Annotated in this window: 57 protein-coding genes and 3 pseudogenes; 38 read left to right on the forward strand and 22 right to left on the reverse strand. The window is 69.1% G+C overall.

The annotated features are described in order from the left end of the window. Positions 1-115 precede the first annotated feature (115 nt). Positions 116-442 carry a hypothetical protein gene (locus ACFYW8_RS37480; protein ID WP_389089407.1) on the forward strand — a complete coding sequence of 109 codons (327 nt, stop codon included), beginning with the start codon at positions 116-118 and terminating at the stop codon, positions 440-442. Between the two features lie 435 nt (positions 443-877). Here the strand turns inward: ACFYW8_RS37480 and ACFYW8_RS37485 are convergent. Beyond that, a pseudogene (locus tag ACFYW8_RS37485) lies at positions 878-1,653 on the reverse strand (IS5 family transposase); the annotation flags it as partial. A 304-nt stretch (positions 1,654-1,957) separates the two neighbouring features. On the opposite strand from ACFYW8_RS37485, the gene ACFYW8_RS37490 reads away from it, so the two are divergent. The 3 genes from ACFYW8_RS37490 (at position 1,958) to ACFYW8_RS37500 (ending at position 4,886) form a co-directional block, all read left to right on the forward strand. Beyond that, positions 1,958-2,797 carry an IS5 family transposase gene (locus ACFYW8_RS37490; RefSeq protein WP_389089410.1) on the forward strand — a complete coding sequence of 280 codons (840 nt, stop codon included), beginning with the start codon at positions 1,958-1,960 and terminating at the stop codon, positions 2,795-2,797. 152 nt (positions 2,798-2,949) lie between these two features. Continuing rightward, positions 2,950-3,558, forward strand: coding sequence for an ArsR/SmtB family transcription factor (locus tag ACFYW8_RS37495; protein WP_389089413.1), 609 nt, complete (start codon positions 2,950-2,952; stop codon positions 3,556-3,558). Then, positions 3,555-4,886, forward strand: coding sequence for an MFS transporter (locus ACFYW8_RS37500; RefSeq protein WP_389089416.1), 1,332 nt, complete (start codon positions 3,555-3,557; stop codon positions 4,884-4,886). Before ACFYW8_RS37495 ends, ACFYW8_RS37500 begins: the two co-directional genes overlap by 4 nt. A 328-nt stretch (positions 4,887-5,214) precedes the next feature. Here ACFYW8_RS37500 and ACFYW8_RS37505 read toward each other — a convergent pair whose 3' ends face one another. From ACFYW8_RS37505 to ACFYW8_RS37520, 4 genes are all read right to left on the reverse strand, one after another. After that, positions 5,215-6,738, reverse strand: a complete 1,524-nt coding sequence (locus ACFYW8_RS37505) for a methyltransferase domain-containing protein (RefSeq protein ID WP_389089561.1) — start codon at positions 6,736-6,738, stop codon at positions 5,215-5,217. 322 nt (positions 6,739-7,060) lie between these two features. Further along, positions 7,061-7,987, reverse strand: coding sequence for an ornithine carbamoyltransferase (locus ACFYW8_RS37510; protein WP_389089419.1), 927 nt, complete (start codon positions 7,985-7,987; stop codon positions 7,061-7,063). Continuing rightward, entirely contained in the window at positions 7,984-8,730 is a 747-nt protein-coding gene (locus ACFYW8_RS37515; RefSeq protein WP_389089422.1) for a LuxR C-terminal-related transcriptional regulator, read from the reverse strand. The genes ACFYW8_RS37510 and ACFYW8_RS37515 overlap by 4 nt, the downstream gene beginning before the upstream one ends. Before the next feature lie 20 nt (positions 8,731-8,750). Beyond that, entirely contained in the window at positions 8,751-13,232 is a 4,482-nt protein-coding gene (locus tag ACFYW8_RS37520) for an amino acid adenylation domain-containing protein (RefSeq protein WP_389089425.1), read from the reverse strand. Between the two features lie 732 nt (positions 13,233-13,964). Between ACFYW8_RS37520 and ACFYW8_RS37525 the strand changes: the two genes are divergently transcribed. The 23 genes from ACFYW8_RS37525 to ACFYW8_RS37635 all read left to right on the forward strand — a co-directional run bounded on the left by ACFYW8_RS37525 (position 13,965) and on the right by ACFYW8_RS37635 (position 50,450). Beyond that, positions 13,965-14,189, forward strand: coding sequence for an MbtH family protein (locus ACFYW8_RS37525; protein WP_389089428.1), 225 nt, complete (start codon positions 13,965-13,967; stop codon positions 14,187-14,189). After that, on the forward strand, positions 14,186-17,389 hold the full coding sequence (locus ACFYW8_RS37530) for an amino acid adenylation domain-containing protein (protein WP_389089431.1): 3,204 nt from the start codon (positions 14,186-14,188) through the stop codon (positions 17,387-17,389). Before ACFYW8_RS37525 ends, ACFYW8_RS37530 begins: the two co-directional genes overlap by 4 nt. Then, on the forward strand, positions 17,386-24,636 hold the full coding sequence (locus ACFYW8_RS37535) for an amino acid adenylation domain-containing protein (RefSeq protein ID WP_389089435.1): 7,251 nt from the start codon (positions 17,386-17,388) through the stop codon (positions 24,634-24,636). The genes ACFYW8_RS37530 and ACFYW8_RS37535 overlap by 4 nt, the downstream gene beginning before the upstream one ends. After that, positions 24,633-25,610 (forward strand): TauD/TfdA family dioxygenase, encoded by a 978-nt coding sequence (locus ACFYW8_RS37540; RefSeq protein WP_389089438.1) that lies wholly within the window; start codon positions 24,633-24,635, stop codon positions 25,608-25,610. Before ACFYW8_RS37535 ends, ACFYW8_RS37540 begins: the two co-directional genes overlap by 4 nt. 15 nt (positions 25,611-25,625) lie before the next feature. Further along, on the forward strand, positions 25,626-26,795 hold the full coding sequence (locus ACFYW8_RS37545; RefSeq protein ID WP_389089441.1) for a M20 family metallo-hydrolase: 1,170 nt from the start codon (positions 25,626-25,628) through the stop codon (positions 26,793-26,795). A gap of 5 nt (positions 26,796-26,800) precedes the next feature. Continuing rightward, positions 26,801-27,868 carry an ornithine cyclodeaminase family protein gene (locus ACFYW8_RS37550; protein WP_389089444.1) on the forward strand — a complete coding sequence of 356 codons (1,068 nt, stop codon included), beginning with the start codon at positions 26,801-26,803 and terminating at the stop codon, positions 27,866-27,868. A 21-nt stretch (positions 27,869-27,889) separates the two neighbouring features. Continuing rightward, positions 27,890-28,960, forward strand: coding sequence for a pyridoxal-phosphate dependent enzyme (locus ACFYW8_RS37555; RefSeq protein WP_389089447.1), 1,071 nt, complete (start codon positions 27,890-27,892; stop codon positions 28,958-28,960). A gap of 23 nt (positions 28,961-28,983) precedes the next feature. Then, positions 28,984-31,569, forward strand: coding sequence for an amino acid adenylation domain-containing protein (locus ACFYW8_RS37560; RefSeq protein WP_389089450.1), 2,586 nt, complete (start codon positions 28,984-28,986; stop codon positions 31,567-31,569). Positions 31,570-31,718: 149 nt separating this feature from the next. Next, positions 31,719-32,306 carry a TIGR00730 family Rossman fold protein gene (locus ACFYW8_RS37565; protein ID WP_389089454.1) on the forward strand — a complete coding sequence of 196 codons (588 nt, stop codon included), beginning with the start codon at positions 31,719-31,721 and terminating at the stop codon, positions 32,304-32,306. Positions 32,307-32,400: 94 nt separating this feature from the next. Continuing rightward, the gene (locus ACFYW8_RS37570; protein WP_389089457.1) at positions 32,401-33,918 is read left to right on the forward strand and encodes a condensation domain-containing protein; all 1,518 of its coding nucleotides are present in this window, start codon (positions 32,401-32,403) and stop codon (positions 33,916-33,918) included. Positions 33,919-34,073: 155 nt separating this feature from the next. Further along, entirely contained in the window at positions 34,074-35,594 is a 1,521-nt protein-coding gene (locus tag ACFYW8_RS37575) for an AMP-binding protein (RefSeq protein WP_389089460.1), read from the forward strand. Positions 35,595-35,704: 110 nt separating this feature from the next. After that, entirely contained in the window at positions 35,705-38,395 is a 2,691-nt protein-coding gene (locus ACFYW8_RS37580) for a type I polyketide synthase (RefSeq protein ID WP_389089463.1), read from the forward strand. Continuing rightward, positions 38,392-39,171: a thioesterase II family protein gene (locus tag ACFYW8_RS37585; protein ID WP_389089466.1), complete on the forward strand. Its 780-nt coding sequence runs from the start codon at positions 38,392-38,394 to the stop codon at positions 39,169-39,171. Before ACFYW8_RS37580 ends, ACFYW8_RS37585 begins: the two co-directional genes overlap by 4 nt. Positions 39,172-39,191: 20 nt before the next feature. Further along, on the forward strand, positions 39,192-40,091 hold the full coding sequence (locus tag ACFYW8_RS37590) for a 3-hydroxyacyl-CoA dehydrogenase family protein (protein ID WP_389089565.1): 900 nt from the start codon (positions 39,192-39,194) through the stop codon (positions 40,089-40,091). Then, positions 40,084-40,353, forward strand: coding sequence for a phosphopantetheine-binding protein (locus ACFYW8_RS37595; protein ID WP_389089470.1), 270 nt, complete (start codon positions 40,084-40,086; stop codon positions 40,351-40,353). Before ACFYW8_RS37590 ends, ACFYW8_RS37595 begins: the two co-directional genes overlap by 8 nt. Beyond that, complete coding sequence (locus tag ACFYW8_RS37600; RefSeq protein WP_389089472.1) at positions 40,338-41,516, forward strand: acyl-CoA dehydrogenase family protein; 1,179 nt, start codon at positions 40,338-40,340, stop codon at positions 41,514-41,516. Before ACFYW8_RS37595 ends, ACFYW8_RS37600 begins: the two co-directional genes overlap by 16 nt. Further along, positions 41,513-42,712, forward strand: coding sequence for a hypothetical protein (locus tag ACFYW8_RS37605; RefSeq protein ID WP_389089475.1), 1,200 nt, complete (start codon positions 41,513-41,515; stop codon positions 42,710-42,712). The genes ACFYW8_RS37600 and ACFYW8_RS37605 overlap by 4 nt, the downstream gene beginning before the upstream one ends. Beyond that, a complete protein-coding gene (locus ACFYW8_RS37610) occupies positions 42,709-44,022 on the forward strand; it encodes an acyltransferase domain-containing protein (RefSeq protein ID WP_389089479.1) in 1,314 nt (437 codons plus the stop codon). Before ACFYW8_RS37605 ends, ACFYW8_RS37610 begins: the two co-directional genes overlap by 4 nt. Next, positions 44,013-45,482 (forward strand): condensation domain-containing protein, encoded by a 1,470-nt coding sequence (locus ACFYW8_RS37615; protein WP_389089482.1) that lies wholly within the window; start codon positions 44,013-44,015, stop codon positions 45,480-45,482. Before ACFYW8_RS37610 ends, ACFYW8_RS37615 begins: the two co-directional genes overlap by 10 nt. After that, positions 45,479-45,715 (forward strand): acyl carrier protein, encoded by a 237-nt coding sequence (locus tag ACFYW8_RS37620; RefSeq protein WP_389089485.1) that lies wholly within the window; start codon positions 45,479-45,481, stop codon positions 45,713-45,715. Before ACFYW8_RS37615 ends, ACFYW8_RS37620 begins: the two co-directional genes overlap by 4 nt. Further along, positions 45,712-47,289, forward strand: coding sequence for an AMP-binding protein (locus ACFYW8_RS37625; protein WP_389089488.1), 1,578 nt, complete (start codon positions 45,712-45,714; stop codon positions 47,287-47,289). Before ACFYW8_RS37620 ends, ACFYW8_RS37625 begins: the two co-directional genes overlap by 4 nt. Before the next feature lie 22 nt (positions 47,290-47,311). Beyond that, positions 47,312-49,057: a non-ribosomal peptide synthetase gene (locus tag ACFYW8_RS37630; protein WP_389089490.1), complete on the forward strand. Its 1,746-nt coding sequence runs from the start codon at positions 47,312-47,314 to the stop codon at positions 49,055-49,057. Continuing rightward, entirely contained in the window at positions 49,047-50,450 is a 1,404-nt protein-coding gene (locus ACFYW8_RS37635; protein ID WP_389089493.1) for a condensation domain-containing protein, read from the forward strand. Before ACFYW8_RS37630 ends, ACFYW8_RS37635 begins: the two co-directional genes overlap by 11 nt. Here the strand turns inward: ACFYW8_RS37635 and ACFYW8_RS37640 are convergent. Together ACFYW8_RS37640 and ACFYW8_RS37645 are read right to left on the reverse strand one after the other, a co-directional pair. Continuing rightward, positions 50,417-51,160, reverse strand: a complete 744-nt coding sequence (locus tag ACFYW8_RS37640) for a methyltransferase (RefSeq protein WP_389089497.1) — start codon at positions 51,158-51,160, stop codon at positions 50,417-50,419. The genes ACFYW8_RS37635 and ACFYW8_RS37640 overlap by 34 nt on opposite strands. A gap of 516 nt (positions 51,161-51,676) precedes the next feature. Beyond that, positions 51,677-52,294 carry a transposase family protein gene (locus ACFYW8_RS37645; protein WP_389089499.1) on the reverse strand — a complete coding sequence of 206 codons (618 nt, stop codon included), beginning with the start codon at positions 52,292-52,294 and terminating at the stop codon, positions 51,677-51,679. Between the two features lie 18 nt (positions 52,295-52,312). Between ACFYW8_RS37645 and ACFYW8_RS37650 the strand changes: the two genes are divergently transcribed. Next, the gene (locus ACFYW8_RS37650; RefSeq protein ID WP_389089502.1) at positions 52,313-52,462 is read left to right on the forward strand and encodes a hypothetical protein; all 150 of its coding nucleotides are present in this window, start codon (positions 52,313-52,315) and stop codon (positions 52,460-52,462) included. An 18-nt stretch (positions 52,463-52,480) separates the two neighbouring features. On the opposite strand, the gene ACFYW8_RS37655 is transcribed toward ACFYW8_RS37650, so the two are convergent. Together ACFYW8_RS37655 and ACFYW8_RS37660 are read right to left on the reverse strand one after the other, a co-directional pair. Continuing rightward, entirely contained in the window at positions 52,481-53,245 is a 765-nt protein-coding gene (locus tag ACFYW8_RS37655; RefSeq protein WP_389089505.1) for a DUF899 family protein, read from the reverse strand. 327 nt (positions 53,246-53,572) lie between these two features. Further along, positions 53,573-53,794 carry a hypothetical protein gene (locus tag ACFYW8_RS37660; RefSeq protein WP_389089507.1) on the reverse strand — a complete coding sequence of 74 codons (222 nt, stop codon included), beginning with the start codon at positions 53,792-53,794 and terminating at the stop codon, positions 53,573-53,575. A gap of 135 nt (positions 53,795-53,929) precedes the next feature. On the opposite strand from ACFYW8_RS37660, the gene ACFYW8_RS37665 reads away from it, so the two are divergent. The 4 genes from ACFYW8_RS37665 to ACFYW8_RS37680 all read left to right on the forward strand — a co-directional run bounded on the left by ACFYW8_RS37665 (position 53,930) and on the right by ACFYW8_RS37680 (position 58,612). Beyond that, the gene (locus ACFYW8_RS37665) at positions 53,930-54,088 is read left to right on the forward strand and encodes a hypothetical protein (RefSeq protein ID WP_389089509.1); all 159 of its coding nucleotides are present in this window, start codon (positions 53,930-53,932) and stop codon (positions 54,086-54,088) included. A gap of 225 nt (positions 54,089-54,313) precedes the next feature. Continuing rightward, positions 54,314-55,591 carry a CHAT domain-containing protein gene (locus ACFYW8_RS37670; protein WP_365881176.1) on the forward strand — a complete coding sequence of 426 codons (1,278 nt, stop codon included), beginning with the start codon at positions 54,314-54,316 and terminating at the stop codon, positions 55,589-55,591. Between the two features lie 10 nt (positions 55,592-55,601). After that, positions 55,602-56,711, forward strand: a complete 1,110-nt coding sequence (locus tag ACFYW8_RS37675) for a ComEC/Rec2 family competence protein (RefSeq protein ID WP_389089513.1) — start codon at positions 55,602-55,604, stop codon at positions 56,709-56,711. Further along, on the forward strand, positions 56,708-58,612 hold the full coding sequence (locus tag ACFYW8_RS37680; RefSeq protein ID WP_389089516.1) for a CHAT domain-containing protein: 1,905 nt from the start codon (positions 56,708-56,710) through the stop codon (positions 58,610-58,612). Before ACFYW8_RS37675 ends, ACFYW8_RS37680 begins: the two co-directional genes overlap by 4 nt. Here ACFYW8_RS37680 and ACFYW8_RS37685 read toward each other — a convergent pair. Together ACFYW8_RS37685 and ACFYW8_RS37690 are read right to left on the reverse strand one after the other, a co-directional pair. Then, entirely contained in the window at positions 58,599-59,372 is a 774-nt protein-coding gene (locus ACFYW8_RS37685; protein WP_389089519.1) for a hypothetical protein, read from the reverse strand. The genes ACFYW8_RS37680 and ACFYW8_RS37685 overlap by 14 nt on opposite strands. 108 nt (positions 59,373-59,480) lie before the next feature. Continuing rightward, positions 59,481-60,941 (reverse strand): hypothetical protein, encoded by a 1,461-nt coding sequence (locus tag ACFYW8_RS37690; protein ID WP_389089521.1) that lies wholly within the window; start codon positions 60,939-60,941, stop codon positions 59,481-59,483. 138 nt (positions 60,942-61,079) lie between these two features. Here ACFYW8_RS37690 and ACFYW8_RS37695 point away from each other — a divergent pair, with 138 nt between their 5' ends. Further along, complete coding sequence (locus ACFYW8_RS37695; protein ID WP_389089525.1) at positions 61,080-61,295, forward strand: hypothetical protein; 216 nt, start codon at positions 61,080-61,082, stop codon at positions 61,293-61,295. Here the strand turns inward: ACFYW8_RS37695 and ACFYW8_RS37700 are convergent. The 4 genes and pseudogenes from ACFYW8_RS37700 to ACFYW8_RS37715 form a co-directional block, all read right to left on the reverse strand. Continuing rightward, positions 61,292-61,816, reverse strand: coding sequence for a hypothetical protein (locus tag ACFYW8_RS37700; RefSeq protein ID WP_389089527.1), 525 nt, complete (start codon positions 61,814-61,816; stop codon positions 61,292-61,294). The genes ACFYW8_RS37695 and ACFYW8_RS37700 overlap by 4 nt on opposite strands. 38 nt (positions 61,817-61,854) lie before the next feature. After that, positions 61,855-61,986: pseudogene (locus tag ACFYW8_RS37705) on the reverse strand (IS3 family transposase); the annotation flags it as partial. A 381-nt stretch (positions 61,987-62,367) separates the two neighbouring features. Continuing rightward, positions 62,368-63,501 (reverse strand): hypothetical protein, encoded by a 1,134-nt coding sequence (locus tag ACFYW8_RS37710; protein ID WP_389089530.1) that lies wholly within the window; start codon positions 63,499-63,501, stop codon positions 62,368-62,370. A 271-nt stretch (positions 63,502-63,772) separates the two neighbouring features. Further along, entirely contained in the window at positions 63,773-64,684 is a 912-nt protein-coding gene (locus tag ACFYW8_RS37715) for a LysR family transcriptional regulator (protein WP_389089533.1), read from the reverse strand. A gap of 97 nt (positions 64,685-64,781) precedes the next feature. Between ACFYW8_RS37715 and ACFYW8_RS37720 the strand changes: the two genes are divergently transcribed. Together ACFYW8_RS37720 and ACFYW8_RS37725 are read left to right on the forward strand one after the other, a co-directional pair. Further along, positions 64,782-65,147, forward strand: a complete 366-nt coding sequence (locus tag ACFYW8_RS37720) for a nuclear transport factor 2 family protein (protein WP_365881158.1) — start codon at positions 64,782-64,784, stop codon at positions 65,145-65,147. Positions 65,148-65,186: 39 nt separating this feature from the next. Continuing rightward, positions 65,187-65,537 carry a hypothetical protein gene (locus tag ACFYW8_RS37725; protein ID WP_389089537.1) on the forward strand — a complete coding sequence of 117 codons (351 nt, stop codon included), beginning with the start codon at positions 65,187-65,189 and terminating at the stop codon, positions 65,535-65,537. A gap of 23 nt (positions 65,538-65,560) precedes the next feature. On the opposite strand, the gene ACFYW8_RS37730 is transcribed toward ACFYW8_RS37725, so the two are convergent. From ACFYW8_RS37730 to ACFYW8_RS37745, 4 genes are read right to left on the reverse strand one after another with little or no spacing between them, the layout of a single operon-like run. Next, a complete protein-coding gene (locus ACFYW8_RS37730) occupies positions 65,561-65,899 on the reverse strand; it encodes a hypothetical protein (protein ID WP_389089540.1) in 339 nt (112 codons plus the stop codon). Beyond that, positions 65,896-67,431: a methyltransferase, FxLD system gene (fxlM, locus tag ACFYW8_RS37735; protein WP_389089543.1), complete on the reverse strand. Its 1,536-nt coding sequence runs from the start codon at positions 67,429-67,431 to the stop codon at positions 65,896-65,898. Before fxlM ends, ACFYW8_RS37730 begins: the two co-directional genes overlap by 4 nt. Positions 67,432-67,454: 23 nt before the next feature. Next, positions 67,455-69,446: an ABC transporter ATP-binding protein gene (locus tag ACFYW8_RS37740; RefSeq protein ID WP_389089546.1), complete on the reverse strand. Its 1,992-nt coding sequence runs from the start codon at positions 69,444-69,446 to the stop codon at positions 67,455-67,457. After that, complete coding sequence (locus tag ACFYW8_RS37745) at positions 69,443-69,883, reverse strand: NUDIX domain-containing protein (RefSeq protein WP_389089568.1); 441 nt, start codon at positions 69,881-69,883, stop codon at positions 69,443-69,445. Before ACFYW8_RS37745 ends, ACFYW8_RS37740 begins: the two co-directional genes overlap by 4 nt. Here ACFYW8_RS37745 and ACFYW8_RS37750 point away from each other — a divergent pair. After that, a complete protein-coding gene (locus ACFYW8_RS37750; protein WP_389089570.1) occupies positions 69,770-70,177 on the forward strand; it encodes a zinc-binding dehydrogenase in 408 nt (135 codons plus the stop codon). The two genes, ACFYW8_RS37745 and ACFYW8_RS37750, sit on opposite strands and share 114 nt — an antisense overlap. A gap of 450 nt (positions 70,178-70,627) precedes the next feature. On the opposite strand, the pseudogene ACFYW8_RS37755 reads toward ACFYW8_RS37750, so the two are convergent. After that, positions 70,628-70,675: pseudogene (locus tag ACFYW8_RS37755) on the reverse strand (hypothetical protein); the annotation flags it as partial. 350 nt (positions 70,676-71,025) lie between these two features. Here ACFYW8_RS37755 and ACFYW8_RS37760 point away from each other — a divergent pair. Beyond that, on the forward strand, positions 71,026-72,210 hold the full coding sequence (locus ACFYW8_RS37760; protein WP_389089549.1) for a type III polyketide synthase: 1,185 nt from the start codon (positions 71,026-71,028) through the stop codon (positions 72,208-72,210). Between the two features lie 170 nt (positions 72,211-72,380). Here the strand turns inward: ACFYW8_RS37760 and ACFYW8_RS37765 are convergent, their stop codons facing one another. Together ACFYW8_RS37765 and ACFYW8_RS37770 are read right to left on the reverse strand one after the other, a co-directional pair. Beyond that, the gene (locus ACFYW8_RS37765) at positions 72,381-74,546 is read right to left on the reverse strand and encodes a SpoIIE family protein phosphatase (RefSeq protein ID WP_389089552.1); all 2,166 of its coding nucleotides are present in this window, start codon (positions 74,544-74,546) and stop codon (positions 72,381-72,383) included. 109 nt (positions 74,547-74,655) lie between these two features. Then, the gene (locus tag ACFYW8_RS37770; protein ID WP_389089555.1) at positions 74,656-75,030 is read right to left on the reverse strand and encodes a hypothetical protein; all 375 of its coding nucleotides are present in this window, start codon (positions 75,028-75,030) and stop codon (positions 74,656-74,658) included. A 479-nt stretch (positions 75,031-75,509) separates the two neighbouring features. Between ACFYW8_RS37770 and ACFYW8_RS37775 the strand changes: the two genes are divergently transcribed. Next, on the forward strand, positions 75,510-89,112 hold a 13,603-nt coding region (locus tag ACFYW8_RS37775), incomplete at its 3' end, for a type I polyketide synthase (protein WP_389089558.1).

Below are 89,112 nucleotides of genomic sequence, written 5' to 3' on the forward strand. Positions count from 1 at the left end.
AGTTGCCTACGAGTCACAACCAACGTCTTACCGGATTCCACCGCCCGAAGAGGGCAGAACCCACCAGCTGATCACGACGTCACACAGGCCCTAGCTGGGCTCGATCTACCTCGCGGTGCTGGCCGATGCCATGGCGCGCAGCGAGGTGCTGTCACCAGCCACCGACGACCCTCGCATGCACAATGCCGTCGGCGCACTTGATCGGCTTACGGCCCTGGTATTCGATGACCAGGTGAGCGTGCCGGCCGTGGAGGATGCCGAGCGTGCCTACCTGCATGTGGCACTGTGCACTGAGATCGAGCCGGACAACTTGGACCACGTGCCGCCCGCCAAGCCCATACGGTTCCGCGAGACTCACCGTGCCGAGCTCGCTGCCTTTCATGACCACGGGGCGGGCATGGGCACGGAGCTGCGGGCCATCGCCAAGGTGGAAAGCCTGTAGGTGGCATCAGCCCACCTCAGGGCGCTGTACGAAACCAAGACACGACCGCAGCTCAACGACCTGCGGCGGGCATTACGGGGACTCCCCGGCGGCAGTCGGAGGGGGGCAGTGGTTGTTCTCGGTCCAGGTGTTGTCGAACCATTCGAGGAAGGGGACGACACCGCCTACCTTGGCGATCCGTTCATGGATCGCCTTCTGGTCGTGTCCGGCGATGAAGTGGCGGCCGGCGGGTGTCTGGTTGCCGCATCCGCAGGCGCAGAGGGTCCGGTCGATGGGGGAGTCGACGTACTGGACGGGGTTCTGGCTCTTCCCCGCCGGTGTGGCGCCGCCCACGTACTGGTCGTAGACCGGGTGGCCCGGCTTGAGGATCGTGCCGTCGATGGTGCGGCGGGCATCGGGGTCGGCGGCCGAAATGCTGCTGATCTCGACGGCCAGGTGGATGGCTTGGACGATGGTGCCGATGCGACGGGTGGAGCATCTGGCCCGCCGGAGCAGTCGCCAGGTCTTCAGTTGTGCGAAGGCACGTTCTCCAGGAGCCCGCAGCCGGGCATGATCACGGTTGAACGCCTGGTAGTGCTCGGGTTGTTCGCGGTGGTGGTAGTAGGGGGTGCGAACGGTGGCGCCGGCTCCCTGATAGGCCCGGTCCGCGAGCACGAGGATCTGCCGGGTCAGGCACGCCTGGATGATGCCGTGGGCTCGTGCTGCGGTCAGGTCGTGGGTGCGTCCTGGTGTCGCGCGCGAGAACCAGAGTGGGGTTCCGTCCGGCCGTGCAATGACCTGGACGTTCATGCCGTGCTTCTTGTGTTTCTGGGAGTAGTACGGCTCGTCGGCCCTGATGCGGTCGGTGGGGATGAGGGTGCCGTCGACGATGACGAAGTCGCCTTCGCCGAGTCCGGTCAGGGCTTCGTGCAGGCCAGGTGCCCAGGAGGCAAGTACCTCGATCGTCTCGTCGACGTAGCGCCAGGCGGTTGCCTCGGGCACCCCGAATCCGGCGCCGACCTGCCGATACGTCTCGTTCTTGCGTAGATGCGCCAGGGTGAGCAGGGCCTGCTTGAAGCAGCTCAACTTCCGCCAGGGCGATCGCAGTTCACGCCTTCGGGCGTAGATGAGCCAGGAGACATGCTCGACGAGCTCGTGCGGGACGTCGAGCATGGAAGGATACGGAACCAACAGGGCCCCTCGGTCGCCGGTGTGATGAGTGAGATCACCACGCCAACGACGAGGGGCCCTGTCCTGTCACCCCCCCCCGCCCGCCAGGCCGTTGCCCCTTGCGGGACAGGATGAAAGAGGTTCAGTGGGCGTTTAGCTATGTTCTATTCCGTTAAGTGTGCTTCACCGGTGTCCCTTTTAGGGTTTTAGTGCCATGGGTGCACCTCCGCGTTCGCTGGGCCGCCACTTTGGCGACCGCTTACTCCGCTTCTCGTGTATGAAGTCCGTCTGGTTTAGAAATATGACAGAAGCGCCCAGTAGTCCGCGGAACAGCGTCGTCCGTCGTGTGCGTGATCACGCTACGGCGTGATCGAGCGCAAGCCGTACCCCAGCGACCTGTCCGACGCCCGATGGGCCTTAATCGAGCCGACGTTAACGGCCTGGAGAAAGGCTCGGCTCGACCGCAGACCCACCGGGCGGCCGGCCAAGGTCGACCTGCGAGACGCATTCGACGCACTCCTCTACGTCAACCGCACGGGAATCCCCTGGAAGTACCTTCCGCACGACTTCCCGAACCACGCCGCCGTCTACGCCTACTACGCCGCCTGGCGCGATGAGGGAATCCTCATCCAGCTCAACTACGACCTGACCGGACTCGCCCGCGTGAAGGAAGGACGCAAGCCCGAACCCGCCGCGTCCGTGATCGACACCCAGAGCGTAAGAACGTCCACCAACGTGCCCCTGAGCAGCCAAGGAACCGACGCCGCCAAGAAGATCGTCGGCAGGAAGAGGGGCATCCTCACCGACACCATCGGGCTCATACTCGCCGTGACCGTAACCGCCGCGAGCCTCTCCGAGAACGCCCTGGGAATCCAACTCCTCGATCAGGCCAAGGGAACCTATCCGACCATCTCCAAGAGCTGGGTCGACACCGGCTTCAAGAGCGCCGTCGTCGAACACGGAGCCAATCTCGGTATCGACGTCGAAGTGGTCAACAGAAAGCCGGGAGTTCGCGGATTCCACATCGTCAAAAGACGCTGGGCCGTCGAGCGAAGTATCGGCTGGATCGTGATGCATCGCCGCCTCGCCCGCGACTACGGGACGCTGCCCACCAGCTCCGAAGCCATGATCCGCGTCGCCTCGATCGACAACCCCACCAAGCGCATAACGGACGAGACCACACCCACCTGGCGAGGAACGTACTAGTAGATAAAGGGGAATCTACCTACATCAAACGCCCACTGAGTACAAAATTGCCTTGCGAAGGCTTCTTTGCATCGAATCCTCTGCGGACTAGACCTTCCTGCATCATACGTGAGAGTTGACTCTCATATATTACGAGAGGAGACTCGCACGTTATGCCCTCCAATAATCGCCTCGGAGATATCGAGATCACCGACCCCAAAGCCATGCGGGCCTTGGCGCATCCGGTGCGGCTGGCGATCCTTGACCACCTCCACCGGCACGGGCCTACGACGGCGACGCAACTCGCGCCCGACGTGGGAGCGACGCCATCAGTGACCAGTTGGCATCTGCGCCACTTGGCGAGCTTTGGGCTGGTCCGCGACAGTGAGCCTGGCTCGGACCGGCGCCAGCGACGCTGGGAGGCCGTGGCGCGCGGCTTCCGCTTCAAGGCACCGCAGGATCCGGCCGATGAAGAGGGCCGGTCAGCCGCGCGGATGCTGTCGCAGCAGATGTTCCTGCGCTATTCAGATCTCCCGATCCAGTGGGCTGCCGAGGTCGAGCCCGAACTCGATCCGGCGTGGCGCAGGCTGGCCGGGCTGGCCAACACCCGCGTCGTCGTTTCGGCTGATGAACTCGCCACCGTCGAGGACGACATCGAGCGGATTCTCGCGCCGTACGTGACTCGCGATGCGGCCGAGCGACCCCCGGACGCCCTCGGCGTCCGGCTGATGCGCTACGTCCTGCCGGAAGGCACCGAGGAGCAAACCGGGCAGATCTTATGAACAGCCCGGACCAGCCCGCCGTCGCCATATCCCTGTGGCGGGATCGACGGTTCCGCCGCTTCTGGGCCGGCCATTCCGCCTCACAGTTCGGCGACAGGATCACCGAACTGGCCCTGCCCCTGATCGCCATCAGCGCCCTGCACGCCTCGGCCAACCAGGTGGCTTGGCTGACTGCACTGATCTGGACCCCGAACCTGCTCGCCATCTTCCTGGGAGTATGGGTCGACCAGCGAGCACACAAGCGCCGTCTAATGATCTTTGCCGACTTGGTACGCGCCGCGATACTGCTCAGCGTCCCAGCAGCCTACCTGTTGGGGGCGGTGACGCTGGCACAGTTGTACGCAGTGGCGCTCATGCTGGGCGTGGCCGGGGTGCTGTTCAACACCGCCTATCCGTCCTTCTTCGTGCGCCTCGTGCCGCCTGCGTCCTACGTCGACGCGAACAGCAAGCTCAGCGCCAGCCGATCGGTATCGTATGTCGCCGGCCCGGCCATCGGTGGCGGTCTGGTCCAGGTGCTGACCGCACCCGTCACCCTCGTCGTGGACGCTCTGACCTTCCTGGTGTCGGCGATCCTGGTCGGTCGGGTTTCGGTCGACGAACCGCCTGTCGCCTCCGACAACGCGGCGGCTTCCTCGCTGTTGCAACGTGCCCGGGAGGGAATTTCGTTCGTTGTCCGTCACCCAGTTCTGCGGGCGGCTCTCGGATGCGCGGCGACCGTCAACTTCTTCACCTTTGTCGCGAGCAGTGGGTTGATCGTGCTGTTTGCCAACCGGAGCCTCGGATTGTCGGCGGGAGCGATCGGCATCGCGTTCGGGATCGGCGCGACCGGTTCCATCCTTGGCGCGGCGTCCGCTCCGAAGATCTCGAAACGGTTCGGCGTGGGGCGTTGCATCGGTGTCGGCGCGGTCCTTTTCCCGGCGCCGATTGCCATTGCCGCCGCCGCGGGTGGTTCGCTCTGGCTCCGTGCCAGCGCCTTGGCCGCGACCGAATTCCTGTCCGGCTTCGGTGTCATGTTGTTCGACGTCAACCTCAATTCTCTCCAAGCTGCTGTGATCCCCGACGGCATGCGTAGTCGCGTGGCCGGCGCGTACAGCACGATCAACTACGGCATACGCCCTGTCGGCGCTGTCGTTGGAGGGCTGCTCGCCACCCTCATCGGCCTGAGGCTGACCCTGCTCATCGCCGCTGTCGGCGGAGCCCTGTCACTGCTCTGGCTGCTGCCTTCACCGATACCTCGTATCCGGACCCTGACTCATGACAACGTTGCGGACACAACGACTGATGCGAACGACGAAAATCAATCAGAGCCGGGCAAGCAGTACTCATGACCCGTGGAACAGCCACGGGCCGGACCCATAGGGCGCGCCTTCCGGCCTGATCGACTTCTTGTCATCGGGTAGGCTGACGTCGCATCGTCGGCCGGTCGGGCATGTCCGTGTTGAGCGTGGTGAATGCCGATGGAACGACCGAGACTGCTCACTGATTGAGGACTTCGGCCTCCAGGACGGCGGGCGAACACTGACCGCCGTCCTGGAGGCCGAAGTCTGCGCCCCCGGCTCGCCGGTGACATCAAAGCAAGCGATCTCGGAACCACGGGATCGTCGACGCGGTTCCCCATGGAATCAAGGAATCAACGGAAACCGCCTGCGGCAGCGATCACACCAAGCCCGGTGGGATCTCGGCAACGATGACAATTGTGGTCGGCACCATGTGCTCGGGCAGCCACTCCCGTGCGTAGCGCCGCAACGCCTCTGGCAGGGCCTCGAACTCCCGCACCGCCATGGGATCGTTCACCAGAGGCCGTTCCGCGTCGGCGGGGGGAGGAGGAAAGGGCACGGAGACCGCCCTGTCCTGCATCGGTCCGTCCGGAAGTACCACCACGTCGAAGCGGTCGATCCCCTGTGCCGACCAAGTCAGCACCGTCTCCCAGCCCATGTCGACCGCGAGATCGCGCAGATGCTGCGGGTCCACCGCGGTCGTGGTGCCGACGGCCGCAGGGAACAGGGGCGGCAGTCCGGCCTCGTCGGCTTCGCTCGCCAGCCGTGCGTTGGGTACACCACAGATCCGTACAGGCCGCCCCGCCTGGCGAAAAACCACGTCCGCCACCTGGTCAAGACGCTCCAGGTCGCGGCCCCACGTCAGACCAGGGGCCGCATCGTCGAGCGTCAGCAGTTCGGTCGGCTCCTTGTGGAGAACGACCTCGTAACGGTGCCTGGTCAGCTCGTTGTGTTCGTCGCCGGGCTTCAGCCGGATCTCTGCCACGCAGGTTTCGCGTGCCGCTGCCCAGCGAGAGAACCATTCCGGCTCGATGAGCAGTTCCTTCTCCGCCGCGATGGCCTGCTCGGCGTGGGCGCTGCGCACGGCCGGTAAGAGTTGCGGATGCCTCGCCCCTTGGACGGCGTTCTGCAGCAGGCGCAGCGAGCCGATCCTGCGCACATCACCGACGATGACGCGCCCGTGAGCGGGCAGGAGATCCCAGGCCCGAGTGAGTACTCGGTCCAAATACGTTTCGCTGGGAAAGTACTGCACCAGCGAGTTGAGCACCACGGTGTCGAAGAATTCGCGCGGCAGTCCCGTCATGTCATCGGCGGCCTGGCACCGCAACCGCACACGGTTCGACAGACCGCTCGCCGCCACCTGGGACCCCAGCCGGTCGATGGCCACCGCCGAGAAATCCGTACCCCAGTACTCCTTCACACCGGAGGCCATGCGGGCCAGCAGCAGTCCGCTACCGACTCCGAGTTCCAGAACCGTGCGAGGCGACCACCGCATGACCTGGTCCACCGCGGCATCTCGCCAGGTGCGCATCTGCTCCATCGGGATAGGGGCACCGGTATAGAGCGAAGTCCAGACGCCGAAGTCCTCGCCCAATTCCGCTTCGGGCGAGTCCGCATACACCATGTCGTAGACCTGCTGCCACTCGTCCAGTTGCTCACCCGATGCCGCAGGCTCAGCGCTCCCACTCCACGTTGCCCTCGGCACGACATAGGCGACCGGCTTCCACTCGCCCAGAGAGCCCTCCCGCATGACCACAAGGACTCGGCGGACGTTCGGATGACCGAGGAGCGTCCTTTCGATCTCTGCGGAGTCGATGCCGCGGTGCTCGTGCTCCGGGCGGCGGTCGACAGCGCCTGCATTCCGGCCTGAGTACTGAAGTCCGTCCGATGACGATGAGTTCATCGCGTTCACCTCGTGCTCATCAGCGAGTGTTCAGAGAGCGGACACAGTGTGTTGCCCTCCAGCGGTCAAGAGAATCCGGCCAAGAAGGGGACGAGCCGGGCGAGGACACCAGTGAGATCTCCGCTGTCCGTTCCGGGCCGGCATCCGACGTGAATTCCGGTGCACGCGCGGCCCTCTGGACGTCAATGAGCGGTACCGGCGGGTGGGCGAGGTCGGCCACGATCCGACCCGATACTTTCGTGCCACGCGGAGGCGAAAGGTTCAGGCGGCCACATCGAGGCGGATCGACGCGAAGCCGGGCCAGTTCTGTCGGACCGTTGTCTCATTGCCGGCACCACTCCAGAACTGCCATCGCGCTGTGCATTTTGTTCGTTGCCTGCTCGAAGGCGATGCTTGCCGAACCGTCCAGCACGTCGGCACTGACCTCGTCCCCCCGATGAGCGGGCAGATCGTGCATGAACAGGGCCTTGGGCGAGTGCTGCCAGAGGCGGGTGCCCACGTGAAACGGCCGAAAGGTCTCCCGCCAGTCCGGGTCGGCCTTTGTGGTGCCCGTCGTCTGCCAACGCGTCGTGTAGATGACATCGACATCCGTAGGGAGATCGTCCATGTCGTGATGTTCGGTCACAATCGCCGAGTTCTGCTCGGCGTGGAGCAGCGCCCTGGCACGGACCGATTCGCTGATGCCGTAGCCAGGGGGCGTACGAAGGTGCAGTTCGGTGCCTTCGAACCGGCTGAGAGAGAGCGCCAACGCAGCCGCCGTGTTGTTGCCCTCTCCGATGTAGAGCACCCTACGGCCCTCCAGGCATCCGAACCTGCAGAGCATTGTGGTGAGATCGGTCAGGGCCTGCGTGGGGTGTTCCTCGTCGCTCATGGCATTGACGACGGGCATCTGCCTGTGTGCCCCGAGGGCCCGCATCTCGGCTGGGTCTCCGGCGGTTCTGGCCACAAGGACATCCAGCATCCCGGAGAGGATGCGCCCCGTGTCCTCGTACGACTCACCGGTGTTGGTCTGCCAGTCGTCGGGACCATAGCTGATGATCCGGGCTCCGAGACGCAGAGCACCGCTGGAGAAGGCGGTGCGTGTGCGGGTGGATGTCTTTCGGAAGTAGATGCCGACGACAGTGCCGTTCAGGGTGTCGAACTGCCTCTGCCGACTCTGCGCTATTTCGGCCCCGCGCGCGATGATAGATCGGAGATCCGCGGCTGAGAGGTCGTCGAGCGAAATGACGTTTCGGCCGGCGGATGTCATGAGTGAACCTTTTCCGTTGGGGGTGATGGGGGCGAACTGGTTCCGTGGCTGTTGCGGGCTTCGAGGGGGTCGCTCAGCGGAGACGGCGGCTCGTGCCCGCCGAACCGATATGCGTATATGGCGGCTTCCAGGCGGTTGCGGAGCCCGAGCTTTCGGAGGATCTCCTGCACATGCGACTTCACCGTCGAACTGGACACTGTCAGGTGGCCGGCTATTTCCGAGTTCGAAAGCCCTCGCGCAAGGTGGGCCAGTACTTCGTTTTCGCGGCGGGTGAGTCGACGGGCCGCCGGAGTTGTGTCCGTGCGCAGCGCCGCCACTTCGTGTGCAAGGTGTCGGGCCAGTCCGCTCTCTACCGGCAGATAACCTGCCGCCATCATGTGGATCGTCGCGACAAGCCCTTTGGCACTCATGCGCGTACGCGCGACAACGCAGGCGCCCAGCTGGAGAACGCCCAGATCTAACTGGGATTCCTTGTCCGCCAGGAAGATGATAGGTTCCGCCGACCTCTCGTCCGCTCCCCTGATCTGTCGAACAATATCCGCTGCCCCCCATTCTAGTCCCGCCATGTCGACGAGAATCACGTTGGCTTTAAGGCGGTGATCGAGTTGGCGGACCATGGCTGCGCTTGCCATTTCGGCGGTTACGTGTAGCGATGGATCGGAGTCCAGTATCAGCTTGATCCCGTCACGCGAAATACTGTCCCTGGCGACCAGCAGAATACTCGTCTCGGCTATTACCCTCATGATTTCCCCGTGGTGTGATTTCAGATCAGATAATCGGGATTCTCGGCCATTTTCTGAATAATTTGCTGAATGGCGAAGCTCATTCTCTGTACGGTGGCCGCGTTGAAGAGGGAGACGGGATAGGTCAACACCCCTCGCAGGGTGCCATCGGGTTCGTTGACCATCGAGAGCGTGAGGTCGAGTTTGGCTCTGTGCCAGTCCAGATCCACGTCACTGATTCGAATCGTTTCATCGAATGCCAGTCCGCCGTCCGTGACGTCCTGCCACTCGAAAAGAATCTGGAACAGCGGGTTCCTGTTGAGGGTGCGCTCCGGGCGCAGGTCTTCGACGAGTTTTTCGAAGGGGAGGTCCTGGTGGGCGTAGGCGTCGAGGCAGGTGGCGCGGACCTGCCGCAGGATGTCGCGGAAGGTGGGCCGACCGGCAAGACGTGCGCGGATGATGATGGTGTTGACGAAGAACCCGATGAGGTCCTTGGTCTCCGGACGGTTGCGGCCGGAGGTGAGCGTGCCGACAGCGATGTCGTCCTGGCCGGTGTGCCGATGGAGGAGCGTGACGAACGCGGTGAGGACAGCCATGTAGAGGGTGGCGTCGCTCTGGCGTGCCAACGCGGTGAGGGAACGGGTGAGGTGGGGCGGCAGGGAGAACTCCACAGTGTGCCCCGCGGATTGCCAGACAGGGGGGCGGGCAAGGTCGGTGGGAAGTTCGACCAGTGTGTGCCGATCGAGCCGGCCGCGCCAGTAGACCAGGTGGGCCTCCAGTTCTCGGGGGGTGAGGTTGGCTGCCTGCCAGGTCGCATGGTCGGCGTACTGGCAGGGGAGCGCGGGAAGCTGTGGCGGTCGGCGGCCCGCGGTGGCCCGGTACAGCTCGCCCAAGTCGCGGGCGAGGATATCGAGGGACCATCCGTCGCAGGCGATGTGATGGAGACAGAGGGCGAGGAGGTGCCGGTCCTCGGCCAGTTGGATGAGGGTGGCCCTGATGGGGCCTTGAGCCGCCAGGTCGAAGGGCCGGGCGAGCGATTCGGCGAGCACGTCTTGGACGCGGGTGTCGGCGGGCCCGGCGGGTTCGTGGGCTAGGTCGATGACGCCTAGGGGCAGCTCGGCGGGGAGATCGGCGGTCGCAACGGGTATGCCGTCGGGGGCGGTGATGCGGGTGCGCAGCACCTCGTGGCGTGCGACGAGCTGGTTGAGTGCCGACTGAAGGGCGTCGGTGTCGAGGCAGCCTTCCAGGCGCCAGACGACGGGCACCAGGTACTCGGCTCCGTCCTCCCGTAACTGGTCGATCAGCCACAACCGCTGCTGGCCGAAGGACAAAGGCCGTCCGGAACCCTCCTGGCGTTCCGGCTCGGCGGTGGCGTACTCGATCCGCTCGTCCTCCAACGCCCTCGCGATGCCGGCCACGGTGCCGGCGCGGAACACCAGGTGAGTGGGGATGTCTCGGTGTAGTTCCGTGGCCAGTCTGAAGGCCATGAGCGTTGCCAGCAGGGAGTTTCCGCCCAGGGTGAAGAATCCGTCATGCACACCGAACCGGTCGGTGTGCAGCAACGTGCGCCACACCTCCCAGATCGTCTTCTCCAGCGGGCTGCTGGGGGCGACGTACGATCCCTGGTCGTGGTTCTGTGGCCCTTCCATCGCGAGCAGGGCCGCTCGGTTCAGCTTGCCGTTGGGCAGCAGCGGGAACCGGTCGACGAAGACGATGCGTGAGGGGAACATGGTGCGTGGCAGCCGAAACTGGAGATGGGAGCGCAGGTCGCTCATCTCGCCGTGACTGCGACTGCCTGTCACGTAGGCCGTGAGGTGTTTCTGCCCGTCGGCCGTGGACACCATGACCACGGCGTTGTCGACGGCCGGGTGCTCTTCCAGGACCCCCGCCACCTCGCTGGGTTCGACGCGGACGCCGTGAAGTTTCACCTGGTCGTCGATCCGTCCCACGAATTCGAGAAGCCCGTCCGCGCGCCAGCGCCCGAGGTCGCCCGTCCGGTACAGGCGATTGCCGGGCCGGTCGCCGCAGGAATCCGGAACGAAGCGCTCGGCGGTCAGCCTGGCCTGTCCCACGTAGCCGAGAGCGAGACCCTCCCCGCCGAGATGGATCTCTCCGACGACTCCATACGCAACGGGTTTGCCCTCGGGGTCCAGTACCCGGATCTCCGTGTTGTGCAGCGGGCGCCCCAGGGGCGCGATCGAGTGCGACTCCCCCTCCTGGGAGGACCAACTGGCCACATCGATCGAGCACTCCGTGGGACCGTACGTGTTGGTCACCTCGACGCCCAGGCGCTGCCTGAGGTCGTCGCACGCCTCGACGGGCAGCGGTTCGCCCGCGCACGACAGCAGCCGTAGCGAGTGGCACGCGTAGATCTCACCCAACTCGCGAAACAGCCGCAGCACGGAGGGCACCAGTTGCAGCACGGTGACGCCGTGACGCGTGATGCAGCCGGCCATCGCTGCCGGGTCAGACTCGGCTCCCACCGGGGCGAGGACCAGCCGGGCTCCGGCGACCAGGGGAGCCAGGATCTCCCAGGCAGCGGCGTCGAACGAGAGGGGTGTCTTCTGCAGGACCGTGTCCGACGGGACCAACTGGTGCCGTTCTATGGCCCACAGGACGTGGTTCCGTATGCCGCGGTGCGGGATGGTGATCCCTTTCGGGCGTCCGGTGGAGCCGGAGGTGTAGATCACATACGCGGGATCGCCGGACTCGACCCGGATGTCCGGCGCCTGCGAGGACTCGGCCGAGATCCGGCCCGCCACCTCGGGATTGTCGAGAACGATGGACCGGCACGGCAGGGAACCGAACACATCGGCCACGGCCGCCTGGGTGAGAACGGTGGCTGCCCCCGCCTCGGCCGCCATGCTCGCGAGACGGGCCCCGGGGTGGCCGGAGTCCAGCGGAAGGTAGGCGCAGCCCGCCTTGAGGACGGCGAGGAGTGCGACGATCATGTCCGCGGACCGGAGCGTGCCCAGCGCGACGACATCGCCGAGGCCGTGCCCTGCGGCCCTGAGATACCGTGCGAGACGGTTCGCACGGGCATCGAGTTCGGCGTAGGAGAGGGACTCGTCCCCGACCGTGACCGCGACGGCGTCCGGGGTGCGCGCTGCCCGCGAGGCGACCAGGTCGTGCAGGCACAGGTCGGGACGTTCCACCGACGGGCCCTCCCCTAGTGCCAGAATGGCCCGCTGCTCCTCCCTCGGCAGAATGCCCAGCTGCGTCACCGTCGTGTCCGGGGCGGCGCAGGAGCTGCTCAGCAGGCTGCTGTAATGCCCGGCCAGGCGTTCCATGGAAGAGCGCTCGAAGAGGGCGGAGGCGAAGTTCACGACTCCATGCAGATGGCCGTCGGCGTGCTCGGTCAGCTCGAAGGCGATGTCGAACATCGGGCTGTCGACGAGGAGACCGAGGTTCTCCGCCTTGACGCCTGGTAAATCCAGCTCTCTTTCGCTGTGGGTCCCCATGCTGAACAGGATCTGGAAGAACGGATTTCGGTTCGGCGTACGTTCGGGAGCCAGGTTATCGACGAGCTTTTCGAAAGGTATGTGCTGGTGGGCGTAGGCGTCGAGGCAGATAGCACGTACGTGGCGCAGCGCCTCGCGAAATGTGAGCCCTTCGCCCACCTGGGCACGGATGGTGAGTGTATTGACGAAAAAGCCGATTAGGTCGGTGGTCTCCTGGCGGTTGCGGCCGACCGTTGGTGTACCGACAGTGATGTCGCTCTGTCCGGTGCGACGCGCGAGCAATATGAGGAACGCGGTGAGCAGGACCATGTAGAGGGTCGCGCTGTTTTCCCGGGCAAGAGACGAAAGAGCGCGGGTGAGGCTGGGAGGCAGGTCGAATTCGAGGGTGTCCCCGTGGGGTTGCCAGACTTCGGGCCGGGGGTGGTCCGTCGGAAGTTCGAATGGTGCGTGTCCGCTCAAATGCCCGCGCCAGTACGCGAGGTCGTCATGCTGCCTTTGAGGAGTGAGGTGGCTGTTCTGCCAGGCCGCGTAGTCGGCGTACTGAATGGGCAGCGCGGGGAGTTGCGCGGACTGCCCGGTCGCGACGGTCCGGTAGAGGCTGCCGAGGTCACGGGCGAGAATGTCGAGGGACCATCCGTCGCAGGCGATGTGGTGCAGGCAGATGACAAGGACGTGCTGGTCCGCTGCCACCCGTATGAGTCCGGCCCTGACGGGCCACTGGGTGGCGAGATCGAAAGGCCAGCCGAGTATGTCAGCGATGGAGTCCCGCAGTCGTGCGTCCGGGGAGCCACGGGTTTCGCCGGTGTGGTCGGTCAGTGTGAAAGGGACGTCGGCCGGCGGGTCGACGGTCTGGACGGGAGCACCGTCAGGTGCGGTGATGCGGGTGCGCAGGACCTGGTGACGTGCGACTAGCCGGTTGAGCGCCGACCGGAGAGCGCCGGTGTCCAGAGGGCCGTGCAGGCGCCAGGCGACAGGCACCAGGTACTCGACCCCGCCCCCACGTAACTGGTCGGTCAGCCACAGCCGTTGCTGACCGAACGACAAGGGCCAGGAACTACGCATTCGATCTCCTTCTGTCGGCGCCGGCTGGCGAGATTAGAGCTCTCCCCACCGCTTGCGAGCCAACCGGGGCAGCGGCTGTCCCGTCTGAAAACAAACTCCGGGAAGACAGGAAAAATTCGACCAGGAGCGACGGCGACACATTGCGCGCTCTTCCTCTCGTGGCGCTCAGGGTCCTCGTTTCGAACGGCCCGGCAGGGTTATGACCTGCGCCTGTTCGAGATATTTGGAGATTGATTAGCATGAACCCAGCCCGATTGGATCATGCCTCCGTTGAGGCATTCAACAGAGTGTGTGCGACTTTCCGGCCGGTGGCCAGATCGACAACTGTGCGACCTGTGACAATCAGCGAATTCTAGCCGCTTGACTTCCAGGCCCAAAAGCTAACAAACAGTGTGATCCCTCGACGCGCCTTCAACGCTGCCACGAGACCCGCACAGTCACTGACCAGGGAGACGGTCGACCGACCTGGACGATTCGTCCTTGATCGCAGGCGGCGGCGAGGAAGCCGTCCGAAAACGTGTGGGTCACCCTCGCCCCACTCCGGGTGCCCGCCACCGGATCCGAGCGGAGTCCTCTGCACAACCGGAATATCGGCAACCCGCCGTTGGGAGGATTTCGGTGCAGAGATCCGCCACACGGACGGTAGCCATTCGGCAGGTGCCGTTGGCATCTTTGGTGGCGATGTCACGTACCTGACCTCGCTGGCGTATCCCGAGACCCGGTGGAGCTTTGATGAGCGACGAGCGTCACGACGACCGCGACTACAGCGTGGTCGTCAACGAAGAGGAGCAGTACTCGATCTGGCTGCTCGACAGGCCGGTGCCGGCGGGATGGCGCTGTGAAGGGACCACCGGCAGCCGCTCGGACTGTCTCGCTCACGTAGAGGAGATCTGGACGGACATGCGCCCGCTCAGTCTGCGAAGGCGGATGCAAGCACACAACGGCACGGCGACATGAGCGACCCGGCTGCGGGAGAACCGCTGTCGTACGCTCAGAAGCGGCTGTGGATGCTCGACCGGCTCCCTCACACGGAGACGTTGGCTGTTCCGATCACTGTCGGGCTCGGCGGTGTCCCGGTCGACCGCGGTGCCCTCCAGGAGGTGCTCGACGCGCTGGCCTCACGGCACGAGGCACTGCGCACCCGGTTTCCTCTCGTTGACGGTCAACCGGTACGAATCGTCGAGGCGATGCCCTCGGTCGGACCGCTCCCCGCGCGGTACGAGTCAGTGGACTTGTGCGCAGCCATCGCTCGCGAGACCGCACGGCCCTTCGATCTCACGGCCGAGCCGCCGTGGCGGGCGGGAATCATCGACGTACCGCAGCACGGTCCCGTCCTCCTGTTGACGGTGCACGCCATCGTCTGCGATGCACGGTCGGCCGCTGTGATCCGGCGCGACGTCCAGGAACTGCGCGAGGCGCAGGCCCAGGGCAGACGTCCGCGGCTGTCCGAACTGCCCACGTCCTACGGGGCCTATGTGGTCCGGCAGCGCGAACTCCTCGCGCGAGCGGAGTCGGCAGGCCAACTGGCGGAGCGCCGCGCGTCGCTGACCGGTCTTCCGCCGCTGCAACTGCCCATGAGCCGCACACGTGCGCCCGTACACAGTCCGCGGGCGGACGCGATCACAGCCACTCTCCCCGCCGACACATTGTCCGGGGCTGCGAAGGTGGCTCGACGACACGGCGTCTCCACCTCCACGGTCCTGCTCTCCGCGTTCGTCGGGCTGCTGGCCAAGTATTCCGGACAGAGCGACTTCGCGGTCGGCAGCCGTGCAGACGGACGCGCCGACGCCAGCTGCGACGGGATGGCGGGACACTTCGCCAATACTCTCGTCCTGGGCGTCGACACCGCAGGCGCCCCCGTGTTCGACACCCTCGTCGACATGGTCGCCGACGCCGAGCGGTCGGCCCGTGCGGCCGGGGACATCCCCTTCGAACGGCTCGTGGAGTCGTTGGAACCGTACGGCGACCATTCCCGCAACCCGCTGTCGCAGGCCGTGTTCGACCACCGCGTGGCAGGCGGCACGACGACGCCGAGCGCCGGCCACGACGGGGGGAGCGTCCCGGACGTCCCCGACTTCGACCTGTCCCTCGCCGTTCTCTCCGATCCCGACACCGGACAGGGCACGGTGCTGGTGCGCTACGCGGCCACCAAGTTCGACCCCGCGGTCATGCGGCACTTCGCGGACCACTACAGCCGGCTGCTGACCCAGGCTGTTGCCGAACCCGGCCGCAGACTGTCCAGCATCGATGTCCTGACGCCGGTCGAACACGACACCATGCTCATCGCCTGGAACGACACCCGGACCGACCGGCCCGCTGCCATGGTCCCTGAACTCATCGCGCGGCAGGCCGCGCTGACGCCTGATGCGGTGGCCCTCGACGACGGCACGACACGGCTCACCTACCGGGATGTGGAGGAGCGCAGCGATTTGCTGGCCGCCCGGCTGCGGTACCTCGGGCTGGCGCCGGAGCAGGTCGCGGGCGTCTGCCTGGAACGCGGCCCTGATCTGGTCACCGCGTTCCTCGCGGTCTGGAAGGCCGGGGGCGCCTACGTGCCGCTCGACCCCGCCTTGCCCGCCAGCCGACTCTCCTACATGCTCACCGACTCCCAGGCGGAGCTCGTCATCACCACGGGCGCTCTTCTCCCGGCGCTTCCGTCCGACCCCGGCATTCGCCGGCTCGTACTGGACGAAGCGCCCGAAAGTGATGCCTTTGACGGACAGGTGTGCGGCGGCGCTCCGGCGACGGATCCCGACAGCCTGGCGTACATCATTTACACCTCCGGCTCCACGGGAAGCCCGAAGGGCGTCATGATCAGCCATCGGGGGCTGCAGAACTACCTCATGTGGGGCGTCGAGGGGTACGCCCGCTCCGGACCGGCCGAGGGGGCTCCCCTCTTCTCCTCCGTCGCGTTCGACATGGTCATTCCGAATCTCTACGTGCCGCTCATGATCGGCCACCCGGTCCGCCTGCTGCCGGAGAATTTCGACCCGGCCACGCTGGGATCCCTGCTCGTGGACACCGGTCCCTACTCCTTCATCAAGCTGACGCCGGGACACCTGGACATCCTCGCCGACCAGCTGACGTCCGAACAGGCCACGGGACTGGCCGATCTGCTCGCGGTCGGGGCAGATTCCTTTCCCGGCACGGTGCTGGAGCGATGGCTGGCGCTGGCCGGTCCGAACGGCCCTCAGCTGTTGAACGAGTACGGTCCGACGGAGATATCGGTGGCGAACTCCACCTACCCGATCACCGGGCCCGAAGGGCCCGGCGTGCTGCCGATCGGCCGTCCCATCCCCAACACGACCGCATACGTACTCAACGAGCACGCGATACCGCAACCCGTCGGTGTGCCTGGCGAGCTCTACATCGGAGGACTGGGCGTCGCACGCGGGTACCGGAACATGCCCGCCGTAACCGCCGAGAACTTCCTGCCCGACCCCTTCTCCACGACCCCCGGCAGCAGGCTCTACCGCACGGGCGACCGGGCCTTCTGCCGTGCCGACGGCACAATCGAGTTCCTCGGCCGGATCGACGACCAGGTCAAGGTCAGCGGCTACCGCATAGAGCCCGCAGAGGTGATCGGGGCCCTCGTCGCCCACGATGACGTGACCGATGCCCTCGTTGTCGCGGACGGGGAGGGAGCGGCTGCCCGGCTGGTGGCCTACGTGGTGTCGCGCTCCGCCGAACGGTTCGATGCCTATGCCATGGCCCGGCACTGCGCGTCTCTGCTCCCCGCATACCTGGTGCCGGCGCTCTTCATGTCCGTCGACCGGATCCCGCTCAACGCCAACGGGAAGGTCGACAGGTCGGCTCTTCCGGCGCCGGTCGTCCCCGTCGACGGGCCGCACCTCCCGAGCAACGAACTGGAGACCACAATCGAGTCGATCTGCAGGGATCTGCTGGGTGCCGAGAAGCCGCTCGACGTGTCGCTGCCCTTCTTCCGTCTGGGCGGCACCTCGATCCTCGCGGCGCGCCTCGCCGCCCGGGTGGGCGCCGAGTTCGGCACGACCGTGCCGCTGCGTGTGGTCTTTGAGCAGCCCGCGATCAGAGATCTCGCGCAGTTCGTCGCCGCCCGGCTGCACGACGAGATCACCCACCTCACGGACGAAGAGGTGATCGCCCTCGCCGGGGGCGAAGCGAGGGGCGGACGATGACCGACAACGTCGAAGCACTGCGTGCACAACTGCTGAGGCGCCGCATGGCCGGCGGTGGTACCGGCAGCTCCGGCCCGGTCATCAGGACGACCGATCGGCGCACGGACATGCCGCTGTCATCGGGCCAGCGCCGACTGTGGTTCCTCGACAATTTCCAGCCCGGCAGCACTGACTACCTGGTGCCCTTTGTGTTGAGGTTGTCGGGGAGGGTGAACGTCGACCTCTTGCGACGGGCGTGGCTGCGCGTCGTAGACCGCCATGAAATTCTGCGCACGCGCTACCGGCTCCAGGCCGATGAACCCGTCCAGGACGTGATGGCCACCGGTGGCGACAGTTTCAGTTTCACCCATGTGCGAGTACCGGCGGACGGTGAGGACGGCCCAGAGGCCGACGCCCTGCGCCTCGCTGAGAGCCTCGCACGGTCGCCCATGTCGCCCTCCGACGGTGACTGCGCGCGGATGCACCTGGTCACCGCTTCCGCCGAGCGTCACTACCTGGTGATTCTGTTCCACCACATCGCCATCGACGGGTGGTCCGAGCGCGTGCTCTGGCGCGACCTGAGCGCCTGCTACCAGGCCGAATCGCTGGGCACTGAACCCGACCTCGCCGCTCTGCCCATCCAGTACGGCGACTACGCGGGGTGGCAGCACGAGTGGCTGACCTCCGTGCATGCGGCACGGCTGCTCCGCCACTTGGACGAGCGGCTCACCGCTCTCGTGCCCCTGGAGCTTCCCACCCTGCGGGCCCGCCCGCGTGTCCGGTCGGCCGCCGGTGACGTGGTCCGCTTCACTGTCCCCGAAGCGCTGGCTCAAAGGGTTCACCGGCTAGCCCAGGAGCAGAACACGACGCCGTTCGTCGTCCTCCTGACAGCATTTCAGTTCCTGCTGGCCCGCTACACCGGTCGTGAGGACGTCCACGTTGGGATCCCCGTCGCGGGGCGCGATGAGATCCGGACGCACGACCTGATCGGCTTCTTCGTCAACACCGCCGTAGTGCGTACCACTTGGAGCGGAAACCCGACCTTCACCGAGCTGCTCGCCCGTGGGCGCACCGGGGTGCTGGACGCGCTCGAACACCAGGCGATTCCCTTCGAGACACTGGTCGAGCGCTTCGATCCAGAACGGGATCCCTCCAGACTCCCGCTGGTCCAGGTGATGTTCGGGTACCAGGAGACCACTCCCGTCGAACTGGACCTGCCCGGAGTCGTTGTAGAAGCGGTCGAAGTGATGGGACAAGGGGCGAAGTTCGACCTGAACCTCCAGATCGAGAACGTCGGCTCGCAGATGCGATGCGCGCTTGAGTACGCCACCACGCTCCGCACCGCCGAGGAGGCCGAGCGCACGGGACACCACTTCCTGCGGCTCTTGGAGAGCGTCTGCGCCCAGCCCGACGCGCCGCTGTCCGACCTCGCCTACGTCACCGACACGGAACTGCACAGCTTGGTGACCGAGGCCAACGACACAGCCAGGAAGCGCTCATGGACGCCCCTGCACGAGGTTGTCTCCGCGCAGGCCCGGCTCCACCCCGACGCTCCGGCGGTGGTGACCCGCGACGAGGTGCTCGACTACGGCGAACTCGAAACGCGTGCCAACCGGCTCGCACGGCATCTGCGGGAGTGCGGCGCGGGGCCCGAAACCCTGGTGGGTGTGAACCTGCCGCGGAGCCCCTCCCTCCTCGTCGCGTTCCTCGCGGTCCTTAAAGCGGGCGCGGCCTACCTGCCGCTGGAGACCACGGATTCGACGAACCGCAAGGCGTACATTCTGCGTGACGCCCGGGTGCGTCTCGTGATCAGCGACGAGGAGCACGCGACCGGCCTGACCGAGGCCACCGGCGCCACCTGCGTTCTGCTCGACCGGGATGCCGCTGCCTTCGACTGCCAGCCGGGCACGGATCCGGCCGTGCACGTCGATCCTGACACCCTGGCCTATGTCATCTACACCTCCGGCACCACCGGCCGCCCCAAGGGAGTGATGAACAGCCATCGAGGGCTGATCAACTACCTGTGGTGGACGACGGAGGCGTACCTGCGGGCCGACGGCGGAACCGCCCTGTTCTCCTCCGCGGCCTTCGACCTCGTGGTGCCCAACATCTACACGGCCTTGATGACCGGTCGCCCAGTACACCTCCTGCCTCAGAACTTCGACGTCTCCGAACTCGGCTCCCTGCTCCTCGAAGCCGGTCCGCTCAGCTTCCTGAAGATGGCGCCTGGCCACCTCGAACTGCTGGCCGACCAGCTCGACGACGGACAGCGCACCGGGCTCGCCGGCCTGGTCATTGCGGCGGGCGACCGGTTCACCCACCACCTGGCCGACAACTGGCGGTCCGGTACGGACCGGCCCCTCGCGGCGGAGTACGGTCCCACTGAGATCACCATCGGGAACTCGGCCCACTTCATCGACGGACCGGTGGAGACCGACCTCGTGCCGATCGGCAGACCGATCCCCAACACCACCGCGTACGTACTCGACAGCCACCTGCGCCCGGTGCCTGTCGGCGTGGTGGGAGAGGTGTACGTCGGTGGAGTCGGCGTGACGCGTGGCTACATCCACCAACCAGGACTGACCGCGGAGAAGTACCTGCCCGATCCCTTCTCGGCCGAGCCCGGCTCCCGCCTCTACCGCACCGGCGACCTCGCGCGCGTGCTGCCGGACGGCGCCTTCGATTTCATCGGCCGCGTGGACCGCCAAGTCAAAGTGCGCGGATACCGAGTCGAGCCGGCGGAGGTCGAGAACGTCCTCAGCAAGCATCCGCAGGTACAGACGGCGGTGGTGGTCGCTCACCGCGGCAGAACCGGATCGCACGAGCTGAACGGCTACGCTGCGCCCACCGCCGATACGCCCATGCCCGACCAAGTGGAACTGCGTGCCTTCCTCGCGGAACGACTGCCCGCGTACATGGTCCCCACGGCGATCGTCGTGCTGGCGGAGTTCCCGCTGACCCGGAACGGCAAGATCGACATCAGTGCCCTGCCCGAGCCCGGCAGGGACGCCCGCGTGGCCGACAGCGCGACGATTCTCCCCAGCACCGCCACCGAAGCGGAACTCGCCGCAGTCTGGTGCGAGGTGCTGGGTGTGCGGGGCATCGGCGTACGGGACAGCTTCTTCGAACTGGGCGGAGACTCCCTTCGGGCGGTCGCCCTGGTAGGGGCCCTGCGGCGGCGAGGGTTCGACGTCTCGGTCAGGGACGTGTTCGAACACCGCACCGTCGAGGATCTCGGACGCGCCGTCGGCCCCCGTGCCGAACAGAATCTGGAGGAGCGCGGAGTCCGCCCTTTCGAACTGCTCGGCGGGGCGGACCGGGCTCTGCTCCCGGACGACGCCGTGGACGCCTATCCGCTGTCACGGATCCAGCTCGGGATGGTGCTGGAGATGATGTCGTCCAAGGAGGAAGGAAACTACCACAATGTGACATCCTATCTCATCCGCGACTCCCGACCGTGCGCGCACCAGGCGTTCCAGGCCGCCGTCGACCTCGTGGTGGCGCGCCATGAAGTGCTGCGCACCTCCATGGACCTCACCAGGTACTCCGAGCCTGTCCAGTTGGTCCACCGGCACGCGAAGCTCACCGTCGGCCTGATGGATCTCCGGGGCCTCGACGAGGCGGCGCAGGACGCGCAGCTGCGCTCCTACATGAGCGAACAGCGCAATCAACTGTTCGACCTGGCCGATGCGCCGCTGTTCCGGTTCTTCATCCACCAGTACGACGAGTACTGGCGGATGACCTTCACCGAGTTCCACCCCATCCTGGAGGGCTGGAGCCTCCATCTGATGATCATGGAGGTGCTCGACTGCTACCGGCGGCTCCGGGACGGTCTGGAATTGCTCGCGGCGGCGGCCCCGGCGATCCGCTACGCAGACTTCATCGCGCTGGAACGCCGCGAGCTGGCGGACCCCGTTCACGCGGCCTACTGGAAGGAAGCCGTCGCCGAGCACCCCCCGCTCGCCCTGCCCGAGGCATGGGGTGACGCCGAGAGCGGCCCGGTCAAGCGGATCTACATCCACTACGCCGATCTGCAGCCCGGACTGCGCGAGCTGGCGCGCCGGGCGGACGCCTCTATGAAGAGCGTCATGCACGCGGCCCACCTGCGTGTGATGGCGTCGATGACCGCGGACGCCGCGTTCTCGGCGGGCCTGGTGTGCGACACCCGGCCGGAAGTGGCGGGGGCGGACCGGGTCTACGGCATGTATCTCAACACGGTGCCCTTCCCCTACCCCGGTACCGAGGGCAGCTGGATCTCGCTGGTACGCCAGGTGTTCCGAACCGAGATCGAGCTGTGGCCGCACCGGCGCTTCGCGCTCGGCAACATCCAGCGGCAGAGCGGCGGACGGCGTGCCGCGGACGTCTGTTTCGCCTATCTCGACTTCCGCACGGTCGACACCGAACTGGTGGACCTGGACGCGGGCATCGACGACAGTCCCAACGAGTTCCCTCTCATGGTCGCCACCCACGGCGGCTGGGTCTCCCTGTCGAGTCGGCCGCAGGATGTGAGCCCGGCCCGTCTGGACGCCCTCGGGCAGATGTACCGCCAGGTCCTGGCGGCCATGGCCGCCGATCCGGAGGGTGACGCGAACCTGCCCCTGCTCTCGGACGCGGACCGCGCCGTCCTCCTCCGCGAGCCCGCCCCCGCGCCGGCCGGCATCGCGGATGTCGTACCGGCTCACCGGCTCGTGGAACAACAGGTCGCACGGACGCCGAACGCCATCGCAGTGACCTGCGAGGATCAGAACCTGACCTACGGGGAAGTGAACGCACGGGCGAACCGGCTTGCCCACCGGCTTCAAGCACTCGGGGTGGCGCCGGAGTCCGTGGTCGGCGTCCATCTCGAACGTTCCGTCGAACTTGTCGTGTGCCTGCTCGCCGTACTCAAGGCGGGTGGAGCCTTCCTGCCGATGGATCCGGAGCACCCGCCCGCGCGCCACCGCCACATCGTCGAGGAGACAGCACCCGCGCTCGTCGTCACCCTGCGCAAGTGGGCGGGCGCCCTCCCCGCGGGAACCCGGGTGCTGTGCCTGGACGTTGATGCCGCTGATATCGCGGTGGGCCCTGCGGACGACCTGCCTCCCACCGTGCACGACGGCGATCAGCTTGCCTACGTGGTGCACACCTCCGGGTCGACCGGCCGCCCCAAAGGTGTGCAGAACACTCACCGCGGTCTGAGCAACGAACTGCGGTGGACGCAGGCGACCTATCCGCTCGGCGGCACGGACTCGATCATCCAGAAGACTCCCATGAGCTTCGACGTTTTCGTCGCGGAACTCTTCTGGCCGCTCCTCGCCGGAGCCCGTCTCATCCTGGCCCATCCGGGCGGCCACCGCGACGCGGACTATCTCGCGGATCTGGTCGAACGGGAGGGCGTCACCACGCTGCACTTCGTCCCGAGCATGCTGGCGGCGTTCCTGGCCGGCCCGGAGCTGGCCAGGCAGTGCGCGCGGCTGCGCCATGTGGTGTGCAGCGGCGAGGCGCTCACGGCCGAGTTGCGGGAACGCTTTCACCGAACGCTGCCGTGGGTCAGGCTCAGCAACCTCTACGGTCCTGCGGAAGCCGCAATTCACGCGACGGCCTGGGACTGCCGCCGGCAGGACACCGGCTCGAACGTGCCCATCGGCACTCCGATCGACGGTGTGCGGGCCTACGTGGGCGACCACGGACTCGGCATCCTCCCGGTCGGCGTACCGGGCGAACTCCTGCTCGGCGGTGTCGGAATCGCGCGCGGGTATCTGAACGGACCCGGACAGACAGCCGACCGGTTCGTGCCAGATCCCTTCTCCGGGACTCCTGGCAGCCGTCTCTACCGCACCGGCGATCTGGCACGCGTACTGCCCACCGGTGATCTAGAGTACCTCGGCAGGGCCGACCGTCAGATCAAATTGCGCGGCGTCCGCATCGAACCCGCGGAGATCGAGTCGGTGCTCCGATCCCTCAATTCCGTCTCCGACGCGGCTGTGGTGGCACGACGGGACGACGCGGGAGACCCCCGTCTGGTTGCCTATGTGGTGCCTGCGGCCGGAACGGAGCGGGAGACCCTCCCCGATACCCTGCGCGCCCGATGCCGCGGCGAACTCCCCGCGCCCATGGTGCCCGCCTTCTTCATACCGTTGGAGCGGATCCCCGTCTCGGCGAACGGCAAGCGAGACCTCGCGGCCCTGCCATCGCTCACCTCCCTGGAGCTGGACCGGACCGGCGCGGCACCACCGCGCACTCGTACAGAGCTGGTCCTGCTGGACATCTGGGAGGAGATCCTCGAAACGTCCGGCATTGGCACGGACGACGATTTCTTTGCCTGCGGCGGCCACTCCCTGAGCGCCGTCCGGCTGCTGACGACGCTCCACCAACGCGTCGGGGTGCGGCTGCCGATGTCGGCGCTCTTCGAACACCCCACTGTAGCCGGTCTGGCGGAACTGATCAGTGAGGACCGGGTGACCGGCTCACGCGCCCTGGTCACGTTGCGCGCCGGGGCGGGAACCCCTTCGTTCTGGGTGCACCCCATGGGCGGGACTGCCTTCTGTTACCGCGACTTGGCTCGCGCGCTCCCCGAAGGTACAGCCGTGCACGGGTTCCAGTCCGTCGGCCTGGAACCGGGACAGCCACCCCATACCTCCGTACCGGACATGGCCGCCTCCTACCTGGCCGAGGCCAGAGGGTCTCACCCCGGCGGTCCCTGGCAGCTGGGGGGTTGGTCCTTCGGCGGACTCGTCGCCTACGAGATGGCGCGACAGTTGGCCGTGGCCGGGGAGGAGGTCGCCCCGCTGATCCTGGTCGATCCCGGCCATCCCCTGAGCGACGGCGAACTGTCCCTCGACGAGCCGAGCGTCATGTCCGCCTTCCTGCGCTTCTTCGGACGGCTCAACGGCGTCCCGCTGGAGGTGGACCCGCAGAGCCTGGCCCGCCTGACTCCGGAGGCACTCCGCGCGGACGTGCTCTCCCGCGTCCGAGGCGCACACCTGCTCCCGGCCGTGGAAGAGGACGAGACGCTCCACCGCCTGTTGAACGTCTTCATCGCCAACTACCACGCCTACGCCCGCTACCGCCCCGAACCGTACGACGGCGCGGTCCGGCTGCTCAGCGCCGGGGACGAGGATCCCGGCGTCGCGCTGGAGCGATGGACGAGGGTGTGCCGCGGCGAACTGACGGCGGCGGAGCTGCCGGGCGACCACTTCGACGCCGTCAGACCGCCGAACACACGGACTGTGGCTGCAGGACTGTCGACTGTGTCGCACGGCCCGTCAGACGAGATGAGGCACTCATGAAAACCGACGACAGGCCGGACGCGAATCCCAGTGGTCACCTGATCCTCACTCAGCAGGAACGCGACGAACTGCGAGACCTTGTGCAGGATCTCGTGGACGCGCCACCCAACCTGCTGGAAGACCCGAAATGGATTGACGCGGCGCGCGAATGCTCCTGCCACCTGCCCGTCCGCCTGCGTGAGGCGGTTCGGCTCTTCCGCGCCGACCCCGGCCTCGGCGGCGTCCTGCGGATCAGCGGTCTGCCCACCGGAACCGTGCCGGCAACACCCACCGAGAAGGACTCGGTAGAGCGCCGGACCACCGTCCCGGCCGCCGCACTCGTGCTCTGTGTGATGGGGCTGGGCGAGCCGGCCGCCTTCCGTCCCGAGAAGCACGGCGCTCTGGTGCAGAACGTCGTCCCGGTTCCCGGCCGCGAGTCCTCCCAGAGCAACGCAGGCTCACAGAACCTGAAGATGCATGTGGAGAACGCGTTCCACACGATGCGGCCGGACTACGTCGCCCTCTCGTGCCTACGCAACGATCACGACGGAAACGCCGGGCTCCAGGTGGCCTCGGTCCGGCTCGCGTTGCGCGAGGTGCCCGAAAAGCACCAGCGGATCCTGCGGGAGGCACGGTTTCGCACCTGTGCCCCGCCCTCGTTCAGCGGCGGGGGAAATCCGGTCGTCCACTCTGTGCTCGACGGTGCGGCGGACGATCCGAACGTGCGGGTGGACTTTTCGAGCACGAGCCCGCTCGACGACGAGGGCGCTGCCGCCATGGACACCCTGCACGACGCACTGGCTTCGGTACGTGTGTCCCTGCTCCTCGCCCCCGGGGACCTGGCCGTCATCGACAACCGTCTCGTGCTCCACGGCCGGACCGCCTTCTCGCCCCGCTACGACGGGAACGACCGGTGGTTACACCGATCCTTTGTGCACCTGGACCCTCGCAGAACGCGCGAGCTGCGAACAGGTGGCGGATATGTCATCGACTGACCGGGAGGATCCGCTGTGACGCCATTGAAGGTCAACCAGGACCGGCTCTTGAAGGACATTGCTGAACTGGCCTCCTTCGGTGGCCGTGAGGACGGAGGCGTGGACAGGGTGGCCGGCAGCGCGGAGGATCTGGCCGCCCGGGAATGGCTGGCACGCCGTATCCAGGAGGCCGGTCTGGAAGCGTCGACCGACAAGACCGGAAATGTCTTCGGAAGGCAGGAGGACAGCAGCGGCCCCTTCGTCCTCACCGGCTCGCACACTGACACGGTGCCCGCAGGCGGCCGTCTGGACGGGGCTTACGGGGTGATTGCCGCACTGGAGGCACTGCGCGTCCTGCATGAGAACGGGCATCCCGCCGCCGCCGCCGTGGAGATCGTCAGCTTCTGGGACGAGGAGGGCGTGGCGTCCGGCGGTGGACTGCACGGCTCAACGGCCCTGTGCGACAGCGACCACATCCTTGACGTGGCGGCGTTCGTCGAACTGCACATCGAGCAGGGGCCGCGGATGGAGCGGAAGGGCTTGTCGCTGGCCGTGGTGGAGGGCATCGTCGGCATCGACCGCTACACGGTCACCGTCCGCGGCGAGGCCAACCACGCCGGTACGACCCCCATGGATCTACGGACCGACGCCGGACGCGTCGCGGCCCGGATCGTGGGCGACATGCATGAGATGGCACTCGGTGTCGATCGCGAGATGGTCGTCAACGTGGGGGTCATGGAGTTCCACCCGGGCTCGCCCAACGTCATCCCCGGCGAAGCGCAGTTCGTCACCGAACTGCGAGCCCCTACCGATGAGTTGCTCGTCGAGGCCGCCCGACAGTTGGAAGCGCTGTGTGAGCGGCACGCCGGACCCGAGGGATGCCTGGCGACGCTGGAACGCCGGTCGCACAAACCTGTCGTCGAATTCGACTCGGACGTACTCGCGGTGCTCTCCGCCGCGTGTGACCGCCAGCCCGCTCGCGTCGGACACCTCAGCAGCTACGCGGGCCATGACGCGGGCCCGATGAGCGCGGTGGTGCCGACCGGGATGCTCTTCGTGCCCAGCAGCGGCGGGATCAGCCACTCGCCTGCCGAGTGCACGCCGGACGCCCTGCTGGTCCAGGGCGTGCAAGCGCTGCTGGAAGCCCTGGTCGACCTGGAACGGACATTCTGCCGGAGGCCGCCAGCGAGCGGCAGAAGAAGGTGAAGACAGTGCTGCGGTTCACGGAGTACCCCGACGAGGAACTCCCCTACCTGTCGCGCCGAGACGTCATCACGTGCTGTGAGGCCATCGACGTCTGCGCGGTGGTGGAGGACGCACTGCGGCAGCACGCGTCCGGTGCGTCGATCCTGCCTGATGAGGCATGCCTGCGCTGGCAGACGGCGGAAGGCATGGCCGCCCGGTCGCTGGGGATGCCCGGAGCGGTGACCGTCGAGGAGCGAATGCGGTACGGCATCAAGATAATCAACGGGTCACTGGCCAACCCGGCCAAGGGCATAGCGCGGTCGCAGGGCTTTCTCATGCTCTTCGACCCCGAGACCGCCTGGCCCGACCTCCTTATGGAGTCCGCCTATGTGAGCGCCATGCGGACAGCCGCGGTCACCATGATCAGCGCCAGGTATCTCGGCAACGGGCCCGCGCGGAACGTGGCCCTCCTGGGCTGCGGCACCTTGGCCCGAGCCCACCTGACGTTGCTGCTCAAGGAGCCCCACGTCCTGGAGTCGGTTCGGCTCTTCGACACCGCGCCCGAGCGGGCCGCGGCTCTGGCCCGGGAACTCAAGCACGCGAGCAGTGACCTGACAGTCGTCGAGGCGACCGGTCCCGAGGACTGCGTGCGCGGGGCGGACCTTGTCGTTCCCGTCACGACGGTGACGGCCGGCTACCTCAAGCCCGAGTGGTTCGCGCGAGGTGCCCTGATCACACATGTGTCACTGGACGACGTGCTCCCCGATGTGGTCCGCGCCGCCGGCTTGGTGGTGGTGGACGACTGGAATCTCGTCAGTCACGACCGGACCCGGCTGCTCGGCCGGATGTACGGGCAGGGAGCATTGCGCGGTCCGGCCGGAGAGTACTCGGACAGCGAGGAACGCGACCTTTCGGCACCGCTGGTTCACACCAGCCTCGGCGAAGTGGTGGCCGGCAGTCATCCGGGGAGAACCGCTCCCGGAGACCTCGTCCTCTGCAACCCATTCGGCATGGCGATTCTCGATGTCGCGCTGGGCAGCGCGGTGGCCGACGCAGCCAGAGATAAAGGCTTGGGCCAGCTCATTCAGCGCTAACAGATGGGACAGAGAGTGTCGTTGGGCGAGATTCATCGCGAAGGCTCGCTGGCTACCCCCATCGTCGATGTCCAGATGGAATGCCAGGGGCGCCGTACGTGGCTTGCGCTCAAACTTGAGAAATACAATGCCACGGGCTCGGTGAAGGACCGAACCGCGCGAGGACTGCTGCACTCCCTCGCAAACGATCTTCCGTTGCGGCCCGGGACCGTCGTCGTGGAGTCGACTTCCGGAAATCTGGGTCTTGGACTGGCCGGAGTTCTGAGCGGGCTGGACTGCCGACTCATCGCCGTTGTGGATCCCAAGACTTCAGAGATCACTTGCGAAGCCATGAGGTCCATGGGAGCAGAGATTCACCTGGTGGACGAGCCGGATGGAACCGGTGGATATCTACTGAGCCGCTTGCGCAGAGTGCGTCAACTGTGTGCGGAAAATCCCGATTACCGGTGGACCGACCAGTACGACAACGTGGCGAATCCGCGGGTGCATGAGGAGTTCACCGGTCCGGAACTGCTCAGCCAGCTCTCCGGGAACCTGGACACCCTGTACGTTGCCGTGTCGACCGGGGGCACGCTGTCCGGTATTTCGGCCTACTTGCGGCATGCCGCACCGGAGGTCCGGTTGGTAGCTGTCGACTCCGTCGGCTCGCACGCCACGGGCTGGCGCACGGACGGCGACCGGATCATTCCGGGAATCGGCTCCAGCCGTCGCTCCAGCTTTCTGGGGTCACATTCCTACGATCGTGTGGTCAAGGTGGACTCCGCAGCCTCGATAGCCCTGTGCAGATTGTTCAGACTGCAGACCGGAATATCTCTCGGAGGGTCGAGCGGTTCGGTTATTCACGCCGTTCTCTGCGACCAGATGTCCGGTGAGGACACACAGCGACCGGCGGCTCTGTGCGCCGACGGCGGGGAAGCGTACGAAGACACGATCTACAACGACGAATGGCTGGAACGCATAGGGGTTGCGAAAGAGGTCGACGAGCGGCTTGCGTACTTCTGTGAGAACGGTGTGAGTTTTCGGGCTCAAGGGACGCTCATCGAGTCGGGATTCACAGAACGGAACGGCTCGTGCACGCATCCGACGCGGTGAGGACCTACGACGCAGGAGACGACATGGACTCCCAGCACCCGGTGCCGCGGCATCAGCCGACGGACACACCCGGGCCCTGGTGCGAGACGCCGGCCGGCGGGCACCGGCTGAGCCTCCCTGCCGATCGTCCTCGCGCATCGGCCGGCCGTGCGAGCCGGGGCGAGCACCACTTCATCATCACGGCGGCGCAGACCGTCTCCGTGCGAGCCGTCGCCGCCGCGCACGGTGTGCCCACGCACGTGGTGTACTTGGCGCTGCTCCAGACCGTACTGAACAGGTACGGCGAGCCCCACAACATCACGGTGGCTGCTGCGCCGCACCTGGACGATGCCACTGTGGTTGCCGACGGTCCGGTGATCGTGCGGACCGATCTGTCGGATCTGTCGGACGATCCGCCGTTCGGCGACTTGGTACGGCGAACCGGCGAGCGGCTCCGGGCGGCCGGCGGGCATCACGTGCCCGCTGAGCGGACCGGCGCCGTGGAGGCGCCGGACGGCTCCGTACCGCATCCGGTGGAGGTGCTGCTGGCATGGCAGGCCGATGCCATGCCGGAGGCGTCGCGCGGCTCGGCGAGAGGCTTCGACCTCCTTCTGGAGGTGGAGGACCAGGAGCACCAGTACACCGGACGTCTTGTGTACCGGACCGAAGTGTTCACCCCGCCGAGGATGGAGCGTCTGGCCGGGCAGCTGACGACCGCGTTGGTCCGCTGCTGCACGCAGCCGCGGACCCGTCTGAGTGAACTGGACATCCTTCCGGACGACGAGCTGGCCCAGATGACACAGGTTCTCACCAGGCCAGGCCCGCAGAGCGCAAGCTTGGAGCCGGTCCACCGGCTGGTCGAGCGCCAGGCCCGGCTGCATCCCGACGCACCGGCTGTCGTCTGCGGGAAGCGCACGCTCACATACGGCGAACTGTCCATCCGGGTCGGTCAGCTGGCGCACTGGTTGCGTGAGCAGGGGGTACGCCCGGAGAGTGCCGTTGTGGTCTGTCTGGACCGCGGACCCGACCTGGTCGTCGCGCTGCTCGCCGTCCTCACGGCCGGCGGCACGTACGTCCCGCTGGATCCGCAGCATCCGGCCGAACGCATCGCGTACACGGCACAGGATGTGTCGGCCGTAGCGGTTCTCACCGAGGAGCGACTGCGTGAGCGCGTTCCCGTCGGCGACCGCCCGATTCTCTGCCTCGACAGTGAAGCGGATCGGTGGACCGAGCGGCCGGTCGCCGTCCGCGACATCCCGGTGGAACCGGGCAACGCGGCATATGTGATCTACACGTCCGGATCGACGGGCAGGCCCAAGGGCGTACAGGTCACGCACGGCGCACTGGCCAACTACCTCCACTGGGCCGTCTCCGACTACGTACAGCACCAAGTCGGCGGGACGGTGCTGCTGTCATCCGTGGCGTTCGACATGGTGGTGCCGGTGCTGTATACGCCGCTGCTCACCGGACGGGCGCTCCACATCCTGCCCCCGGACCTGGACTTGGCGCGTCTCGGTGCCGCGCTCGCGGACAGCGGGCCGTATGCCTTCGTCAAACTCACACCCAGTCAGCTGGTACTGGTGACGGAGCAGTTGTCCGACGCGCAGATGCGTGCGCTCACCAGCACCCTGGTGGTGGGAGGTGAGCAGCTGACCACTGAACTTGCCGGACGCTGGTGCAGCCCGCACGAGGATGTTCGGGTCATCAACGAGTACGGCCCCACCGAGGCCACCGTGGGCAGCAGCGTGTTCACCATGACGCGCAGAACCGCACAGGACTTTGTGCCCATCGGCCGCCCCCTGCCCGGCGCCAGCCTGTACGTCCTCGACGAGTCACTGCGGCGGGTACCCATCGGTGTCACCGGTGAGCTGTGCATAGCAGGGGCGGGCCTGGCCCGCGGATACGCCGGGCAACCGGGCATCACCGCGGAGAAGTTCGTTCCCGATCCCTTCGGGCCGTCTGGAACACGCCTGTACCGCACCGGAGACCGGGCGCGGCTGCTGGACGACGGCTCGCTCTACTTTCTGGGGCGCGCGGACGACCAGGTGAAGATCCGTGGATTCCGGGTGGAGTTGGGTGAGGTCGAGTCGGTGCTCGGTGCTCTTCCGCAGGTCGCGGAGGCGCGCGTGGTCACCCACGGCTCCCGTCCTGGCGACAGGCGGCTGGTGGCCTATCTGGTGCCGTCCCGTGCCGGAACCCTGGTGGAGTCGGAGGTACGCGACGCCGTTGCCGCCAGGCTCCCAGCCTACGCGGTGCCCTGGGCGTTCGTGACGGTGGACGCACTGCCGCTGACGAGCAACGGCAAGCTGGACGCAGCGGCACTTCCCGGGCCCGACGGATTCCACGGGCGGCCCCGGTCGCCGCAGGCCGATGAGCGCAGACCGGTCGAAGAGGCGGTGTGCGGCATGTGGCGGGACGTCCTGTCGATCGATCAGGTCGCCGTGGACGACGACTTCTTCGCCCGCGGCGGAGACTCGATGTCGGCGGTCAGGCTCATGTTCCGGATCCAGAAACGGTTCAACGTCGACCTCTCCGTGCAGATGCTCTTCGAAGCGCCGACGGTGGAGAAGATGGCGGCGGCCATAGCCGGTGCGGAACCGATGGAGAGCATCAAGAAGGTGTCCTCATGAACGGCGGGACGGAACCCGTCATGGGACACAGCCCGGGGATTCTCGCAGGCCGGGGCGTACACGCGGTCCCACATACACCCGGCACGCCGCCGGGACCGAAGAAGGGCGTCGCCCCGGTGGCGGCTGAGAGGACGAGGCGGCGCCCAGGAGTGCGACGTGGTCTGCATGTTGGCGTATTCGGCAGCTCCGGAACGGAGAGGGCGGAGGAGTACCTGGACCTTGCGCGCTCCTTCGGCAGCGCACTGGCGGCCCGCGGAGCCGTACTCGTCTACGGCGCCAGCGGCGCGGGGCTCATGGGGACGTTGGCCGGCACGGCGTTCGACGGGGGCGGGGCAGTCATCGGGATCGTCCCGCACGCGCTTCAGCGGCGTGAAAGCGTCGAGGACGCCCGAGGGGAAATCTTCGTGGTGCGGGGAGAGGCCGAACGTTTTGGCCTCCTGCACCGCACATGTGATGCCTTCGCGTTCCTCCCCGGAGGCATGGAAACGCTGAGCGGGCTGTTGGAGATGGCCATGGTGCACGAACCGGGCTCGGTGGCGAAGCCCATCGTCCTGGTCAACATCGGCGGCCACTTCGCCCCACTGCTGGAGCTGTTGGACCAATGGGCCGACGGAGGCTACATCTCGTCGGTGGAGCGCTCCCGCATTCACTGCACCGACGATGTGGAGACCGCGCTGAGTCTCCTCGGCTGTGGGGCGGGGCTTTCCCCGGACCGCTGTGAGTCCGGTGTGACATGACGCCCGATCCGTGGATCGACCGGGGCAGCAGCATGGCGACAGCGCAGATTCGCAACCGACGGGCGGTAGGGAATTGATGGAGACTGAACGCCTCGTGCGCACCTTGGTCTTGCGGGCCCTCCCGGAGGGCGCTGATGTCAGGGAGGGCTTCGTCAGCGCGGGCGGCAACTCACTCGCCGCTCTGAGGCTGGTCACCACCCTGGTCAAGGAGTGCCGCATTCGGGTGCCGATCACTAATGTGCTCCGCAGCACCAGTGTGACCGCTCTGATCGGCGAGCTCGTCGACGCGCTCCCGATCGAGGCGGACCAAGGCAGCGAGGGCACCGCACCGGGTGCGCTCTCGATCGCCGAGCGGCAGATGCTGCTTGAGCAGACCCTGGGGCTGACCTCGGCCCATCTGGTCGCCGTGGAAATGGAGTTCTCCGGGAAACTCGACGTACTCACTCTGGAGAGCGCGATGCGCGACGTCGTGGCCCGCCACGATGCCCTGCGTACCCGCTTCTGGTTCGACGGGGACGAATTCCGCAGGGAAGTGGTTGCCGACGCGCTTCCAGAAATCAGCCATCACGTGGCAGCGTCCGAAGACGATCTTCCTGGGTTGCGGGTGCGCGAGCTCTCCGCCCGGACAGACCCGGACGGGCCGCGCGTTCCGCGCTTCGCCCTGGTCCGGCTGGCGGACGACCGGCATGTGTTGATCACGGTCGTCCATCACCTGACCTGCGACGGCTGGTCGCTGAACCTGTTCTTCGACGAACTGGCCGAACTGTACTCGGCCCGCATCGACCACCGTCGGCCCGCGCCCCCTCCGTCGGCTGTCGCACCGAAGGCCACGTACTCGGCCACCGGCCTCGACTTCTGGACCGCTCGGCTCGCCGACGTGCCCGACCCCGTCACGATACCGCCGGACCGACCGCGGCCGAACGTCCAGAGCTTCGATGCGGGCCGGGTCACGATGGACCTGTCAGGGGCCTTGCTGGACAAGCTCAGAGCTGCGGCCCAGGCCGAGGGCGCCACGGAGTTCGCCGGCCGACTGGCCGTATGGATGCTGCTCGTGTCGTCGCGGGCGGGAGCGCAGGACATTTGCGTCGCCGTCCCCGTCTCCGGCAGGACCTCCGCAGCCCACGCGTCCACCATGGGCATGTTCGTGAACACAGTGGTGATCCGCCAACGCATGGTCGGATCCATGCCTTTCACCGCGTTCGTCAGGAGCGTGCACCACCGCCTTCTGGAGGCACAGGACCACCAGGACGTTCCCTTCCCCGACGTCGTGAACGCGCTCGTCCCACGACGGACCCTCGACCGCCAGCCGCTGGCGCAGGTGATGATGGCCATGCAGCCGTCCGGTCGGCGGCGCTACACGCTGTCCGACGGCGTCATCGCCCATGCCACGATCAACCTCGGCGTGGCCGAACACTCCCGTTTCGACGTGGTGCTGCACTTCGACGGGTCCGAAGGCATGCAGCAGGGCTGGATCGACTACGACTCCGCTCTCTATCGGCGTGAGACCGTTTCGCGGCTCGGCGCCGACTACAGCGCGATGGTCTCAGCGGTCACCGCCGCACCGTCCACCACGGTCCACGACCTCGTTTCGGCGATGCGGACGAGTCCATGAGAGCCCGGTCGCCGATCCGCTGCCACCGCAATGGGGCTTCAGATGCCCGGGCACACCGGGCCCGGTCCGAACCGACGATGAGGCCACCCCGAACGCGGACCACCAGGCAACAGCCGGCCTGGGCCGGACCGAAGGCCGTGGGAAGGAACTGACTCATGCCCTCGCTGTACGAGAAGTTCACCGAAAGCGCCGAACGCAACCCCGACCGCCTCGCCCTGGACCTCGAAGGTTCCTCGCTGACGTACGACCAGATGCGGCAGGGTGCCGACCGACTGGCCGCCGTAATCCGCGACTCACTCGGCAGGAGGCCCACGCGGGTGGGGCTGCTCGCCTCCCGCAGCCGGCTGGCCTACCTCGGCTACCTCGCCACACTGCGCCTGGGTGCGACCGTGGTACCACTGAACCCGGTCTTCCCGGCCACCCGTAACCGGGCCATCACCGAAGCCGCCCAGGTCGAACTGGTCCTCAGCGACGAGACCGCCCCGCGACAGGAGTTACCCGCCGTCCGGCTGAGAGTTACCGAACAAGAGCTATCCGCACTGCCGGAACGCCCGCTCGAGTCACCTGACGTGGCGCTGGACGACACTGCCTACACCATGTTCACCTCCGGCTCCACCGGAAGGCCGAAGGGAGTGCCGATTCACCACCGCAACGTGCTGGCCTACGCGGACTACATCGTCGAGCGGTACGGACTGGGCCCGGGTTGCCGGTTGTCTCAGAACTTCGACCTGACCTTCGACCTCTCCATTTACGATCTGTTCGGGGCCTGGACATCGGGAGCGACTGTCGTTCCGCCCGGCTACGACGACCTCATGTCCCCCGTGGACTACGTCAACGGCCGTGGCCTCACCCACTGGTTCTCCGTCCCTGCCGTGGTCTCCTTCGCGCAACGCCTGGAGCTGCTGGAGCCTGGCAGTATGCCGGGGCTGCGCGCCAGCATGTTCTGCGGCGACCAGTTGACCACGGGCCAGGCGAGGGCCTGGCAGCGGGCCGCTCCTTCCGCCACCCTGGACAACCTGTATGGCCCGACCGAACTGACCGTCAGCTGTGCCAACTACCGGGTGCCGGCCGACTCGGCTGCCCTGCCCACGACGTCGAACGGCACGGTGCCCATCGGCGAGGTGCATCCGTCCATGGAGTCGATCATCGTGGACGAGTGGGGCGGCCGAACCACCGACGGCGAACTGTGTATGAGGGGGGCTCAGCGTTTCGCCGGATACCTGGAACCCGCGCACAACATCGGCCGCTTCGCCGCCTCCGACGGGGACTCCATCTCTGTGTACGACGGCTCCACACCCCTCGCCGACGCCCATTGGTACCGCACAGGCGACCGGGTCCGCGTCGAGAACGGCGTGCTAGTGCACATCGGGCGCATCGACAACCAGATCAAGATACGCGGTTACCGGGTGGAGCCGGGCGAGATCGAGTACGCACTGCGACGGCATCCCGCGGTACGCGAAGCCGCCGTGGTCGCGATCACCTCCGCCGACGGAGAGACGGACCTCGCCGCCGCTTACACCGGCGCCCCGATCGCCGAAGCCGAACTCGTGCGAGCCCTGCGCGACCAACTGCCCCAGTACATGGTGCCGCGTTACTTCAGCTGCATGGACGACCTGCCGAAGAACACCAACGGCAAAACCGACCGCCTCGTACTGACGACCCACCCGTGGAAATGAAGTTCTTCCTGCGCCTTGAAAGCGAAAGGAAGTTCGGTGTGTGATCAAGCGATCAAGAAGCGCTCCTGCCCTGACTGCAGTCGACCCACCAGCGATAGATTGGACGGTCATTGAAAACTCGGGGCCGGAACACCGACACGGCGCACCGAACCGACTATTCTTCCCAGTCACATCGGGCAGACGGGACCGTTCCCGTTGCCGTCATCGGTATCGCTTGTCGTTTCCCCGGAGCGCGGAACGCGGAAGAATTCTGGCGCAATCTGATGGAGGGGCGCGACACAATAACCCGTGTGACCGGTCCGCGCGGCATCGCAGCTCGCGGACTCCTCGACGATCCCGAGCACTTCGATGCTGGATACTTCGGCATATCCCCGCGTGAGGCCCGCCTCGTCAATCCGCAGCACCGGGTCTTCATGGAATGCGCGGTGGAGGCCCTGGAGAACGCGGGCGTGGACCCGGCCCGCCACCCGGGAAACATCGGCGTGTACGGAGGCAGTAGCGACAACGTCTACGCGCATGTCCTCACCGCGCAGCGGTCGCGACAGCCAACGGTGTCGGCATACGAGATCCGGATGGGCAACGGAGCCGACTTCCTCTGCAGCCGCGTCGCCTACAAGCTCGGCCTGCGCGGCCCCACCGTCGCAGTTCAGGCGGGTTGCGCGACCTCTCTGGTATCCGTGCATCTCGCGGTCCAGGGAGTGCTCTCGGGCGACTGCGACCTGGCACTCGCGGGAGGAGTGACCGTGCGCTTTCCCTTTGTTCCAGACGAGGCGACGGAGGCGGGCATCCAGGCACCGGACGGCGTCTGCCGAGCGTTCGCCGCGGACGCTCGCGGGACGGTGGGAGCCGACGGCGTCGGTCTTGTTGCACTGAAACGCCTCGACCGGGCCCTGGCCGACGGCGACCGGATCGACGCGGTCGTCCTGGGCTGCGCGGTCAACAACGATGGCGCCGACCGCATGGGCTTCGCCGCGCCGGGCGTCGAAGGACAGGCCGCCGTAGTCGAAGCGGCCCACCACGCCGCCGGCATCGACCCATCCACCTGCACCTATGTGGAAGCGCACGGCACTGGCACGCCACTGGGCGACCCTGTCGAGATCGCGGCACTGACCAAGGCGTTCCGGCACGGCGGCAAGCGCCGTGCCCCCTGCGGAATCGGCTCCGTGAAGACCGGTATCGGGCACACCGACGCCGCAGCTGGCGCCGCCGGGCTGATCAAGACGGTCCTAGCCCTCAAGCACGGTGTGCTCCCGCCGAGTTTGCACGTCACCGCTCTCAACCCGCAGATCGACTTCGAGGCGGGCCCGTTCCACGTCATCACGCAGCCGCAGCAGTGGCGACCCGAGGGCATGCCGCGCCGCGCCGGAGTCAGCTCTTTCAGCCTCGGCGGCACCAACGCACACGTCGTCCTGGAGCAGCCGCCCGCCCGGGAAACCTCGCCGGCGCCAGGCCGCTCCTGGCACATCCTCCCACTCTCCGCGAAATCCCCCACCGCGCTGAAGCAGACCGTCGTCCGCCTCGCCGCGCATCTGCGGGACCACCCCGGGACATCGGCCGCGGGCCTGGCCTGGACGCTCCAGACGGGCCGTACGGAGCATGCGCGACGGCGGTTCGCGGTCGTGGACGGTGTTCATGACGCCCTGCACGTGCTCACCGGGGAGGTACCCGAACGGCTCGTCGGCGCCGCTGGCGACTTTGACGCCTCCACCGGCACCACGCCCGGGCCGGTGATTTTTCGGTGCACGCCGGTGACCAGCGCCGACATGGTGCGGGAGCAGGATGCCGCGGCCCAGCTGTACGCCTCCGAGTCGACGTTCCGGAGCGCCGTGGGCGCGTGCGGCCTGAGCGACGTCTTCGCGGGGTCTGCGACGACGTGGACGGTCACGTTCGCCATTCGCTACGCGCTCGCCCGTCTGTGGCAGCGGCGCGGTGTCGTGCCCGCGTCGGTCGTGGGCGAGGGTGCGGCCGGGGCTCTGGCGGCCGCGGTGGTGGCCGGAGTATTCGGCGCGGCGGAGGCAGGACGGCTGGTGGCGGAAGCGGCGGAGCGTGGACCTGCGGATTCCAAGGACGAGCAGGCCGCGTGGCTGGAGTCGGTCCGGCGGGCCGACCCCCGGGTACCCGTTCTCCCTCTCTGGGTCGCGATGGGCGGTAGGCAGGCGCGGCGGCTCACGGCAAAGGAGGCAGTCGAACCGGTTTGCTGGGCTGAACTCTTGGAAGAGTCGGAGACCTCAACGGACGTTCAGGACGCGTACAGGGCGGCGGACGAAACCGGCGCTTGCGGCCCGAACGGCATCACCCTCGACCTGTGCGCCGAACGGACCGACACCGACGAACAGGCCGTGCTCGACGCCGTCGGACGCCTGTGGCTCGCGGGCGCCCCCATCGACTGGGCGGCACTGCACGATGCCACCCCCGAGCGCCTCGCCCTCCCGGCCTATCCCTTCGAGGGACAGCGCTACACGGTGGAGACAGAGGAACCCACTCCCACCTTCGTGCGACCGCCAGGCCCGTCTCTCACCGCGCCGTCACGGCCGGCACCGGCATCAGCCCCGGCAGGAGACAGCGACAACGTGGACCGCGTGGCCGCTCTTTTCGCGGAGATCCTCGAACTGCCCTACGTGGAGCCGGACGAGAGCTTCTTCGACCTCGGCGGTGACTCCCTCATCGCCGCCAGGTTCGTCGCGCGGGCCCGCGAAGTCTTCCAAGTCGAACTGGTGCCCGGCGCCCTTTTCCAGGCGCCGACCGCCCAGCAGCTCGCCGCCCTCATGGCAGAGCGCCTGACCGGACAGAGCGCCCGATGAGCGGCTGGACAGTACGTCGGTACCGCCGACCAGATGCCCTCTCCTCCTTGTTCTGCTTCCCGCACGCCGGCGGATCGGCGGGAGAGTACGTCCGCTGGGGCGACGACCTGCCGGACATCCAGGTCTGGGGAATCCATCTGCCCGGCCGCACCACCCGCCGGGCCGAACCGCCCTTCACCCGCGTCGGACCGCTAGTCGACGCTTTGGTGACCGCCGTCCCCTTCGACAGCGACGGGCCGTTCGTCCTCTTCGGACACAGCCTCGGCGCGCTGCTCGCCTTCGAGACGGCAAGGGAACTGCGTCGCCGCGGTCGGCGGGGCCCCGACCGCCTGATCGTCTCCTCGTGTCCGGCGCCGCCCCTGCCGCCGCTCCGTCGCCCCCTCCATCCGCTGCCCGACGAGGCGCTCCTGCGGGAGATCGAACTGCGCTGGGGCGAGCCCCTGGACCATCTACGCGGTCACCCGGACCTGCGCGCCGACGCCCTCAACACTTTCCGCGCCGACTTCGCGCTCCTCGACAGCTACCGGTCCACTCCGGGCGCCCCGCTGGCCTGCCCGGTCACCGCGGTCGCCGGGACGGACGAGCCGGGCGCCGACACGGTAGTGGCTTGGTCCCGGCACACCACAGGCCCCACCGACATCCGGCTCGTGCCGGGCGGTCACTTCCACTTCCGCAAGAGCCGGACGGTATTCATGAGCGTCATCCGGGAGACCGTCCTGACGCGTTCCCGAGCACTTCTCGACGAGACGAAAGGAGACCCGAAGTGGAGCGGATAGGTGTTGTGGGCGCCGGCACCATGGGCCGCGGAGTCGCGCAGCTTTTCGCCGAGCAGGGGCACCAGGTCGTTCTGGTGGACGTAGCGGACCGAATTCTCGACTCCGCGCGAGCGGAGATCGGCCGGGAGGTACGATTCGCCCGGCTGCTGCGCCCCGGGACACCGACCCGGGTGCCGGAGGAGGTCGTGGGACGGATCACGTTTACCGCGGACCTCACAGAGGTGAGGCAGGTCGACTTCCTCTTCGAGAACACCACCGAGAACTGGGATCACAAGCGCGCTCTCTACTGCGAACTCGATTTCCTGTGCGCCCCCGGCGTGCCCTTCGGCGTGAACACCTCCGCGATCCCCATCACCAGGGTCGCCTCCGCCACAGGACGGCCCGACCGGGTGATCGGTACGCACTTCATGAACCCGGCACCCACCAAACCCACCGTCGAACTGATCCGCGGCCACCACACATCCGACGAGACCCTGGCGCTCATCCAGGGCCTCCTGGATCGCACGGGCAAGCGTCACATCGTGGTCAACGACTCACCGGGCTTCGTGACCAACCGGGTCCTGATGCTCACGCTCAACGAGGCAATCTTCCTGCTCCACGAAGGCGTCTCCGGCGCCGCCGAGATCGACCGCCTGTTCAAAGAGTGCTTCGGGCACGCCATGGGGCCGCTGGAGACCGCCGACCTCATCGGCCTCGATACGGTGCTGTTCTCGCTCGACGTCCTCTGTAACAGCTTCGATGACTCCAAGTACCGGCCGTGCACGCTGCTGCGCAAGCTGGTCGACGCGGGCCTCCTCGGCAGAAAGTCGGGCCAGGGCTTCCACCGCTACGACACACACCGGGGCCGCCCGGCGTCGCAGCGTCACGAAACCCACCGCAACGATGACACCCAAGAGTCGGGAGATCGACGGCATGGCTGAGGACGACAAGCGCCTGATCCGCGCCTTCATCGGCACACACGTCGACGCGGAGCCCGTGGACGACGACGTGGACCTCTTCGCGAGCGGATACGTGACTTCACTCTTCGCCGTCCAACTCGTCCTGTGGGTCGAGCAGACCTTCGACTTGGTGGTGGGTGGCGAAGACCTCGACTTCGCGAACTTCTCGTCGGTCGATGCCGTCGCGGCCTTCGTGCAGGGCAAACGCGCTCCCTACGGAGGTGGGGCATGGACTTCGAACTAGGCTCCGAGCAGCGCAAGTTGCGTCAGGACGTCATCGCCTTCGCCGATCGGGAGCTTGGCAAGGACACCCTGGCCGACGACCGCGATGCCCACTTCCCACGGGCCGACTGGGAGCGGTGCGCCTCGTTCGGTGTGCTCGGCTGGCCCGTGCCCGAAGAGTACGGCGGCGGCGGCCTCGACCCGCTGACGACGATGATCGCGCTGGAGGCACTCGGCTACGGATGCCGGGACAACGGCCTCGTCTTCGCCGTCAACAACCACCTGTGGGCCTGCACCATTCATCTGATGCTCCACGGCAGCGACGAGGTGAAGCGCGCGTACCTGCCATCCTTGTGCGCCGGGACTTTCATAGGCGCACAGGCCCTTTCCGAACCCGATGCCGGCTCCGACCTGCTGGGCATGACGACCGCGGCGCGCCGCGATGGCGACGTGTACCGGCTTGACGGCACCAAATGCTTCATTAGCAACGGACCGGTGGCCGACGTCTTCGTCGTCCTCGCCCGCACCGGCGATGAGGGCAGAAAACAGAACCAGCTCACCGCGTTCGTCGTCACCGCAGACATGCCCGGCTTCATGAAGAAGGCCGAACTGTCGAAGATGGGCCTGCGATCCGCCCCCATGGGCGTGATCGAGTTCGACGGGACACCGGTGCCCGCCGCCAATGTCCTCGGCCGGGAGGGCGGCGGCTACGGCGTCTTCACTTCGTCCATCGAGTGGGAGCGTTCCTTCATGTTCGCGCCGCAGGTCGGCGCCATGGAGCGACTCCTCGACGCGTCCGTGCGGCACGCCAACTCGCGTGAGCAGTTCGGACGTTCGATCGGAAACTTCCAGGCCGTCTCCCATCAGATCGCCGACATGAAGATCCGTCTCGAACTGGCCCGGATGCTCCTCTACCGGGTCGGCTGGCTGAAGCGTGAGGGCAGGCTCGCGCTTCTGGAAGCCACCATGGCCAAGATCTTCGTCAGCGAGAGCCTGGTGCAAGCCGCCATGGCGGCCGTCGAGGTACACGGCGCCCGCGGCTACCTGACCGATGAGGGCTTCGAGCGGGAGCTACGCGACGCGCTCGCGGGGCCCATCTACGCCGGGACCAATGCCGTGCAACGCGGCATCCTCGGCGAACTCATAGGTGTGCGCGGCGCATTGTCGACCGGAGGGCCGCGATGACCTTGATAGCGCTCGACGCGTTGGTGCCCGCCGCGCTCGCCGATGAATTGGCGAAGCGGATCTACTTCATCTCCGACCGGATCACCGACTTCACCCTGATCCGTACCGGGGACACGGTCACTGCAGTCGACGTCACCACACAGGACGCGGAGGCGACCGATCTCGATGCGCTTACCCGCAAGCTGCGCCTGGTCGTCCGCAACGATGTCCTGAGTCAACGTCAGGTCGTGCCAAAGGTGGTCTGGCGCTCAGCGGAGGAGGGTGCGGTCCGGGACGTCTTCCCCGAACTCCTGACGCGAGGCATCGCCGCGGAGCTGGGCGAGGGGCAGATCGCGCTCGGCGAACCCGTCCTGTCCCTCATGGATTACCTCGACGCCGAGATACGCGCCCTCGTTCTCGACGAATTCGCAGCCCAAGAGTTCCGTTACCCGACCCTGATGCCCGCCCCCGCGCTGCGCCGCACCGGCTACTTCGAGTCCTTTCCGCAAGTACTGATGCTGGTCTCGCGGTTGCACGGCGACGTCGACTCCTACGACGCGTTCCTGCACACGCTGGCCGGGAGTGTCGGGGAGGAGGACGGCAATCTCGTCGCTGCCTTGCGCGCTCACACAGGCGACACCGACCACGTCCTGCCGCCCACCATGTGCTTCCACACCTATCACCAGTACGCCGACGGTCCACCTCCCGCTCCGAACACGGTGGTGACCTCGCGTGGCAAGGTGTTCCGGTACGAGTCCCGCTACCGTCGCTCCCTCGAACGGCTCTGGGATTTCACCATCCGCGAGATCGTCTTCCTCGGCAGTCCAGAATTCGTCCTCACCTCCCGCTCCCGGCTGATGGAACGCGCCTTCGCCTTCACAGAGTCGCTAGGACTCGGTGGCCGGTGCGAGGTCGCCGGCGACCTGTTCTTCCTCAACAGGGCCGCAGCCGACCGCGCCTGGTCCCAGCGACTCCTGGAGATGAAGTACGAGCTCCGGCTGCCCCTGGACGACGAGCGGGATGTGGCCGTCGCCTCTTTCAACTACCACGAGCAGTTCTTCGGGAAGTCGTTCGGCATCTGCGTCGACGGCGAACGGCCCGTGTTCACCGGCTGTGCCGGGTTCGGCCTCGAACGCCTCGCCTACGCCTTCCTCTGCCGGCACGGCGTAGGCCCCGCACGCTGGCCTGCCCACGTGCGCGCGGCGGTGGACCGATGAGCGGACCACTTCGACTGCTGACACTCAGCGCACCGACACGGGACGCTCTTGAACAAGCCAGCGACGCGCTCGCCAACCAGCTGCTTTCTCTGGGCGACGGCGCCGCTGCCCCGGCATCTGCCCTCCCCGAGGCCACGGCGCCCGCAGGAACCATACGCCGCGTGCTCGTCGCCACCTCGGCGGCCGACGCGGCACGGTGGCTGCGTCGGCGCGACCCCCGCCGCGTCTTCACCGCGGGGCCCGGAGTCTGTGCTTCCCGCGTCTTCCTGTGCTCCGGGGTCGGCGACCACTATCCGGGCCTGGGCGCCGGCCTGTACCGGTGTGTGCCCGCCTTCCGCCGCGAACTCGACGGCTGCTTGCGTCTGCTCGCCACCGACCACGACCTCGACCTGCGCCCCGTGCTCTTCCCACCGGAAGCCGACACGGCGGCCGCCGGCGTACGTCCCGACCTCGCGGCCCTCTTCGAGCAGCGCGAGAATCCCCAGGAGATCCATCGCACGGTCGTCGCCCAGCCGCTGCTATTCGCCACGCAGTACGCGCTGTCGAGGGCATTGTCGGACCTCGGAGCCGAGCCAACCGCGCTGGCCGGGTACAGCGTCGGTGAGTACGTCGCCTCCTGCGTCGCCGGGGTGTTCTCCCTTCAGGACGCGTTGCGCCTGGTCGCAAGCCGCGCCCGGCTCATGGAGGCGTTGCCGCAGGGCGCGATGCTCGCCGTCGCGGCCGGAGCCGACGCAGTCGCCCCGCACCTCACACCCAGCGTGTCGATCGCCGCTCTCAACAGCCCCGAACAGACCGTGCTCTCCGGCCCCGTCGAGGCCGTCCAGGAGAGCGCGCGGATCCTCACCGCACACGGCGTTGCCTGCCGCCGCCTCGCGACGACCCATGCCTTCCACTCCAGGATGACCCTGCCACTGGCCGAGCCCCTCGAAGCCCTCCTCGCGACGATGGCGATCGCAGCCCCCCGCTTGCCTCTACTCTCCAGCGTCACCGGCACCTGGCTGCGCGACGACGAAGCGACCGATCCCGGCTACTGGGCTCGGCAACTGAGCCGCACCATCCGGTTCTCCGGCCAACTGACGGAGATCTGGCGGCTGCCCGATCCGATGCTGATCGAACTAGGCCCGGGCCAGGCGCTCTCCCGCTTCGCGCTCGCCCATCCGGGGCGCCCCGCGGACGCCGCCGCCCGGGTGGTACAGACGATGCCGGGCCGGCTCGAGAGCCGTACCGATCGTGAACTGCTGCTCGGCGCGGCAAGCCGCTTGTGGGCCGCCGGAGTCGAGATCGACTGGAGTGCTGTGCGATGGGAGTGAAACACATCGCGCCGCCGGAAGCAGAAGGGGTACGCACAGTGAGCGGTCGGAACATCCGCACCAGCAGAACAGCGCCCGCGTTCCGCGTCGGCCCCCGGCCGGATTCCATTCCTCTTTCGTGCTCGCAGGAGCGACTGTGGTTCCTGCTGCACCTCAATCGGGGTATGCGCGCCTATCAGTTCCAGGCAACCCTCGAACTGACGGGAGCGCTCGACACAACCGCCCTCGCCGAAGCACTCACCGAGGTGGTCAGGCGCCACGAGGTGTACCGCACGACCTTCGCGGACAGCCGTGAGGGGCCGCAGCAAGTCGTCCATCCGCCGTTCCCCGTCGAGCTGCCCGTCCATGACCTGCGCGACGCTGCCGATCCCGAGAAGGCTGCCCGCGCGGCGCTGCGCGAGGCCGTCCGCGTCGATATCCCCTTCGACCGGCTTCCGCTGGTCAACTGGCGGCTACTGCGAACTGGGCCCGACCGGCATGTCCTGCTCCACCTCGAACACCACCTGATCCACGATGGCTGGGGCTTCAACGTCTTCGTCGAGGAACTCTGCTCCCTGTACGGGGCCTACGCACAGGGCCTGCCGTCACCACTGCCCGAACCCGCGATTCAGTTCGCCGACTACGCCGTCTGGCAGCGCGAATGGCTTCAGTCGGCCGCCGCCGAGCGGCAGTTGGCATATTGGACGCACCAACTCGACGGTGTATCACCCTATTTCGATCTGCCTACCGACCGGCCGCGCAGCGCGCGTCGCCGGTTCATCGGCGACACCCTCCGCGTCACCGTCCCGGCCCGTGTTGCGGACCAGATCCGTGGCCTTGCCCGGCGCGAACGCGTCTCCCTGTTCACGGTGATGCTCGCTGCTTTCCAGGTCCTGCTGCACGCATGGTCCGGCGAGGACGACTTCCATCTCGTGACCGGCATCGCGGGCCGCAGCCGCCCCGAGACGGAAAGCCTTCTCGGCATGCTCGTGAACACCGTCGTGCTCCGCGCGGACCTGCGCGACGCTCCCACGTTCCAGAACCTTCTCACACGCGTTCGCGCGACCACGCTCGGCGCGGTCCAGCACCAGGAACTCCCCTTCGACCAGGTGGTCACCGCGCTACGTCCGCCCCGCATCCCGGGCCGACAGCCCCTGTCCGAGGTCGCGTTCGCCTTCCACGACTCGCCACTGGGCGCCGTGCGGATGCCGGGACTCGACGTCGCGGTGACCGTCGGCGTCACCAACGGCAGCGCCAAGTTCGACCTTAGCGTCGTCGCGATCCCCCGAGCCGAGCAGTCGATCGGCAAGGGCGAGAATACCGAGAGGGACATCGAGCTCGTCTGGGAGTACGACCAGGAACTGTTCGACGCCGAGACCATCGTGCGGGCGGCCCGACGCTACGAAGACTTCCTGGCCGCCGTGGCCGCCGACCCGCACCAGTGCCTCACCGCCTTGATAGCCGCACAGGGGGAACGATGACGGAGGACGACGCCCTGCGCGCGGTGCGCGACGCCTGGGCCGAGACCCTGGCGGTCGACCCCGCCGACGTACCGATCGACGTGGGTTTCTTCGACGCCGGCGGCAACTCGCTGCTCCTGGTGATGCTCTCCGAACGACTCGGGGACGACATCAGGCGCCCCCTACCCGTCGTGGACCTCTTCCAACATCCAACCGTGCGTGCCCAGGCGGAGCTCCTCTCGGACGACCAGTGAGCAGCACCCTGTACGAGGTGTTCGCCGACACCGCCGAGCGCAGGCCGGACGCACCGGCCGTCGAGCTGCCCGAGCGTAGCCTCACCTACCGCGAGCTGGGACAAGCCGCCGACGTCGTCGCGCAGCGGATCAGAGAAGTGCGGCCGGCCGCCGCGCGCGTCGGGCTGCTGGCCAGGCGCAGCACGGTCGCCTTCGCCGGCTATCTGGCCGCGCTCCGGCTCGGCGCAGCTGTCGTGCCCCTCAACCCCGAGCATCCCGACGACCGGCTCGCCCGAATACGGGCACAGGCCGCCGTGGACGTCGTCGTGGCCGACGCCGCCATCCGCGGCAGGGACCACGCGTGGGCAAGCGGTCTTCCGGTCCTCACTCTCGCTGACGACGACGTCCTCGGCGCCGCACCGAACGGCACGCTGCCGCCATATCGTCCGGACCCCGACGCGACCGCGTATGTTCTGTTCACCTCCGGTACCACCGGACGCCCCAAGGGCATGCCGCTGCGACACCGACACGTCCTGCCGTTCGTCCGCGAGTGCATCACCCGGTACGGGGTCGCACCGGGATGTCGTATGTCTCACACCTTCGATCTGACCTTCGACCCATCCGTCTACGACCTCTTCGTCACCTGGGGCGGCGGCGCCGTCCTGGTAGTGCCCGACCGCGGCGAGATGTTCAGCCCCGTCGACTACGCGGCGGGACGGGCCCTGACCCACTGGTTCTCCGTGCCCTCCGCCATCTCCGTCAGCATCGAGCTCGGCCGGCTGCCCGTCGGGCCGACCACCGAGGCCACCCGGTCCGGACCGGTCACGGCCCTGCGTTACAGCGTCTTCGGTGGCGAGCAGTTCACCCTCGACCAGGCACGCGTCTGGCACGCCGTCGCCCCCCACTCCCTTATCGACAACGCCTATGGACCGAGCGAAGCCGCCATCGCCTGCGCTGCCTACCGGCTGCCCCGCGACCCCGCGCACTGGCCCCGTACCTCCAACGGCACCGTCCCCATCGGCCAGGTCTTCGACCACCTTGAGGCACTGCGCGATGTGGACACCTCTGAGTTGTGTGTACGCGGACCCCAGCGCTTCGACGGCTACGTGGACCCTCGCGATGATTCCGGACGCTTCCTCGGCCCTGTCGACGGCGGACGCCCGGAGCCCGAACACTTCTTCCGCACTGGCGACCGGGTCGGCCTTGAGGGCGGTCAATTCGTCCACCTGGGACGCCTCGACGACCAGGTGAAGGTCCGCGGTCTGCGCGTAGAACCAGGCGATGTGGAGGCGGCCCTGCGGCGCCTGCCCCAGATCCACGACGCTGTTGTGAGCGCTGTACGCCGAGGTGACATCGCCGAGTTGGTCGCCTGCTACACCGGGGAAGCCGTATCGCCGCACGACCTGGTCCGCGCCCTGCGCGCCTGGCTCCCCGTCCATCTGGTGCCGCGCCGCTTCCTACACCTGGCGGCCCTGCCGCTCAATGGCAACGGCAAGGCCGACCGGCAGGCGCTGCGGGCCCTTGCCGATCGGGCCGCGCATGCCCGGACGCCCCGCACCCCGCCCCGGCCAACCGAGCCCGGAGCCACCACCTGAACCGGTAAATGGAGGAGCTGACATGGGCCTGCTGCGTGGCGCCGCGACCCCCTATCCCACCGAGTCGACCATCCCCGAACGCTTCGCCGAACAGACGCGGGCCCGCCCCGACAAGGTCGCGGTCGTGGACGGCGCGCACTCTCTCACCTACATGGAACTCGACCGGCGCTCCGACCGGCTCGCTCACATGCTGCACGAGCAGGGCGTCCGTGAAGAGACCCGGGTGGGCGTTCTCCTCGACAGCGGCCACGAAATGATCGTTGCTCTCCTCGCCGTCCTGAAGGCCGGGGGCGCCTACGTCCCCGTCCACCCCGGGTATCCACGCAGCCGTCAGGAGGCCATGCTGGCCGACGCGGGCGCGAGCGTCGTCGTGCGTGCGCAGGACGTCCGGGCGGCGGTCGCCAGGGACACGGGCGGCGTCAAACGGGTGTCCGGGCCGCGCTCCCTCGCATATGTCCTGTTCACCTCGGGGTCCACCGGCAGGCCCAAGGGAGTGATGATCGAACACCGGTCCGTGCTGTGGCTCACCCACGGCAGTGGCATGGCGGTGCTCGACCCCGACGAGCGGATCGCACAGGTGGCCGACCCGTCTTTCGACGCCTTCACCTTCGAGGTTTGGGGCGCCCTCCTCAACGGTGCCACCCTGGTCGTCATCCCCCGGGAAGTAGTTCTCGCCCCCGGCAGGCTGAAGCTGGCCCTCGACACGCACCACGTCACCACCCTGTTACTCACCTCGGCCCTGTTCTCCGAAGTGATGGCGGACCAGCCCGACAGCTTCGGGGGGCTGCGCAACCTCCTTGTGGGCGGCGACGTGCTCAATGTCGCCCGGGCGCGCCAACTCACCTCCGGCGCACCCGCCGACCGGCCCGGGCGCTTCGTTAACGTCTACGGCCCCACCGAGACGACCGTCTTCGCGGTGTGCGGGCCGATCAACACCGTTCCCGCCGACGCGACAACCGTGCCCATCGGTGAACCCGTCGCGAATACCTCCTGCTACGTCCTCGACAAGGACCTCGAACCGGTGGCCAACGGCACCACCGGTGAACTCTTCATCGGCGGCCCCGGAGTCGGCAGAGGCTACGCAGGGCGTCCCGACGAGACCCGGGAGCGCTTCCTGCCCGATCCGTTCGCCGACGAGGACCGATCTTTGATGTACCGAACCGGCGACTTGGTCAGCATCCGTGCCGACGGCACCCTCGACTTCGTCGGCCGCGCTGACAACCAGGTCAAGATCCGCGGCTATCGCGTCGAGCCCGGTGAGGTGGAAGCCGTCCTCACCACCCACCCCGGCATCCGGCAGGCGGCGGTCACCGTTGATGAGTCCACCGGCGACCGGCGCCTGGTGGCCCACGTGGTTCCCACCGCTGCCGACGGTGTCCCCGACGGACTGCGTGAGTTCCTCGCGGGCATACTGCCCGAGTGGATGCTCCCGGCCGCATTCCTCGCTTCTTCCCAGCTTCCCCTGACAACCGCCGGAAAGATCGACCGCCTCGCCCTCCAGGCACTGCCGGTGCCCGCTCCCAACGCCGCTGCCGAAGCCCCCCTCACCGACCGCGAACGCCGTCTCGCGGCCATCACCGCCGACATCCTGGGCCTCGCTTCCGTCGGCCTGAGAGATGACTTCTTCGCACTCGGCGGGCACTCATTGCTCGCCATGCGGCTGGTTTCCCAGGTCAACGACACCTTCGAAGCGGATGTGGACCTCGGGGCCTTCCTGTATGACCCGACCGTGCTCAGGCTGGCTGCCGAGGTGTCCCATGAGCGATGACCGCGAGATCTCCCACGCCCAGCGGAAGATGTGGATACTCGATCGCTTCCGCCCGGGATCGACCGTTTACACCATCCCCCTGATCTATCACGTCGACGGCGACCTGGACGTCGCGGCACTCGACCGCGCCCTGAGCAAGGTGGTCCGTAGACACGAGGTACTACGGACCGTCTATCGAGTGCGGGCGGGCGCCGTGCTTCAGGTCGTCCGTCCCGCCGAGGCGGTGAACGTTCCCGTCGTGGACGTCTCGGGGCACGCGGACCCAGATGCCGAGGCACACCGCCACGCTGACGCGGAGGGCAGGCGACCGTTCGACCTGGCGGTAGGACCGGTCATCAGAGCGTTGCTCCTACGCACCGCACTCAACCGGCATCTATTGTGCCTGACTGTTCATCACATCGCCTGCGACGGAGAGTCACTACAGATCCTGGAGCACGAACTCTCCGTCTGCTACCGGGCGGCGGTACAACGCGAGCCATCAGGACTTCGGCCCCTCGATGAGCAGTACGCCGACTTCGCCGCCTGGCAGGCAAGCCGGCGGATACGGATGAGGACCGGGCAGATGGTCGAGCACTGGCGCAGCCACCTCGCTGGACTCCCAGCCCCTGCGACCCTCCCCGCCGACCGCGAGCGCCCGACCATCCTGGGGGTGATCGGCGGACATGTGCGCTTCACTGTCGAACCGGCAGTGACCGACCGGACAGTGACCCTCGCCAAGGCGTGCCGGGCGACGCCGTTCGCCGTGCTGCTCGCGACGTACGCGGCTCTCGTGAGGATGCGCGGCGGCGGTGCTGATGTGGTAATCGGGGTACCGGTCACGTCCCGGCAGCGCGAAAGCCACTACCGGATGATCGGCATGTTTGTGAACATGCTCGTCCACCGCATCGACACGTCGGGGCAGCCTACTTTTGAGGAGCTCGTGCAGCGGGCGCGTGACGAGAGCCGCCGCGCGATGGCTCACCAAGCAGTGCCGTTCGACCTGCTCGTGGAAGAGTTGAAACCCGTCCGTGCCCCGGGCTTCAATCCCGTCTTCCAACTCATGCTGGGCTATCAGGAGTCAGCTTCCAAGAAGGACACGGGGCGTGGCCTCACGCTGTCCGGCTGCGCGGTGCGTGGGGAGTTCGGCGACACGGCGACGGCCAAAGTCGACCTCTCCCTGACCCTCACCCGCTCGGACACGGGGTTCTCGGGGCGCCTCGAATACAACACCGACCTCTTCGAGGCGGCGACAGCGCGGGAGATCGTCGAACAGTTCCGTACGATCCTCGCCGCAGGCACCACCGAACCGCAGCTGAGACTGGGGGGTCCGGGCCTGAGCCTGGGCGAAACGGCGACGGGTCTGCGCGACGAGGGGTGCGTTCAGGCGTTGGGAGCGGTGCGCCGGAACTCGTAGAGCACGTAGACGAAGGACGTCGGGCCCTCGCCCTCGCCGTCGCTGGTGCGAGGCCCCGCGTAGTCCGCCGGGAGGGCGATCTCCTCCTTGCGGTACACGGAAGCCGTGAACCCCGACTCCGCAGCGAGTTCGTGAAGGCGCTGCGGATTTCCGAGGGTCTCACTGAAGCCCAGGAAGACGCGCGTGGTCTTGGACATGTGCTGTTCGAGGCCGGCGAAGAACGCGCCATGCACCTTGTAGTCGGAATCGAAGGCCGCGTAGTCGATCTGACTTCGGTAGTCGTGCCCGGCCGGCGCCTCGACGAAGGGTGAATTCCAGTAGATCAGGTCGAACGTGGTGTCCTTGTCCAGCTCCGAGAACAGGTCGCTGGTCAGTGCGGTGACCTTGTCGCCCACACCGTGCCGCATTGCGTTCAGCCTGGCCGTGTCGGCCGCCGCCGGATTGATGTCGAGGGCACAGACCTGTGAGCAGCCCCGCATCGCCGCGATGACGGCTGTCACGCCGGCACCGCAGCCGACTTCGAGGAAGCTGTCGATCTCTTCGTACGGCAGCCAGGACGTGAAGAGTTTCGTGGCGATCGCGTTTCCCGGCCACACGTCGGGGAGCAGATGCCATTCGAGATCGAAGACCGTGAAAGAGTCCTGCGGCGGACGCTCCCGGAAACGGGAGATGTCCCACTGCCCCACGTGGTAACCGAACTCATTGAGCATGAAAACTCCTGTCGGATTTCGCTATTGGCCGGGCGCGCGTCACGAGCTCCAATGCGGTTCCAACGGATCATCCACGCCACTCAATCCTCCGTCAACGGCGTTCCAGGGCTGATGTCGGACGGCTGGAAAACGATCTGCCCGGCAGTGAGTACTCTTCAAATCCGATGGCGGCGCTGCCGAGGCGAGCCACGGTCTGCGTCGAAGAGGTACAGAAGCCGAGAGACACGGCCGCCTGCGCCAGGTGAGACCGTCAGAGGCCGGTATGAGACTTGATGCCCGATTACTCACTCTGTGTGTGCGGATCGTGGTGGTGCCGGTCGGCTGTGGTCGGGGCTGGGTGAACAGACCCTACTCGGTCTCGGCCAGGATCACGCGGTCGCTCAGCCGCTTGAGCTTGAGGCGGATGTCGTTGATGTTGTTGGGCGCGACTGTGCCAGTCCCAGGCTGCGTCGAACCGCCAGATGCGCCCGTCCTGGTCGGCAACCTGATCGCCCGGCGAACGATCAAGAGCACCTTTCAGGGGACAGCGGCTTGTCGCCGGTAATGGCCGGTAATGGCCGGTGACGCGGCCAGGTCGAGAGGGGCCAGCAGCGGTACGAACGCGGTGATCTCGTCCTTCTTGCCGGGGACCTGGCGCTGGTTCAGCGCGACGCGTTCGCCGTGGGTGACGGCGGCGACGAGGTGCACGGCCCGCCGGGTGGCGGTGCGCGAGCCGCGCAGGGTCTTGCCGTCGACCGCGACGGCGCACAGGTCGTCACTCTCGCCGGAGCTGGTGCAGTGCGGGGCGAGCCAGGCACCGATCGCGGCGTCGACGGTGTCGCCGTCGAGGCGGGCCAGGACCCGGCCGAGGATCGTCGCCCGCGGGGCGGCCCGGAGACCCAGCCGGTCACGGATCTCCTCGGGCAGGTAGGCGGCTTGCCGCGCTACCGCGACCAGTGAGGTGGCGCCGGCGAGTACGGCGATCGTGCACAAGGCGAGCAGGGCGCCGAGGCGGTAGCGGTGGCCCTGGCGGCGGCGGGGATCCGGCGGAACGTCCAGGACTTCGGCCAGGTCCACGACCTGGCCGACATCGAGAGTGGTGCCCGCATCATGGTTGCGGTGGCGGGTCAGGAGAGTGATCAGTGATGACGGCATGGGGAAGCGTCCGTGTTGATGACGTCAGACACCTCGATCATCACGGACCGCTTCTTCTTCTTCTTGATCACCGCCCTGACCTCGACCAAGCGCGAGTCCAGACGTTCCGCGCGTCATTGGGCGGGTGGTTCACAGGTCACGCAGGGCCCCGACCGCGCCGCCAAATGACGCCCGTCGGAAGCGGGTTTACGAGCAACAGCCCGAGCCGCCTGCGGTCGTGCTGCGCTGTCCGCTGTCGAGGTCGTCGTTGTGGCCGGCGGCGATCCGTGCCCATTGCGCGGTCGGCCGTCCGTCCTTGCGGAACTGCTGGCCGTCGGTCTTGTACGGCTGCGGCCAGCCGGACGGGGAGTCTTCCCAGGGCTCCTGCCGCCCGTAGACGGTCATGTCGAGGATGCCGTAGGACGGCGACATGGGTTCGACACCGCGGCCGGTGGTCCAGTACGTCTCGTGGACGCGGTCCCCATCTCGGAGGTAGCACGCCTTCATCCCGAAGTAGCGGCCAGCGAGGAGCCGTTCGTGCGACTCGGCGGGTACGGAATACCAGGGCATGTCCCAGCCCATGAAGCGGCGGTAGCGGTTGGACTCCTCGACGGGGCCCTGGCAGAAGACGGCGAAGGTGACATCACGCTGGTGCAGATAGGACAGTTCGCGGACCTGGCCGGTGAAGAAGGTGCAGCCCTCGCACTGGTCGGCGGCGGTGTGGCCGTCGTGCCACATGTGATACGACACGAACAGCTGGGTGCGGCCCTCGAAGATGTCGATCAGGGGGACGGCTCCGTCGCCTCCCGCGAGCGGAGTCGATGGGTCCACCTCGGTCATGGGCAGCCGACGCCGTGCGGCAGCGATCGCGTCGCCCTCGCGGGTGTGCGCCTTTTCCCGGGCGCGCAGGGTGTCGATGGCGGCCAGCCACTCCCGGCGGGAGACGACCGGCGGCTTGTTCTCAGCAGTCATGTCCGTACTGACCCGACAGCCCGCAGGAACTCATCGGTGGAGCCCAAGCGAGGCACGGATTCACCACGACCTCGGCCGCACGATCCGTCACGCGTTACGCGCAGAACTCCTGGAATCTCGCTTCGGGAGGATCGCTCTCCGGTGTCCGGCGGGATGCCTTCACGGACGGGCTGCTGCTCAGCGCTCGGAGCTCTGTCCTGCGCCTGCTGTATCCCGTGGGCGTATCGCAGGGGCAGCCGGCGTTGCCCCCGGCGGCAGTCGGAGGGGGGCAGTGGTTGTTCTCGGTCCAGGTGTTGTCGAACCATTCGAGGAAGGGGACGACACCGCCTACTTGGCGATCCGTTCATGGATCGCCTTCTGGTCGTGTCCGGCGATGAAGTGGCGGCCGGCGGGTGTCTGGTTGCCGCATCCGCAGGCGCAGAGGGTCCGGTCGATGGGGGAGTCGACGTACTGGACGGGGTTCTGGCTCTTCCCCGCCGGTGTGGCGCCGCCCACGTACTGGTCGAAGACCGGGTGGCCCTTGCACAGCACGTGGATGATGCCGACCATGGCGACGCGGCGTCCACCGGGGCGCCTCGCGGGCGGCAGCTCGCGGAGGGGTGTCCTGCAGCGCGCTCTCCATCGCGTCGCCCGTTGCCGCTCCGCTCAGGCCCGGGATCGCGTTCGAGCACCGCCGCCGACCATATGGAAGCCGCCCGCCTCGACCTCGCCCAACCGCCCGAGAAGTACCGGTGCGGGCGGCAGGCACTCGTCCGGCGCGACTCCGCGGGTGGCACCCACGAGTTCGTGGCCTGGCTTGCCGGTCGAGCAGGGCTTCGCCAACTCATGGCGATGCTGCGGTAGTTGTAGGCCCGTACCGACTCCCTCCGCGGCGTCGCCGCTTCGAGCGCCGCCGGCTCCTCGCCGGATGCGGCGTACGGGTCACGGGCCTGGTCCGCCGCCTCGGCGGGTTCGTCGGGCACGGGGATTCCTGTCCCCGCGGGTCAACTCATCTCTTCGGCATGAGCGTTCAACTACGCTGAGTATCACCGCATCGGCGAAGGAGCCGGCGGTGCCGGGGGTGACGGGGTGGACCGTTTCGAGGAGATCCGCGCGGCGCGGCGCGAACTCGACGCCGTGGTGCAGGAGATCCAGGGATTGCCGGGGTTCGAGGACTTCCTGCCCGAACCGACGCAGGAGGACGTCCACCGCGCCGCCGACGAGCAGCCGCTGGTGTACCTCTCGGCGGCCGAGTACGGCGGAGTGGCCCTGGTCGTGCACGACGACGAGGTGACCGCCGTGGATCTGCCCAGCCTGACGGCGGAGGCGGTGCGTACGCGCGCCGGTGACCACGACGAGGCGCACCGGGCGTACGCGGCCGACCGCACCGGACGGCTGGCGCGCTGGGAGACGTCGCTGGAGTCGACCACCAAGTGGCTGTGGGACGACCTGATGGGCCCGGTCTGCGAGGCCCTGCGGGAACACCGTCGCGTCGTGCTGGTTGCGGGCGGCCTGCTCGGGCTGCTGCCCCTGCACGCCGCTTGGACCGAGGACCCGGCCGCGCCCACCGGACGCCGGTACGTCCTCGACGACCTCGTCGTCAGCTACGTGCCGAACGCCCGTTCTCTGACCTCGGCCCGCGCGCTCGCGGCCGGCTCCGTCGAGCGGCTGGCTGTTGTCGTGGATCCGCCAGGGAAGGACGGACGCGCCGTGCTGCACTCGGCTGAGCTGGAGGCGCGTGCCGCCGCGGCGGCGTTCGGGGACCGGGCCACCGTGCTGCGCGGACCCGCGGCGCACGCGGCGGCCGTCCGCGATGCCCTCTCCGGCGCCGACGCCGTCCACTTCGCCTGCCACGGGCGGGCCGACCTCCTCAGCCCGCTCGACAGCCGCCTGCTGCTGGCCGGGGAGGACGTCCTCAGCCTGCGCGACCTGATGGCGATGCGCCTGCGGCTCAGGCTGGCCGTACTGTCCGCCTGTGACTCCTACCTGCCGGGCACCGTGCTGCCCGACGAGGTCGTGTCGCTGCCCAGTGGATTGCTCCAGGCGGGGGTGGCCGGGGTCGCCGCGGCCATGTGGTCGCTGCCTGACATGCCGACCTCGCTCCTCATGGTCGACTTCTACCGGCGGTGGCGCACCGAGGGACAACACCCGGCCACCGCGCTGCGCGACGCCCAGGTCTGGCTGCGTGACGTGCCGAGCGGTGAGCGGTACGCCTTTCTCCGGCAAGCCCTGGAGGCGGGCGAGCCCTGGCTTGCGAACGACGAGGAGACCGAGGGGCTCATGCTGATCCTGGCGTACCAGGAAGAGGATGGCCGGGCTTTCGACGACCTGCACTCCTGGGCAGGCTTCGGCTACTTCGGGGCGTGACGGGCCGACCGTGATCAGGATCGAAGCACTTCCCGCCCGAGAGGGCGACTGCCTCTGGGTGGAGTGGGATCACGCGGGCCGCACCCGCCGCATGCTCATCGACGGCGGTCGCGTCGGCCCCGGTGACACGCTGCCCGAAGGACTTGCCGCCCGTTTCCGGCGCGAGCCGTTGGGTGAGCGCGTCTTCGACCTGGTCGTCTGCACGCATCTCGACGCCGACCACATCGGAGGTCTCATCCCCCTCTTCCGTGAACCGCCGAAGGGCTTCACCGCGCACGACGTGTGGTTCAACGGCGACCAGCAGCTCCTCGGTGACGTGCTCAGCCTCGACCAGGCCGACAGCCTGTCCCGGCTACTGCGCGACCGGACCTGGAACAAGCGGTTCGAGGGCCGTGCCGCCGCAGTTCCCCTGAGCGGGGAACTGCCCCGGACCGACCTGCCGGGCCTGCGGCTGACCTTGCTGTCCCCGCTGTGGCGGACGCTCAGGCGGCTGAGTCGCGTGTGGACCCTTGAGGTGGCGAAAACCGAACGGCAACGGCACACCCCCGAACCGGGAACGGCCCCCGACGTCCTTCGGGGCGGTGACGCGGGCGGGCCGTGGGAGGGGCTCGCGTCGCGCCCGTACACGCCCGACCAGTCCCTGACGAACAGGTCGAGCATCGCCTTCCTCGCCGAGCACGAGGACGGCTCGCGGGTGCTGTTCGGCGCCGACGCGCACGCCGAGATCCTGGGGGCCGGGCTGCGCCAGCTGGACGGCACCCCGTGGGGGCGGCCGTACCAGGTGGACCTGTGCAAAGTGCCGCACCACGGCAGCAGCCACAACCTCAGCCCGCAGCTCCTCGCCCAACTGGACTGCCGAAACTGGCTGTTCTCCACCAACGGCGACCGCTTCGGGCATCCTGACCGGCGTGCCGTCGCCCGGATCGCCTACCGGTATGAGCGCCCCGTGCTGTGGTTCAACTACCTGTCGCCCAGCACCGCCGAGTACGCCCGCGCCGAACTGGCCGCCGAACGCGGCTTCACGGCGGAGCACCCGCCCGCGGACCGGCCCGGAGCGGACCTGACCGTGTCGCACGGCCGGGTCACCCGCACGCAGACCATTCCAGGGAGGGCACAGTGAACCCCGATCCGGCACTCGTCGAACTCGCAGACCTCTGGTACGACCTGCCGGTCCTGGTCGGTGACGCGTGGCCTGAGCTGCGGTCCCCGCTCCTCGCGGCGATACAGACACTGGCGGGGGCCGGGGGCGAGGAGTACGAGCGGCAGGCCTGGGCGCTGCTGAAGCTGCTGCTTCCCCACGAGGAGGTCAGGAAACGCCTCGCCCCCGCCCTGGTCGGCACGGCCATCCGGACCGATCGCGCCGTCGACGCGGATACAGGCCGGCGTTCCCGCACGGCGCTGCGCCTGGCCCACCGGGCGGGCTTCCTGCCACCGGCCGCCGACCGCACCGACCCGTCCGGCCGGTGGATCAACGCCGAGGTCGAGGACGGCGATCCGGACCGGCCGGGAACGTTCGTCCTGGCCTTCGACGTCGCCGTCGACGTCGCGGCACGCGAGACAACCGTCGCCGACCCGCTGGGCCACCTCGGAGACCCGCAGGAATGGCCGATGACGCTGACGGTGGCCGTGATCGGTGAAGACGCCACGGTGGAGACACTCGGCGAGACCCTGACCGTGCCCCGCCAGGGGCCTTCGCCCGACCGGGCCCGGTTCCGGGTGACCCCGGCCAGGGCCGGCACCCTGGTGCTGCGAGCCGTGTTCCTGGGTGGCAACGGCGTCGTGCAGTGGATGCATCTGAACGTCACCGGACACCAGGTGCGTGCTCGTGTTCACGGCCGGTCCCTCGACACCGCGCCCGGGACCACCGACCGCTGCCTGTTTGTCCGGGTGTCGCAGACGGCCGACGGCTACGAGATCGAGGTGTTCGGAGGCGTCAGCCACAGATTCCGAGCAAACCTCCGCAAGACCGCTCGCGACCTCGACACCATCGCGCAGGAGGCCCGCCGCTCGCTGCAGGCGCTGGTCGAGGAGGGGGGCCCGCTCGCCGACGACGCCGCTGCCGGACTGTCGCACGACAGGTACGCATGGCACACCCGGCAGCTGGCCGAGTCGGGCTGCCGGATGTTCCGCGACCTCTTCTTCGACCAGGCGGACGCCCAACTGCGGTCGCTGGGCCGCGCTCTCCAGAAGTACCTGACCGGTGACGAGCCGCACAGGGTGCAGTTCGTCACCGACAAACCTCTGCTGCCCTGGCATCTGATGTGCCCCGTGGAGGACATGGCGGACGCGGACTTCGGACAGGTCATCGGACTGCGGCACGACGTCGACTGCCTGCCCCTCATCTCGGACGCGAGTGTCGGCGTCACCGAGGCGGTCATCGACACCCGGACCGGCCTGGACGTGAAGTTGGCCCTCAACTGGAGCATCGACCGCGGCGGCGAGCGCGCTCTTGTGCGCGACCAGGTGACGTACTGGCAAGGTCACGACAACCGGGGCCTTGCCCGCCTTGCCGTCCACGACCGGAAGGAGGACGTTCTGGCAGTGCTGCTCGGGGACGGCCTACCGGCCGGGATCCTCTACCTCTACTGCCACGCCGTCGCCCCGGATCCCGACAAAGGCGGACCCCGGTACGCCAAACTCGCCGTGGAGGGCACCGAGGGCGACATCCTCCTGGGCACCCTGCAGGACAACCATCGCGGCGCCCTGCCGGGACTGCCCGTGATCGTCCTGAACGCGTGCAGCACCGCCTACACCTCACCGTTGTCCACCGCGGGTTTCCTGACGCACTTCCTGGAACGGTCCCGTGGCGTGCTGGGCACCGAGACGGACACCCCCGCCCCGTTCGCCGCGGCCTGGACGACCGCCTTCTTCGACCGGCTCCTCGCGGGCGAACGCATAGGCGAGGCGGTACGCGCCACCCGCGCGGAGTTCGCCTTCACCCACCGCAATCCGCTGGGGCTGCTCTACGCCCTGTACTGCAACGGCGACACGGCCCTGCGGCCCCCGATCACGCCGGGCTGACGGCGCCAGGACCCGTCCCGGGCTCCACGCCCGGCAGTTCCGCCGTCTCGACCAGGCGCCGGGCATACGTCCATGCCGCCTCCGCCACCCACTCGGGCCGCACCGTCCGGACCCAGAAGGCCAGCAGCAGGAGGTCGGCGGCCGCCAGTGCCCCCGGCACCGCGGCCTCGGCGGCGCCGGACGGGGGCCAGGCCAGGACGGCCTGCACCACGACCCCGAGCAGGCCGGCGACCGCCGCGCCAAGGGCGAAGGGCCGCAGCCCCAACGTGTTGCGGCGGAAGCCGTACTCGCGGTTCTCCTCCGCCACCAGCTCCGCCCCCGGCAACGCCCGCGCCCGGGTCCGCAGCACGCTCCCTGCCACCTCGTACACGGCGTCGGCGCCCTCGGGATCGGCGTGCTCCTCCTCGGCCGACGGCAGCCGCAGGGGCGGCCCCGCGATCCGCTCGATGCGGGAGTGCAGGAAAACGAGCCGAGCCGGCCCGGTCGGGCCGCGCCAGCGCAGCAACTGCACCGACGGCTTTCCGCCCCAACGCTCGAACAGGTCCGGCTCCAGCCGCCGCCCGCGACTGCGCCCCCACTGGCCCAACAGCAGGGGCAGACCGCACACCAGGGTCAGCGCCCACACCCGCCGGGCGGGCGGCCAGTCGGGGACCAGCACGGCGACCGGCAGCGCGATCGGCAGTGCCGTGATCAGCACCGGCCGGATCCGGGCCCGCCACGTGTACGGAGTGAACGCCCTGGAGATCACGCCTTGGTCCACGACGGGCCACCCCCTCCTCCGGGGCCGTCCCCACAGGCCCGGAGGAGGAATACCCCGGCCGCGGTGCCCGAACCGCCGTATCAGGAGGCCGCCGGAGAGTGCGGGCGCTCACCCGCCGTCCCTGAGCGCCTCCTGCACCCGCCGTACGGCCGCGGTGTAGCGGTCCTGAAAATGCCTGGGCAGACGGTCCAACAGTGCGGGGACCAAGGCGAGTTCCTCGCTCAGCAGCACCGCTCGTCCCCGCTCCAGCCGGACGGCGGCGGCCTCCGCCCGCCCCAGCCGTGCCAGCGCGTAGGCCCCCTCGTGGGCGAGTCCGTGGGAAGCGACCAGCCAGGCCTCACGGTGCCGGCGTACGGCCTGCGCCTCATGCAGCGCCCGCGCCGCCCGCAGCAGGTAGCCGTCGGCCTCGCCGACCTCCTCCCAGGCCGCCCGTCGGGTCGCCCAGCGGATCCAGTTGTCCGCGGCGCCCACCGTCATCTCCGGGGCGATGTCCAAGCCGGTCCCGCACGCTTCCCGGAACGCGGCTCGGGCCGTGTCGATCTCGTCGGCCGCGCCCGTCTCGTCGGCGAGGGCCCGCCGCGCCTCGCCGAGTACGTTCAGCCGACTGGCTCGGTAGGGAGCCGTCCGTGAGGTGAGCGACACCGCCTCCGTCAGGGGAACCACCGCTTCGCGCAGCGCCGCCACCGCCTCCTCCCGCCGTCCGGCCAGCCGCAGCGCCTCGGCCCGGTCGACCCGCGCGTTGCCCAGGTTGACCAGGAAGGTCGGCCGGCCGGCGAACTTCCACCGGGAGATGCGCAGCGCCGTCTCGTACGCCGCGACGGCCGCGTCCACGTCCGTCAGATCGACGTGCTCGCCGGGACGGGGCAGCGCGCGATCGGGGAACTGGGCGCCGAAGCGGGTCAGCAGGGCGTTGCCGAGGTTGTTCCACCATCCGCCCAGCTCCGGGTCGTCTTCGAGGGCGGCGTCCACCGCCTCCCGCGAGAGACGGACCGATGCCTGCAGGTCGTCGTCCTCCCGCAGCCGTTCGTAGCGGTCCATGTGCAGCATGCCGACGTTACTGCACACCCGCGCCCACGCCGCGTCGGTCCGGGGCAGGGCGCCCAGCGCCCGGGTGCCGACCTCGATCGCTGCCTCGAGGTCGCCGAGCGCGCCCGTCGCGTCGTACCTGTTCCACAGGCACAGCACGAGCGTGGCCGCGCACCGCGCCCACTGCGGTGACCCCTCCTCGGCGGCGTCCGTTGCCTCCTCGGCCGCCTCCCGCGCCGCGGCCAGGTCGCCCAGGTCGCCGGTGAGGTCGTAGAGGTCGGTGAGGGCGACGGCCGTCTCGTTGGTCCACACAGCCCGTCGTGCGGGATCGGCGCGCGCGGCACGCCGGTAGTGCCCGACCGCCTTGTGCAGGTCCTGAAGATCACCCGCGTCCCAGAAGCGCCGCCGGTAGGCCGAGCCCGCCGCGTCCAGACGGTCCGCCAGTTCGGGACCGCCTACGCCCAACGCATCAGCCCGCCGCAGTGCGGCTTCCGCCTCCTCGGGATCCGGGTCGCCCACCCCATGGGTGTCCTCCGGCCTCATCCGCCACCCCCTCGCGGCGCGGGGCGCGCGCCGATGCTCCGCAACGCTACTTCACCACGCTCCGCACACCGTGAAGAACGACGACGCACCCTTGGGGGTCGCCCCGGACCGGCCTCTACTCGGAGAGGGGGAGAGAACGTGACATACGACGGCGGGTCGCAGGCCGCACTGGCCGACGCTGCGCGCGCATGCCTGCTGGCACCGGGGCCGCGGGAGGCGATGCTCGCCCGGGACACGCTGTCCGGCCGGGCCGGCCGCCAGGTCATCATGAACGGCCCCAGCCACCGCCCGAACAAGCGCCCCAAGAACCCCACCGACAAGCCCGACAAGCCCGACAAGCCCCCGGTCCGCTAGAGCCCGGCCCCGTCCACGTTCCATTCCCGAGGCAGTTCCTCGTCACAGAAGACGCAGACGAAGTCCTCCTCCCGAACGATGTTCAGCTGACCGCAGGTGAGACAGCGTCGGAACACCACCTCGTGGGTGAAGCCGGAAGGATGCCCGATCCCGGCTGTGTCCAGAGCCCTCGCGACGGCCGGCCACGAGCTGATGTCCGGGCAGTATCCAGTCGACTGGTTACTCACCTCACCGACCACCCACTGCCCGGACTCCTCGCGGAAGCTCATCTCCCCGGCACCCAGAACGGAGCCACCGCCAGCACACACCACATGCTCGCTCCGGCGCGGCGCCAGCCGCAGCACACCCGCCGAGTCGATGACGAACGTGAAAGGCTCGGCCAGCTCCACCGCTGCCAGATCCGCAGCCCAGTCGTCGAAGTCCACCGCCGAGTGGATGCATCGACCCTCAGCCTCCGGCCGAACGAGGGCCCTCAGATCAGGTGGTCCCACATACCGATAGCTCCACCCCAGCAAGTTCACGCTGGCCAACGTAATGTCCTCTCAAGGCCAGCGCCTGGGGAATTACGTGAACTTACCCCTGGGTGACGGCCGACGATGTGGTTGATCCGCATCAGCCGGGTGACACGCTTGCGGTTGATCCTCCGTCCCCTCGCACGCAGCTCGGCACGGACGCGCGGGGCACCGTAGGCGCCACAGTCGTCCTCATTCGACACGTGACCTGGAGGCGCCAGCGCCCAGGGCCCTCCGTCGCCACCACCCGCCTGCGGCCGCCCCTGGCACCACACCTTCCGCAACGCCCGATCGCCCTGACGGCGCTCCGGCTTTCCCTGCCTCGCTACGGCGGACGGCTTCGAGCTCGCCACCGCGATGCGGGCGGTACGCCGGCTGACGCTCGCCCGCAGTGCCGTCGCGCCGGCACTGGCCTGCCTGTTCATCGGGACGGCCCTCACCTGGTGGGCACCCGGAGCGTAGCCGGGGAGCCCTCGGGCGAACCGCACCCGGGTTCGGTTGCCGAGCGCACCTGCGGCTGGCTGATGCACCACCGCCGTCTCGCACGCGACCGGCGGGTTTCACTTCTCCGCCCGTCGCAGGGCTGCACGCACTTCGCCGAGCAGAAGGCCGATCGTGTGACGGTCGGGGTCCTGGGGACCCAGGGCGCCGTAGGCCTCGGTGAGGACACGCTCCGACTCGCGGAGGTCGGCCGGTCGCGGGCGGCGTGCGTCGGCCCAGCGGCGAAACAGGGCGGAACCCAGGTTCGCCAGGTAGGTGCCCCGGCAAGGGTGCGGCTGGGCGGCGCCGCGCCGCAGATGCTCGATCGCCTCGTCGAGCAGCGGGCCGTCACCGGGACCGCGCTCGTACCGCCGTACGAGGGCGCAGCCGAGGTTGTTGCGGTGCGTGGCGAGGAAGGGGTGCCCGCCGGGGATGGTGGCGACCGCCCGGCGCAGCAGTGACACGGCCTCGGCCAGTTCGGCGGGGTTCCCGGTGTGCTCGTTCAGGACCCGGACGGTGGCCCCGAGCGTACCCAGGACGAGGGGCCGGTCGGCGGCGTCGGCGGGGCACGCGGCCAGGGCCCGGCGGCCGGTGTCGACGGCCCAGTGGATGTCGGCGGGCAGGCCGAAGTGCTCGAAGCGGGTGCGCAGGGCGAGGGAGACGTTGATCAGTGCGGTGGCGCGGCCGGTGTCCAGCGGCGGCCGTCCGTCCGCGCCACGCAGTCCCGTCTCGACGGCCTCGTCGAGGTCGGCCCGGTTTCCCCGGTGCTGGTAACGGGAGTACAAGGCGCCGCTGAGACCGACCAGGGCGTTCGACCGCTGCGGGTCGCCCGGCGGCAGGTGTCCGGCGAGCCCGCGGAACCAGGCGATCCCGCGGTCCTCAAGGCCGGTGTCTCCATGGGCGCGGCCCTGGCCGCAGAGCAGGGCGGCGTACGACTGCCACAACTCGGCGGATTCCTTGGCGAGTTCACCGGCAACGTCCCGCCACTTCGGGGGCACCGATCCCGGCCGCGCCCGGTGCACGAGCGCGAAGAGCACCACCGAGGCCTGGGCCGCTTCCACGGCCAGCGGTGCCTCGGGGCCGCGGCCGGCGTACTCCTGGGACCGGTAGGCGTGGAAGCGGGCGAGCAGGTGGAAGGCGTGTAGCCAGCCTGCCTCGTCGCCGGACAGGGTGAAGTGGTCCACCATCGCGTCGAAACCCGGATCCCGCCGCACTTTACGGGTGCCCCTCTCAACTCTCCTGGCCGATCACTCGTTCAGCCCGACGAGTCGGCGGACAAGAGCGAAACGGTCCGGGAAACGCAAGGCGACTGGTGTCGCGACGACCTCACCGTTCGCGGAGAGGGCCGGCCGTGACGTCCGCTGTCTACGGCTGTGATCTTGCCGAGGTCTATGTGCGGGTGTGTGTGCGGCACCCCGGGTGATCGAATCCGGGGGAACGATGAGCATGTGGGTGTCGGGCAGGGGCGGGGACAGCCCCCTCAGCTCAGCCTCGGTGGGGTGGTTTCTTGCCTGAATCGGGTTTGGGGAATGCTTGCCGGCTGTGCGAGAGCAGCTCACGGACTGCGGGGCTGTGCGCGCTCTTCCAGATCAGGGCGAGCAGGACGGGTGTTTCGACGTCGTCGATGGTGAGGGCGGTGAGACGGTCGCTGTAGCGCGCGGCCATCGAGTTGCTGAGGACGGCGACGGCGAGTCCGCGGGTGGCGAGGTCGGCGATGGCGTCCGCAGCGCCGGCCTGTAGCGCGATCGTGGGTTGGAGGCTCTGTGCGGTGCATGCCTGGTCGAATGCCGTGCGCAGGCCGGTGCCGGGGGGCATGCACACGATCGGGTAGGCGCCCAAGTCGCGCAGTGTGACCCGCCGCTGTTCCGCCAGGGGGTGCCCGGGCGGGACTGCCGCGACGAGCCTCTCGCTGATGATCGTCAGCGCGTCCAGCCGGTCGGGGGTGGCGGTTGCGGTTCCGATGAGAGCCAGGTCGATGGTGCCGGCGCGCACCCCCTCGACGAGCCGGTCGGAGTTGTCCTCCAGCAGCGAGATCTCCACGCCGGGGTGCGCACGATGGAACGCGGTGAGGGCGTCGAACAGAGGCGTCACGGTGCAGCCGATGACCATCCCGACCGTGAGCCGACCCCGGATCAGGTCGGTCACCTCGCCCACCGCCTGGCCGACCGCCGCAGCGGCGGCGAGCGCGTTGCGGGCGTGTTCGATCGCGGCTTTTCCCGCGACGGTAAGGGTGGCGGTGCGCGCCGACCGGTCGAACAGTTCGGCACCGAGTTCACGTTCCAGTTGGCGGATCTGGGCGCTGACGCCGGACTGGCTGATGTGCACCCGTTCGGCGGCCCGGGTGAAGTTCCGCTCTTCGGCGACCGCGACGAAGTATTCCAGTTGCTTCAGTTCCATGACTGCAGATTCTAGTTCCCATTAGATCTATCTGTTGGATTTCTGGTGAGCAGGTGGCCACGCTGGTAGCGCTGAAGCCCGACGCCAGGAGGAATCCATGCCGGAGTACGAGAAGGCCGTGCGGCCCGAAGACATCACCCGTCTGTTCGTCGAACGGTCCAATGCCGGTGACGCGGCCGGGGTCGCCGCACTCTACGAAGAGGGCGCGGTGATGGCCTACCCGCCTGGCGGCCAGACGGTGGGCCGGGAGGCGATCCGCGCGCTGTGGGAAAAGGTGCTGGCGAGCCGTCCCCGCTTCGAGCCGGAACAACCGCTGCCGACGCTGATCAGCGGCGACATCGCCCTCACCTCGACCCCGCCGAAGGACGGGGCCGGCGCCCGCGCTCAGGTCGTCCGTCGCCAGCCGGACGGGAGCTGGCTGCGCCTGCTCGACCAGCCCGAGTTCGTCTCCCCGTCATGCTGAACCCCCCTCCGCCGCAACGCGAGAAACGCAGGCATCGACATGCGCAAGTGGCTGCCGCTGGTGACGGTCTGCCTGGGTACGTTCATACTGCTGATCGACGTCACGATCGTGAACGTCGCCCTGCCGAACATGGTCGGCGACCTGGGCGCGTCCTTCGGCGCGCTGCAATGGGTCGACGAGTGCACCGTGGGTCTGGGCGAGGTGGACGGCGTAGTGGCCGGCTCCGGATCCGACGTCCAGGACCCGGCGTCCGGTGAGCGGGCCGAGGACGTCGTCGCCCGGGCCGACACCGTCCCAGAAGCCCCATCGCAGCTGTTCAGGTACGGGCGGCAGGTAGGACCGGTCGAGCTGGAACTGGCCGTAGGCAGTCCAGGTCTCCGGGTTGGGTGACTGTTCGACGGACATGAGAACTCCTAGGGGGGAAGGGCAAGGTCAGGCGGGACCGGTGACGAGGTACTGCGGGCCGCAGTAGCGCCCGAGCAGGCGGAAATGATGCTGGCGCGGTGCGGCGTGCGCGGTCGGCCCGGCACTTCGGACGCCGGTCGGTGTGCCCTGCGTTTCGACGGTGGGGGAACGCCTTTGGGGGTGCCCTCGGTGTGGCACGGTTCGCGCAGGATCACGAATGCCATGTCCTCGGTGTCGTGGCGCATCGTGCTTGCCCATCCGGTCTGCACCTCGGTGAGTTCGTCCTCGTCGAGCGCGATGCGACGCCGATCGGCCGGCGTGCCGTCGGCGAGCGGCGTGATGATCACGACGGTGCCGCCGGGCCGCAGCCTTCGGCCAAGAGCCTGCAGGGTGCGTTCCCGGGAGGTGAGGAACGGAAGGTGCAGTCCGCGTTGCGGGTGTCGAGAGTGACGAAACCGGTCAGGTCGGGGATGACGAGACCGATCTCCTCGTCGAGTTCCCGGGCGATGGCTTCGTCGCAGGTCTCGCCCTTCTCGGTGTTGCCGCCGAGCAGGGCCCAGTGTCCGGGGCGCCAGATCGGTTTGTTCGCCGAGCGAAGGTGGAGCAGGTAGCGGCCCTCGTCGTCGGTGAGCAGGGCCGCGGTGCCGGGAATCGTCGGCCAGCCGATCGCGACGCGCGTGTGCTTTTTGACGAAAACGTGCGCAGCCCCGGTCGCGGGCGCGGGGCTGCTGTCGTCCACAGGGTGGATGGTGATGCGCGGGCAGAGGGCGGCGCGGTGGTTGCGCTGCCAGTGCTGGACCTGTTCGACCATCTCCTTCGCAGCCAGGTAGCCGTGGACGACGAACTCGTACAGGCCGTTGCCGTCGTCTCCGTCGGACAGGCGTTCAGTGGCCAGCCGCGCGAGGGAGGCCCCGCGGACGATCGCGGCGCCGGGCCAGTGCTGGGGCGGCGGGTTCAGGACCCCGTTGTCGCCGTCGGGGTCGACCGACAGGCGGCAGAAGCCGGGCAGGGCGCCGGCCAGGTAGAGGGCCAGGGCGTCGAAGGGTTCCTGGCCGCCGACGGTGACGTGGGTGTGCGCCACGCTCGGTTCGCGGGTGAAGGCGGGGGCGAGCTGGTCGACCGGCATGGGGGTGCCGTCCTCCCAGGACAGGTGGACGCCGGTGCCGGGGACGGTGCGCCGGTTCGGGTCCCAGGCGCCGTCGCCCCGCATGGCGACGAAGCCGCAGACGATGAGCGGCTCGTCGCTGTGCAGAACCCCGTCGTGCTTGGTGAAGCCGATGGACCAGTGGTATCCGTGCAGACGGAGCGGCGCGACGAGGCGTCCGCCCTCGGCGAGAGCGCCGATCCAGGGCAGGTCCCAGGTGTCGACGGTGACCAGAATGGCGTCGAAGCCGCCGTCCGGCACGATGCCGACGGGCAAGTGCTCGGCGTCCGCGGTGACCACCTGGACGTGGTCGTATCCGGTCTGGGCGAGGAAGCCGGTGGCGCGGTCGGTGACGACCGGGTCGATGTCCAGGGTGGTGACGCTGCCGGCCGGGCCGACGAGTTCTGCGACGAGGGCGGCGTTGTAGCCGCCGGAGCCGATCTCCAGGACGCGGTGGCCGGGCCGGATGCGGGCGGCTTCGAGCATGTCGGCCTGCAGCCAGGGCGCGGAGATGGAGCTGATGGTGCTGCCGTCGTCGCTGTGGAGGGTGGCGACGATGTCGTCGGCGTATGCCTTCTGGATCTGAACTTCGGGGGCGAACGCGTGCCGGGGCACGGTGCGCAGGGCCTCGTCCACCGCGGGGGTTCGGATGTGGCCGGACTCGGCGAGCTGGTCGGCGAGCTGGTGGCGCAGGGCACTGGCTTCGTCGAGGTCGGTGGTGGGGGGTGTCGTCACGGCGGGCCTTTCGGTCGAGCGGGTCATGCGGGGTCCGAGAGGCTGGGTGCGGCGGGGTTGGGGATGCCGGCTGTGGTGGGGGCGTACTGGGCGGCCTGCGCGTCGAACATGGCGGCGTACCGGCCGCGTTGGGCGACGAGTTCGTCGTGCGTGCCGTGTTCGGCGAGGTGTCCCGCATTGAGGAGGTAGATGTGGTCGGCGTGGCGGACGCCGGACATGCGGTGGGTGACGAGGACGACGGCCCGGTTCGGGGCGGCGAGGTGGCGGATGCGGTCGAAGGCTTCGATCTCGGCCTCGGGGTCGAGGGCGGAGGTGGGCTCGTCCACGATGAGGACGCTGTCCGCCTGTGATGTTGAGCTACGCCAGTGGGTGCGGGCCAGCCCGATTTTCTGCCACTCGCCGCCGGAGAGTTCGATGGCGCCGCGGAACATGCGGGCCAGCAGGCTCTGCAGGCCGTCGGGGAGTTTGGCGACGACGGGGCCGGCTCCGGCGTGGTCGACGGATGCCTGCAGGTCCTGGGTGGAGGCGTCGTGGCCGGGGCGTCCGATCCGGATGTTCATCGCGGCTGTCACGGGCCAGCGTTGGAAGTCCTGAGTGAGCAGCGCGACGCGGTCGAAGACCTGGGAGCGTTCCAGGCCGGCGACGTCCAGCTCGCCCCACCGCACAGTCCCGGTCTGGGGCAGCAGCAGGCCCGAGAGGATCTTCATCAAGGTGCTCTTCCCGGAGCCGTTCTCGCCTACCACGGCTGTCACGGAACCCATGGGGAACGTGAGCGTCACGTTCTCCAACGCCGGGGCCTCGCGGTCGGGATAGCGGTAGGTGACCTGGTCGAGGGTGACCTGCTCCACGTGCTTCGGGACCGGACGGCCTGTTTCGGGGATGGTGCGCTGGGCGGCTTCGGTGAGGAAGCGCCCGTGATCGCGAACGTACAGGGACTCCTCGTGCAGCTGGTTCACGTTCATCACCAGAGCGCCCAGGCTCGCCGAGCCGGAACGCACGGCGATCACCGCGGTTCCGGCCACCGCCAGGCTCATGCGCCCGCTCATGATCAGCCAGATCATGGTTCCGTACGTGGCCGCCATCGCCACCCCGGACAGCGCGGCGGCCACCCACTCGGTGACCGCCTTGCTGGAGGCCAGTCGCTCCTGCTCGGCCTCGGCGCTGTGGGCCATGCGTTCGTACCGGCTGAGCAGGAACGACCCGACGCCGTGGATGCGCACTTCCTGGGCGGCCGTGCGTTCGGTCAGGAGGTTGCCGATCAGGCGGCTGGCCCGCAGGTGCTCGATCCAGCTCATCACCGACACATAGCGTTCCTGGGCGACCCGCATGGCGCCCCAGCCCCGTGGGGCGGCGATGAGGATCAGCATGGGCAGCAGGGCGGGATGCAGGACGGTGAGCACGCCAGCCGTGGCCACCAGGGAGATGGTGCTGTTCAGCGCGGCGACACAGGCGCTGATCATGCGGCGGGCGGAAGCCGGGCCGTACTGCGCGATGTCGATCAGCCGCCGGAAGTCCGGGTCGTCGATGGCTTCCAGTTCGACCGAGGCGGCGGCTGCCAGGTACTGGGTGGTGGCGATCCGCTCGACGAGCGGTTCAAGGCGGCCCGCCCGGGACGTGGACCATCCGGCAAGCACCGAGTTCACGACGGCGATCGCGGCGGCGGCGAGCAGACCGGGCAGCATGCCGTGCAGTCGGTCCACGGCACTGGCGGAGCCGAGGAGGGCGTGCATGACGGAGTTGATGGCGAGCAGCCCTACGGCAGCTGCAATGCCTTGCCCGATCTCGCTGATCCCGACGGCGATGAGCGCCCGGCGATCCGTGCCCCACGCCATGCGCAGCGTCGCACCGACCAGAGCAGGCATTGACCGGAGCGCGGACATCATGGTCAAGTCCAGTGTTGCGTGCTCGTGTTGGGACCAGCCCATGTCGTAGCGCAGCGGGCCGCCGAAGAGTTCGCGCTCCGCGTCGGAAACCTCCGGCTCGGCCGGCCTGACTTTCCCGAAGAACCTCTTCACTGGGCGCCTCCCTGGGGGACCGGTTCAGCGCCCTGTGCGAGGGGCTGTCGGTGAGCATCTGGAAGATGGCGGCGGTGCAGGCAGTCTGGCGGCGGTTTCTCCATCGATACCCAGAACAGCCCTTCGCGCCTGTCCGGTTCGGCGTTGCGCTGCCGGCCGGTCCAGAAATGCGTCACGAAAACGACGGTGATCCGCTCGATCCCTCCAGGACTGTGATGACGGACGAGTCCGCGGAACGCTTGTCGCAGGGCGCTGGTACCGACTCCGGATTCTTCTTCCGGCTCGTGCCGTGCGCCACGAGCCGGCGGTTCACCGGTCCGGATATGGCCACCCACGACGGTGGGCCGGAGAAGTGCGCGTTGCTCACCGACGAACTGGGATTCGACGCGGCGATCGACTACCGCACCGACGACGTCGGGAAGGCGCTGCGCCGGCACGCCCCCGACGGTATCGACGTCTACTTCGACAACGTGGGCGGCGACATCCTCGACGCTGCCCTGACCCGGCTGGCGATGCACGCGCGCGTCGTGGTCTGCGGTGCGATCAGTCAGTACAACAACGCCACCCCGGTCAAGGGCCCCTCGAACTACCTGACACTGCTGGTGCGCCGCGCCCGGATGGAGGGATTCGTCGTCTTCGACTATGCCAAGCGCTACCCGCAGGCCGCGCAGGACATCTCCGCCTGGATCGCCGCAGCGGTGCCCAGCGGGCCGGGGTGCGGGCCCCTTTGAGCCGGACCAGCGGCTGGGCGGGCGACCGACCCCGATCGGTGGGCCATCTCGACCATGTCCGAGGGCCTTTGCCTCCCCGTGGCCGCAAGGCAGGCCGACAGTGGGTGGGGTCCGTGGGCTCATGACCCACGCAGCCGGTCGTCGGCCATTCCGTGCTCGGTCGGTCCGGTGGCCTGTGTGTGCCTGTCGTCGAAAGCGGTAGGTGAGGTCGTGCACGACGTCGACGACACCGTCCAGCGGGCGCGTCGGACCCACGCGACGGCGGCGCTGCGCGCTTTCCAACTGCCCGGTGAGCGTGACCGCACCGTCGTGGACGGCGACTTCGGAGATCTGGGGGCTGACCCGGAGCGCGTCGGCGAGCACCTCACGTCGCACGGCCTGCCACATCTCCTCGGCGGAGCGCAGGAGGACCTGGAGCAGGTCGCGGCGGCTGACGATGTCGACGAGCCGGTCCTTTTCTTCGACCACCGGGAGTCGTTCGATGCCGTGTCGCGTCATCAGCCGGTGGTCTCCGGCAGGGCCGCCTCCACGGGACCGTCACGGCGGGCGACGGCACCAGCCCGCCGGCGGTGCGCGCCCGGACCAGGCACCCCCGACTGGCGGCGAGTCAGGTAAGACCTGTGGACCCGCTCCGAGGGCCCCTCTGTTTCAGTGGTGTGTGCCGTATCACGCCCTTCAAAGCCGCCCAAGTTGGCTTAGTCACAGCGGAAATGTCCCTTTCATGTCCATGCTCGACCTGGACAGCGACTCCCGAAGTGGAGCCCGTCGGCATGGGCGCGAAGTTCCGAAGCGGCCCATGACGCAGCCCTCGTGACGTTCCTCCTTGTTCCCCTGGAAAGGTGCCCATCATGGCCGCTTACCTCTGCCCTCCTGCCGTGATACACGGCGAGCACGCCGTGGAGACCAGCCAGATCGTGGCGGAGGTGCGCGACCGGCACCCGCATGCGCCGTGGGCGCCGCGGATCGACGGCATCGCGGCCAGTACGGGCATCGAGACCCGCGGGTGGATGCTGCCGCTGGAGACCGCCGTCGCGCCCGGCGACGGCAGCGGCCTGCAGGCTGTCGGCATCGGGAACGCCCAAGAGGCGCTGGCACGCGACGGGTTCACCCAGCAGGACGTGGACCGCGTGGTCGCCGCCCTCGAGGCGATACCCGCGCCGCAGACCGTCCAGGAGCGCACCGCGCCGGCCTGGGAGGCCGTGCAGTCCTACGGGGAGCGTGCGGCGCGCGGGGCCCTGCAGATCGCCGGGCTGGACGCCGCAGACATCGACTGCCTGATCACCAGTCACTCCACCACCCCGGCGCTGCCCGGTCTGGACATCGCCCTGGCCAACAAGCTTGCGCTCCGCAACGACGTGATGCTGCTGCCGGCCACGCAGTGGGCCTGTGTCGCGGGGACCCGCTCCCTGGCCCTGGCGGCTGATCTCGTGGCCGCGGACCCCGACCGGGTGGTCCTGGTCGTGATCGCGGAGGCGCTGAGCACGACCTACCAGCCCGCGGACGACACCCTCGAGTCCCTGATCGTCCGGTTGCTGTTCGCGGACACCGCGGTCGCCGCGGTGGTCACGGGCCGCCCGAGGCGCGAGTCGGTCCTGCGGCTGGACGCGGCCTGGCACCACACCGTGCCCGACACCCAAGACCTGCACTGCCTGGAAACACGGGCGGACGGCACCCACTTCGTGATGGACCGGCGCGGGCCGCGCGCCGTACAGGAGACGGTCGCCGCGATGTGGGAGTGGCTGCGCGTCCGTTACCAGGACGACCCCGACTCCTGGCACCCCGACGTGCTGCTCGCGCACCCCGGCGGGACCCGGGTGCTGGAGTACATGGAGCAGACGATGCCCGACGCATGGCCGTCCGGGCTGCTGGACTACAGCCGGGACAGCTACACCAGCGGCAACCGCGGAGGCGCCGCCGTGTTCGACATCCTGAGGCGGGCGCACGACGCCGGACAGAAGCCGGGCAGTCGCGCCGTCCTGTACGCGGCGGCACCGGGCCTCACCGCCACCGCCCTGGAAGGGGAGTGGCTGTAGTGAGAGCCCGCGCCACTCGTAGCAGCGAACGGGCCGCCCGCATCACCGGTCACGCCACCGGTACCGCTGAGGGCGCCGTCCGTACCGTCGGTGGCGCCGGCTGACGCGCACGCCGCCCCTGCCCTCGCCGCGCTCGCGTACGCCCGGCCGCGCCCCGCCCCGCAGCCGCGTCATCTTGCGACTTCCGCCCAGACCACCTTGCCGGTGTCCGTCCACCGCACCCCCCACCGGATGGTGAGCCGGTGCACGATGCGCAGGCCACGCCCGCCGTCGTCGAGGAGGCCGCCCCGGCTCAGACGCGGCCTGCCGTTGCCGGTGTCGCCCACCTCGCACAGCAGGCCGTGACCACCGGCCCTGATCAGTCGTATCGTGATGGGACCGGCGGCAAAGCGCACCGCGTTCGTGACCAGCTCGCTGACCAGCAGCCGCACGTCGTCCTGGGTGTCGCTCCTGGTGTGCCATTGCCGCAGCAGTGCGGAGACGTGCGCGCGGGCACGGGCGGGCGCGTCGTCGCGAGCGGGTAGCCGCCAGGTCGCGGTGTCCCCCTTGCGGTAGCCGATCATGCGTGCGAGCAGCAGGGTCACGTCGTCGCGCCGGCGCACGGGCGCCAGCGCGGAGACGACGTGCCGTGCGGCCTGCTGCAGGGCATCCCAGGGGTGCACCGAGGACACGGCATCCGCCAGCCTGCTGATGCCCTCGTCGATAGGCAGGGCCGGATCCTCCACCAGGCCGTCGGTGTAGAGGGCGAGCAGGGAGCCCGGGGGCGCGCCGAACGTGTGCACGTCGAACGGCTCCCGCAGCGCGAACTCGGCGCCCAGGCCGGGGTGAGGGCGGACCGCGAGCGGGCCTGCGTGCCCGTTCGGAAGCACCAGGACCGGAGGGAGGTGGCCCGCGCTGGAGAGCGCCACGTGGTGGCTGACCGGGTCGTAGAGGGCGATGCAGCAGGTGGAGCCGAGGGCGCTGTAGCCGGCCGCCAGCCCGGACTCCGCGTCGTCCAGCAGCGTCACGGTCTCGTCCAGGTGCTCCAGGACCTCGTCGGGTGCCAGCCCCGCGGACAGCAGCGCGCGGGCCTCCATGCTCAGCTGGCCCATGGTTGCCGCGGCTCCCAGGCCGTGCCCGACGACGTCACCGACCACCAGCGCGGTACGGCCGTCCGGCAGCGGAAAGCTGTTCACCCAGTCGCCGCCGACGCCCGCGCTGTCGGGGGTGGCGGGCTGGTAGACGCTGGCGATCTCAATGGTGTGGCCGCCGGTCCGGGGCAGCAGCCGGCGCTGCAACGCCAGCACCTGCGTGTGTTCGCGCTGGTGCTGACGGGCCAGGTCGACGTGATGGGCGGTCCTGGCCACCAGTTCCTGCAGGTCGAACAACTCGCTGTCCCGGAAGGGGCGGTCCGCCCGCCGCCAGACCTCCGCCACGCCCAGCACGACGGGTGGCGCGCTGTCCAGGACCAGCGGTACGCACGCCACAGTCGCCGACCGGTCACCGGGCACCAGGGCACGGATCACTCGCTGACTGCCGAGCAGCCGCTCGACCGCCTCCCGGTCGGGTATGACGATGGGCTGCGGGGCATCGTCCCGCCGTACCGCCTGTGCCAGCAGGCGACTCGCGTCGCTCGGAAGATCGCCGCCCGGAGTCACATAACCCTCGGGCCACGCCCGGTCCGGCACCAGGGCTGCCCGCCGTAGCCGGATGCGCCCCTGCGCGTGCTCGGTGACTCCCTCGCCCGTCCACACGGCGAAGTCGAGGTCGACGGCGGCCACGTCTCCCCAAGCCAGCAGGGACTCCGCCAGCGACTGCGCGGTCTCGCCGATGTCCAGCGAGGTGCCGATCGCGGTCTCGGCGGCGTACAGGTGCAGCCTCCTGGCCATGGCGATCACGGAGACGGTCAAGCCCTCCTGAGGCGCCGCGGCGGGCAGGATGCTCAGCGAGACCACCAGCTCCGACCCGTCGGCGCGCCGCAGGCGCTGGATCCGGGCGACGTGTGCCTCACCGATCTCCAGGACCTGCCGCAACCGCCGTGTGACCGTCGGTACGTCCCCGGCGGGCAGGAGATCGGCGAAACGACTCCCGGCCACGGCGTCCAGACCCGCGAATACGGGGGCGTCCAGATTGCAGCGGGTGATTCTCAGATCCCTGTCCAGGTTGACCACGCCGAGAATCTGATCCTGACGGTCGGCTGCCGGGTTGTCGGGTACGCGTTGGCGGGTGGCGCGGTCGCCCTGCGCGTTCGCAGGACCGGCCGCCGCTGCCGCTCCGCCGCGCGGGATGTAGCGCCCGAGGGCACTGCTGACCATGTCGAACGGCGAAGAGGACGAGGGGGAGGGTGTGGAGTCCATGCGGCTCTCTCGCAATCCCCGGCGCAGCGCCGGGGCTGTACTCGGACCCGTGCGTCGGGGCTGCACTCGGACCCGTGCGTCGGGGCACCGAGATCCCTGACCGCACACCTCATTGAATAACACCGGGGGTCGCTTCGCCCACACCAGCGGATCGCGCGGTGAACGCTGCCCCTGAGGGAATGCCGCGACCGGTGGGGCCGTGCTCACCTTGCCGGGGGCGTCGCCCGCCAGGGTGCGACGACCGCCGCAGGACCACCGGGCGCCGGCGCCGACGGTGATGGCCGGTCCGAGTTCGCTGGAGAGACGCGCACAGGAGCAGCATGATCAGGCCGCCCTCGAGCGCGTCACCGCGCAGCCGGTCGGCCTTGGCTTCTTGGATCTCCTGGAGAGCTTGCGGAATGCGGCCGATCAGCTCGGAGCCGGGCACCTTCACCGGAGAACGCTTTCCGGCAGGCAAGGAGCTGAACCGGGAGTCGGTCAGCACGGACCGCGCGGTCTGCAGGCCGGTGACCAGGTGGCCGACGTGCCCATCGGGGGTACCGCAGCGGGGGCATCGGGCATTCCTCGCACGCTTGCGTGAAGGGGGCGGGCGGGTCGAAAGGGCAACCTGTGGGGCGCGCTGCAGAAAAGGCTGTGCTGAGTGATTCCCGGCTGCTTGCGAATGCGCCATGAAAGACCTGGGGCCTCATCGGCGGAGGGGAATCGGGGGAGGCTGTACAAGCCGAAATTCTCCCACGACTGTCCCTAGGGTTCTCCTTAGAGATTCCCGGCTGTCAATGCTCGTGCACGTCGACCATTGGGGATTCCCCTAAAGCTGATCCGATGCAGCGGCGGAGCGCGGCTGCGGGACCGAAACTAGGGTCACACCGCAACTTGTTGCCGCCCGGTCGAACCGAGCGCCTGTGCCGTGGCCGGCACGATGCGGTGCCTTTTCATTCTCTGTGCGGGTGGGTGGAGTGCAATATGGTCGAGTCCGAGCTCAGCGGAATGGTGAATCGGTCCGGTTCGGCTTCGGCGGATTCGGCCGATGGTATAGCTGTGATCGGCTTGGCGTGCCGACTGCCGGGGGCCGCCGACCCAGCCGCCTTCTGGCGGCTGCTCAGCGAGGGCGCGGACGCGATCACCGACGTCCCCCCGGACCGGTGGGACGGGGCCGCGGTGGGTGACGCCGACCCGTCCGCACCCGGCAGGACCGACATCCGACGGGGAGGATTCCTCGACCGCATCGGCCACTTCGACGCCGGGTTCTTCGGAGTCTCCCCCAAGGAGGCCGCCGCCATGGACCCGCAGCAGCGGCTTGTGCTGGAGCTGGTCTGGGAAGCGCTGGAGGACGCGCACGTGCGTGCCGGGACGCTGCGCTCCACCCGGACCGGGGTATTCGTCGGCGCCATCTGGGACGACTACGCGACCTTGCACCACCGCTCCGGGCTCACCGCCATCTCCCCGCACACCGTGACCGGCCTGCACCGCAGCATCATCGCCAACCGGGTCTCGTACTTCCTCGGGCTCAACGGCCCCAGCCTGACCGTGGACTCCGGCCAGTCCTCCTCTCTGGTCTCGGTCCACCTCGCCTGCGAGAGCCTCCGCGAGGGCGAATCGACGATCGCCCTCGCGGGCGGCGTGAACCTCAACATCGTTCCCGAGAGCGCCATGGGCGCCGCCAAGTTCGGCGGCCTGTCCCCCGACGGCCGCTGCTTCACCTTCGACGCCCGCGCGAACGGCTACGTCCGCGGCGAGGGCGGCGGCATCGTCGTGCTCAAACCTCTCGCCCGGGCCGTCGCGGACGGCGACCCCGTCTACTGCGTGATCCGCGGCAGCGCGGTCAACAACGACGGTGGCGGCGACGGGCTGACCGTGCCGCTGCAGGCGGGGCAGGAACAGGTGCTGCGTCTCGCCTACGAGCGGGCCGGGATCGACCCCGCCCACGTCGGCTACGTGGAGTTGCACGGCACCGGCACCAAGGTCGGCGACCCCGTCGAGGCAGCCGCGCTCGGCGCAGTGCTCGGTGCGGGACGCGAGCGCGGCCGCCCACTGCGGGTCGGCTCGGCCAAGACCAACGTCGGCCACCTGGAGGGTGCCGCCGGCATCACCGGCCTGCTGAAGGCCGCCCTGTCGCTCAGCCACCGCGAACTGCCCGCCAGTCTCAACTTCGAGACGCCGAACCCGGCGATCCCCCTGAACCGGTTGAACTTGCGGGTGCAGACCGAGCACACGTCGTGGGAGAGCCAGGAGGACCGCCCGCTGCACGCCGGCGTCAGCTCGTTCGGCATGGGCGGCACCAACTGCCACATCGTGCTGGCGGAACACCGGGCGACCGCGGCGACTGCGGCGGCAGAGGTGGCGGAGGCGGGTACGAGCGCGGCGCCGACCCCCTGGCCGCTGTCCGCCAGGACCGCGTCCGGGCTGCGCGCCCAGGCCGCCGCCCTGCTCGCACACGCCGAGGCGCACCCCGGTCTCGTCCTGCCCGACGCCGGCTGGTCGCTGGCCACCGGCCGCACCGCCTTCGAACACCGGGCGGTCGTCGTGGGCGAGGATCGCGACGACTTCCTGCGCGCCCTGCGAGAGCTGTCCACCGGCGGCATCGACGCCGCACTGACCACGGGCCGCACGGACCGCACGGGCGCGCGCGGCGAGCTCGCCTTCCTCTTCTCCGGCCAGGGCAGCCAGCGAGCCGGCATGGGACGCGAACTGGCCGAGGCCGTCCCCGCGTTCGCCACCGAGCTGGACGAGGTGTGCGCCCACCTCGACCCCTTGCTGCCGCGGCCGCTGCGCGAGGTCATGTTCGCCCCCGAAGGCACCGAGGAAGCGGCCGAACTCGACCGGACCCTCTACACGCAGACCTCGCTGTTCGCCCTCGAGGTCGCCCTGTTCCGGCTTCTGGAGAGCTGGGGCATCACCCCCGGCGTGCTCGTGGGCCACTCCATAGGCGAACTCGCCGCCGCGCATGTCGCCGGCGTCCTCTCGCTCGCCGACGCCTGCGCCCTCGTGGCCGCGCGCGGGCGTCTGATGCAGGCGCTGCCCGCCGGCGGCGTCATGATCGCCGTCCAGGCCACGGAGGACGAGGTCCGCGCCCGCATCGGCGACCGCACGGACCGCGTGAGCATCGCCGCCCTGAACGGACCGGACTCCGTCGTCGTCTCCGGCGACGAGGACCTCGCCGCCGGGATCGCCGACGCCTTCGCCGCCCTGGGCCGCAGGACCAGTCGGCTGAGGGTCAGCCACGCCTTCCACTCCCCGCACATGGAACCCATGCTGGCGGAGTTCCGCGACGTGGCCGAGGGCCTCACCTTCCACGCCCCGCGCATCCCGATCGTGTCCAACGTGACGGGCCGACTGTCAGAAGAGCCCTCGGAGTACGAAGGGTGCACGGCCGCGTACTGGGTCCGCCATGTGCGCGACGCGGTCCGCTTCGCCGACGGCATCGCCCGCCTCGACGAGCAGGGCGTCCGCACCTACCTTGAGCTCGGCCCGGGCGGCGTGCTCACCTCCATGGCCCGCGCCGGCGCTGACAGCGAGTCCCTGTTCGTCCCCGCCCTGCGCGCCCGTCGCCCCGAGGCGCAGGCCCTGCTTGCGGCAGTCGCCTCGCTGCACGTCCACGGCGTGGAGCCGGACTGGGACGCCCTGTTCGGCGGCGGGCGAGACGCACGCCGCAAGGTCGCACTGCCCACCTACGCGTTCGAACGGCAGCGGTACTGGCTGGACGGCGACACCACGTCGTCCGTCGCCACCACCGGCTGGGCTCCCGTGGCTCCGGAGCCGGACGCCATCGCCATCGCCGAGACCGACAGCACGCCCCTCGGAGCCCTGGGCCGACGGCTGACCGGACTGCCCCGGTCCGAACGTGACGAGGCCGTGCTCGACCTGGTCCGCGCACACATCGCCGCCGTCCTGGGCCACGCCGAAGCCCGCCAGGTCAAGACCGAGTGGACGTTCAAGGACCTCGGCTTCGACTCGCTCAGCTCGGTGGAACTGCGCAACCAACTGGGCGAGGCCACCGGCCTGCGCCTGCCCAGCGGGCTGCTGTTCGACCACCCGACCCCTGCCGCGCTCGCCCGCCACCTCGCCGCCCGGTCCCTGGGCGGCGAGGACACGGCGGCCTCCGCGTCCGCGACGCCGGCCGACCCCGACGAGCCCATCGCCATCGTGGCCATGAGCTGCCGTCTGCCCGGCGGGGTGAGTTCCCCCGAGGACCTGTGGCGGCTGGTCGTCTCAGGTGGCGACGCCATCTCCGGATTCCCGGCGGACCGCGGCTGGGACGTCGAAGCGCTCTACGACCCGGAGCCCGGGACGCTCGGCAAGTCCTCGACGCGGCACGGCGGCTTCCTGCACGAGGCGGCCGAGTTCGACGCCGGCTTCTTCGGCATCAGCCCCCGCGAGGCCGCCGCGATCGACCCGCAGCAGCGGCTGGTCCTGGAGACCGCGTGGGAGGCCTTCGAGCGGGCCGGCATCGACCCGGCCACGCTACGCGGGAGCCGGGCGGGCGTGTTCATCGGCGCGACGGCACAGGACTACGGCCCCCGGCTGCACGAGCCGGCCGACGGCATCGAGGGCTACCTGCTGACCGGCACGACGACCAGCGTCGCCTCGGGCCGCGTGGCCTACTCGTTCGGTCTCGAAGGCCCGGCGGTCACCGTGGACACGGCCTGCTCGTCCTCGCTGGTGGCGCTGCACCTGGCCGTCCAGTCGCTGCGGAGCGGCGAGTGCACGATGGCCCTGGCCGGCGGCGTCACCGTGATGTCCACGCCCGGCATGTTCGTGGAGTTCAGCCGTCAGCGGGGCTTGTCGGCGGACGGCCGGTGCAAGGCGTTCGCGGCCGGTGCGGACGGTACGGGCTGGGCCGAGGGCGCGGGCATGCTGCTGGTGGAGCGGCTCAGCGACGCCCGGCGCAACGGTCACCGGGTGCTGGCCGTCGTGCGGGGCAGCGCGGTGAACCAGGACGGCGCGTCGAACGGACTCACGGCGCCCAACGGCCCCTCCCAGCAGCGCGTCATCCGCCAGGCCCTGGCGGCCGCCGGACTCGCGCCCGCGGACGTCGACGCCGTGGAGGCGCACGGTACGGGCACGCGGCTCGGCGACCCGATCGAGGCAGAAGCCCTCATCGCCGCTTACGGCCAGGGACGGGACGGCGACCGGCCGTTGTGGCTGGGCTCGCTGAAGTCGAACATCGGCCACGCCCAGGCCGCGGCGGGCGTGGCCGGTGTGATCAAGATGGTCATGGCGATGCGGCACGGTGTGCTGCCGCAGACCCTGCACGTGGACGAGCCGACGCCGCACGTGGACTGGTCGGCCGGTGATGTCCGGCTGCTCACCGAGGCCGTGGAGTGGCCTGCGACCCACGCGCCGCGCCGCGCCGCCGTGTCGTCCTTCGGCATCAGCGGCACCAACGCCCACGTCATCGTCGAACAGGCCGCGACGAGCGACGAGCCCGCCCGCGAGACGGCCGTTACGGGGCCGGTGCCGTGGGTGCTGTCGGCGAAGAGCGATGGGGCGCTGCGGGAGCAGGCGGGCCGGTTGCTGTCCTTTCTGGACGCCGATGGCGTCGATGGCGTCGATGACGCCGATGGCGTCGGGGGCGCTGGGGTTCGGCCGGAGGATGTGGCGTTCTCGCTGGCGACGTCGCGGTCGGTGCTGGAGCGCCGTGCGGTGGTCGTGGGGGAGGAGTTCGGGGAGTTCCGGCAGGGGTTGGAGGCGCTTGCTTGCGGTGCTGCTGTGGTGGGTGGTGCCGTCGGGGGCAAGGTCGGGTTCTTGTTCTCGGGTCAGGGTTCGCAGCGGTTGGGGATGGGGCGTGAGCTGTACGCGGCGTATCCGGTGTTCGCGGCGGCGTACGACGAGGTGTGCGCACATCTTGAGGTCACGGTCGATGTTGGTTCGGAGGAGTTGAACCAGACCGGTTGCACCCAGCCGGCGTTGTTCGCGGTGGAGGTGGCGCTGTTTCGGTTGCTGGAGTCGTGGGGTGTGCGGCCGGATTATGTGGCTGGTCATTCGGTGGGTGAGATCGCGGCTGCGCATGTGGCGGGTGTGTTGTCGCTCGGGGATGCGGCGAGGTTGGTGTCGGCGCGGGCGGCGTTGATGCAGGCGCTGCCCGCTGGCGGGGCGATGGTGGCGGTGCAGGCGGCCGAGGACGAGGTGCTGCCGCATCTGACCGACGAGGTCGGGATCGCGGCGGTCAACGGGCCTCGGTCCGTCGTGGTCTCCGGTGCCGAGGATGCCGTGCTGGAGATCGCCGAAGCCTTCACTCGACAGGGCCGCAAAACATCTCGGTTGAAGGTCAGTCACGCGTTCCACTCGCCGTTGATGGATCCGATGCTGGAGGAGTTCGCCGAGGTCGTCAGTGGTCTGGCTTTCGACGAGCCGCGGATTCCCGTCGTTTCGAACCTCACCGGTCGGCTGGCCGAGGCGTACACGGCCGAGTACTGGGTGCGGCACGTGCGTGAGGCGGTCCGCTTCGCCGACGGCATCGAGACTCTGGGCGGTCTGGGTGTGAGCACGTTCGTGGAGATCGGTCCGGGCGGTGTGCTGAGCGGCATGGCGCAGGGCTGTGCGGACGACATCGTCACCGTTCCCGTGCTCCGGGCCGACCGTCCCGAGCGGCAGGCCGTCGTGACCGCGCTCGCCGAACTGCACGTCAGCGGTGCCGAAGTGGACTGGCACGCCTTCTTCCCGGGCGCCCGGCGCGTCGACCTGCCCACCTACGCCTTCCAGCGTGAGCGCTACTGGCTCGACGCGCCTCAGGCGACCGCCGGCGCCCCGGAGGCGATGGACGCCGAGTTCTGGGACTCCGTCGAGAGCGAGGACCGGGCATCTCTCGGTGCGCTCCTGGGACTGGAGCCCGCCGAACTGGGCGTGGTCGCACCCAAGCTGGCCGCCTGGCGCCGGCAGCGGCGCGAGCAGTCCACCGCCGACGGCTGGCGCTACCGGATCACCTGGCAGCCGCTCGGTGACATGGTCGGGGCCGCTCCGTCGGGGACCTGGCTCTACGCGGTCTCCGAGGAGACCGCGTGGACCGAGGCGATCCGCGCCGGGCTCACGGAACTCGGCGTCGCGCTCGTACCGTTCGCCGTGGGCGAGGACACCGACCGCGACGTGCTCGCCCGGGCGTTCGCCGACGCCGGGCACGAGCAGGCCGACGGCATCCTGTTCGCCGCAGCACAGGGAGAAGCGGGGGCTGATGCCCTCCAGCGGCTCGTGTTGTTGCTCCAGGCCCTCGGCGACGCCGGGATCGAGGCCCCGCTGTGGTGTCTGACCAGCGGCGCGGTGTCGACCGGCACGACGGACCTGCTGACCGACCCCGTCTCCGCCCAGCTCTGGGGCCTGGGCAGGATCGTCGCCCTGGAACAGCCGCAGCGCTGGGGCGGGCTCGTCGACCTGCCTGCCGAGCTCGACTCCCGCGCGCTGGAGCGACTGGTCGGCGTGCTGGCCCAGGCCGACGAGGACCAGCTCGCCGTACGCGCCTCCGGAGTGTCCGGCCGCCGCCTCGTGCGCGCGCCGCAAAGCACGGAACCCGCGGACGCACCCTGGTCGCCGCGCGGCACCGTGCTCGTGACCGGTGGTACGGGTGCGCTGGGCGGGCACGTGGCCCGCTGGCTCGCCGGTGCCGGTGCCGAACACCTGGTGCTCACCGGCCGCCGGGGCCCCGACACCCCGGGCGCCACCGAACTCAAGGCGGAACTGGAGGAGTTGGGCGCCCAGGTCACCGTCGTCGCGTGCGATGCGGCCGACCGCGACGCGCTCGCCGAGTTGTTCGGCCGGCACACCGTGAACGCCGTGGTGCACACCGCAGGCGTACTCGACGACGGTCTGGTCGAATCGCTCACGCCCGAGCGCCTCGACCACGTGCTGCGCCCCAAGGTGGACGCAGCGCTCAACCTGCACGAGCTCACCCGGGACCGCCAGGACCTCGACGCCTTCGTGCTCTTCTCCTCGATGACCGGTGTCTGGGGCAACGGCGGCCAGGGCGCCTACGGTGCCGCGAACGCCTTCCTCGACGCCCTCGCCGAGCAGCGCCGGGCGCAGGGCCTGCCCGCGCTGGCCGTTGCCTGGGGATCCTGGGCGGACGGAGGCATGGCCGACGGCGCCGCCGGTGACCATCTGCGGCGGCGCGGCGTACGGGCGATCGCGGCCCTTCCCGCGATCGCCGTGCTGCACGGTGCGCTGACCCACGGCGAAACCTCCGTGACCGTCGCGGACGTGGACTGGGACCGCTTCGTCCCGGCCTTCGCCGGCACGCGCCCCTGCCCGCTGCTGCAGGGTGTACCCGAGGCCCGCAAGGCCCTCGAAGTACGCGCCCAGGCCGCGCAGAAGGCCGAAGTGCCCGCGTCCGCGCTGGTCCAGAGCCTCCTCGGCGCCACGCCGGGGGAGCAGAGCCGCATCCTGCTGGACCTGGTCCGCGAGCAGGCCGCCACGGTGCTCGGCCACACTGGCAAGGGCGCCTTCGAAGCCGACCGGACGTTCCGCGAGACCGGCTTCGACTCGCTCACCGCCGTCGAACTGCGCCACAGGCTCAACACGGCCACCGGCCTCAAGCTGCCCACCACCTTGGTCTTCGACCACCCGACCCCCACCGCCCTCGCCCGTCACCTGGGCGTGGAACTCCTCGGCCGGCACGGGCCGGCGGCGGATGCCGCGCAGGCGACGGCCGCCGCCGCGGCCGACGAGCCCCTCGCGATCGTCAGCATGAGCTGCCGCTTCCCCGGTGGCGTCCAGTCGCCGGAGGACCTGTGGGAGCTGCTGAGCTCCGGCCAGGACGCGATGTCCGGCTTCCCCGCCGACCGCGGCTGGGACATCGACGCGCTCTACGACCCCGACCCCGACCGACCCGGCAAGACGTACGCGCGCGAGGGCGGCTTCATCCAGGGCGCCGACCGCTTCGACGCCGGTCTCTTCGGGATCTCGCCGCGCGAGGCGCTGGCGATGGACCCGCAGCAGCGGCTGCTGCTGGAGACCGCGTGGGAGGCCTTCGAGCGCGCCGGTATCGCCCCCGCCTCCGTCCGCGCCAGCCGCACCGGTGTCTTCATCGGCACCAACGGCCAGGACTACGCCAACGGACTGCGCAATGCGCCCGAGGAGATCGAGGGGTACGCGCTCACCGGCAAGGCGGCCTCGGTCGTCTCCGGACGCATCTCCTACACGTTCGGCCTGGAGGGTTCGGCGGTCACGGTCGACACGGCGTGCTCGTCGTCGCTCGTGGCCCTCCATCTCGCCGCTCAGGCCCTGCGGAGCGGCGAGTGCACGATGGCCCTGGTCGGGGGCGTCACCGTCATGACCACGCCGGACCTGTTCGTGGAGTTCAGCCGGCAGCGCGGTCTGTCGCCCGACGGGCGGTGCAAGTCGTTCGCGGCCGGTGCCGACGGTACGGGTTGGGGCGAGGGCGTCGGTCTGCTGTTGGTGGAGCGGTTGTCCGACGCCCGTCGGAACGGCCACGAGGTACTGGCCGTCGTGCGGGGGAGTGCGGTGAACCAGGACGGTGCGTCCAACGGTCTGACCGCGCCGAACGGTCCCTCGCAGCAGCGGGTGATCCGGCAGGCGCTGGCGTCCGCCGGGCTCACGCCGGCCGACGTGGACGCCGTCGAGGCGCACGGCACGGGCACGAGGCTGGGTGATCCGATCGAGGCGCAGGCGCTCCTCGCCACGTACGGGCAGGAACACTCCGACGACCGGCCGTTGTGGCTGGGCTCGGTCAAGTCCAACATCGGTCACACGCAGGCCGCCGCGGGTGTCGCCGGTGTGATCAAGATGGTGTTGGCGATGCGGCACGGCATGCTGCCGCAGACGCTTCATGTGGACGAGCCGACCGCGCACGTCGACTGGTCGGCGGGCGCCGTGCGGCTGCTGACCGAGCCGGTGCGATGGCCCGGGACCGCCAGGCCCCGCAGGGCCGCGGTGTCGTCCTTCGGCATCGGCGGCACCAACGCGCACACGATCATCGAGGAGGCGCCCGCCGCGGCCGTGGCCGACCCGGCCCGGGAACACCGCCCGGTGCCCCTGCCGTGGGTGCTCTCAGCAAAGAATGAAGTGGCGCTGCGGGCCCAGGCGGAGCGTCTACTGGCCTTCGTGACCGACGATGTGTCGCCCGTCGACGTCGGATTCTCGTCGGCCACGACGCGGTCGGCGCTGGAGCACCGGGCTGCGGTGATCGGCACCGACCCGGTCGAGTTGCGGGCGGGTCTTGAGGCCCTCGCGGCAGGCGAACCGGTGGCGAACGTCGTCGCCGGACGCGCTCACTCGGCGGGCAAGGTCGGGTTCTTGTTCTCGGGTCAGGGTTCGCAGCGGTTGGGGATGGGGCGTGAGCTGTACGCGGCGTATCCGGTGTTCGCGGCGGCGTACGACGAGGTGTGCGCCCATCTCGACGTCACGCTCGATGTCGACGCGGAGGAGTTGAACCAGACGGGTTGCACCCAACCGGCGTTGTTCGCGGTGGAGGTGGCGCTGTTTCGGTTGCTGGAGTCGTGGGGTGTGCGGCCGGATTATGTGGCTGGTCATTCGGTGGGTGAGATCGCGGCTGCGCATGTGGCCGGGGTGTTGTCGTTGGACGATGCCGTGAGGCTGGTGTCGGCGCGGGCGGCGTTGATGCAGGCGCTGCCCGCCGGTGGTGCGATGGTGGCGGTGCAGGCGGCCGAGGACGAGGTGCTGGCGCACCTGACGGACGGCGTCGGTATCGCGGCGGTCAACGGGCCTCGGTCCGTTGTGGTCTCCGGTGCCGAGGATGCCGTGCTGGAGATCGCCGAGGTCTTCGCCCGACAGGGCCGCAAAACATCTCGGTTGAAGGTCAGTCACGCGTTCCACTCGCCGTTGATGGATCCGATGCTGGAGGAGTTCGCCGAGGTCGTCAGCGGTCTGGCCTTCGACGAGCCGCGGATTCCCGTCGTTTCGAACCTCACCGGTCGGCTGGCCGAGGCGTACACCCCGGAGTACTGGGTGCGGCACGTGCGTGAGGCGGTGCGCTTCGCCGACGGCATCGAGACTCTGGGCGATCTGGGTGTGAGCACGTTCGTGGAGATCGGTCCCGGCGGTGTGCTGAGCGGCATGGCGCAGGGCTGTGCGGACGACATCGTCACCATTCCCGTACTCCGGGCCGACCGTCCCGAGCGGCAGGCCGTCGTGACCGCGCTCGCCGAACTGCACGTCAGCGGTGCCGAAGTGGACTGGCAGGCCTTCTTCCCGGGCGCTCACCGCGTTCCCCTGCCGACCTACGCCTTCCAGCGCGAGCGCTACTGGCTCGACGCCCCCGCCTCGGCCGGTGACCTGCGCGCGGTGGGGCAGGGCGAAGCCGGTCACCCGCTCCTCGGCGCCGCCGTGCCGCTGGCCGACGGCGACGGACACCTGCTCACCGGACGGCTCTCGACGCACACGCACCCGTGGCTGGTGGACCACGCCGTCAGTGGGGTCGCGCTCCTGCCGGGAACCGCGTTCGTCGAGCTGGCGATCACCGCTGCCGACGCCGTGGGCTGCGACCTGTTGGAAGAGCTGACATTGGAGACACCGCTGCTCGTGCCCGAGCGCGGCGGCGTTGCCCTGCAGGTGCGCGTCGGCGCCGACGACGGCTCGGGCCGCAGGCCGCTGACCGTGCACTCGCGGATCGACGACGGGGGCGTGTACGCCCACGAGGACGACTTCGAACGGGTATGGGTCCGGCACGCCTCCGGCTCGCTGACCGTCGCCGCAGGAGGGCCCGCGGACGGCTCGCTCACCGCGTGGCCGCCCGTGGGTGCGGAGCCGGTCGACGTCGACGGGTTCTACGACCGCCTCGCCGACATGGCGCTCGACTACGGCCCCGTCTTCCAGGGGCTGCGTACCGCGTGGCGGAGCGGGGACGACTTCTTCGCCGAGGTGGAGCTGCCCGGCACGGAGCGGACGGACGCCGGGAAGTACGGACTGCACCCCGCCCTGTTCGACGCCTCCCTGCACTCCGTCTGGCTGGGCGCGGTCGAGCCTGAGGCCGGGACGGGGAACGGACTGCTGCCGTTCGCCTGGAGCGGCGTGCGCCTGGCGGCTGCCGGAGCCTCCGAGCTGCGGGTGAAGGTCTCGCGCGTCGGCACCGGCACCTCCACGGTGTCGCTGGTACTGGCCGACGGCGCCGGTGAACCGGTCGCGCAGGTCGACTCGCTGACGCTGCGCCCGGCGCCCGCCGACCAGTTGCGCGCCGGTTCCGGCAGCGACGACGCGGTCTTCGGCCTGGAGTGGACGCCGTTCGGCCTGCCGTCCGCGCCGGACGGCATGAGGATCGAGACGTACGAGGATCTCGCCGCGCTCCGTTCCACTGACTCGCCGGCGGACAGCGATGCCGCAGCCGTCGCCGATGCCGTGGTCGTGCCCTGCCCGACCGGGACCGGTGCGGACCTGGCCACCCGGATCCGTGAGGTCACCCACGCCGTGCTGGAGCTGGTGCAGTGGTGGCTTGCCGAGGAACGTCCGGCGCGCCTGGTGCTGGTGACGCGTACGGGAGACCTCGCCCAGTCGGCGGTCCGCGGACTGGTGCGCTCGGCGCAGACCGAGAACCCCGACCGCATCGTGCTGGTGGAGACCGCCGGTGATGCCCGTGCCGACGTCGTCAGCGGTGTTGAGGGCACCCGTCTTGCCCGCGTGCTGCCCGGCATGATCGCGTCGGGTGAGCCGCAGGCCGCGGTGCACCCGGACGACGAGGTCCGGGTGCCGAGACTGGTCCGCGTCGCCGCGCCGAACGCGGAGCCGGAGCTGCCCGGCCTCGGCTCCGGCACCGTTCTGTTGACCGGCGCGTCGGGCGGGCTGGGTGGACTGTTCGCCCGGCACCTGGTCGCCGAGCACGGCGTCCGCAGTCTGCTGCTCGTCAGCCGCCGCGGCGGCGACGCACCCGGCGCGGCCGAACTCACCGCCGAGCTGACCGCGAACGGCGCCGACGTCACCTGGGCCGCGTGTGATGTGGCCGACCGCGACGCCGTGCGTGCACTCCTGACCGGCCCCGGGCAGAGCCTGTCCGCGATCGTCCACACCGCCGGCGTCCTGGACGACGGAATCATCGGCTCACTGACCCCCGAGCGGCTGGACGCCGTGTTCCGTCCGAAGGTGGACGCGGCGCTGAACCTGCACGACCTGGCGGGCGAGCTGTCCGGCGACCTGTCCGCGTTCGTGCTCTTCTCCTCGGTGGCGGGCACCCTCGGCACGCCCGGCCAGGCGAACTACGCCGCTGCCAACACCTTCCTCGACGCCCTCGCCGAGCACCGCCGTTCCGTGGGCCTGCGGGCCACGTCGCTGGCATGGGGCCTGTGGGCGCAGGACAGCGAGAGCGCCATGACCGGCAGCCTCGACCACACCGATCTCACCCGCATCAAGCGGATGGGCCTCGCCACGATTCCGCCGACGGACGGCCTGCGGATGTTCGACGCGGCATTGGCCATCGATCGGGCGGCAGTCGCCCCGATCCGGCTCGACACGTCCGCCTTCCGTGCCGGACGGGGGCAGCCCGTGCCGCCTGTCCTGCGCGGACTGGTGCGGGTCGCGCCGGTGCGGCGTACGGCGAGGACCGCGCCGAAGGGATCGCTGGGTCAGCGGCTGGCCGGGCTGCCGGAAGCCGAGCGCGAGCAGGTGGTGCTGGACCTGGTGCGTACCGAGGTCGCCGCCGTGCTCGGGCACGCCGCCGCGCAGTCGGTCGGCGCGGACGACTCGTTCAAGGACATCGGGTTCGACTCGCTGACCGCCGTCGAACTGCGCAACCGGCTCAACTCGGCCGTCGGTATGCGCCTGCCCGCCACCCTGGTCTTCGACCACCCGAACCCGCTTGCCCTCGCCCGCTTCCTCACCGTCGAAGCCGCAGGCGCCGGCGAGGCGGTGGCAGTCGTGCCGGCGATCCTCTCCACGCCCACCGGAACGGCGGACGAGCCGATCGCGATCGTGGGGATGGCCTGCCGCTACCCCGGCGGCGTGCAGTCGCCCGAGGACCTGTGGCAGCTGGTGTCCTCCGGCGGCGACGCCGTGTCGGGCTTCCCCGAGGACCGCGGCTGGGACGTGGAGCGGCTCTACGACCCGAACCCCGACCAGTGGGGCACCAGCTACACCCGAGAGGGCGGCTTCCTGCACGACGCGGCGGACTTCGACGCCGAGTTCTTCGGGATCTCGCCGCGTGAGGCGCTGGCGATGGACCCGCAGCAGCGGTTGCTGCTGGAGACGTCGTGGGAGGCGTTCGAGCGGGCCGGGATCGACCCGGCGACGGTACGGGGCAGCAGGACCGGTGTCTTCGCCGGCGTGATGTACCACGACTACGGCGGTCGCGTGCACACCTCGCCGGCAGGGCTGGAGGGCTACCTCGTCAACGGCAGCGCGGGCAGCGTCGCTTCGGGGCGTGTTTCGTACACGTTCGGGCTCGAGGGGCCGGCGGTCACGGTCGACACGGCGTGCTCGTCGTCGCTCGTGGCCCTCCACCTCGCCGCGCAGGCACTGCGGAGCGGTGAGTGCTCGATGGCCCTCGTCGGCGGTGTCACGGTGATGGCAGGCCCGTCCGTGTTCGTGGAGTTCAGCCGTCAGCGGGGCTTGTCGGCGGACGGCCGGTGCAAGGCGTTCGCGGCCGGTGCGGACGGTACGGGCTGGGCCGAGGGCG

Source organism: Streptomyces sp. NPDC002742 (assembly GCF_042888885.1).
In the GTDB taxonomy this organism is placed as follows: Bacteria; Actinomycetota; Actinomycetes; order Streptomycetales; family Streptomycetaceae; genus Streptomyces.

What these genes read in the sequence shown, in the direction of transcription:
- ACFYW8_RS37645 (WP_389089499.1), bottom strand. Translation starts at nt 52,294, where the DNA reads ATGCCGTCATCACTGATCACTCTCCTGACCCGCCACCGCAACCATGAT.
- ACFYW8_RS37505 (WP_389089561.1), bottom strand. Translation starts at nt 6,738, where the DNA reads ATGAACTCATCGTCATCGGACGGACTTCAGTACTCAGGCCGGAATGCA.
- ACFYW8_RS37515 (WP_389089422.1), bottom strand. Translation starts at nt 8,730, where the DNA reads ATGAGGGTAATAGCCGAGACGAGTATTCTGCTGGTCGCCAGGGACAGT.
- ACFYW8_RS37540 (WP_389089438.1), top strand. Translation starts at nt 24,633, where the DNA reads ATGAAAACCGACGACAGGCCGGACGCGAATCCCAGTGGTCACCTGATC.
- ACFYW8_RS37610 (WP_389089479.1), top strand. Translation starts at nt 42,709, where the DNA reads ATGAGCGGACCACTTCGACTGCTGACACTCAGCGCACCGACACGGGAC.
- ACFYW8_RS37655 (WP_389089505.1), bottom strand. Translation starts at nt 53,245, where the DNA reads ATGACTGCTGAGAACAAGCCGCCGGTCGTCTCCCGCCGGGAGTGGCTG.
- ACFYW8_RS37495 (WP_389089413.1), top strand. Translation starts at nt 2,950, where the DNA reads ATGCCCTCCAATAATCGCCTCGGAGATATCGAGATCACCGACCCCAAA.
- ACFYW8_RS37530 (WP_389089431.1), top strand. Translation starts at nt 14,186, where the DNA reads ATGAGCGACCCGGCTGCGGGAGAACCGCTGTCGTACGCTCAGAAGCGG.
- ACFYW8_RS37595 (WP_389089470.1), top strand. Translation starts at nt 40,084, where the DNA reads ATGGCTGAGGACGACAAGCGCCTGATCCGCGCCTTCATCGGCACACAC.
- ACFYW8_RS37560 (WP_389089450.1), top strand. Translation starts at nt 28,984, where the DNA reads ATGGACTCCCAGCACCCGGTGCCGCGGCATCAGCCGACGGACACACCC.
- ACFYW8_RS37725 (WP_389089537.1), top strand. Translation starts at nt 65,187, where the DNA reads ATGCGCAAGTGGCTGCCGCTGGTGACGGTCTGCCTGGGTACGTTCATA.
- ACFYW8_RS37640 (WP_389089497.1), bottom strand. Translation starts at nt 51,160, where the DNA reads ATGCTCAATGAGTTCGGTTACCACGTGGGGCAGTGGGACATCTCCCGT.
- ACFYW8_RS37690 (WP_389089521.1), bottom strand. Translation starts at nt 60,941, where the DNA reads ATGAGGCCGGAGGACACCCATGGGGTGGGCGACCCGGATCCCGAGGAG.
- ACFYW8_RS37520 (WP_389089425.1), bottom strand. Translation starts at nt 13,232, where the DNA reads ATGCGTAGTTCCTGGCCCTTGTCGTTCGGTCAGCAACGGCTGTGGCTG.
- ACFYW8_RS37660 (WP_389089507.1), bottom strand. Translation starts at nt 53,794, where the DNA reads ATGGTCGGCATCATCCACGTGCTGTGCAAGGGCCACCCGGTCTTCGAC.
- ACFYW8_RS37525 (WP_389089428.1), top strand. Translation starts at nt 13,965, where the DNA reads ATGAGCGACGAGCGTCACGACGACCGCGACTACAGCGTGGTCGTCAAC.
- ACFYW8_RS37535 (WP_389089435.1), top strand. Translation starts at nt 17,386, where the DNA reads ATGACCGACAACGTCGAAGCACTGCGTGCACAACTGCTGAGGCGCCGC.
- ACFYW8_RS37765 (WP_389089552.1), bottom strand. Translation starts at nt 74,546, where the DNA reads ATGGACTCCACACCCTCCCCCTCGTCCTCTTCGCCGTTCGACATGGTC.
- ACFYW8_RS37630 (WP_389089490.1), top strand. Translation starts at nt 47,312, where the DNA reads ATGGGCCTGCTGCGTGGCGCCGCGACCCCCTATCCCACCGAGTCGACC.
- ACFYW8_RS37715 (WP_389089533.1), bottom strand. Translation starts at nt 64,684, where the DNA reads ATGGAACTGAAGCAACTGGAATACTTCGTCGCGGTCGCCGAAGAGCGG.
- ACFYW8_RS37585 (WP_389089466.1), top strand. Translation starts at nt 38,392, where the DNA reads ATGAGCGGCTGGACAGTACGTCGGTACCGCCGACCAGATGCCCTCTCC.
- ACFYW8_RS37620 (WP_389089485.1), top strand. Translation starts at nt 45,479, where the DNA reads ATGACGGAGGACGACGCCCTGCGCGCGGTGCGCGACGCCTGGGCCGAG.
- ACFYW8_RS37720 (WP_365881158.1), top strand. Translation starts at nt 64,782, where the DNA reads ATGCCGGAGTACGAGAAGGCCGTGCGGCCCGAAGACATCACCCGTCTG.
- ACFYW8_RS37760 (WP_389089549.1), top strand. Translation starts at nt 71,026, where the DNA reads ATGGCCGCTTACCTCTGCCCTCCTGCCGTGATACACGGCGAGCACGCC.
- ACFYW8_RS37500 (WP_389089416.1), top strand. Translation starts at nt 3,555, where the DNA reads ATGAACAGCCCGGACCAGCCCGCCGTCGCCATATCCCTGTGGCGGGAT.
- ACFYW8_RS37600 (WP_389089472.1), top strand. Translation starts at nt 40,338, where the DNA reads ATGGACTTCGAACTAGGCTCCGAGCAGCGCAAGTTGCGTCAGGACGTC.
- ACFYW8_RS37510 (WP_389089419.1), bottom strand. Translation starts at nt 7,987, where the DNA reads ATGACATCCGCCGGCCGAAACGTCATTTCGCTCGACGACCTCTCAGCC.
- ACFYW8_RS37665 (WP_389089509.1), top strand. Translation starts at nt 53,930, where the DNA reads ATGGAAGCCGCCCGCCTCGACCTCGCCCAACCGCCCGAGAAGTACCGG.
- ACFYW8_RS37615 (WP_389089482.1), top strand. Translation starts at nt 44,013, where the DNA reads ATGGGAGTGAAACACATCGCGCCGCCGGAAGCAGAAGGGGTACGCACA.
- ACFYW8_RS37590 (WP_389089565.1), top strand. Translation starts at nt 39,192, where the DNA reads ATGGGCCGCGGAGTCGCGCAGCTTTTCGCCGAGCAGGGGCACCAGGTC.
- ACFYW8_RS37650 (WP_389089502.1), top strand. Translation starts at nt 52,313, where the DNA reads ATGACGTCAGACACCTCGATCATCACGGACCGCTTCTTCTTCTTCTTG.
- ACFYW8_RS37635 (WP_389089493.1), top strand. Translation starts at nt 49,047, where the DNA reads ATGAGCGATGACCGCGAGATCTCCCACGCCCAGCGGAAGATGTGGATA.
- ACFYW8_RS37750 (WP_389089570.1), top strand. Translation starts at nt 69,770, where the DNA reads ATGGCCACCCACGACGGTGGGCCGGAGAAGTGCGCGTTGCTCACCGAC.
- ACFYW8_RS37605 (WP_389089475.1), top strand. Translation starts at nt 41,513, where the DNA reads ATGACCTTGATAGCGCTCGACGCGTTGGTGCCCGCCGCGCTCGCCGAT.
- ACFYW8_RS37575 (WP_389089460.1), top strand. Translation starts at nt 34,074, where the DNA reads ATGCCCTCGCTGTACGAGAAGTTCACCGAAAGCGCCGAACGCAACCCC.